This is a genomic window from Leuconostoc pseudomesenteroides KCTC 3652 (assembly GCF_014634745.1).
In the GTDB taxonomy this organism is placed as follows: domain Bacteria; phylum Bacillota; class Bacilli; order Lactobacillales; family Lactobacillaceae; genus Leuconostoc; species Leuconostoc pseudomesenteroides.
The window spans coordinates 1-101,432 of sequence record NZ_BMBP01000007.1; the positions used below are offsets into that span (position 1 = coordinate 1).

The following is a 101,432-nucleotide window of genomic DNA, read 5'->3' on the forward strand; positions in this document are numbered from 1 at the left end:
AAGGAGCACGGTTGGAAACCGTGTAAGCGTGGCGACACGTTTCGAGGGTTCGAATCCCTTCCTCTCCATCATGGACGCTTAGCTCAGCTGGGAGAGCACCTGCCTTACAAGCAGGGGGTCACAGGTTCGATCCCTGTAGCGTCCATTGGTCGCATGGTCTAGCTGGTTAGGACGCCTGCCTGTCACGCAGGAGATCGCGGGTTCGAGCCCCGCTGTGACCGCTACAAGTTTTAAAAAGACATGTACAATTTTCAGTGTAAAGTAAGGCGCAATTCCTTACCATGTTATTTCGGCCTTGAGTCGATATATATTTTATTTAGTATTAGGGATATAGTTAAACGGTAGAATAGCGGTCTCCAAAACCGTTGATGGGGGTTCGATTCCCTCTATCCCTGCCATGGCGGTAGTGGTGAAGTGGTTAACACACTGGTTTGTGGATCCAGCATGCGAGGGTTCGATCCCCTTCTACCGCCCTAAGCTTTAGGGCTTTATCATATGCCGCTGTGGCGGAATTGGCAGACGCGCTGGACTCAAAATCCAGTGGTGGCAACACCGTGTGGGTTCGACTCCCACCGGCGGCATTATTAAACAACCTTTCAGGTTGTTTTTTTTTATATTTCATGTATAATTAGTACCTGTAGTACTGTGAATAAATATGATTTTTGCGAAATATTGTCCGCAAGTTCTTTATATTGAAGCAAACGTTATCTGCGGAAACAGGGGCGATTGCTTTTTTTGTGCTCATAGGTTACTTTTTCAAGCCACATAGCTTGATTTGTAATCAAACAGTAATGTAAACACGGTAAATAATTAATGAGGTGATAAGTGTGGCAGGACATTTAGTTAAGTACGGTAAGCACCGTACTCGTCGGTCTTATGCAAGTATCAAAGAGGTCTTAGATGTACCAAATTTGATTGAAATTCAAACGGCATCATATCAATGGTTCTTAGATGATGGTATCAAAGAAATGTTTGGAGACATCATGCCAATCGATGATTTCCAAGGAACATTATCATTGGAATATGTTGATTATCAGTTGATGGAACCCAAATATAACATTGATGAAGCACGTGAACATGATGCTAACTACTCAGCACCATTACACGTAACTTTGCGTTTGACTAACCATGAAACTGGTGAAATCAAGTCTCAAGATGTTTTCTTTGGTGATTTTCCATTGATGACGGAGCAAGGAACGTTCATTATCAACGGTGCTGAACGTGTTATTGTTTCTCAATTAGTGCGTTCACCAGGTATCTATTACAATCAAGAAACAGATAAAAATGGTCGTCCTCATTATGGCACAACCGTCATTCCTAACCGTGGTGCATGGTTAGAATATGAAACTGATGCAAAAGGTATTGCAAACGTTCGTATTGATCGTACACGTAAATTGCTCATGACTGAGTTGGTTCGCGCGTTGGGATTTGGCTCTGATTCTGATATTATTGATATTTTTTCAGATCAGTATGATGCTTTGAATATGACTTTGGAAAAAGACGTTCACAAAGACATGTCTGATTCTCGTGTCGAAGAATCTTTGAAAGATATCTATGAACGCTTGCGTCCTGGTGAACCCAAAACGGCAGATTCATCACGTGCGTTGTTGGTTGCACGTTTCTTTGATCCAAAACGTTATGATTTAGCATCTGTTGGTCGTTACAAAATCAACAAAAAGTTGTCTTTGAAGACACGCTTGTTAAATCAGACATTAGCAGAGACTTTGGCTGATCCTGATTCAGGTGAAATTATTGCCGAAAAAGGAACCTTAGTTGACAAGTCAGTGATGGCTAAATTATCACCATTTTTGGATCGTGATGATTTCAAGACAACAACTTATACACCTTCTGGTGATGCTGTTCTTGAAGAACCTGTAACATTACAAAAGATTAAAATTGAAGCACCTGAAAATCCTGATAAGACGCTGCTGTTGATCGGAAACGGTCATATTGATGAACATGATCGTACAGTTCGTCCAGCCGACATTTTGGCTGGCATGAACTACTTCTTGAACTTACAAGAAGGTGTTGGATCAGTCGATGATATTGATCATCTTGGAAATCGTCGTATTCGATCAGTTGGAGAATTACTACAAAACCAATTCCGTATTGGATTAACGCGTATGGAACGTGTTGTACGCGAACGTATGTCAATTCAAGACGCCAATACAGTTACGCCGCAACAATTGATTAATATTCGTCCTGTTGTTGCTGCTGTTAAGGAATTTTTTGGTTCTTCACAGTTGTCACAGTTTATGGATCAAACCAACCCACTGGGTGAAATGAACCATAAGCGTCGTTTGTCAGCTCTTGGACCAGGTGGTTTGACACGTGATCGTGCCGGTGTTGAAGTCCGAGATGTTCATTACACGCACTATGGCCGAATTGACCCAATTGAAACACCTGAAGGTCCTAACATTGGTTTGATTAACTCACTGGCTACTTATGGCCGTATTAACAAGTATGGTTTTGTTGAAACACCATACCGTCGTGTTGATTGGACAACTCACAAAGTTACCGACAAAATTGACTATTTGACGGCTGATGAAGAAGATAATTACATTGTTGCACAAGCCAACTCACCATTGAATGAAGATGGTAGCTTTGTACACAATACGGTTATGGCGCGTTTTGGTGAAGAAAACATTGAAACACCAATTGATCGCATTGATTACATGGACGTTTCGCCTAAACAAGTTGTTTCCGTTGGAACAGCTGCAATTCCTTTCTTGGAAAACGATGATTCCAACCGTGCTTTGATGGGTGCCAACATGCAACGTCAAGCTGTACCATTGCTTGATCCACATGCGCCACTTGTTGGTACAGGTATTGAATACAAGGCCGCGCACGATTCAGGTGTTGCTATGATTTCTCGTGCAGCTGGTGAAGTTGAATATGTTGATGGACGTCAAATTCGTGTGCGTCGTGAAGATGGACAACTTGACACCTATGAATTGATGAAGTTCCGTCGTTCAAATGGTGGTAAAAACTATAACCAAAAGCCAATTGTTCATGCTGGTGAGCACGTTGAAGCTGATGAAGTTTTGGCTGATGGTCCATCAATGGAACAAGGAGAGTTAGCTTTGGGTCAAAACCCACTGATTGCTTTCATGACTTGGCAAGGTTACAACTTCGAAGATGCTATCGTTTTGAATGAACGTTTGGTTCGCGAAGATGTTTATACATCAATTCATATTGAAGAATATGACTCAGAAGCGCGTGACACAAAACTTGGACCGGAAGAAATGACACGCGAAATTCCTAATACTGGTGAAGACCAGTTGAAGGATTTGGATGCTGATGGTATTATTCGTGTCGGTGCTGAAGTTCATGATGGTGATATTTTGGTTGGTAAAGTGACACCAAAGGGTGTCACAGAATTATCTGCCGAAGAACGCTTGCTTCATGCTATCTTTGGAGAAAAAGCACGTGAAGTGCGTGATACATCATTACGTGTCCCTCACGGTGGCGGTGGTGTTGTTCAAAACGTACGTATTTATACACCAGAAAATGGTGATGAGTTAGCACCAGGTGTTAATATGATGGTACGTGTCTACATTGCTCAGAAGCGTAAGATTCAAGTTGGTGATAAAATGGCTGGCCGTCATGGAAACAAAGGAACTGTTTCTGTGGTTGTCCCTGAAGAAGATATGCCATACATGCCAGATGGCACACCAATTGACATTTTGCTCTCACCAATGGGCGTGCCTTCACGTATGAACATTGGGCAAGTTTTGGAACTTCACTTAGGATTTGCTGCAAAACAACTTGGTATTCACGTTGCCTCACCTGTCTTTGACGGTGCTAGTGATGATGAAATTGAAGCCGCATTACGCGAAGCCGGCTTGCCACAAGATGGTAAATCAGTTGTTTATGATGGCCGTACGGGTGAAGCATTCGACAAACGTGTTGGCGTTGGTGTCATGCACTATATGAAGTTAGCCCACATGGTCGACGATAAGATACACGCGCGTTCTATTGGACCATACTCGCTTGTTACGCAACAGCCTTTGGGTGGTAAAGCGCAATTTGGTGGACAGCGTTTCGGTGAAATGGAAGTTTGGGCATTGGAAGCTTATGGTGCTGCTTATACCTTGCAAGAAATCTTGACATACAAGTCAGATGATGTTGCTGGACGTGTTAAAGTTTATGAGTCAATCATCAAGGGTGAACCAATTCCACGCCCTGGTGTGCCAGAATCATTCCGTGTCTTGGTAAAAGAATTGCAAGCACTTGGTCTAGACATGCAGGTCTTGGATGGATCGGGCGATGAAGTAGAATTGCGTCAAATGGATGAAGATGATTCGATTTTACCAGTTGATGCACTTGAAAAATTGGCTCGTACAAATCCAGATTTGTTAAATAAAGAAGACGAAGAAGTTGCAGCAGCCTTTTCTAAGGTTGAAGCACAAGATACAGCTGCATCAGACGGCAATAATTAAGAAAGGTAACAGCAAATAGATGGCAATCGATGTTAACAAGTTTGAAAGTATGCAAATCGGTTTGGCATCACCAGATAAGATTCGTTCATGGTCTTATGGTGAAGTAAAAAAGCCAGAAACGATTAATTATCGAACATTAAAGCCTGAAAAAGACGGTTTGTTCGATGAACGCATTTTCGGACCTACAAAAGATTATGAATGTGCCTGTGGTAAATACAAGCGAATCCGATATAAAGGTATCGTCTGCGACCGTTGTGGTGTTGAAGTAACATCATCAAAAGTACGTCGCGAGCGTATGGGTCACATCGAATTGGCTGCACCTGTTACACATATTTGGTATTTCAAAGGTATTCCTTCACGAATGGGTCTTGTTTTGGATATGTCACCTCGTTCACTTGAAGAAATTATCTACTTTGCGTCATACGTTGTCATTGAACCTGGTGATGCACCAGTTGAGAAGAAGCAAATGGTGACGGAACGCGAATACCGCCAATTGAAAAAAGAATATGGTGCTGGCTTTAAGGCTGGTATGGGTGCGGAAGCAATTAAAGAATTGTTGGCTAATGTTGATTTAGCTGGCGAAGCTGATGAGTTGAAGCGCGAATTGCAAGAAGCTACTGGTCAAAAACGTGTACGCGCTGTACGTCGTTTGGACATTGTTGAAGCGTTCTTACAATCTGACAATAAGCCTGAATGGATGGTAATGGACGTTGTGCCTGTTATCCCACCAGACTTGCGTCCAATGGTCCAATTGGAAGGTGGTCGTTTTGCGACTTCTGATTTGAATGATTTGTATCGCCGTGTGATTAACCGCAACAATCGTTTGAAGCGTTTGTTGGACTTAAATGCCCCAGGTATTATTGTTCAAAACGAAAAGCGTATGTTACAAGAAGCTGTTGACGCCTTGATTGATAATGGTCGTCGTGGTCGTCCAGTGGCTGGTCCTGGTAACCGTCCATTGAAATCACTTTCACACATGCTAAAAGGTAAGCAAGGTCGTTTCCGTCAAAACTTGCTTGGTAAGCGTGTCGATTATTCTGGTCGTTCAGTTATTGATGTTGGACCTTTCTTGAAGATGAACCAAATGGGATTGCCTGTACCAATGGCAATCGAATTGTTCCGTCCATTTATCATGAAAGAATTAACAACACGTAAGTTGGCTGGTAACGTCAAATCTGCTAAGCGTAAGATTGATAAAGCTGACGGCGATGTCATGGATGTTTTGGAAGATGTTATTAAAGAACACCCTGTTTTGTTAAACCGTGCACCTACGTTGCACCGTTTAGGCATTCAAGCGTTTGAGCCAGTGTTAGTTTCAGGTAAAGCAATGCGTTTGCATCCGCTGGTTACTGAAGCCTATAACGCAGACTTTGATGGTGATCAGATGGCGATTCACGTGCCATTATCTGATGAAGCACAAGCTGAAGCACGTTTACTAATGCTTGCCGCTGGGCACATTTTGGCACCAAAAGATGGAAAGCCAATCGTTGCGCCATCACAGGACATGGTTATTGGTAACTATTACCTAACTACTGAGGAAGCTGGTCGCGAAGGCGAAGGGATGATTTTCTCAAGTGTTGATGAAGCACGCATTGCTTTTGCAAGTAAAGTTGTTCATTATCATACACGTGTTGGAATCCAAACGTCTTCATTCCCAGCTGAAAAGCCATTTACAGACGAACAACGTTCTAAAGTAATGGTTACATCAGTTGGAAAGCTAATTTTTAATGAAATTTTACCAACTGATTTTCCGTTTATCAACGAACCATCTGAGGATAACTTTAAGGGCGTCGATGATCGTTTCTTCATTGAGTCAGGTGAAGATATTCATGATTATCTAGCAGAAACGCCAATCATTGGTGCTTTCAAAAAAGGATTCTTATCAGATATTATTGCTGAAGTTTACAAGCGCTACAAAGTGACGGAAACGTCACTGTTACTGGATCGCATGAAAGACTTAGGCTATGAAAAGTCAACTGAATCTGGTTTGACAGTTGCTATGACTGATGTGACAGATTTGAAAGAAAAGCCTGCTATTCTTGAAGATGCGCATAACCAAGTTGCTACTGTAACCAAGCAATTCCGTCGAGGACTGATTACGGATGATGAGCGCTACCAACGAGTTACTGAAATTTGGACAAAAGCCAAGGATATCATTCAAGATAAGCTGATTGAATCATTTGAACCAACTAATCCAATTTTCATGATGCAAGACTCAGGTGCTCGTGGTAACATTTCAAACTTCGTTCAATTGGCTGGTATGCGTGGTCTGATGGCCGGACCTGGTGGTAAAATTATTGAATTGCCAGTTACAGCTAACTTCCGTGAAGGTTTGACAGTGATGGAAATGTTTATTTCTACTCACGGGGCCCGAAAGGGAATGTCAGATACAGCCTTGAAGACGGCTAACTCAGGATACTTGACGCGTCGACTAGTTGATGTTGCGCAAGATGTTATTGTTCGTGAATTCGACAATGATTCTGATCGTGGTGTTGCCGTTAAAGCAATCATGGATGGCACATCAGTTGTTGAACCACTTTACGATCGTATTTTGGGACGTTATGCAATGAAGTCAGTGTTTGATCCAGAAACTGGTGAAAAGATTGTTTCTCGTAATGAAATGATTGATGAAGATGTTGCCAAAGCGATTGTCAATGCTGGCATTGAAGAAGTAACGATTCGTTCTGTCTTTACGTCAACAACAGAGCACGGTGTTTCAGTACTCGACTATGGTCGTAACTTAGCATCTGGTGAAGAAGTTGAAGTGGGTGAAGCTGTTGGAACTGTTGCTGCACAATCAATTGGTGAACCAGGTACGCAATTGACAATGCGTAACTTCCATACAGGTGGTGTTGCCGGTGGTAATGATATTACGCAAGGTTTGCCTCGTGTCCAAGAAATTGTTGAAGCACGTATTCCTAAGGGACGTGCAGAAATTTCTGAAGTGACTGGTGTTGTGACTGCAATTGAAGAAAACCCAGCAGAACGTACGAAAGCTGTCACTATTGAAGGTGAAACGGATACGCGTACGTATACTTTGCCGCTCACTGCACGCATGCGTTTTGCAGAAGGTGACGAGATCCAACGTGGTGATGCTATTAATGAAGGACCAATTGATCCTAAGGAATTATTAGCTGTTACAGATACGTTAACAACAGAATCATACATGTTAACAGAAATTCAAAAAGTTTACCGTTTACAAGGTATTGAAGTTTCGGATAAGCATATTGAAGTTATGATTCGTCAAATGTTGCGTAAAGTGCGTGTGATGGATCCGGGCGAAACAGACTTATTGCCAGGAACATTGATGGATATTGCTGATTTCAAGCGCGCTAATGAACCAGCATTGTTTGAAGGTCTTGTGCCGGCAACTGCTCGTCCAGTTTTGCTTGGTATTACTAAGGCTGCGTTAGAAACAAATTCATTCTTGTCAGCTGCGTCATTCCAAGAAACAACACGTGTCTTGACTGATGCTGCTATTCGTGGTAAAAATGATCCACTAGTTGGTTTGAAAGAAAACGTTATTATTGGAAAGATCATTCCTGCCGGAACGGGTATGGCGGAATATCGTAAGATTAAGAGTAAGGTTGTTGGTGATGTTATCGCACAACCTGAACTTGAGACAGAAGATACACCCGACATTCCAAAATTAGATGATGTCGCTAAGGCATTTGAAGATTAATAGTGATGACTACAAAGCCGCTCATTTTTCGAATGAGCGGTTTTTTTGATTTAAAGAAAATAAAATCAACAGGCGAATGTGCACGTTATGCCAAAAATGATGTCGATTATGCCAAAAGGGTATGTGTTTTCAGTTGTTTAAGATAAACTAATTATTGTTCTGCAGAACGATGTTTGAAAAGTTATACGCAATCTATCATAATTGCGTATAATTGAATTATGCATAATTTAAATTACGAACAAATGAACGGATTGGCATTGGCTTATATTGGAGATGCAATTTATGAATTAGAAGTGCGACAACATTTGTTAGCAATGGGTTTGACAAAGGTAAATGATCTTCAAAAAAGAAGTAAACATTACGTGTCGGCTAAAGCCCACGCAGCAATTTTTCAACGCATGTCAGACGATCAAATTCTTTTCGAAGATGAACTAATCTACTTTAAGCGTGGTCGAAACGCCAAATCACACACGAAAGCAAAAAATACTGATGTCGTTACCTATAGAATTTCGACAGGCATTGAAGCATTGTTTGGTTATTTATATTTGTCTAACCGTCAAAAACGATTGCAAACGTTAATGGCATGGATCTTTGACGAAATTGAAACTGGGAGAATAAAGAAATGAAACGTGATGAAGCAGGTGAATTCATTTATGGTCATCATGCCAGTGTTGAAGCACTAAAAAGCAAACAAGAAATCAACAAAGTTTTGGTACAAACTGGCCTGCAAGATAAAATGCGCAATGAAGTTTTGCAGTTTGCAAAAAAAAGGGGATTAGTTGTTCAGCAAGCCCCTAAATCGAAATTAGATGAATTAACTGATGGCGGGAACCATCAAGGTGTTGTGCTGAGTGTTGCCGCTTTTGAGTATGCCTCAATTGATGATTTATTTGATCGAGCCAGTCAACAAGATGAAGAGCCATTTTTTTTGATTTTAGATGGTATTGAGGATCCACATAATTTAGGATCAATTTTAAGAACGGCCGACGCTGCTGGCGTCCACGGTATTATCATTCCTAAACGTCGCGCGGTTCAACTGACCGCGACAGTGGCCAAAACATCCACGGGTGCTATCGAACACGTGCCAGTCGCTCGTGTGACTAATTTGGCAGCAGTTGTCGAGTCACTCAAAAAGCGTGGCGTCTGGATATTTGGTACCGACATGTCTGGTGAAGATTATCGTCGCTTGGATGCCAAGGGAGCCACGGCTTTAATCATTGGCAACGAGGGGAAGGGCATTTCGCCACTTTTGAAGAAAAAGGTGGATGGTATGTTAACAATTCCAATGATTGGGCATGTTCAGAGTTTAAATGCCAGTGTTGCAGCTAGTTTATTGATATATCAAGGATATAATTCACGTCATCCGTTATAATACGCATACCAAATAAACAGAATAGCACGATGATATCTATCTTATATTCTGTTAATGTATGCGACAAACGGGAGCATAATATTGACGAAAGATAGGCTGTTAGCCACAGTAATTGCGGCAAAAAAAGGACATGATTGTGCATACAGTGTGCTAATAAAACATTTAAAACCTGCTATTTTTAACGTTCATAAGCGAAAAATAAGTGGGCATATTAAAAAGGATGATTGGTATTCCGAGGGACTTGAAATACTAATGAAGTGTGTGAAACGGTATGAAGTAGCATGCCCACGTGCAAAATTTTCGACTTACTTTATTACTGCGCTATCAAATCGAGCTATTGATTTGTTGCGACATCATAACACTGAAAAAGCACAGTTTTGTCAAAAGATGATTTGGGTCGATGATGATGAAAAACCCATAGATATTGCTACAGACACGTATAATCCAGAAGTTATTGTTGGTTTACGAGAGTCTATTAACCAATTAAGTTTAGCAAAATCGACTTCATTCAAGCATGCAGTCCTACAAATGATAGGTGCTTTGAAATACGATATTGCTGAGAGTGATAAACGGCGGTTTGAACAAATGCAATATCGTCTCAAAAAAATGATAGAAGCTGGTGTGAAATAATGAAAAAAGCCTTGTAACGTGATTATTATTCACGCTACAAGGCTTTTTGAGTGTAGGAGTTTTAAGGTGTTGGACGGCCAGTATTATCTGTTTTTGTCAACAAATACTCTTGAATTAGTGAAACAACTTCACTATTTTCCGGTAAGCTTGAATGTTGGGCATCACTGCCAGAAACAGTGATTTGGGTATAGGCTTTAACATGTTTTTGAAAGATGTATTTTCCAGCGATGACACTTTGTACAGGCACAATACCGTCGTCTGTATAATCTTCTGTGCCGGCAATTGAGTAAACCGACAATCCTTTGGGCAAGTTTTTACTCTTGTTGATATAATCAGTTAACATCACTGTCCGACGAGCCAACGTCACTTCAGAAAAATTATAAGGCGTGCCTAACGTCATGAGCGTTGTCATGTTAAAATTGTCAGAGCTATAATAGTTTTCCAAAAATCCAGTCCAAATCAAACCGCCGTTGGAATGCCCGATTGCTTGAAAATTTCTAAAATGATAACGTTCTTGCAAATCGGTCATGGCTGTGTTTAGCCAACGATATTGTTTTTTGATATTATCATATCCATCTCGATTGTTTTGAAAACCAATGACGATAAATGGTTGTTCATCATTAGCTCTAATATGCCCTGAGTATACTAATTTGCCATCAGTATTGACTTGGACCTTTAAAATGCTGTGCGTTGATTTAGGATTATTTAATTTACTTAGTAAATTATCAAACCGATTAATTGTGGCGCTAGATCCGGGAATAAAAATAATCGGTGCCATTCGAGAGTTTTGAATTTTTGCTTGATTATTATTAGTATGTGTTACCCAATCGTGACCAAAAAAACCAATGATAGCCATGAGTAACAAACTTAATATGATAATTACTTTATTTCTCATAGCTGACCTCGGATGTTTCTATGACAATAAATGGTCTGTAAATAACAACGGATAGTGCAAAAATGATAACGACAATTAGCAATGACCAACTGTCATTACTCCCCAAGAAAGAAACGAGTGTGCTTGGTGTCGTGTTGGGTGTTGAAAGTGTTGCTGGCTTAATGAGATGGGTCACAATAGCGGTATAACCGATTAATGTGCCAAGTAGGCTTGTCAAAATCATGGGGACAAGCATTAACGGTCGTAAAAATATTGGTAAGCCAAAGTATAACAGCTGATTACTATTGAATAAGCTAGGTAGGAGTGACAGCATACCTAAATGCTGTTGCTTTTTTCTAATGGAGAATAGGAGAATAAAGCTGATTGCTAATGTGCTGCCAACACCACCAAATAAAGAAAAAGCTGTGTAGACACTATAAAGGTTAGTTGGATAAGGCAGTGTAGCATTTGTGTTTGTCAAAATTGTATCTAAATTTTTAATGACAGCATTAATAGTGCTGGGATTATTAATTAATTCACGCGGCAAACCAATTCCTAGCCACCACAGTAGTGGCGCCACTACGCTAATAATCACCAGACCAATGAAGGTTGTAAAAAAATTGTTAGATAACAAGGTATTCAATGCAGATCGAACCACGCTGCGTTGAATAGCAAAATGTAAAGCAACATCAATTAGTAAAATCAGGGCAGCCCAAATCAAAAATCTGACAGCAAACGGTTGCGGATTATCACCGCTGACAAATTTTTGATAAAAATAGAAACTTTCACAACTAATGAAAGACAGCAGAATGACTAACAAATACTGTGAAGTATCATAAGTTGGTGTTTGGCCTTTACCTAAAAATAAAAAATAAGTGCCTAAAAAATTAGTGAGGGTGGGTAAGGTCGTTTGCGTTACTTTCCGAACCGACAAATAGCGTTTGGTAAAAGTTGCTGATAGAATCATCAGAACAAATACTTCTAACAAGGAGAGCATTTCTTGTAATTGGAAAATAGCAGGTATTCTTAATCGCCAATCAAATAGTGTTACGAACAACGCATTTGGTGACAAGATGAGCTGCGAGATAAGTCGTGCGTAGACACAAACTGCCAGAAGAGGGAGTGTCTGTTTCATGGCGAAGAGCGTGGTACTAATCATCCTATTTTTAAGGACGAAGTTATCTAGTTTCGTAGTGATATCGATTGTTTTTTTTATCATGTTGCTCCAGTATTGAAACACAATATTAACATTTTGAAATATATGTGTTATAATTAGTTCTATTATGTCGTTGTAACTGTATTTTTTTGTTACTTCGATTATACATTAATCCATTCAGATGGGGGTATTTTGAATGATAAAACAGTTCTTTCAGCGTCCAATAGTTAATTTCATTGGTCGTACACTCTTTTATTTCATCATCATTTTGGTATTATTATACCTTTATGGTTATTCAGGTGTTGGTGAGGGGCACTTTATCTATAACGAGTTTTAAATGGGGGAATTAACATGATTAGTAACGTGATTAATCAAATTGATGCAATTGCGCAAAACACCGGTGACTTGATTGCATACGATGAATTAGGACGTACACACACATATGCGCAGCTAAAGTCAGGATCAGACAGTCTGGCGGCTCATATTGATAGCCTTAATTTACCAACTGGAGCGCCAATTATGGTTTATGGCGGGCAACAGTTTGAGATGATTGCTAGCTTTTTAGGTAGTACCAAGTCAGGACACGCTTATATTCCAGTTGACAAGAGTTCTGCTGATGAGCGTCTAACCGACATATTAGAGATTGGCAAGCCAGCGCTTGTGATTGCTGTTGATGAGTTGCCGATTGAGATTACTTCAGTGCCGGTGATTGATCCAAAAGCACTTACCAGTATTTTTGACAATGAAACGTCTTATCAAATAACACATCCAGTTGAGGGTGACGATAATTTCTATATCATATTCACATCTGGTACAACAGGTAAACCGAAGGGCGTTCAGATCTCACATCGTAACCTAATTAGTTTTGCAGATTGGATGTTGAGCGATGACTTCAATTGGCCAGAAAAAAGCCAAGTTTTGTCACAGCCACCTTACTCATTTGACCTATCTGTTATGGATTGGGCACCAGCACTATTGTCTAGCAGCACACTAAAAGCGCTGCCAAAAGAAACGGCAGATGATTTCAAAACATTATTTGGAACATTGCCTAAATTGGACCTCAATATTTGGGTTTCGACACCATAGTTTGCTGATGTCGCTTTGCTGGATCCTAATTTTACTCAAGAAAATTTGCCACAGTTGACGCATTTTCTTTTCTGTGGTGAAGTGCTGACGAGTACAACTGCTCAAAAGTTACTATCACGATTTCCAAATGCAACAGTATATAACACCTATGGTCCAACAGAAGCGACGGTAGCGGTTTCTGGTTTGCCAATTACCGAAGCGGTTATTGCAACTAACGACAAGATGCCAATCGGCTACGTCAAATCAGATACAACAATCAAAATTCAGGATCCCGATGGGCAAGACGTGCCAGCCGGAGAAACTGGCGAAATTGTAATTTGTGGACCTTCTGTTTCAAAGGGATACCTTAATAATCCTGAAAAAACGGCACAAGCTTTTAAACAAATTGATGGACATCAGGCTTATAAAACTGGTGATTTGGCAACCATGGATTCTTCTGGATTGTTGCATTATCGTGGTAGAAGTGATTTTCAAATAAAGTTGCATGGTTTCAGAATTGAACTAGAAGAGGTTGCACAACAGTTGCAACAGAGTCACTTTGTGGCACAAGCAGCAGCAGTACCACGCTATGATGACGAAGGAAAAGTGAAACAATTGCTAGCCGTCATTGTTGCTAGCGACAACTCATTTGAAAAGCCTATGCAATTAACCAATGCCATTAAAGACGAATTGAAAGACATTATGATGCCTTATATGGTACCTGGTCGTTTTATCTATCGAGAAGCGATGCCGCTCACACCCAACGGCAAAATTGATTTAAAAGGATTGATTGCTGAGGTGAATGGGGATGCTTAATTTACAACCTTATGCTGATCCAAAATATTTTATTATTTTGTTACTGGCATTATTGCCCTTGGCTATCGGCTTGTACTTTGGCAAGCGTTTTGCCTGGTATGAAGTAATAGTCTCAGTTGTCTTTATCTTTTTGATGTTTGATGGGCATAAGTATCATGAAGGATTCGCCTTAATTGGTTATATGATCTGGCAATGGTTACTAGTCTGGGCTTATACGATATATCGTAAAAAAGCTAACAATAGCTGGGTATTTTATGGCGCAACAGTCTTGGCGATTGTGCCACTGGCACTCGTAAAAATTGCTCCTGCTGCACATTGGACACATGTTACGACGCTGCTTGGTTTTATGGGAATTTCATATTTAACTTTCCGATCAGTTGCCATGATTATGGAAACGCGAGATGGGACTATTAAAGCGTTTAACCCTTGGCTGTTCCTGCGCTTCATGCTTTTCTTACCAACAATATCATCCGGACCGATTGATCGATATCGTCGTTTTGTGAAAGATATTGAAAGTGTACCGGCGCGAGAAAAATACTTAGACATGCTTGGAAAAGCTGTTCACTTTTTCTTTCTTGGATTTTTGTACAAATTTGTTTTATCTTACATTTTTGGCACCTTGCTTCTGCCAAGAGTTGAACATATGGCAATGCTATCGGCGCATGCTAATGGTGGATGGTCTTGGTGGCTAATTGGTGTCATGTATGCGTATGGATTTGATTTGTTCTTTGACTTTGCTGGATACTCATTGTTTGCAGTTGCAACTGGTTATGTCATGGGTATAGAAGTGCCAATGAACTTTAATTTGCCATTCTTGTCCAAAAACTTGAAAGAATTTTGGAATCGTTGGCACATGACACTATCATTTTGGTTCCGTGATTTTGTTTTCATGAGGTTGGTCTTCATGATGATGAAAAACAAATGGTTCAAGAGTCGAATTACGACTTCTAACGTGGCTTATATAGCCAATATGTTGTTAATGGGCTTCTGGCACGGATTAACTTGGTATTATATCGCCTATGGTTTATTCCATGGTGTTGGCCTAGTGGTCAACGATGCATGGTTGCGATATAAGAAAAAGCATCATGTACCGCATAATAAGTTTACAGAAGCGTTCGCCATTGTCTTGACGTTCCACGTCGTGATGATTAGTTTCTTACTCTTTAGTGGTTTTTTGGATACCTTATGGTTCCATCATCATCATTAATCGTTAGTAGTACAATATAACTTACAGGAGAAATAACATGGATGTAAAAACAGAAGTAGTAGAAATTTTAAACACTATTATTGGTGAAGACATTTCAGATCAAATGGACGACGATTTTTTTGAAAGTGGATTGCTCGATTCAATGGCAACTGTTGAATTGCTACTTGATTTAGAAACCAAGTTCGACATTCAAGCACCAGTTTCAGAATTTGATCGCAATGATTGGAACACGCCTAATAAGGTGATTGCTAAAGTTGAATCTTTGATGGGTTAATACGATGAATAAAAAGCGGGGGCTGTGGTGGATTTTTGGTCCGGTAATTTTGGCATTTGTCATGGTTACTGTACTGTTATTAGTACCATTTTCATTAAGTCAAATCTCAAATAAAGATATTCAAGAGGCGTCGGTTTCATTCTCAAAAAATGTGTTTAAAGGTGAAACAGTTAAAATGCAAGCATTTAATGATCCGGATACGCACTATGTGCCATTCTTTGGATCAAGTGAATTATTGCGATTAGATACGATGCATCCTAGCATGTTAGCAGAGAAGTATGATCGTAATTATCGACCATTTTTACTTGGACAGGCAGGAACTGAGTCATTGGCGCATTATTTGGGGATGCAGGAAATGACGCCAGCATTGCATAAAAAGCAGGCAGTTTTTGTTATTTCGCAACAATGGTTCACTAAGCGGGATACAAAATGGGCATTTCCAGAATTTTACTCACCTTTGCAAACCGTGAACTGGTTGCGTAATATTACTAAAATCACACCAACTGATCGGTTCATTGCGCGCCGATTGTTACAGCAAAAGCAAGTGTGCGATAGTGATTTTTATGCTAACCTAATCACTAAAATTAAGAATAATCAACCACTATCTGAAACTGATCAGAATATGTTGATTATTCGTAATCGTATGTTGGTTCGTGAAGATCAATTGTTCTCAAATATAACGCTAACGAATAACTGGAACAAAAAAGTTAAGCCGGCGTTAAAAAGATTACCAAATGCTGATAATCAAAGTCTTTTGATTAAACAGGCGGATAAGTTTGCTAAAAAGCAAACAAGCAATAATCCGTTTGGCATTAAAAATAGTTTCTTTAAACAACGTGTTAAGCCGCGATTGAAGCGCTTAGCACAATCACAGACAAACTTTGATTACCGCCAGTCGGAAGAATATGGTGATTTTCAAGCAGTTTTACAAGAATTTGCTAAGGAACATACAGATGTGTTGTTTATTATTCAACCTGTGAACCAAAAATGGTCAAAATATACAGGGTTGAATACTGAGATGTACTATCAAAGTGTTAACAAAGTTAAAAAGCAATTGAAGTCGCAAGGATTCAATAATATTGCTGACTTTTCACACGATGGTGGGAAAAAGTATTTCATGCAGGATACTATTCATATGGGCTGGCGTGGTTGGCTGGCAACCGATCAGGCTCTCAAACCTTTTTTTGCGAAAGGGTATCAAGCACCTAAATACAAAATTAACAATAATTATTTATCAGAAAAATGGCAAAATTTAATGCCAACGACTAATAATTTAGCTAATTTTAAATAAAACAGGAATGTAGAAGGTTAAGTGAGACAAATTAGTATTGTCATTGCTTAACCTTTTGCTACAATAGAGACATGATAATAGGAATTGGGAACGATACGGAATCAATTAGTCGCGTGAGACAAATTGTTGACCGACAATCAAACTTCATGCTGTCAATATTGACACCGGCAGAGCAAGAAGCGGCTAAACAGCGAAATGGTAAACATTTTGCTGAATTTGTTGCGGGCAGATTTTCCGCTAAAGAAGCGTTCTCAAAAGCTACTGGTTATGGCATTGGTGAAAAAGTTCATTGGCAGGATATTGAAATTCTAAATGAAACTAATGGACGACCAGTTATGACTGTTAAAAATTTTCCGTACCATACTTATGTTGCCATCACCCATAGTGGCGATCAAGTTAACACAATTGTTATTATTGAGCGTTTGACAATTTGGGAAAAAATAAGTGTAAGGTTATTGCCAAAAAGGGGTGTTCTCTCATGACAAATGATGAGATTTTAAATTTGAGACCAACATGGCTTGAGATTGATTTGAAGGCCATACAAGAAAATGCAAAAAAAGTTATGAGTTATGCCGGGGCAAAACGTTTAATTGCAGTGGTAAAGGCTAATGCATACGGGCATGGCATGGCGGCTGTTGCTCAAGCATTATTAGAGATTGGTGTGACGGACTTTGCTGTTGCAACAGTGGGTGAAGGTGTTGCATTACGCGAAAAACTGTCACAGGAAAATGTGACCATCACATTATTGGGTGTTCAAGATGTTAAGCAGACACCTATCATGGTTAAATATAGGCTGGCTCCTGCTGTGGGGACGACTGCTTGGTTAGAAGAGGCAATGAGCCAAATTACAAGTGGGCAACAGTTAAATGTTCAATTAGCGGTTGACACTGGTATGGGAAGAATGGGCGCACATTCTGAAGCAGCGGTTAAATCGCTCTATGATGTGATTAAATCTTCTGAACAGCTTGTTTTGTCAGGGGTATTCACGCATTTTGCAACCGCAGATGACAATAACGAGACCTATTATAAAAAACAAGTGGATAGCTTTTATCAATGGGTACAGGCGGCTAATATTCCCGCGGATTACTGGCATTTAGCTAATTCAGGTTCAGCAATTTGGCATCACAATGAAATTGATACTAATACTATTCGCGTCGGATCAGTTTTATATGGCTATAATCCAGGAACACCTGATTTGCCAATGCCTTTTGAGTTATCATCTGTTCTCTCACTAAAGTCTAAAATTGGTTCTGTACACCGCCTAGAAACAGGTGAATCTGTCAGTTATGGTGCAACATATACTGCAGAAATGCCACAATGGGTGGCCACACTACCAATCGGTTATGCCGATGGTTATTTACGCCGCATGTCGGGGATGAAAGTATTAGTTGATGGGCATATCGAGCATGTGATTGGACGTGTCACTATGGACCAAATTGTGATAACATTAAATAAAATGTATCCTGTTGGCACGGTAGTTACATTGATTGGTCAAGATGGTGAGCAGAAAATTACGTTAGAAGATGTTGCAAACTATGCAAAGTCTATCCCACATGAAATTTTAACAACGTTAGGGCCAAGGTTGCCCCGACACTACTAAAACAAAGCGCCAACTGGCGTGTACATATTAAAGCGAGAATATTATGACAATAGAACAACAAACAGTAATGCGTGGCGATGTTTTTTACGCCGATCTCAAACAGGGGCTTGGTTCTGAGCAAGCTGGTGTCCGACCTGTGTTAATCATTCAAAATGATGTTGGTAATGCTAATTCACCAACAACAATTATAGCGGCGATTACCTCACAGATTACGAAGCCAAAGTTACCAACGCATGTTTTACTTCCTGCACATTTAGGTGGGATGAAAAAAGATTCTGTCATTTTAGCGGAACAAGTTAGAACAATTGATAAACGCCGACTACGAGATAAAATTGCTCATATTCAGGCTAACTCTAAGGAAATGCAACAAGTTGCGCATGCTCTACGCATTAGCGTTGGGTTAAAATAAAAAACCGATTGATTTTATCGGTTTTTTGGTTGGTTTAAATTTGATATAGATGTATTGAATAAAATATCAGCACGATGTATGAGTTGGGGTACTGGTAAAAGAACGTCTGCTGTTAGCCAATCAACCATCAGCTTAATTAGCATTTGACTTAGAATGTTTGCAACAAATTTTTGTTCAGTTGTATGGCAGTTCTTAAATGGTAACCAATCACGGCGTAGGCGGGCGAGAAAGTCATCGAATAACTCGAAATCTAGGCCACCAGCATTTTGATAGGCAGCGGTGATAGCTTCACGGTAACGAATTAAAACGTTAAGGACAATTTTTGTTTGTTTATGATTGGTAACATCAAGTGTATGACCAATAGGATCGCAAGTTTGCTGTGTTAATTCATACAAAATTTCAGATAAAATTTTGTCCTCTAAACGGACGAGGAGAACTTGAGTGGGTGTATCAAAATATTTGTAAAAAGTTTTGCGATTGATGTTGGCACGTCGGGCAATTTCGGCAACTGTGATTTTTGATAATGGAACCTCGTGAAGTATGTCAATGACAGTCTCAAGAATTTTGTCTTGAGTTGCTTCACGACTTGCATTTTTCGACATTGTATTCTATCTCCTGATACACCAATAATCATATTATATGAGTTATTTTTTCATTTAAAATGGTCATATTATCGAAATGTGTCCAGTGGTTGAAACGATAACTATATTATTTTTGGTGCATATTTACTGAAATAGGCGTTTTGAATGCAAGAGAAAATATTGAAAATCATGGTAAAATGACGTGTAGTGTTATTTAACTTCCTTTTAACTTTGAATTCGTATAATAACGGTATAAAATAGGTACAATGGAGATATGAAAATGTCTAAAGCAATCAAAATATTATTAATCGAAGATGATGTCAATTTAGCGGATAACGTGGTTGGATTTTTGCAGGATTTTGCTGATGTTCAGGCAGTTACGGATGGTTTGGATGGTGAATTTGAGGCGCAAGAAGTGCCTTACGATCTGATTATTTCTGATTTAATGTTGCCTGGCGAGAATGGACTTGAGGTCATTAAGAATTTAAGGCATCACAATGTTGAGACACCAGTGCTCATTTTAACGGCGAAAAGCTCACTAGACGATAAAATTGAAGGCTTTAACGTTGGTGCTGATGACTATTTGACTAAGCCATTTCACAGAGAAGAATTGTTAGTGAGAGTGAAGGCTTTGTTACGTCGATCAGGTGTTTATTCTGAGGATAATACGATTACAGTTGGTGATGTGTTAATTAACTTGGAAAATAGAGGTGTCCAAGTTCATGGGCAACAAGTTAAATTAGTTGGTAAAGAATTTGATATATTAACTTATTTAGCTCAAAATAAAAATATCATTGTGACGCGCGATCAAATATTTGATCGCGTTTGGGGCATTGATTCTGATACCACAATCAATGTTGTTAATATTTATTTGAATAATTTACGTCGTAAACTAGAGGCGGTTGGTCAAAATGACTTAATCAAAACACTACGAAATATTGGATTTATTTTAGAGGTAAGCGATGCCTAGTATTATTAACAAAAAGCAGCAAGTCCGTGGATTTATTTGGCTCCTCGCCAGCTTTTTTGTTATCTTTTCGATTTTGGCCAGTGTGATTTTTCTATCGTACACACGGACAGTTTTTCAAAGCGCTGATAATGCAATTAACGAAGCCATTCGATTGTACGATAATCAAGGCCTATTATCGACCTCAGACAATAACGTAAAAAAATCTCAACCAATTGTAAGTTCGAGTACACGCGCAGATACTTGGTCATTTGATAAAAATGGCAAGTTGATTGTCGACACCTCTGTTACTGATCCAAGACAAAAAGCAATGCAGAAAGCGCTGCAAGCCACGGTTAAGTTTAAAAAGTCTACGTTAACGGACAAAGCGGAAACCTATAAAATAGCTGGAAACTATTATCGCGTTATTGGCGTTAAATTCAAAAAGAATGCGGCTAAAAGTTATGATACCATTGCTGCAAATGGCTTAATCATGGTAAATGTGACGGATACGATGATTAATTTAGCCCACTTCAAAAAAGTTCTTTTTTGGTCCTTTGGATTGTTTGGTTTACTAGCAGTGTTGGTTTCTTATATTATTTCACGTTTCAATATGCGACCTATATTGAAATCTTGGCAGCAACAACAAGATTTTGTCAATAATGCGGCACATGAGTTGCGGACACCAATGGCGGTCATACAAGGTAAGCTGGAAAATATGCTGATGAAGCCTGAGTCAACTGTGCGTGACCAATCGAATGCCATTATTTTGTCACTTTCAGAAGTTCGCCGATTAACTTCTTTAACTAACAATATGTTAACTTTGGCAAAATCTGGATCAAATATGACTAAAATCGAGAAAAAAGCGACGAATGTGTCGGAATTTTTGGGTGAAATCATTGCACCATACGAAGAAATGGCACAGTTTGATGGTAAGAAGGTGACGTTAAACGTTGATGTGGATCAAGAAGTTTTTATTGATCAAAAACGAATTCATCAATTGTTGGTACTGTTGCTTGATAATGCATTAAAATATTCAGATGAGGGCGCATTGGTCTCGGTTAAGGCCGGAATTGAAAAGAAAAAGTTCATTTTAAGTGTTGCGGATACTGGTCGCGGCATTAGTGATGAAGCTAAGAAACATGTTTTTGACCGCTTTTATCGCGAAGACAAGACTGGAAATCGTGAAACAGGTGGGACTGGATTAGGCTTATCAATTGCTGAATGGGTTGTACAGGCGCATGGTGGTAAAATAACGGTTTTGGATAATACCCCACAAGGTACTATTTTTAGGATTGCCCTACCACTTTAATATAGAATTTATGTTGATTAAATATGATAAACATATCAAATATGTTCACTGACATTTTTTTGAGCGACAGGGAACCAAAATGGAGGAAAAAACATGAAAAAATATTCTCTTTTTGTCGTTGCAATCGTTTCAGCTTTAGTCGCCAGTTTGACAGTATATACAGGCATGCAATCAAACTCATGGTTTCAACAAACAACTAAACAGTCAAAAACTTCGAACTCGGCTGGAACTGCAACGGTAGCGACTACCGCCTACACAAGTAGTGACACGGCAACGACGGCTTACAATAAGGTGAAGAATGCCGTTGTTACGGTACAAAATTTGCAAAAAGCAGCCACGCTGAGCGACGGGTGGTCGTCTTTCTTTAATCAAGAAGAACAAAGTAGTAGTTCAGAGCTAGAGACAGCTTCAGAAGGATCTGGTGTTGTTTATAAAATTGCTGATGGATATGCTTATATTATCACAAACAATCACGTTGTCGCTGATTCAGATAAGTTGCAGCTAATTACGGCTAGCGGGAAAAAAGTTGAGGCAACTATTGTCGGCACTGATACAACAAAAGACTTAGCATTGTTAAAGGCCACAGCGACTGACATCAAAGTATCCGCATCATTTGGTAATTCTAAATCACTACTAGCAGGACAACAAGTATTAGCGATTGGGTCACCTTTAGGATCGGATTATGCTACTTCATTAACTAGTGGTATCGTCTCAGCACCGCGTCGAGAACTCACAGCAGAGGAGACCGGCTCATCTGCTACGACGGCAATTCAAACCGATACAGCTATTAACCCTGGTAACTCTGGGGGCCCGTTGATTAATCTTAAAGGACAGGTTATAGGGATTACCTCCTCAAAAATTGTTTCATCGACTGATGGCACAAGTGTTGAAGGCATGGGATTTGCTATCCCTGCTGATATTGTTCAATCCTTTATTGCTAAAACAGAAAAGTAAAAACCACTGTCTCGTTTTGAATTAAACCTGCTAACTTGATGATTGTCAAGTTAGCAGGTTTAATTTAGTTTAGACAGCGGTTTTTATATTGTACTTTGATACCAATCCAGTACTTGCTGCGGTGTTAAGCGTTCACCATGACCAACACGAGAAATTTCTTTTCCATTTTCAAATAAAACAAAAGATGGAATGCCTCGCATGTTGTGACTCGTAGCAAAGTCGATGTTGTCATCACGATCTGCATCAATCCAATCGGCAGTGGTTGTAACGGTATCTTTAATATTTTGAACAAAGGGTTTAATTGCTTTACAATCACCACACCAGTCGGCCGATAAGAATAAGACGTGGCGACCAGATTGGGCGATAGTGCGATCGAGTTCTTCGTTTGTGTGATGTAATTGTTCGTACATGTTTTCATCCTTTCTAATACTTGTCAGCATTATAGCATATTTTTCAGGGCATAATAAGGTGAATGATTATAACTTTATTGACATCTAATCTCATATCTGTATAATAAAAATGTGATATCACTTGATATCAAAACGTTTTTAAATTAACTACGATGATGTTTGTCATCGTCCAACCCGTGTTTGGAGGTAGCGCAATGATTGCGATGAATAATAATTTTGATGTTGAGTGTGCACAATTTATGCAAGCATAACTTTCAAAATTGTGCACTAGATTGCATGTAGGTTGTTCGAAAGTTTGACCTACTTATTTAGAGTACAAGGATAAAAAAATTGAATAAAATAAAACAATATCATGTCTCTTGCTTGGTGGAGGTGCGTCATGACAACGATTGAGGTACGTCACTTAAGAAGAACATTTACCGAAGTAAGCGAATTTGTGGCAGTTGATGATGTCTCTTTTAAGATTGAATCTGGCCAAATAGTAGCGTTATTAGGACCAAATGGTGCTGGGAAAACGACGACTGTCAAAATGATTTCTGGTTATCTGGCACCAACGAGTGGTGATGTATTAGTCGACGGTGTGAATATACTAACGCATCAAAAATTAATGGCTACAAATATTGCTACGGTTTTTGGGGGTGAATTAGGTTTTTATGCACGAGCCACAGCCTATGATAATTTGAACTTTTTTGCAACATTGTTTGGTATTTCCCGTCGAGAGCGACGTAACCGAATATCTCAGGCACTACAAGATGTTGACCTCGCCAATGTTAGTGACAAACAATTAGGGCAATTTTCTCGTGGTATGCGACAGAGAATGCATATCGCTCGTGCTTTATTGAAAGCAACAAATGTTATTTTGCTTGACGAACCCACCAGCGGATTGGATGTGGAAATTTCCCATGAAATACGACGATTAATACGCAAATTAGCAGATCAAGGAAAGACAATTTTGCTGACGAGTCATACAATGACTGAGGTTGAAGATTTAGCAGATCGGGTCTTGTTAATCGGTGGAGGTAAAATTCTTCATGATGGAACGGTGGCAAGCGTTGTAGCTTTATCAGGTGTCACCAAAGTTGACCGTCCAGCAACGCTTGAAGAGTCCTATTTGGCGCTTGCGCCAGAATTGAGGCGTCAACATGATTGACTTTATGACGTTGACTTGGTTTCATTTGAAGTTGTTTGCTCAAAACAGCTATTTTCGTACGATTGTTTTTGTGACCACGATTGGTTATGTATTGATGCAATATGTCGCTGCAAACGCTGTTCATGATTTGGGGAACCAAACGATTTGGTTGCGAGCAGGCATTATCGGTACTTGGGCGGCTGGTACTTCTGCAGCAGGTGTCATACCATATCAACGTGCACAAGGTACATTGGCTTATATTCTTGACACCACTAAAGGAGAAGCGATTAGCTTAGCGACTCTGATAATACCGGCAGCCTGTTTTGGTTTGTTAGCTTTTCCTGTGGCTTGGCTGACGAGTTTGGTCTTAGGAGTTAGTACTACAGGCATTACTTGGATTTTGGTGTTAGGGGTTATAACGCTGTGGTTAAGTGTCATATTACTAGATTTTGTTGTAGCCGGTTTATTTGTATTAACGCCAAATGCCATGCTGTACGAAAGTCTTTTATTAATACCGATTTTGATTGGTGCTGGCATCTACACTGTTCCGCAACGCTATCAAATGGTAGTCGAAGTATTAGGGTTGTTTCTGCCTATGGCAACACCTGTAAAAATGATTTTACAGCCTAACTTAGTCACGGGTATCGATGTGTTGCAAATGTTAATACTCAGTGTAGTATGGTTAATAATGGCACATTTTTTGTTGAAAATTTCTTTACGGCGACTACGTGTTACTGGCGATATGGCGGTGATCTAATGTTAAAAATAGACTTGCTTTCATTGCCTTATTTCAGAAATTGGCGAACGTTTGTTGTTAGTTTTGTGATTACACCCGTTTTAGAAATTTTAATGATTGGATTATTGCGTGCCCAATTTAGTTCAATTGCAGCGATTAAATCAGTGGTTGCCATTAGTTTAATGACCGCTGTTGGCACACTACTAGGCAGTTTATCAGCGCTTTTTGTTAACGATCAAGTCCGCGGAGTTGCCTTGGAGATGGCTGTTGAATCACCATACTCAATAAAATACTGGACCAGTAAATTTACCGCAGCCTTGATTGTTGCGTTAGGGCAGGTAATCATTACCTTATTTTTAGTGACAATTGTAACGCGAGATACTTCGTGGATAAGTCGAGCTGCTCTAGTGTTACCATTACTCTTGATTTATGGTGAAATCATTGCTTTTGTGGCGATTATTATATCGTGGCAACATGACGACCCTTATTTGACTGCAAACATTTTAGGGACAGTTATCATATTATTGAGTGGTGTTATTGTACCGGTATCACTTTATCCCAAATGGTTGGCTTTTCTCACGCAATGCTTACCTTTTTCTCAGACGATGCAATGGTTTTTAACTGGATCAGGGAGTCTATTCCTTGATAGTATTGTTGCGGGAATCTGGCTGTTGCTAGGAATCAGCATGTATCACTATCAAATTAAACGTGTTAAACGGCATGCCATGATTCAGTGATATCTTTTTTTATGTGGTTATTGTGAGATTTCATTTGTTAATTATGAAAATGCTATTGACATTATGTGGATATAAAGTTATAGTTAAAAGCAACATAAACGTTGAAGAGATAAGTACCATAAAATGCCTTAAAAAGAGAGTCTGTCGTTGGTGAAAGCAGATAAGGTTGCTTCTGGGAAAATGGTCTTGGAGTTTTCACGGATACGAGCAGGCGTACACTCATATGTGCAACGCAGTAAGTTGAAATCGGGTGTCACCCGTTACCAGACAACGTATTACCAAAGACTTTCACAGATGTTCTCGACGAAAGATTAGCGGCGTACGTTTGGAGGTGTGGGTGCGAGAACCTACATGAACACCGGGTGGTAACACGTTTTTCACGTCCCGCAATCTATTATTAATAGATTGCGGTTTTTTTGTGTTATTTTGCTAAATTGTCAAATTAAGGAGGTAAGTTATGAGTGTTATTTTAGAAAATGGCTTGTTAAAACAGCAGCAAACAATTATTGGTTCATACAAATTACTACAACCAACAATAACCATTTTATTAGTTAATCTGATGCCTAATCGTTTACAAACAGAAAAACAATTTGTCCGGCTGTTGAATTTTCTGCCAGTCAACGTGCGGGTTACTTTTGCAATACCAGCCACTCATAATTTAAGACATAATGCAGTCGAAGTGACTAATCATTATTTGACATTAGGGGGCGTTTGGCACCAACAATATGATGGGTTGATCGTAACTGGCGCGCCTGTTGACCAAATTAAGTTTGAGCAAGTCGATTATTGGCAAGAATTTCAACATTTATTGGAATGGCGAAAAACGCATGTTACGGAAAGCTTATTTGCCTGTTGGGCAACTTATGCGGCAGGTTATACTGAAAGAAATTTTCCAGTCAAAGCGATTAAAAACAAAGTGTCGGGCGTCTATCGCCCTGGGCATGTCGCGCAAAGCGAGCTAACTTGGGACTTAGATGTGTTGAAAATGCCACAATCTCGATACTTTACTATACCGTCATTGGGTATACCACGACGGCTAAGAGTGGCTGATGATGACGAATTGGGTGCTTTTATTCTCCGAGATGAAAGCGTGAACTCGACGTATATCAGCGGTCATCTGGAGTATGACACAACAACTCTGGCTGATGAATATTATCGGGACTCAGCCGGTGACAATCAGACACTTGAACCGGAAAATTATTTTGTTAATGGGCGTCCACGCAACAGTTGGCAAGACACAGCAAACCAATTTTTTAAAAATTGGGGGCAACTAATTGTGGCAAAGACAAACAAAATAACAGCAATTAACCTAATATCAGCATTGAATTGAGAAACTTATGACAAATATAGATACTTTATTAGCACAAGGTGGTAATGGCACCGATGACATGAAAACTGGCGCCGTTGTAAGTCCACTGTATTTTTCAACGGCTTATCGGCATCCAGGTTTAGGAGAATCAACAGGATTTGACTACGCCCGAATGAATACACCAACCAGAAGCATTTTGGAAGAACAATTGGCCGAGTTAGAGCATGGTCGGCAAGCATTTGCTACAAGTTCCGGCATGGCGGCAATTGACCTAGTGTTTGATGCTTTAATTCAATCAGGTAATCATTTTATTACATCTGATGATTTATATGGTGGCACATATCGCTATTTTGATGGATTGGTCGAACATAATGGTGTGACCTATGACGTCTGGACAGATGGGGATGATATTTTGAAACTCATTAAACCAGAGACCAAGTTAATCTGGATTGAGACACCTTCCAATCCAACTATGAAAGTTATTGACATTCATTGGTTATGTGAAACGGTTAAAGCGGTGCGTCCGGATATACTAGTCGCGGTAGACAACACATTTTTAACACCCATTTTCCAAAATCCGATACCACTCGGCGCTGATATTGTCGTTCATTCTGCTACAAAGTATTTAGGTGGGCACAATGATATTTTAGCTGGTGTTGTCGTTGCTGGGCGAGATGATTTAGCCCAAAAAATTGAAGATACATTGGTCACACGTGGGCAGGTGCTAGATTCATTTAGTGCTTGGTTGTTGTTAAGAAGCCTGAAAACCTTACATTTGAGAATGGCAAGGCATAATGAAAATGGTCATTTTCTAGCTGAAAAATTAGCAAGTGTTTCAGGAGTAGATCACGTTTTGTATGCAGGATTAGGTGGTATGGTGAGTTTTTATTTGTCAGAAGATTATGATGTTGATCGTTTTTTAAAAGGGCTTAATATTTGTTCATTTGCTGAGAGTCTAGGTGGACCTGAGACGTTGATTACAATACCGTCTGTTCAAACACATCATGATATGACAGCCGAGCAACGAGAAAAACTCGGAATTACGGATCATCTTGTGCGTGTCAGTGCAGGTCTTGAGGAAAAACATGATATTCTAGATGATTTGGTAAATGCAATACAGGGGGCAAGGCAATGAGCGAGTGGACAGATATTATTCAGGCAGCAACTGTGCACGATCCTATATCTGGTGCGATTAACACGCCTATTCAATTAAGTTCGACATTTGATCAACCATCATTTGATCAGTTTGGTGAATATGACTACGCACGATCCGGCAATCCGACACGCGAGGCAGGCGAACAAGCAATTGCAACACTAGAGCATGGAAAATATGGTTATTTGTTTAGTACTGGCATGGCGGCAATCAGCAGTGTGTTGTTTACCTTATCGGCTGGGGATCATTTAGTTGTAAGTCAGCATGTATACGGTGGGACATTTCGCGTGTTAGAAGAAATTTTACCGCGTTGGGGGATTACACATGACTTTGTCGATTTTGCTGATGAATCGGCTATTGAAGCAGCTATTAAACCAGAAACCAAAGCGCTGTATATTGAAACACCATCCAATCCCATTTTGCATATTACGGATATTAAAGCAGTGGTAGCCATTGCTAAAGCACACGGGTTACTCACAATTGCTGATAATACATTTATGTCACCATTTCTGCAAAAGCCATTAGATTTAGGTGTAGATATCGTTGTCCACTCAGCAACCAAATTTTTGGCGGGGCATTCAGATATTTTGGCAGGTGCAGTAGTGGTCAATGACCAGCAATTAGCTGATAAAATTTATTTTATTCAAAATGCCGTCGGTGCAACACTTGGTGTTTTGGATACATGGTTATTATTACGAGGTATTAAGACATTGGGAGTTCGAATGTCTCACGCTGCTCATTCTGCACAAGAAATTGCGGAACATTTAGCACAACATCCTAAAATCGTCAACGTACTATATCCCGGCCTGGCAACACATCCAGGGCACGATGTTCACTTAGCACAAGCAAAAAATGGTGGCGCTGTACTGAGTTTTGATGTTGGTAGTGAAGCCAATGCCAGACGACTCGTTTCCGCACTTAAAATACCCGCATTTTCAGTTAGCTTGGGTGCAGTGGAAAGTATCATCAGCTATCCACCTAAAATGAGCCACGCTGAACTCAATCAAACAGAATTGGACAAGACTGGTATTAGCCCTGGATTATTGAGATTTTCAGTGGGATTAGAAGATGTGGCTGATTTAATTAGTGACTTAGACGCTGGATTGGCAACAATTTGAATATTAGAAGGAGAGAAAACATGACAACTGCAGGAAAATTAAACTATCATTTTGACCAAGTAGGTTCGTATTTGCGTCCCAAAAACTTGAAAGAGGCACGTGAACAGTACGCTGATGGTGAAATCACAGCTGATGCATTGCGCGAGGTACAACAGACAGAAATTAAAAAGTTAGTAACTAAGCAAGTAGAAGCTGGTCTATTGGCAGTGACTGACGGTGAATTTAATCGTTCATGGTGGCATTTGGATTTCTTGGGTCAATTGGGTGGTTTTGAATTTTATGATCAAGCAGATTCTTACAAATTTCATGGTGAAAAAACACGGTCTACTAACGTACGTATCAATGGTAAGGTCCATGCTAATTTGGATCATCCATTCTTTAAAGATTTTCAATATTTGAAATCAATCGTGCCAGACGGTGTGGAACCTAAACAGACGATTCCATCACCTAGTTTAATCATCAATCGTGATCACCGTTCTGATTTGTGGTCAAAGTATTATGATACATGGGAAGCCTTTTTAGATGATTTGGCACAAGCTTATCATGACACGTTACAACATTTTTATGATTTGGGCGCCCGTTATATTCAACTCGATGATACAACTTGGGCATATTTGATTTCACAACTCAATGCGAGTGCAGAAAATCCAGAACAACACGCACAATTTGTTAAGACTGCTGAAGATGATGTCTATGTCATTAATAAAGCACTAGCAGGGCTACCTGATGATCTTAAATTATCGACGCACATTTGTCGTGGTAACTTTAAGTCAACTTATTTATTTGAGGGTGGCTATGAACCGGTGGCTAAATATTTGGGCCAACTAAACTATGACGCTTTTTTCTTGGAATATGATAATGATCGTTCCGGTGATTTTGAACCTTTGACGACCATTTATAACGGACGAGACAATGTGGAAATTGTGCTAGGTTTGTTGACGTCTAAATCTGCGGATTTAGAAAATGTTGACGATGTGGTGGCACGGATTAACGAAGCTGCCAGATTTGTACCTAAAAAGCAATTAGCATTGTCAACACAATGTGGTTTTTCGTCCACTGAAGAAGGAAATATTTTGACAATTCCTGATCAGTGGCGCAAACTTGACTTGATTAAGCGGATTGCGGATGCAGAATTAGCTTAATTAGACTAAATAAGGAGATGGTATGGGCAAAAAAACTTGGTTTGTGATATTGGCCGTTTTGGTCATTATTGTGGGTGGTGTGACATATGCAAAGGCCTCAAAAAGGGCATCAACTAACACCATTACAATTGGTTCAGTCACCAGTGACGCCGATATTTGGCGACATTTAGCGAAAAGTGATGCTGCCAAACGCTTAAAATTAAACATCAAAGTCAAAGAGTTTACAGATGGCTTGACGCTTAACAAAGCAACCGCGGAGGGGCAAGTAGATGTTAACGCTTTTCAGTCATATAGCTACTTTCAAGCATTTAATCAAGACAGTAAAGATGGAAAGTTAGTTGCAATTGGAACAACTTATTTGGAACCGCTGGGTATTTATTCTGGTAAATATAAGTCGGTAAAAGATATTCCGGATGGGGCAACGATTGCGATTGCCAAGGACCAAGCAGATGAAGCGCGTGGGTTAAAATTATTAGCCGATGCTGGTTTGATTAAAATTGCGTCTAATTTTGGCGCTTTAGATGGTTTGGAAAAAGTAACATCTAACCCGCACCATTTCAAATTTAAAGAAATTGATGATACAACCGGTGGGCGGCTACTAAATGACAATGGCGTCGATGCTGTATTGATATCTAATTCGGTTTCACAAGCTGCTGGATTAAATGTTTTAAAGGATGCCATTTACTATGAACACATCAATAATCACACCCGCGCAAATGTCAATATTTTAGCAACAGCAGCTAAAAATAAAGGCAATAAGACGTATCAAAAGTTGTTAACGCTATACCGTGATAAAGCGTCACAAAAATACATCACCGACAAATATCATGGTACAAAAACTGAAGTGGTTAAGCCACTATCGTATTTTAAAGGAGTGAAATAATGTCAGAAACAGTTGTTGAAAGTTTTACCTTAGATCATACAAAAGTTAAAGCGCCTTATGTGCGTGTGATTGAAACACAAGCCGGTCCCAATGGTGGCAGTATTACCAACTATGATTTGCGCCTCACGCAACCTAACGAAACAGCCATTGAAACTGGTGGGTTACATACTTTAGAGCATCTTTTTGCGGGTCTAGTACGTGATGAAATTGATGGTATTATTGATATTTCGCCATTTGGTTGCCGCACTGGTTTCCATGTTATTTCGTGGGTAAACTATGATTCTGAAACATTGGCTAAGGTTTTCAAAAAGGTTTTGGAAAAAATTGTCAGTGATGAAGTGACTGAAGTACCAGCCGCTGAAATTGAAAGCTGTGGGAACTTTAAAGACCACAGTCTTCATTCTGCCAAAGAATGGGCTAAAATTATTTTGGCGCAAGGCATTTCAAGTGATGCCTTTGAACGCAAAATTGTTTAGATTTAAATGAAAATAAGTTGACAAAATAATTAAAATAAGATATATTATTTCTAACGTAGAAAAGATAAGTAGTATTCTATCAGATAAAGAGAGTTCGCGTTTGGTGAGAGCGGATTGTGAGAAAATACGAATATGGTCTTGGAGTGATTAATAGTGTGAGTGATCATTAGATATGAACACAAGCATTGTTCGGGTGCGCCCGTTATAGCCGCGCCAATTCTTAATTGTTTTTCAGCAATTGATGATTGATGTTGAGGTGTGCTCGCGTGAGCAGCACATAAACACCGGGTGGTAACACGACAAGTCGTCCCGCAGTCTATTAATTTAGACTGCGGTTTTTTGATGGTTGCATTTAGAAAAGGCAGCGCGGTGTGTCATTAGAAAGGAAGTCGCAATGACTAGATACCAAAAAATACAGTATTTACACGCAGATAAAGTTGCGACAGCAGTGTTTTTACGAGGCAGTGGTGCTCAAATGAGTGGGTAAATGCTTACTAATTTGATGTCAAAAAATATTGCATGATAACAACAGGAGAATAATAATGACAACACAAACATTACAAAAAATTGGATTCCAACATGTCGGTTCATTTCTAAGACCAGAAGCATTGAAGGAGGCACGGCAATCGTTTGCTGCAGGTAATATCACAGCTGAGGAACTCGAAGGTGTCGAAAATGCAGCAATCACAGAACTTGTGAACAAAGAAGTTGAGGCAGGTTTAGATGTCGTCACAGATGGTGAGTTTCGTCGTTCTTATTGGCATTTGGACAATTTCTGGGGATTTGATGGTGTAGAACGCTTTAATTACGGCGAAGGCTATTTCTTTGCACATGAAGAAACGCGTGATGATTCAGCGCGTTTGACGGGAAAATTAGGTTTTAATGCGGATACGCATCCATTTATCCAACACTTTAAATTCGTCAAAGCTTTGGCAGATGAAGCTGGTGTGGCAGCTAAAATCACGATTCCATCACCCTCGCAATTCTATGGTGAGCTGAGCCGTGGCGTTAATGTGGAACGCATTGCCGAACATTATGATAGTAATGAAGAATTGTTTGAAGATATTAAACGCGTCTACCATGAAGAAATACTAGCTTTGTACAATGCTGGTGCACGAACTGTTCAGCTTGACGACTGTACTTGGGGGTTGCTAGTTGATCCAAAGTTTAAGGATGTCTATGCCGCAACTGGATTTGATATTAATGATTTGAAAAGATTATACCTTGATTTGAATAATGGTGCGATTGCTGATTTGCCTGACGATTTAACCATTAATACACACGTTTGTCGCGGTAATTATCATTCTGATTGGGCAACAAGTGGTGGCTATGATGATGTAGCAGATGAGTTATTTGGTCAAGAAAATGTAACCAATTACTTCCTCGAATATGATTCTGAACGCGCGGGTGGCTTTGCACCGTTGGCAAAAGTATCTGGCGACAAGCAGGTTGTGCTGGGATTAATCACCACAAAATCTGGTGAACTGGAAGATAAGGGAACTATCATCGCAAGAATCCACGAAGCGACTAAATATTTGCCATTGGATCGGCTTTGGTTATCAACCCAGTGTGGCTTTGCGTCAACCGAAGAAGGGAACATTTTGACTGATGCACAACAATGGGCTAAATTACAGTTGGTAAAAGAAATTTTAGATGAACTTTGGGGATAAGCGAATTATTGTTTTAAAATTAAATTTATCTTTTTTAAATTAGACTATTGACATTTTAAAACAATGGTGTCATAATAATTTTATTAACTTAAAGGAAAAATGTTACATGCAACGTCTCAGTGTAAACAACTTCACACAAAGCATTCAAATCAACATTGTCGTCATTATTATTTGACTTCAAGGTTGGTTCACTTTGTGATGCTAGCCTTTGATAAAAAGGCTGGCGTGAAGTTGTCGACTTGAGTCGTATAACTTAAAGGAGCGCTAGTATATCTAGCGCTCCTTTTTTCTTAGAGTTTTTTCATAAGATGCGCAGCTTATGAGCAAAAAATGGAGCAAGGGCAACAAGCCCAAAGGGGAATTATTATGGACGCAACAGTATCAAAAACGCAATCATCACATGCGACTGACAAAACTGAAAAATTACGTGATCGCAAAGCAAATCCGCGAACTGTTCGAGAAGTTGTTTATGACGTCTCACAAGGCATTTCACACGCCATCCTTGCCGTCTTGGGTATGGGATTATTAATGGCATCGCTTGGTAACGCATTTCATTTCACACCATTAGTACAGGCTGGATTGATGGGTCAAAAAATGTTGGCACCTGCTTTGGGTGTTGGTATCGCAATTGCGATGCGTTCAAATTTGCTCACAACTGGTGCTGCCTTAATTGCGGCCACTGTTGGATCTAACGCTGTTTACTTTACTTCGGCAGTTGCACCAGCTACCCATACTGCTACGGGATGGGCTGCAGATCAGGCCGCTGGTTCACTAGTGATGACGTCTGGACAACCTATTTCTGCGGTGTTAGCTGCTTTGATGGCAGTGCTTGTCGGTAATTGGTTAACAGGCAAAACGCCTTTGGACATGATGCTAGTACCATTTGGTGCTGTGTTGGCTGGTACATTCTTTGGCTTAGCTACTGCATCTGTGACAACGCCATTCTTGAATTGGGTATCAGAATCACTTGCCTCAACCATGAAAATCAATCCATTCTTGGGTGCGTTTGTTGTCTCAGTTGTTTGGTTCTTGTTTTTGATGACACCTGCTTCTTCTGCAGCGCTGGCAATTGCGGTTATGCTTGATCCACTATCTGGTGGTGCTGCATTAATTGGTACCACTGCAGGGTTTGTCGTTTATACAGCAATGGGTTGGAAGCAAAATGATTTGGGTGCCAATTTTGCACAAACGATTGTCACGCCAAAAGTGCAATTTCCAAACTTGCTTAAGAGTCCGTTATTGATGTTTGGTCCAGCTTTGATTGCCGGAGTTTCTGCGATGGTAGCTGTTGGTATCTTCGGATTGAAAGTTCCATTTGCCATTGCTGGATTAGGATTGAATGGCTTTATCGCACCGATTGCTTTAGCCTCAAGTGACCCTCGCGGATTGCTGTTAGTGGCAGTCTTTGGTATTGTTGTACCAGTTGTTGCTTCATTAACCTTTTATTATTTCTTGCGCAAAACAGGACACACTAAAGAAAACGATTTGCATCTTGAAGTTGTTTAACAATGTGTGTTGTTTGTTACAAAGTCGTCATATTGACGGCTTTTTTAATACATAAAAGTAGCGTAGAATATGTTGAGTAATAAATAAATGTATTGAGAGATTATGATATGTTTCAAAATATCAAACGCATCTTGATTGGAAAGCCATTAAAAACGTTGGACGAGGGTGGGCAGTCTTTGTCAAAGACAAAAGCCTTGGCGTTGCTTTCATCAGATGCTTTATCATCAGTTGCTTATGGAACAGAGTCAATTACAACAGCCTTATTGGCTGCAGGTGCGGTTGCACTGTGGCTGCAGGTACCAATCGCATTGCTTGTTTTGGTGCTGTTAGCGGCTATTGTAATGAGTTATCGACAAATTATTCACGCTTACCCATCGGGTGGTGGTGCATATGCTGTGGCAAGTGAAAATTGGGGATCTAAGGCTGGTTTAGTGGCTGGTGGCTCACTGTTAGTTGACTATATGCTAACGGTTGCCGTTTCAGCGTCGGCAGCGGCAGACGCAATTACGGCAGCTGTGCCTGCGATTCTACCATTTACGGTACCACTGTCGATTATTGTGGTTTTGCTTTTAACTGGTATGAACTTGCGTGGCCTTCGGGAGAGCGCCAATTTCTTAATGATTCCAGTCTATTTTTTTATAACGGTTTTGGCGATTATGATTGCTTGGGGTGTTTTTCAAGCAGTGACTGGACAGTTGCCTTATCATGCTGCGGCTAAAATTGGGACTAGCTTTAGTGGCTTATCATTTGTCTTGTTCATGCGTGCCTTTTCAAGTGGGTCATCTTCTTTAACTGGAGTTGAAGCAATTTCCAATGCGGTACCTAATTTTAAGGTACCTAAAGAGAAGCACGCGGCATCAACATTAGCTTTGATGGCATTAATTTTGGCAGCATTCTTTGGTGGTATTACTTTTCTAAGTTATTGGTATGGCATCCACCCTAATGCCCATTCAACGGTATTATCACAGATTGCAATGACAACATTTGGGGGACAAAATATTGGCTTCTATATTGTGCAATTAGCGACAGCGATGATTTTAGCTGTTGCGGCGAATACTGGATTTTCGGCTTTTCCGATGTTGGCATTGAACCTAGCGCGTGATAAATATTTGCCACATCTTTACATGGATAAAGGTGATCGTTTAGGATATTCAAATGGTATTTTGTCATTATCTTTTGGGGCAATCATCTTATTGCTTATTTTTCATGGTTCTACGGATGCCTTGATTCCACTGTATGCTGTTGGTGTCTTTGTACCATTTACATTGTCACAATCAGGCATGATAATTCACTGGTGGCATAAAAAACCAAAAAATTGGGTTTTGAAAGCAGTTATTAATTTTGTTGGCGCCTTTATTTCAGCTGTTTTGGTGATAACGTTGTTTGCCACCAGAATTGAACATGTCTGGCCATACTTGTTGATTATGCCTGTGGTGATGTTTACTTTTCTAAAAATCAAACATCATTATTTGAGCATTGGTAAACAGTTGAGGCTCCAGTATGCCAAAAATGATAACGCCGTTCGTCATCATTACGATGGCGCAACGGTAATTGTATTGGTGTCAAATATTACTAAGGTGACGACTGAAGCGATTGATTATGCACAATCAATTGGCGATTATGTTGTTGCTATGCATGTTAGTTTTGATGTTAATCCAAAAAAAGAGCTGGAAACTTCAACACAATTTAAGTTGGACTTTCCAGATGTGAGATATGTCGATATTCATTCGTCGTATCGTTCCATTGTCAAACCAGCATTGAGCTTCGTTGACGCAGTGGCAAAACAAGCCAAAAAGCGCAATCATTCAGTCACTGTTTTGGTGCCACAATTCGTGCCTAAAAAGCCTTGGCAAAACGTTTTGCATAACCAAAACTCTTTACGCTTACGAACGGCATTTGCTTCGCGAGAAGATATTTCTGTTTCAACATATTATTATCATTTAACTGAGTAATGTGGTCTGCATCGGTGTCTCGACCGGTGCATCACGTACATAAATGTGCTATTTAGGCACAATTTTTACCATTATAGGAGGCTATAACCATGTCAATGGAAACAAAATGGACGCTATTTTTTATTTGGGTGGTCATTGCAATGACAATCTCAACCGTTGGTTTAGTTATGATTATACGGTGGTACCATCGTGAAGTTAAAAAGGTCAAAGCACAAAAACATGAAGAAACAGACCAAAAAAAATCATAATTTCTACAAAAATAGGTGTTCATGTATGAATATACGTGCATAAAATGCTATCATGACGTATAATCTTAGATATAAGATAATAATTAAGGATAATTGCGATGAAAATTTTGATGATTGAAGACAATAAATCTGTATCCGAGATGATGAGCATGTTTTTCAAAAAGGAAGGTTGGCAAGCAACATACAGCTATGATGGTAATCAAGCAGTTGTACTATTCGCTGAAGATCCTTTCGCATTTGATTTAATTACATTGGATCTCAATTTACCGGGATTAGGTGGCATGCAGGTAGCGGCAAAAATACGTGAGATGAATGATAACGTGCCACTAATCATGTTAACTGCAAGAGACAGTGAATCAGATCAGGTATTAGGTCTTGAAATGGGAGCTGATGATTACGTCACCAAGCCCTTTAGTCCGATTACATTAATTGCTCGTATTAAAGCGATTGCCCGCCGTGCAGAAAAGGCGGCCATCAATTCCCAACCGACCCACGAAAAATTTGACGTGACAACGGAACATTTCCAACTTAATTCGAATACTCGTGAGGCATTCTTGGATGGCAAACCAGTTAAAGCATTGACACCAAAGGAATTCGAATTACTCAAGACGCTAGCGCTTAAACCTCGACAAGTGTTTTCTCGAGAACAATTGTTGCAGATGGTGTGGGATTATGAATATTTTGGGGATGAACGTACCGTTGATGCTCATGTGAAAAAGTTACGTCAAAAAATTGAAAAAGCTGGACCTCAAGTTATTCAGACAGTTTGGGGAGTCGGTTATAAGTTCGATGATTCAGGAGTTGAACCAGAATGAAAATTATGCACCAACAGATGCTCGCTTTTCTCGCCATCCTTATGACGATGATTGTCATTGTTGGTTTTTTATTTGCGCAATTTATGTTTCACTCTGTTTACGAACAGACATACAGTAATCTCAATAATTACGCGACGACTTTTTTTTCATTGGTGGTTGATACTGAAGATGACAGTGGCAACAAATTAAATGTAGATCCTAGTGCATTTAAAACTGCTAAAAAAGTCATGTCAGATCAAGGTGTTGAAGTGTCGATTTATGATAACAAGACCCACAAGCGCGTTTATGGTAATACTGGCCCTAAAAAGATTAGTGAAACACTTTGGCAAGAAACTTTTTCTGGTGACTCACGAGTTAAACGAACACGAACAGGTGAACAACTATCAGTGTATCGTGGTTGGATGTATGGTGGTGAAAAACTAGGTGTGGTTCGTGTTTCACGCCAAATTGTAGGACGCAGTGCGCAATCAACAATGTTGTTAGAAGAAATGGTTGCTGCCATGGTGATAGGTGGTACGTTAGCAATGTCATTAGCAGCTGTTATTTCGTGGCGTTGGTCACACGTGATTACAGATATGCAACAAGCCACAGAGCAAATGGCCGAAGGTAATTATGAACTCAAGCTAAAGCGAACTGGTAAAGACGAACTCGGTCATTTAGCCGGTGATATCAATAATTTATCATTAGCATTACGCGCCCAAAGTGATGAAATTATTGAGCAAGAGGAACGACGAAAGCAATTTATGGCTAATGCCTCGCATGAAATGCGTACACCACTGACGACTATGTCAGGTCTGCTAGAAGGATTGGCTTATGATGTTTTTCCGGAAGAAGAAAAGTCGCGTGCTTATGCATTGATGCAAAAAGAGACACAACGGCTCATTCGTTTGGTAGAAGAAAATCTTGACTATGAAAAGTTAAGGGCGAATAAAATTGTCTTACGAAAACAAAAAATTGATGCTTACAAAATGATTAGTGATTTAAGCAACCAGTTAGCTAGTAAAGCAGCCCATGAAGAGACGACTATTGAGATTTCAGGTGATCAACAAGCTACGGTTTTTGGCGATCAGGATAGACTGACGCAGGTGCTTTTTAATTTGATCAATAATGCTATCCAATTCACGCAGAGGGGACAAATTAAGGTGTCAGTGGCCCGCCAAGGTAATGCCACAATCTTTAAGGTGGCAGATACTGGCATTGGCATGACAGCTGAACAAGTTGACAATGTTTTTGAGCGTTACTATAAGGCTGATCCGTCCCGTATGTCAACTAAGGGTGAATCAGGCATTGGTATGGCGATTGTCAAACAGATTGTCACATTGCATGATGGTGATATCACGATTGATTCCACACCAAAAGTTGGTACGACAATCACTGTTACTATACCAGATCAGCAGACTGTCAATTAATTTTCGTCAAGGGCATGTTTACAAGATTTTGACGGAAATATAACATCAATCCCTTATACTGAAACTATCAGATATGAGGAGATTGAGCCATGCAATTAACAGGCAACGATGCCAACATTAAGGCATTTGACACGACAGATACTGATTTTCAAACGACGGCCAGCGAGAAAAAAATACTCACAATTTTATTAGGTGTGGGTGTGCTGAGTCTCTTGGTGGCGACATTTTTTGATAAGAACGTCACTAATGCAGTTATGGACCAAAATTCAATTTTTGGTAATGTTTTTCAAAACTATGCCGACCAAGGCGCTGGCATTGTATTGTTTGCTGCATTTGAAATTATTGCGTGGACTATCTGGCGACGGGTACAAGATGATGTTTTGCGCTATGTGATGACGATTGGTGCGCTAGCGTTTGCGTTTAATCAAATGTTGGCTATTTTGCAAGATATGTTGAGCTATACTTATTCAATGTTGAATAATTTATCTAAGGGTATTCCAATGGGCGTGGCAAACAATACTTCTGCGGTGAAAAATTATCCCGAAGTTTTGCGCTGGGGACTGGCTGTCGTTTTAACCGTTGTGCTGTCATTCTTCTTTTATAATTGGTTACAAAGTAAAAGCGATGCAGACATTCGTTACTTGGTCACAGCGGCGTTAGTTGGTATTGCAGTGGTCTTTATCGCGCAAACGACGATTGGTGAAATGAAGTCATTATGGGGACGCTTTCGACCTTATGAAATGACGACAGTTGCCGGCAATACGATGAGTGAATTTACCCCGTGGTATCATTTAAATGGTATTAATGGTCATAACTCATTTCCCTCAGGTCATACCATGTCTGGGTGGTTATTCCTCTTCTTGGTTTTCTTTGTTCCTCGTGGCAACATTAGTGCTCAGAAGAAAATGACGATTTTTGGGATTGCTATGGGAATATTGACCGCAATGAGTCGTGTGCGCATTGGTGCTCACTGGTTGAGTGATGTTACGGTTTCAAGTATTATTGTTGGCTTGATTATTTTCATGGCAAGCCGCTTATTAGCTGCACACTTTGTTGAACCAACAAAATAAATATTTTAAAGCATACAAAAAGCGGTAATCAATGATTGCCGCTTTTTGTATGCTTTAAAATGTTTCGGTTGGAATAGCGTTGAGTTTTGATTGCCAGTCAATGGTTGGATATTTACGCGTTAACGCAGTGGTTAAGACGCGCTTTGCTAAATTGCCATTGCGGGTAAAAATAGGGCCGTGGAAGTAGGAACCGTAAACGTTACGGTAAATTACACCTTCTGTTTGATCCATACCATTATTACCATTTCCAGAAACGATAGTACCTAAGGCACGTTCACTTTCACCTAGAAATGTGCGGCCCTGGTGGTTTTCAAACCCATGATATTCTTCACCAGTTTCGTTATTTTTAATCACAATGTTGCCAGTCAAACGTTCATTGTTGCGCACAGTTAATTTAGGATCGTGCATATTGGTTGTGTAGTGATCCATGACACCAATACCGTCAACTTTTGTACCGTCAGCCATCATCATATAGTGACCTAGTAATTGGAAACCACCACAAACGGCCAATAACGGTCCGTCATTTTCAATATATTGTTTCACTTGAATTGCCTTGTCTTGTAAATCATGGGCAACGATTGTTTCTTCGTAATCTTGCCCACCACCGAAAAGAACAAAATCATATTTGTCAGCGTCAAAATCATCGCCTAATGATACTAATTGATAGTCAACATCTACATCAATTTGTTTGGCGTAGTAGGTTAACGCGATAATGTTGCCATAATCGCCATAAGTGTTCATTAAGTCGCCATAAAGATGGGCTACGGCAATCGTATAATCAGCCATTAGAATCCTCCTTTAATATAACCAGCGCTACGCAATTGTTCGCGTAATTGTAACATTGCAGTATAAGTGGCTGCAATGTAAACCTTTTGTGTGGGTAGCGACTTGATAGCATCAACAACTTTTGTCAAATCCTCGTAGACACTTTGGTCAGCAAATCCAGCCATTTTGAGACGAACCTGCATGTCACGGTAACGCTCACCACCAGTGGCGATGGCTTTTAAATGTGACTCATGTAATTTTTCAAACTCTGCATCCCAAATCCAACTTGTGTCAATGCCATCGGCATAGTTTGCGTTAAGTAGTGCCAATAATGAAAAATCATCGTTTTCAGTCAGCATCATATCAATCACTGAGTTAGTGCCAACTGGATTTTTGATTAGGACAATGGTGACGTCCTTGCCGTCAACATTAATGGCTTCTTGGCGACCAAAAATTTGTGCATTGGATTCAAAAGCTGCTTTGATGTCTCTGGCTGGCACTTCAAATTCTCGACCAACGGCAAATGCAGCCAGCGCATTATAGATATTGTACAAACCACCAATTTCAATTCGTAAAGGGGTATTGTCAATACTAAATTCAGAATATTTTGGCGTCAATTTGGTGACGTCGGTGACTTGATAGCGTAAGTTAGGTCGTGCAAATTGATCGGTTACGCTGAAATATTTGCCTAAATTAGCATAAGTGATGAAATCGTAATGTAGTACTGAATCATCGGTTGGTGACAGAATGCCATCAGTGTTAGTGGGTGCTTTACTTGGTTGGTAATCCTCAGGAGACACGTGGTTAAATCCGAAGTAAAGACGCTCATTTGGAAAATCACCACGCGTGAAAATGGGTGAATCACCGTTGGACAAGACCACTGCTTGTGGGGCGTTTCGGATACCTGCGACAATTTTGTCGTAGGTCGTATAAATTTCACCATAGCGGTCCATTTGATCGCGGAAAATGTTGGTCAATACAAACATTCTTGGTTTGATGGCGCTAGAGACTTTTTCGACATTGGCTTCATCAACTTCTAGCACCGCGATTGGTTTCTTGCCATTGTTTGATGTCACACGACTTGTTACCAGTGTGCCCGTGATGCCTTGAATCATGTTAGAACCAGATGGATTAGTAATCACTTGGTGACCACCAGCCTCTAGGACACGGGTGATCAGTGCTGTGGTCAAGGTTTTTCCGTTGGTGCCAGTTACAATCACCAAATCAAAGTCTTGTTGAATACTTTTTAAAATATCTGGGTCGATTGCCACGGCGAGCTTGCCGGGCAAACTTGTACCCCCGCGATGCAAAACATCATGTAACAGCCAATATGCTGATTTAGCTGTTGCTTTGGCTAATGAATTTTTAAGTGTCATAATATCCCCACTTTCATAAATATCATTTTAACATATCCCAAGCGGTGATGACGTGGTTTGTGAAAGGGGTAAGTGCCGTTGGACACAACTTCTTCACAAACTGTTTGATCTTTCTTCACACCCCCCCGAATTTTTAGCATATTCACACTGTAAAATGGCATTAAGGTCTGAAACTAAGGAGAAGCGCTGTGAAGGTGAGACAATTATTTTTGATAACAGTACTGATTATGAACAGTTTACTACCATTGATGTCTGTACAGGCAGACGCTATTGAAAAGCCACAGGCTAGTGCGAGTAGTAGTGCTGAAAAAACGATTGCGGATGTTAAAACGGTCACACAAGAACCTCAAACGAGTTCATCAGTAACTATTGCGTCGGAAAATAAGACAGAATTAAAAGCGCCAGAAAATCAGGCAATCACTTCTGAAACCACACCGCTGCAAAAAGCGGCAGGTATCGTAGAAGTAACTGACTCTGAAAGCTTTGTAGCGGCTTGGAACGATCCTGATACACAAAAGATTATTGTGACAGACAATTTCGATTACACACAAAGCGCAGTGACTCAGCCACGTCAAACTGATATTGAGATTACGAGCGATTCAACTTATCCGACTAACAAGACCATTACATTTGTTAATAACACAGTTTATGGCTTACAAGTTGATGGCACAGGTAGTGTTAGTCCTAATATTAGTATTCACGATATTAATTTTAAATCGACTAGTGGTGATAATAGTTTGCCAACTATCCAAAGATTATCCGATGTTCAGAACAGTATTCTGTACCGTAACACCTCAGAAAGTAACAGTAATACGGCTGGCACATTAACTTTGTCTAATGTGACCTGTGAGTTAGACAATAACAGCGCCCAACTTTCTGGAAATGCCATGTCAGCTTTTGTGGTGCCTGGCATGCAGATTACGCTGCAAAACCATTTAGCAATGTCCACCCGTGGCACGCAACTCGTTGGTTTGAGTATTCATGCTGAAGATACTGTTCGCTATAAAGGGGTTCACGATAATTTAGATTTATATTCAGGTAATACTCATAGTTTTTCTTTCCTGGCAGCGACTTGGAGCACTTATGCGAACTTAGCATACATTGGCACGCCCAGCAATGAGTATTTCTATAATACTAATGCTTCTTCTGGTGATATTGATATTGACTCAGGGGCAAAAGTTTATTTATCGCGATTAAATGATAGTTGTGGTGACGCCAATCTGTTGGCGGCTCAAACAGGTGTAATTGCCGGTGAGTACACTTCAGTCACAATTAAAGGACAGCTTGTAATGTCTGCTAAAGATGCTGCTTTTGTCTTTAAGTCGAGTCGTGGCCCAAATGCACCAGAAAAAATTGTTGAAATTAATGTCAACTCTGGTGGCGTCCTTGCAATTCAAGGGACAAAAACTTCGGCACCATCAACTGGGCAGAGGTCAGCATTGGGCGTTATTCAAGCGTTTGGGGATAAACAATTAGGGCGAATCAACATTAGAAAAAATGCAACTTTTTATCTGAAAACAGCTAATGGTTATGGGCAAACTTTTGTTTCTTATGCCCAAACGCGTAATTGTCGTGGGATTGAATTAAATATTGATTCCCCGAGATATGTTTTGATAGCAGATGCAGGGACGAGTTCTAGCACAGGTACTTGGGCCGGATATTGCCGTAGTGGTTCTAGTGGCGCGTTTAATGCCAATTTCAAAGCCGATATTACTGATTCTAATGTGAGTTTTTATCAGAATATTTCCAGTTTCAACAGTGGCAGTTATTTGACGAATAACCCACCTGCTGATTCTAGTAATTGGGGTAACATCGATATCAAGCAAATCTCACAGCGTAACGACGGTACAACGAAAAATGGTTACTACCAATTAACTGGGGCAACAGAAGCTGTTGAACAAGATTTAATGGTCAGAGGACAACAACATGTCCTTGAAATTACATCACATAAAATGAACTTTTTGGACTATGCATCAATAACTGACGCTGATACTGCAGCAAAACGAGCGGGAATACCTAACGCATCCGATCAGGCTAACGCTGTTAGTGATGCTGATCACTTCATTCGTGGTCAAATGTCAGCGACATCAAAATTAGTCCCTGTATTTACCACGCCAGATAGTGAGTGCAGTGGAATGGCTAATTTCGCAACTGAAAATGAAAACGATGGCATTACAGTAACATGGCAGTCACCCGGTTCACCTGGGGTAGTTGATGATACGGTGACAACTGATAGTAATGGTATCTTTGTATTTGAAAGTAAGAAAAGCATGGATGATTCTGTTCCTGAGGGGGTAGCAACAAGTCACGTTAAGTACCAAATAGGTAATAATGCTATCAGTGTGAGCGCTGGTGGTCAGACTTATGAAACTAATGTGCGCAAAACGCCAACTTATGCCCCTCCGGTATATGATTTGGCTTCAATGGTTATTGTCGGCATGCCAAATATTACGTTTAAAACAGCGATTGCTGCTGACGAGATAATACTTAATGCCGAAGACAGTGCTGAACAGTATGTACCATTGGTCACACTGACTAAAGCAGCTAACTCGGAAAATGGTGAAGGAAAAAATTGGACGTTTGATATGGCGGCGTACAATAATGACTATCCTGACAAACCAATTACGGCTAATATGGGAATTGAATTTTGGGTTAAAGCACAGCGTGATGGCGAATCCATTGAATCAACACGTATTACTCATGTTTATCATGATTATACGGCTGAGGCAGTAACATATCGCAATATTGCCCCAGATGCCGCAATGCCATTTATCAGTGACACAATTGAAATGATGCGTTTTAATCCGTTAAAACGTGGTAAAAACGGTATGTTTAACGTGGAACACCTTGATTTAAGTCGAAATTATGGTTATTTAACCGTAGATGATGGCTCGGTACATCACAACAAGCCATGGCAAATGACTGCTCGCTTAGAGTCAACGGGTGCTTTTGCAGATACAGGGTTACAACTACAATATGTTGATGAACAAGAAAATACTTCAACTTTGTCAAGTGCTGGGGACAGTTTGATAGTTGCAACCGCTCCTCAAGGAAATAATGGAGCATCCAGCGTGCGTTTAGACACATTGTGGAATCAAACAGCAAACGGGCACGGATGGTATTTGACGCTGAATAGTTGGCGCACTGATTATTCGCCGGCTAAGTTCAATTACGATGATGACGATGGACCGGTGCTATTATGGCAACTTGGTGACGTACCGGACATTGAATAAGGTGATGAGTAGAATATTCTGAATTTAGTCGATAATTCCTCGCAAAATGATCACAATTTTAAAGTATCCTAAAACACACGGCGTCATGACCAAAGTGTATGGGTCAAAATTGAAGTAAGCGGGGGGTGTATGAAATAAAATAATTATAAATGTGCATAGCATTGCGCTTTTAACGGCTAAATGACTAGTGAAAGAAAACAAGTAGTGTGATAGGAGAAAACATGATTAAGGCTAAAATTTTAATGACGTGTTTAGTGGCTATAATTTTGGCCCCGATAACTGTTTCTGCTGATAACTATGGTTCGATTTCAAACGGTTTTACATTTGACGTTGAAGACAACAACACGTTGCACACAACAAATACCAATCCAGATTGGGGCGATATGGGCGCTGCAATCAACGATTCTGAAATAAACTTAGTTGGTGGAGAAGGTTTTGGTATCTCTCATTTGCCAGTTTACAATTTTGGTGAAATTAGTGCTAATGATCTGCGAAACGAAAACATTGCTACTGATGTGGGTGGATCGTACCACATCAAGCCAATGGTCAATGCCAATCAAATTGCTACAAGCACAGGATACCAAACCAAGTATCTACGTCCATTTGTGCAATTGGTTGATCAACGTGCAGGAAAAGTGGCTGACTCACAACTAAATGTTTCAATTAGAATGTCACAACCGTTTACAGGTAGCTATACAGGTGATGATAGCGAGACATCTTTTGATATTCAACCGGGTATTTTACTGAAAGCAGATGCAGGATTTGACTACACAATTTCGGGTAATATGGTGGTTGCTGGAGATACTGGTCATGCAACACAATTCAAGTCAAGTTGGCATGGTGATTTGGGCGCCGGTCCTGCAACAACACTAAATGATAGTGTTACAACCATGGCTAGTGGTATGTCGGCAGCTAGTTTTGGCACGATTACTTATGAGTATGGCTCACTGAAAGGACAAATTAATAATCCAGATAGTGATAACTGGGCAACGGCAGGCAATATTGTTGGTAGTTCATTGTTTTCACAAGGGGATCGTGTTAATAACGGTTTTTACCTAGAAATTCCAAAGAACATCACGCTCAAAGCAAAATCATATCAGGCTGAATATACGTGGACGATGGGAGACACACCAACAGGTACTTGAAGCGGTAGTGACCTATAAATCACGAATGCGAGAAAAGAGATGAATCCATTTAAGTTTTTAATGGCGGCACCAGATGCCACCCAAAAAGTACCACAAGAAAAAATTGCAGCCACCTATAAGTGGCGCCAAGCAGGCGTACTATTTTCAGCTGTGGTGGGTTATATAGGTTACTATATTATTCGCTTGATTTTTACCACTGAGCAAAATGATATTATGAAAGCTTATCATTTTACGACCGCAGATATTGGTTTAGTATTAGCCTGTTTCGGTGTAGGATATGGGATTTCCAAGTTGTTTATGGGTGCGTTGAGTGACAAATCTAATCCACGTTATTATTTAGCAGCAGGATTAATGGGCTCAGCAATTTTGAATTTATTCCTCGGTTCAACTCGAAATATTTATGTCATGATGTTTCTGATGATTTTGATTTCTGTGACACAGGGGATGGGGGCACCTGCTGCTCAAAAACTCATTCAATTATGGTGGGGTAAAAAATGGCGTGGGACTGTTTATGCTGTTTGGTCTTCCGCCCATAATGCGGGCGCCTTTGCTTGTGTGGCAATTGTTGAGTTTTCGATTTTGATGTTTTCACACTCAATAGCTGCTATCTTTTACACAGCATCAGCCGTTTCTGCTATTATTGCGATTTTGATTGCGATTTTAGGCGCCGATCGGCCAGCAACCGTCGGATTGCCGTCGATTGCTGAATATACAGGTGAAGTGACTGTCCTACAAGATGGTGAGACAGTTGAAGGCGACACCACGCAACATTCAATTTGGTTTGTTTTCCGACACTATATTTTAAATAATAAAATTGTTTGGGCAATTACGTTGACGTCAATGTCACTTTACTTAGTGCGGTATGGTGTCATGTCTTGGATACCAAGCTACTTACATCAATTTAAAGGTTTTGATGCTTCATGGGCAAAATGGTTGGTTGGTATTTTTGAATTAGCGGCTGTACCAGGTGTGATTATTTTAGGTGCAGTCTCAGATTTTTTGAAAGGCAAACGTGCATTAGTATGTATCGTCTCAGTTTTGGCGCTGATTGGTTGCTTGACGGTCTATTTCACCGCAACTAATCATACGGTCATTGTCGTTGCGTTGATCTTGATGAGTACTTTAATTTATGCTCCGCTGACTTTGGTGGGTTTAATGGTTAACGAAGCAGTTCCAAAGTTTGCTGTTGGGTCATCAACAGGATTTATGGGATTTTTCCAATATTTAGTTGGTGAAGTGGCGGCGACGGCACTAATTGGTATTTTAGTGGCTCATTTTGGATGGACGGCTAGTAATACAGTGCTTTACTCGGCGGCAGGTTTGGCATTTGTATTATTAATTCTAATCATGATTTGGCAAAAGCAAGCGTTAAACAAAGCAAAGCGCGATAAGTAATATGCAAAGGATTCTGAATAATGACTATTCAGAATCCTTTTTGCTTGAGATAATTTTAAACAATTATTATCAGGGTAATAGTGAGTAAATTCACGATTACATTAACTTGACCTTTTGTTGACATTAACCAAATATTGGTTTAGTAACATTGATAATAGAGGTAAATCAAACGAACAGAAAATTTATCTCTTAAAAATAATTACTACGCTGCAACGTCCATGAGAAGGGAATCACAAATGATTAACAGCAAGCGCAAAAATATTTTACTTACTTCTGTCCTTTGTTTTAATGTATTGGCAACAGCGATCACACCAACTGCGGTTATGGCTGATACAGTGACAAATAATGACTTAAAAGCAACGAAGTCGGTGGTGTCAACCGGTAATGCTGACCATGCTTTATTGTCGATTGTTTCGGGCAATGATGTCAACCGTCCGATTAATCTACGGACACTGTTTCCTGATGACAGATTGCGATCGGCAGTCGTTGAAGCAGTTAAAAAATTAGGCTACAAAATTACAGTGAGCGCTAATAATGTTACATGGGATCAGTTACTATCTATTCATGAACTCGAAATTCACAATACCGATTTGAAAAACTTGGACGGTATTGAATGGTTAGTTAACTTGGAAAGTTTGGATGTATCAGACTCAGGTTTGTCAGGCACACTAGTACTCAAAAATTTGTCAACATTAAAAGAAATTGATATTAGTCGGACAAAGGTAATGAAACTTGATACTACTAGTGAGTTAAATGTGCATGCTGATGGTTTACAATTGGATGATCAAGTTAGCTTGAATCACCAAAAGTTAACTTATGAAGCTAAAGCTTTTTTGGAAAATGGTTTGAGTTTTAGTGAACTAACAGTGGCTCAAAATAGTCAACAGGACTGGTCACTCGAAAATGGCGAATTTGTCAGTCAGAATCAGAATGTGGATCAGAGTAAAGGCATTGACATTTTAGCTCATCAGGAAAATGGTGTTGTATTGCCCATTCATGTTTGCTTCACAAACGCTGTGGCACCAAGCCAATTGACTGAACCAGCACCTGTGCCAAAAACAGATCCGGAAATGACGATCAGTCATTTTAAAATTGGTGGACAGACTGAACAAAATGATTCAAAAAATCTCACACTATTTGATGATACAAAAGACGTATCGTTCGATTTGAAATTATCCGATGGTGTTAAACATGATTACGTCTTCTTGAACAAAATAGTGACACAAAATGTTGTGCCTAAACTCGTGCTAGGCGGTACGCTTTTTGGTGCTAATCAAGAAGTCACAATTGATGACAATGACAATAGTTTGTTGCACGTGAAGCTGACGGGTTTTGATGCACAGATTGGTGATGATTTTTCAATTGCTGTTGCAGAAAATAACAGTCGCTTCAATCAGAATTTTGTAATTGCCGGAAAAACGCAACAAATTAAATTGCAGCTTGACGCCAATGGTGTCAAGTCCGACTTCAAAGATGGTGAGGCACCTGAAGAAAGGCCGCATTACACAGCTAATCTCACTGTTAAATCTGGTCTTTTAGTAAATGATTTGAATGCCGGAGACATTAGCTTTGGTGGCGTTTTCAGCGATGCAAAAATTGAAAAGCTGACAACCGATATCACTCATAATCAAATTGTTGTACAGTTTAGCCATCCAGCTGTACGCTATATGGATCAAAGTCGAAATGGTCAAATTACGATTAAAAACGGTTTAGGTTATGCTGATAAACAAAATCGTAATGTTACGCGTCCAATTACCGTTAATGTTACAGACCCGTACCGACCAAAACTGCAATATGACAACTCAAATGCTAATACACCAAATATTAATGGCACTTTTATTGCCCAAACGGTCACAAATTCGGTCATCAAAGCCGTCTGTGATACTTTAAAAGAGTATGGTAAAGGTGCATGGTTGAAGGCTAATCCGTTGTTGACGGGTATGTCAAGCATACTATTTTCAATATTTGGGGATGACAAGAATCCCGTCATGGACAAACTCAATGAGATGGATAAAAAGCTTGATGACATTAAAGCAGGGATTGATCATCTCAGTACAGCGGTCATGGACGAAAATAAGAAATCAGAATTAAAAAATAGTATTGATAAAGTAGAAGATAAAGTACGAAATTTGTTAGAACCAGGTATTTCGGCGCGTATCAATAATGCTGGGCATGCCATTGATAGATTGAAAAAATATGAGGGTGACGTGACAAATAAAAATGATTCTCAGACGATTGATGATTATTTTCAGCAACTCTATTCAACAGGACGCAATGGCAAGAACACGCATTATGAAGATTTACGATCATTGCAAGATTTCATGTATGATGCCACCGGTATGAAAGCATTGACAACAACAAATTCGATTATGAATAAATTTGCAGAATATCAGTCTTATGAAAAGGATTTTAGCACGCAAGCTACCAACGACAGAAAGCAATTTGATACAGCGTTGAGTAATGCTTATGAACCGGCCTACCTCACAATCATGGCAGCTATTCAGTATGATAGGAATAAAATTGAACAAGAAGATGCGGCTGCTGATAAGTGGGCGGACCAATTAGCTGACGAAGCCAAAAAAGACCCTACTCAAAAAGCTAAGCTAGAAGCTACTGTGGCAAATATCAAAAACCAGATTAAAAAAGATACAGAGGATAACATTAAACAAGATAATAAATACTTAGATATGAGTGAGCAGCCCAATGCTGATAGCATGGTAAAACGAGATGATACATTTGTTAAAAATATTGAAACAGATGTGAATAATATCAAAAAAATTGACGATGATTTGAAAAATGGTAAAATTTACAGTTATCGTTTGAAAAAAGATTTAAACAAAACACTGGGGAACGATAGTGATTTACATTTTTATAAATTGAGTGGTAAACGAATTCCTGATGGTGACTGCAAAATTACTTGGCAGGGTAAAAGTCGGACAATCAATGATATTTGTAATGGTTCGATGCCCTCCTTGGGTGATTTTAATAAGCGTGTTAGCACTGAAGATATCAAAACACTAGTTAGTAATCAAAATGCACGTGCCAACTGCGATCCAGTTGGGGCGAATTTGGTCAAAGATTTGAAGTCAGCAGGTTTCGTGGTACCTAGTCAGGTGCAGTATTATGATAATATCTGGAATGGGACACTTGACGATTCCGACTATGAGCCATGGGGCCCTTTGTTTGATACAGGCCATTTGAAAGCAAAAGTTGGTGTCATTAAAGAAGATTCACCAAAAGAGGTGTTGCACCAAGTGATTGATTACAACATTGGTGCATTTAATAATATTACATCATGCCATTTTGAGGAATGGCAAATGAATTTTTTGCAATATGCTAATTAACTACAGTCATTTCATTAAATCATGGGAAACTTAATTGTTTATCATGATTTTTTTGTTACTTACTGATTTGGTGTAATTTGGTATAATTGAAATAGTTTGATTTGAGAAGAGGTAGTGATTTGGCACAATTATTTTTTGAATACGGCGCAATGAGCTCGGGCAAGTCAATTGAAATTTTAAAAGTGGCGCACAATTATGAATCGCAGGGACGCAAGGTGCTGTTAATGACACCAAGTGTCGATACGCGTGATGGTGTTGGCAAAATTGCTAGTCGTATTGGTATGTCGCGCGACGCCATGGCCGTACACGAAACAGAAAATTTGTACGAAGTGATTAAAGCGGCCAAAGATGATAAGTTAGCCGCAGTATTGGTAGATGAAGCACAATTTTTGCAGCCAGAACAAGTCGACCAATTGGCTTATGCGGTGGACACGCTACACATACCGGTCATGGCCTTTGGACTGAAACAAGACGCGTTCAATCAGTTGTTTGCTGGTTCCAAGCGCTTGATCGAAATGGCTGACAAATTAGAAGAAATGAAAACGATTTGTTCTTTCTGTGGCAAAAAAGCAACGACACAACTGCGAATTGTTGATGGCAAACCGCAACGTGAAGGGGCGCAAGTGTTTATCGGTGGTGATGAAGCGTATATTCCAACTTGCCGTTTTCACTGGTATCACCCCGATCAAGACAAAATTGACCAACTACTATCGCATTAATTTGATGAGAACTAATTGTTCTCGTACATAATAACGGAGGAAAATATGAATCCAATCTTTCAACAATTACAAACCGTCGTTGATCGTTACGACGAATTAAATGAACAACTCGCTGATCCCGAAGTGATGAATGATGGTCAGCACTACATGGCACTCTCAAAAGAAGCGGGTAGTATCCGTGAAACAGTAGAGGTCTATCATCGTTATCAGCAAGTTATCCAAGATATTCAAGATGCGCAGGATTTGTTAGATGATCCTGAAATGGCGCCATTAGCCAAAGAAGATTTGAATAGTCTCAAGCCTGAACAAGAAGAACTAGAAGATAAACTCAAGGTTTTGATGCTACCTCAAGATCCCAATGATGACAAAAATATTATCATGGAAATTCGTGGTGCTGCTGGTGGTGACGAATCATCTTTGTTTGCAGCCGATTTGTTAGATATGTATCGTCGCTATGCTGAACGGCAAAATTGGTCATTGAGTATTATTGATGAGTCCACAACAGAAGTTGGTGGTTACAAGGAAGTTGCGGTGATGATTACTGGTGACAGTGTCTACTCGAAGTTAAAGTTTGAAAGCGGTGCGCATCGTGTGCAACGTGTCCCTGCAACAGAAACACAAGGACGCGTCCATACCTCAACAGCAACGGTTGGTGTGATGCCAGAATTTGAAGATATTGATTTTGAGCTTAATGAAGCCGATTTGGAAGAAGAGTTCTTCCGTTCAGGTGGTGCCGGTGGTCAAAACGTCAATAAAGTTTCAACAGCAGTGCGCTTAATCCATAAACCTACGGGTATTATGGTTAAAATGCAAGAAGAACGCACACAAATTAAAAACCGTGATAAAGCGCGAAAGCTATTAGCGAGTCGTGTCTATGATTTTTACGCGCAACAAAATGAAGCAGAATATGCCGAAAAACGTAAATCTGCAGTGGGAACGGGAGATCGCTCTGAACGGATTCGGACTTATAATTATCCGCAAAATCGTGTTACCGATCACCGCATTGGTCTCACGTTGAACAAGCTTGACCGAATCATGAATGGTGATTTAGGTGAAGTTATTGACGCCCTTGTCATTGCTGATCAGACAGCAAAACTGGCGGAATTAAACAAATGACAGATAAGCATTTTGATACGCCGCCACAATTTGGTTCATCCAAGCCACAAGTCAACAATCAATCGGGCAAGCTAAATGCACCAAAATGGTTTGAATGGGATGACATTAAAAAGCCAACTGACTTAAGTCATGTCAAAATTTCATTAATTGAGGCCAAAAAGTGGGCGTTAATTGAATTGCGTCAAGCTGGTATGTCTGAGCAAGATGCGAAAGACAATCTGGACTTTTTGCTAAGTGGTGCGCTTAATATTAACTATGGCATGTTGCGCGCTAACATGAGTCGACAAATGCCAGCAGCACTAGCAACCATTTGGCCCAAGTGGGTCTCTGAGTTGGTAAAGAATCGGCCGCCACAATACATTTTAGGTCATGCCCCTTTCTTTGGTCGTGAGTTTTTAGTAGATGAACGGGTGTTGATTCCAAGACCGGAAACCGAGGAGTTAGTAGATTGGATTCTAAAAGACGCTGGATCAGGCGTTCAACCGGTCTCTGTGTTAGACATTGGTACTGGTAGTGGTGCTATTATTGAAACATTAATGTTGGAAAATCAGCGTGTGCGTGGCTTTGCAACAGACATTTCTGATGATGCACTAACTGTTGCACAAGCTAATGCCCAACGCTTTGAATTGTCATTCTTACACTTTGCCAAAAGTGATGTGTACAATCAATTAGATGGTCTGGTATTTGACATTATTGTTAGTAATCCGCCTTATATTGCGACTCAAGATAAGCACGAGATGGATGCGAGTGTGTTGACATTTGAACCGCATAACGCGTTATTTGCGGAACATGATGGTTTGGATATATATGAACGAATCGCTGCTGGTTTAGATGAACATTTAACAGCACACGGGCGTGCGTACTTCGAAATCGGTTATCAACAAGGACCGGCGGTAGTTGATATGATGCAAGCGGCGTTACCCAACGCCAAAATAACATTGCGGCAAGACTTTGCGGGACTTGATCGCATGATTCGAGTGGAGAAATGAAAACAACAATTTTTAAAACAGATGAACAATCGTTAGCTGAAGCAAGTGCATTATTACAACAAGGTGAGGTTGTCGCATTTCCAACAGAGACGGTCTATGGTTTGGGTGCTGATGCCACAAATGAAGCAGCAGTGCAAAAGGTATTTACTGCAAAGGGACGTCCAAGTGATAACCCGTTGATTATGACTGTTGCTGATGAATCGCAATTAGATGAGTTTGTGGTGATTTCTGAAGCTGCTAAGACTTTGATGGCGGCATTTTGGCCGGGTTCTCTGACCATTATTTTACCTATCAAGCCAGGACGTGTTGAGATGATCGTCACTGGTGGTTTGCAAACAGTGGCCTTTCGACTACCAGATAATGAAGCCGCGCGTCAATTAATCCGCGTGGCTGGTGTACCAATTGTCGGACCAAGCGCTAATATTTCTGGCAAGCCATCACCTACAACGGCGCAACACGTATGGCATGATATGCAGGGCAAAATTGCAGGAATTGTGGATGATGGTCCGACAACTGTGGGTGTTGAATCGACAGTAATTGATATGTCAGCAACGACACCCACAATTCTTCGTCCCGGTGCGGTGACACAACAACAGTTAGAAGCGGTATTAGGTGTCAGGGTTGTTGACGCAACCAGTACGAAATCAGTTGCTAGTGATGTCACACCAAAAGCACCAGGTATGAAATATCGTCACTATGCGCCAGACAAAAATGTGGTGATGTTTGACCGATTAGATGCACTGACATTAAAAGAAGTGTTGCAAAAAAATGATGTTGTGATGGCACAAGATGCAACGATTGCAGCAATGGCAATTCCCCAAGATAAAACATGGTCACTTGGCGAGTCATTAGAAACAGCCACAGAACAACTATTTGCTGGTTTACGTTATTATGACGATGAAGCCACAGTTGCTACCATCTATGTTGAAAAAATGCCACCAATTGGCATTGGTAAGGCATTTAACAATCGGCTGGGTAAAGCGGCAGGAAATCAAGAGTTTAACATCTAAACTAAACAGAGCGCCTAAGGACGCTCTGTTTTAATTTGCGCTAATATTTCCGACGCGGTTTTTGAAGGGTGATTGACGAAGTTGGTCAATTGACCATGAGTATTATAAAAAGGATGTTTAATATTATTCATTTGTGTTTGGTGGACTAGTAGTAGCGAACGAATGTTGGGATAGTTTATCGTTTGTAACGCACGATAAAATTCGTATGCTTCTGACTGCGTATTTTGATAATCTATGTAAAGATTGGTATAAAGTAATGTGGCCTTTAGGGTGATCTGAACTTCGGCATTACTATCATTTTGGAACAATTCTTGGCTGTGTTTCATGACCTGTTCTAAAAGCGTTTTTGAAAAATGTCTGAGTAAAATATTTTGGACCGTGTTGAAATAATGAGTGGCATGTTGCGTGATGATTTTGCTATCAAGTGCGTGAAATTTGAGGTATTGACGATCAACTGCCCAAAATAGTTTGGCAAATTCATTCTCATTTTCAATTGTCATGAAATAATTATCGGCGAGCTGTAATTCAAATAATGTCCAGCCATCCACGTCGGTTTCTCTCATAAAAGTGATGAGTTCAGTTAACGGTTCTAAAGAATACAAATTTTGATTGTTACCAGTGCCATAAAAAAGTAGATAGGCGCGCATCGCGACAAAACGAATATTGCGTGATCGATCATGTCGATATTTTTCAGACAATGGTAACAGGGCGGAGATGTTTCTTTCATTGTATAAATCATTCACGAGTTGCGTCAATTCATTTTCGTCATCAAAATCGTAATGATTAGCGATGAAAAGAAATTCTGATATATCAACGTTGAGATTCTTTAAGAGGGCGATGAATTGATCGACACGTATGTGGTGACGGTTATGTTCAAACTCACTATAAAACGATCTTGACATCACACCAGCATAAATTTCAGGTTGTGTAATACCTTTAGCAAGACGAATTTGTCTAATTGTTTGACCAAAGTTAATTGTCATCACACTATTTCTCTCTAAATTAAAATATGTCGCCAATTGGCGACGTTTGTTTTATTGTAACACGATAATAAAAAGATGATAATCGTTTTATAAATTTTATAGTGAGGGCATGATCATGTGGCAAATTATTAAAAAATTCAAGCGATTAAACATATTACTTTTACTAGGTCTTTTGATTCAACCTTTAGCGCAAACACTCGCCTCAGTGACGATTTCACAATCGATTAACGCATTGGCAGGCCACCACGTAGCAACTTATCTGTTTTATGTGATTTTAAACCTTATTGCATGGGTTGTTTTGCTTTATTGTGGCTATTATTTTGTGCCAAAATTTGAGGAGAAAGTGGTCCAAATTCAAAGCAATTATATTCGAAATCAGGTGATGAATCGACTATCACAAACTGATTTTCATCAGTTTCATCAAAAATCATCAGATGTATACGTCTCATATTTTACAAATGATATTAATCGGATTCAACAAGAGGGTATGTCAGCACTTTATAGCACTATTAATGCAACGGCACTCGCTATTTTTTCGGGTTTGGCTTTGATTTATTTTGACTGGCGCTTGTTAGTTTATGCCATAGTGTTTGGGGCGTTTTTAACGTGGTTGCCAAGGCTTTTTGCTAAAAGAATGCAAACCGTAACACAGAAACAAAGCGCTGCAAATGAGACTTATACCGGCAGACTCGCGGACATTTTAGCGGGATTTGATACCTTTAAACAGTTCAATCGCAGTTCGTTAATGGTAGATAAAATGCAATCGACTCAAGATAAAGTGATGACACAAAACATTGCTTATACGAAACAGCGTGGCGCTATGCAAGCCAATATTTCAATGGTTAATGTTTTAACGCAAGTTGGCATGAGTCTGTTGAGCGCAATTTTATTTTTTAATCATGACATAAAAATTGGGGCACTATTTTCGGTTGGTACTTTATCGGGACTGTTATTTAGTTCTGCCGCAACAGCTGCTGCGAGCTACGCTCAAATTGCCGGAACGCAAGCAATTTTTCAAAAATATCAGACGATTATCGTAGCACCAAATCAAGGGCATAGTATCAAAACAATTAAAAAAATTACGTTGCAAGATGTCGTTGTGCGATTTAAAAATGATGACACAATTCATTTTCCACCGTTAACATTCTTAGCTAATCAAAAATATATGATTGTCGGACCAAGTGGCAGTGGTAAATCAACACTACTCAGAGTAATTGCTGGTCAATTAGTGCCGGAACATGGTCACGTTTTGTATAATGACCGACCTGAAGAACTCATTGACAACCAATCCTTACGTCAAGGCATTGTTTTTGTCACACAAACGCCTTATTTATTTTCTGGTACATTGAAAGAAAACATCACTCTGGATCGCAACATTCCTGAAGCACAGTTAAGGCAAGCAATTAAACAGTCTGGTCTATCAGAATTTGTATCTGAAAAAGGATTAGACTGTCAAATTAAAAGTGGTGCAGAAAATTTATCAGGTGGTCAAAAACAACGGATTGCGTTAGCACGGGGATTGGCACTGAATTGTCAGGTCATTTTACTGGATGAGGTAAGCTCAGCTATTGATCAACAGGCTGCTGTCGCCATTGAGCGTGATATTTTATCAATGTCAAATAAAACAGTGCTGATGATCACACATCAGCAACATGCTGCTGTTTTACCACTAATTGATAAGGTGGTTTCGATTTCCTAATAAAGCGCTGAGATGACAGATATATTTTCAATTTACAGAAAATAAATTGTGAACAAAATGTAAACGTTTACATTTAAAACGTTGTTAGATAGGCGTTTTCAGCGTTATGGCTTGATACAACGGCGATTTGTGCTTTTTTTTACTTGATATTTTGTAAGCGCTTTGATAAACTATATTCAGAAGCTGATTAACAGCTAAAAAGGAGAAATTAATCATGGCACAATCAAAAGATTTTCATATCGTAGCAGAAACTGGTATTCACGCACGTCCAGCAACTTTGTTGGTTCAAGCAGCTTCAAAGTTTGCTTCTGATGTTACTTTGTCATATCAAGGTAAGGATGTTAACTTGAAGTCAATCATGGGTGTGATGTCATTGGGTGTTGGCCAAGGTGCTGATGTTACAATCAAAACTGAAGGTGATGATGAAGAAGCTGCTATGGCAGCTATCGTAGAAGCAATGGGCACAGAAGGACTCGCAGAATAACAATGACTAAGAACTTCAAAGGAATCGCGGCAAGTAATGGTGTGGCAATCGCCAAAGCCTACTTGTTAGTTGATCCTGATTTGTCTTTTGACAAAAAAACAATTAATGATGTGACGGCTGAACAAGCACGTGTCGACGATGCTTTGAAGGCTTCTAGTGAAGATGTAACTTTAATTAAATCAAAAGCTGAAAAAAACCTTGGTGCGTCTGAAGCACAAGTTTTTGAAGCGCATTTGATGGTGTTAGCTGACCCTGAAATGTCTGGCGCAATTAAGCAAAAGATTGCTGACGATAAGGTTAACGCTGAAACTGCTGTCAAAGAAGTAACAGATATGTATATTAGCATGTTTGAAGCGATGACAGACAATGAGTACATGCAAGAACGTGCAGCAGATATTCGCGATGTGACGAAGCGAATTATGTCGCATTTGTTGCATGTTTCGCTACCTAATCCTGCGCTGATTGATGAAGAAGTGGTGCTAGTCTCAAAGGATTTGACACCATCTGACACAGCACAGTTAGATCGCCAATTTGTTAAGGGTATTTTAACTGATTTAGGTGGTCGTACAGCGCATGCTTCAATCATGGCGCGTACATTGGAAATTCCTGCTGTTGTTGGTTCTGATGTAGCCACAAAGGAAATTGCTGCAGGTGATTTGGTCATTGTTGATGGTTTGACTGGGGATGTGATTGCCGATCCAGACGACGATACATTAGCAGCGTATCAAAAAAAGGCTGATGACTATCTCGCACAACGCGCTGAGTGGGCAAAGCTTAAAGATGAACAATCTGTCTCCGCGGACGGTAAAGAGTTTGTCGTTGGTGCCAATATTGGTTCACCAAAGGATATGGCTGCAGTCTTGGATAATGGTTCTGAAGGAATTGGGCTTTATCGTACAGAATTCCTTTATATGGAATCAGACCATTTGCCAACTGAAGATGAACAGTTTGAAGCCTATAAAGCTGTTGTTGAAAAGATGGGTGACAAGCCGGTTACTGTTAGAACAATGGATATTGGCGGTGACAAGCATTTGAGCTATTGGCAATTGCCAGAAGAAGAAAATCCTTTCTTAGGCTACCGTGCCATCCGAATTTCATTGGATCAAACTGAAATATTTAGAACACAATTACGTGCGTTACTAAGAGCGTCAGCCTTTGGTAATCTGTGGATTATGTTCCCAATGATTGCGACACTTGGTGAATTCCGTGCCGCCAAGAAAATCTACGTTGAAGAACGAACTAAGCTTGAAGAATCCGGTGTTAAAGTTGGTGACATTAAGCTTGGCATCATGATTGAAATTCCGGCAGCTGCCATGTTAGCGGATAAATTTGCTAAAGAAGTTGACTTTTTCTCAATTGGTACCAATGATTTGATTGGTTATACAATGGCTGCTGATCGTGGTAATGATCGGGTTGCCTATCTTTACCAACCTTACAATCCATCAATTTTGCGTTTGATTAATAATGTCATTGCTGCGGCACACAACGAAGGCAAGTTTGTTGCGATGTGTGGCGAGATGGCTGGCGATCCAATCGCTGTTCCTGTTTTGATGGGTATGGGCTTAGATGAATTTTCAATGAGCGCCCCATCAGTTTTGCAAACACGTTCATTGATGAAAAAATTAGATACAACAAAAATGGCTGAATTGGCTAAGCAAGCATTAGATGCTGAAACCAACGACGAAGTGATTGCACTCGTTAAAGAAGTCACACAATAATGTATTGAACGGCTGCCTTATGGCAGCTTTTTTGTGATAAAATTAAACCTATGAAGATTTTAGCATTTGATACAAGTAACCAACCACTGACAGTGAGTTTGGCAGAAGACGAACAAATTAAACAGATTTTTACGACCAATATAGCGCGAAATCACTCGATTCAGTTGTTGCCGGCTATTAAGTCTGCTTTGGCAAGTCAAAAATGGCAGCTACAAGAGATTGATCGGATTGTTGTGGCACAGGGACCGGGCTCATTTACTGGATTACGAATTGGTGTTACCGTGGCGAAAGTTTTAGCGGATACATTAAATACCGAATTAGTTGGTGTTTCCAGTCTTGCTATTTTGGCATCACAAATTTCTTTTAATGGTCTTGTTGTGCCATTATTTGATGCACGTAATCAAAATGTTTTTGCTGGTGTTTATCAAGAAGAAAAGTCAATTTTTCCAGAGTCTCATCAACCTATTAGTAACCTATTTGCTTTTTTGCAGACGCAACCAGGTAATATTTTATTCATGGGTGATACGACACCGTTCCTTGACCAAATTCACGACCAATTTGGTGATCGTGCGTCAGTATTGACGCCTGAAGATAGTTTACCTGAGGGAGAAAGCATCATCAAATTAGGTATTGCCGCAACGCCAACGTCTCATATTGCCAATTTCAATCCTAATTATTTACGGAAAACGCAAGCCGAATTGAATTGGCTTGCAGCCCATCCCGGTGAGGACAAGCCAGAAAATTATGTTTTTGAAGTTTAAACGACAACAGCATTTACCGTTTAATTTACCAAAATTTGAGGCACAACAGGTCGAAATTGGTGGGGTATCTTTTGCTTTGCGTCGTGCAACACTAAAAGATATCGATACTTTAATCAAGATAGAAGAAGCGGTTTATGAGGGCGTTGCACCGTGGTTATTGCGTGATTTCATGAGTGAATTATCGCGACCACATGTCCGTTTATATTTAGTCGTTGAACGTCGCGGACAAGTAATCGCTTTTGCCGGCGCAGCGTATCGCTCAGACATTGGTGATATGCATATTACTAATATTGCTGTGGTTCCAATTTGGCAGAAACACGGTATTGGTACGATGTTACTTGAATCAATTCACGAATTTGCACACAACATGCACATGTCGACAATGACATTAGAAGCGCGTCGATCTAACACCAATGCGCAGACATTATATCGTAAATTGGGTTATGAGCAAACAGAAATTAAGAAGGGCTATTATCTTGGTGACCACGAAGATGCGGTCTCAATGACATTAAATTTTGATAATCAGACGGGCAACAATTGAAGATCTTGATGACATTTGGCAATTAGCAAATGAGTCTTTTGCGCCGTCTCCTTGGCCAAAAGAAGTATTTGAGCATGAACTTGGTAGTCCACGTTCTATTTATTTTGTGACGACAGGTGGCTTTCTTGGCGCGACGCAAATCTTAGATGAGGTTGAAGTTGGTAGTTTAGGTGTTTCGCCTAAATTTCAACATCAAGGCATTGGACAAGCCTTACTGATGGCGGTCTTTGCTTTGCCTAAAACGAAGCGCGTACTTTTAGAAGTAGCTAGCACTAATACAGCAGCACAGGCACTGTATCACAAAGTTGGTTTTCAACCTTATTATCGACGAGAAAAATATTACAAAAATGGTGATGATGCCATTATGATGGAGCGAAAAATTGACTAAAATAATTGCATTTGAATCGAGTGCTGATGAAACCAGTGTAGCAGTAGTTGAAGACGGGCATATTGTGTTGAGTAATAGTGTTGCGACGCAAATCAATTCCCACCAACGCTTTGGCGGTATTGTACCTGAAGTAGCGAGTCGTCATCATATTGAGTGGATCACCAGAGTGCTTGATGATGCCTTGGCGCAAGCTCAGGTTAAACCATCTGATTTAGATGCGGTTGCAGTGACTTATGGCCCCGGTCTTGTTGGGTCGCTGCTGGTTGGATTGATGGGGGCCAAAACGTTTGCCTTGGCGCACGACTTGCCAATCATACCCGTTAATCATCTAGCAGGACACATTTCTGCTGCCAATTTTAATCAACCAATCGTATATCCAGCTATGGCCCTGATGGTTTCTGGTGGTCATACTGAATTAGTTTTAATGACATCTGAGAATAAGTTTGAAGTATTAGGTGAAACGAGAGATGATGCCGCTGGTGAAAGCTTTGACAAAGTCGGAAGGCTATTAAAACTACCTTATCCAGCCGGTAAAACCATTGATGAAATGGCACACCGAGGTAAAGCAACCATTAAATTTCCAACGGCTATGGCCCACGAAGATAACTATGATTTTAGTTTTTCAGGATTAAAGAGTGCCGTTATTAATTACGTGCATCATGCCGAACAAAAACAAGAAACGATTAATCAAGATGACTTAGCCACCAGCTTTCAAAATGCTGTTGTGGATGCGTTGATCGGTCGCACGGAGCGCGCATTACGTCATTATCCAGTTAAAAGCTTTGTTTTGGCTGGTGGTGTTGCCGCTAATTCACAATTGCGCGAGTCACTAACGACACTTTTAAATGACTTCAATGATACAATATTTATTCCAGTCCCACTGACATATACCGGCGATAATGCTGCGATGATTGGTGCTGCTGGTTACTGGAATTATAAACAAAATATCTTTGCGGATTTGGATCTTAACACGGATCCAGGATTAGATTTTGAATTGTTACAATCGTGACATCATTGTGAATATTTCACTATCTTTTCGCAAAAGCCTTAAATATATGGTACAATTACTATGCAAAAGTTCACAAGTGAAATTACTGGAGATATATTATGACGCAACAACCAAAAATACCACGCGCAACCGCTAAGCGGTTACCAATTTATTTTCGTTATCTAACTTTCTTACATGATGCTGGTACAGATCGTATTTCATCATCAGAATTAAGTGATGCCATTAAGTTCGATGCTGCGACAATTCGTCGTGATTTTTCTTATTTTGGTGCACTAGGTAAAAGAGGTTATGGATATGAAGTTAAAGCGTTACTAGACTTTTTTGCCAATGTTTTGGACCAAGATAGTTTGATTAACGTTGCTTTGATTGGTGCTGGAAATTTGGGACAAGCCTTACTTAACTTTAACTTCCATCAATCGTCAAATATGCGCATTTCTGCTGCCTTTGATGCTGATGAAAAGCGAACAGGCACTATTTTAGCCGGTGTTCCAATTTATAAAATGAGTGAATTGAAGGAACAGATTAGTGCACAGCGCATTAACATTGCGATTTTAACCGTGCCACAAGGTGTTGCTCAAGATATTACAGATCAATTAGTGAGTGCCGGCGTTAAAGGTATTTTGAATTTTACGCCTTTACGTGTCACAGTACCTGCCAACGTTCGTGTTCAAAACGTTGACTTAACCAACGAATTGCAAACGTTGGTTTACTTCATTGAAAATTACGGTTCAATTACGACAGGATTATAAGTTAAATGACAATTTTAAATTTAGATGATCAAGCAAAAGTCTCAGCATATCAAAAGTTTGTGCGTGAAAATCCAAGAGGACAAGTCACACAAGATCCACTATGGGGTGAATTGAAAGCAAACTGGAACCACGTGTATGTTTATCATGAAACAGATGGTCAAATTGATGCAGTTATGTCAGTGCTAACAGTTGAGGCCGTCCCTGGTAAAGTTTTAGCTTATGCTGGACGTGGACCGGTTGCCGATATCGAAGATGTTGATTTAATTAAGGAGTTGATTAAGGAAGCTTTAGCAGCCTTACCAGATAATGTCTTCTTGTTGAGAATGGACCCTGAGGTACAGTATTCTGATGAGTTGAATCAAAAATATCTTGATGCAGGTTTCCAAACGCGTAATACGCAGGTTACACACATGCATGGCAATATTCAACCACGCAAGAATGTCGTCTTATACTACGATGGTCGTGGTGAAGGTGCTACGCCAATTACCAATGAAGATGAATTGATGTTACATTTCAAACCTAAACTTCGTAATGATATCAGACGTGCATTTCGCGATGGTGTGACAATTACATTTGGTGATAGTGAAGATGACGTTCGGGCGTTATTTGATACCTACGTGGCAATGGCAAAAAACCATGGTATTACCCACAGACCATTAGACTACTTCCTTCGTATGCAAAAATTGTGGGCAGGGACAGGATTATTCCGTGTCTACTTGGCTCATTTTGAAGGACAAGTGATTGCTGGTGGTTTAGGCTTTGCTTATGGTGATGAAATTTGGTACATGTATGCCGGTTCTTATCGCGAATTTGGCAAACATAACGCACCCGCTGCCATTCAATATGAGATGCTTAAATGGGGATTGTCGCTGGGCAAAGTCGAATATGATTTTGGTGGCATTGGTGAATTTGATGTTTCTGATGGGCTTTATAAGTTCAAACATGAATTTGCTTATCACGATCCTAATGCTGAATATATCGGTGAACTTGATTGGGTCGTTGACGAAGAAGGTTATAAAGATTACCTCAAACAATTTGATTGATTAAAAAAACGCCTACTGGCGTTTTTTTAGTGCAGTAATTAAGGACCTAATATTCAACAATCGTGTGTCAATTCTTGACAATACCAAACAGGGTTATACCGAATTCGAGCTAACTACAAATGTAATCATTACAAAAGGAGATGAATCATCAGCGTAACTATTTTAAGTGAATAAGATGATACAATGGCTTGAGCAAAGAAATATGCTGATTTTAAAGGCATGAGTGTTACAGGTTTAATAGCTTACTTGATCGAAGAAGCACGCCAAGATGATGAAAAGAAATAGATTAAATTATTCCTTTTTCGTTTGTTTTAGGATTTACACGAACGTAATTGTCCGCAGATAACTGCAATAATTCAGTATTACGTTATTTAAATCGAGATGCGCTTGTGCTTGGTTGTGCGAATGGATTATGCTTCAAAATAAGCTGATAAAGGCTATAAATGACGTAGAGAAAAAGCCGGCGGTCGATTACTTCGAATCGGCTCATTTCTATCAATACTATAATGATACACTACCATATTTGCACAAATCATCATTTTTTGATAACCTGCTATAAAAAGAGGATGATTAATTCATGTATTTTGATTTTGACGAACTGGTGTCGAATTATGGCACCAAAACAGCTGTTATTGTGGAAGGGGAAAAATTTAATTATGACGAATTGGCTCAATATGCTCGTGAATTGCTAAAACAATATTCTTTTAAAAAAAAATACATTGTCTTAATTGCTGATGAAAGCCTGTTATTTATTGCTCAATTTATTGCTACCCACTACGCTAAACGTGTGCCTGTTGTAATTAGTAAACATGATGTAGATAGAATCGATAAAATACTGCTTAGAGTGGCAAATCAATGGCAATTTATAACAGATCATGATAACAATGATAATGACCAACAATATAATGATAATAACTATTTATTTTGTGGGGCAACATCTGGTACTACTGGAACACCAAAAATTTATCAACGGAATTGGCAATCTTGGCAACGAGGTTTTGAAATTTGTAATGAAATATATAAACTAGATGAGTATTGTTTTCTGACAACCACAAGTCCAATGTCAACATCACTTGGAATGCACACACTACTGTTGAGTTTATACTTGGGAAAAGCCTTCCAAATTTTTAATAAGTCATCAAAGCAAACAAGTGGCATAAAAACGTTGCTTTTCACTGTGCCTACCTATTTGTCGTCTGGAATTAAATATGAGCTTAACTATTATAATATTTTGGGTGTTGTGTCTTGTGGTGGCGAAATATCGAATCAATTGGTAGCAAAATGGCGGGCACAACATCCACAAATTAAATTATATGAATTGTATGGCTCTTCAGAAACGAGCCTAGTTGCTTGGCAGTTGCTTAATCGTGGTAAGAAAGATGGCTGTGTAGGACAATTGTTTCCTGATGTAAATGTTAGTTTTACCAACAACGAAGAATTAATAGTGCAAAGTCCTTATTTATTTAGTGGATATATTGGTGATGATTTTCGGAATTCGGTCATTACAGACGATGTTGGGACTTTACAAAACAATCTGTTATTCATTCACGCGCGAAAAAGTGATGTTATTAATCACGGTGGTAATAAAGTTTATCCTAGTGAAATTGAAAAGTATTTACAAAAATATTTAAATGAAGTAGTTGTTTTTGGCGCGCCTAATGTGATTTACGGTGAAAATATTATTGTGATGACGACAACTCATTTAATAGACACAGAAAAATTAGATAAAATTTTAGCTAATGTTTTACCAGCATATAAATTACCTTCAAAATATATTAGTGTTGATAAAATTCCAAAAACTGACAATAATAAGATTTCTAGACAACAAATACTATATTTATATGAACAAGGAAAAATTCAATGAGAAAAATAGTACCAAAAGCGGTTATTGTTAGCGCTAAAAGATTGCCAATAGGAAAAATTAACGGCATTTATGTCAACAAAACACCAGAAGAGCTATTTTCACAATTGATCCAACAGTAAATAGCAACCGTCCCTCATTGGTCAAAGAAAGAGATTGATCAAGTCATTTTAGGTAACGTTACTAATTTAGGCGGTAATTTGGCCCGAAGGTGCGCTTTAGCAGCACAATTACCAGTTGCCACACCGGCCTATACTATTGATTGTCAATGTGCATCTGGATTGATGGCTGTGATATCTGGCGTTCAAAGTATTGTTAGTGGGGATGCAAGATTTGTTTTGGCAGGTGGAGTTGAAAGTACATCAACTGCCAACCCTATTATAGATAGTCAGACAAATAAGCGAATGCAGCGCTTTCCTATGGTGCCCAAAGGGCAATTAGATTTAGACATGGGTATTATTGCAGAAAATATGGGTGAAAAATACCATATTTCAAGAAACATGCAAGATGAATACGCCTACAAAAGTCACATGAAAGCTAAAAAAGCATTTGAACGAAAAGAAATAATTCAAGAAATTATACCTTTTGATCTTGATCAACACATAGTTGATCAAGACCAATGTCCACGTTTTAATACTTCCGTGGAACAATTGGCTCAACTTAAATCGGCTTTTCGAGAACATGGGACAGTGACAGCGGGTAATAGCTGTCCAATCAATGATGGAGCAGCTGCAACATTTTTAAGCGACTGTCATCAAGTAAAAGATGCGCAAGGGTATTATTTAGATCATGCTACAGTAGGTGTTGCCCCCAATGAGTTTATAATTGCTCCCATAATGGCGACAAAAAAGCTATTATCACAGCTTCATCTAACCATATCTGATATTGATGTAGTTGAGCTGAACGAAGCATTTGCAGTGCAAGCCATACTATGTTGTGATCAACTCGGCATTTCAGAGAAGCAACTGAATCCTTTGGGTGGTGCACTAGCGTATGGTCATCCTTATGGGGCAACAGGTGCCATTTTGGTATCACGTTTATTAAATAGTTTAAACCGTTTGCATCGGCCGGCTCTAGGGATTATTACATTGTGCGTTGCGGGCGGCATGGGTGTCAGTGTTTTGATTGGTAATAAATTTTGGCAAAAATGACTGTGGATTATTATAAAACCACAGCATTCACTTCGATTAAGTTGCTCTTATAATTAGATGCTTATTAACATTAAAAGTTGACGATTATTCTCCATGGTGATAATCGTCAACTTTTTTTGATTGATTCAAAAATTAGTATTAGGAGGTTGTAGGAATTGTCCGAGACATACATATGCCAGAAAAATTCTTTGGTAGTTAAAAGCTATTTCTGTTGTACGGTCCTTGTTCTGGAAAATTTTTGGCAGGTCGTTTTTGGCAGTAATGTCAAGAGATGGTATAATAATAAAGTTTTAAGCAAACAGCATATATACTGTATAATACTGCGGCTTTATCACGTTTTTAATTTAATATACTGACTAAATTGTATATATATTTCATACATAGTTGGGGAAAAGTTGGGAGCTAGAAGAGGCTTATGATTTTTTCCATTGCGTCTGTTTGCCCTTCTTTAGTACCGTTATTATAATACAATGACATATCAATTTTTGAATGGCCCAGAATGTTTGCGATGTCTTTAGGATTCAATCCGGGTATACCGAAAGCTATGGTTGAAAATGCATGTCTCATTTTGTGTGGCCAAACATGTATATTCGTTTCGTGACTTATGATTTTGAATATTGTTGATAGCTCAGAGTATCGTACTTGTTTTGCTAAATGATTGACAAATATCAGATCATTTTTTGACATAATCAAGTTGTTCGATGCATATACCAACTTCGACTGTTGAATGCATCGCTGTAGGTGTTCTTCAATAATCGGCGGCATTGGGACCCAACGATTTGATGAGGAGGTTTTTGGTGTGGAAACTTGTCCATGTATATTGATAGTTTCAAAAATGCCTAACATGTTTTGTTTGACATACTTAACTCTTATCCCCATAATCTCTTCGTGACGTAGTCCAATAAGTGTTAACAAAGCCATTGTTCTTTGTTGGAGTGTTAATCTTTCTGAATCTTTAATGAAATTGAAGACAGTGTTAAATTCTGAACGTGTAATCGAAGTGTCCCTGGAGGGCGAGCCAGATACTTTTATTTTTTGTATAGGACTTTTGCTTATTACATCATTTAGAACTGCATCAGTAAATACTCCTGCAACAAGACCGTTAAGTAAGCGCATGTAATTTTTTGAATATCTTTTTGTTTTTGCGTACTTAGTAATCCATGATTGATAGTCTAGACGTGTTACGTCCTTTAATTTAAACTCTCCCCACGTAGGAAATACGTTTTTTTCAAACATATAAGTACTTTGTTTATATGTTGTATAACGCCAAGAACCATTGTCAATTTTTTCCTGGCAGTATTGGTTGAAATATGCGTATACGGTGATGTTTTTATTATTAAAATTTGTTGAAACTTGATTTAAGAGATCTTGTTTAGCCGCCCTAGCTTCGTCAAAAGATCTAAAACCGTTTTTTTCAATGAATTTCTTTTGGTTGCGTGCGGTAATTGAAAATTTTATTCGCCATTTTTTGCCTTGTGTAGTTATATAGCTTTGTATTTGTGGGTCTCGTCGTTCTTTCTTATATGTGTACCTCATTTTTTGTTATCCTTCCTGTATTTTAAACGATAGCAAGGTGTTTAACTAGGAAGTAGGGCAGTTTATAGTCATGACCATGTGGACTAATATCGAGATAAATTAAAGATAATATTAGAATATTTTTAAGCTTTTGTTTTTAAAGAACGACCACTCCAAAAATTGATGTTTCATGGTTGGCATTAATGGGCATATCATCATATTTTTTATTGAGTGAAACAAACCGTGCGCCACTATCATCACTAACAAACTTTTTGACATAAGCTTGCTGATCATAGTTTGCAATAACAATTTGTCCTGAGCGAATATCGGTTCTTTTTTTGACAAAAATTATCTGCTTGTCTTCAAATAAGGGTAACATCGAATCACCATTGACGATAACTGCATAATCATGATCAGGTACGATACCGTCATATGAGATGGTTTCTCGATATTCGTCACTCAAATATTCTCCTGTGCCAGCAGAGACGGCACCGTATAGTTCAATATCTTGTTTCGGACGCTTAAAAAGTCGTGGTTGACTATTTTGTAGTTGGTATTGGTGCTCGCTATAAGCTAATACCTTTTTTTGGCGGGTAATAGAGAGGTTGGCTAAAATGGCATTTACCTTATCACTAATATTTAACGAACTTTCGGATTCGATAAGGGTTGATTTTGGCACACCAAAATAGTTTGACATCATTTCAATTTTATCAATTCGCGGATAAGTATTGCCTTTTATCCAGTCAGTCAGTGTTGTGTAACTAATTGCTAAATCGTCGGACATTTTGTTGCGTGTCACACCCTTTGATTTCATTAGTCGAGAAATATTTTGCGACATAATTTTTTTATTGCCTAATGAGCTCATAACGTTGACCTTTCAAGTGATTTTATATTAATATTATACGGCCAAACCGTAAATAAATCAAACCAAACTAGTCTCGTTCATTATTTTCTATTGACATTACGATTTAACCGTAATAAAATAAAGTTGTTCAGAAAGGAGGAGACATGAAGGTAACGTTGAAAGCTCTTCGAGCTAACTTTAATCTAAACCAACGTGAAATGGCTCGAATTGCTGGTATTTCTAAACGAACTTGGCAAAATTATGAACAGGGGAGAACTGTTCCCAGTACAGCTGTACTTAGGAATATTGAGAAATATTTTAATGTTAGTTATGATGAGCTTATTTTTTGTTCTGGAAAACGGTTTAATCGTAATAAAGACCCGGTCATACAGTATATAGAAAGTTAGGAAGTAGTAATCCATTGAGATAGCAAGGTATTTTATGGCTGAAGTTGAATTAAATGATGTAATAGATAATATGGAAAAATTGTTTTCTCAACAAATAACAGAACTTGACAAGCTTCATCGTCAAAATGATGTGATTGTATGGAAATCTGATAGCCAAGCTGCCGCAGAAACTGGTCTTGGTAGAACGTATTTTTCTCGTATTAGATATCGGTTACCGCACATTGAGATAGAAGATGCAGCCACCGGTGTTAAATCAACTGTCTATCCTAAGGCAGCGGTAAAAAAATGGTTAGAAGATCACATTGAGTATTATCATTAAATTTTGTAACTAGTAGAATCACAAGTTTAATTGTGAAATAAAAAAGGACACATAAGTGTCCCCAAATAATTGAATATCAAGTTACAAAGATAACCATCATTCGTTTAAAAGTTTGCACCTTTAGCATAACGGTTTTTGATGGAAAAAACAATAATTTGTTAAAAATTAAGGTTAAACATGGCAAGTTATTGTTGAAATTGTAGCGATAGTTACGGAGGGTCGATTGATTTCGGGTCGCAGCGTTACTTTGATTTGAGTTCTGACGTTGCACTATTAAAACACCGTAATCGTCTGGTTGATGTCAGGGGATCCAAGGACAATGAGATAAATAGAATATCAATGGTGTCCGAGAATAAGGTTTTATTCGATTTTAGGTTTATTTAGTGTGCCATGAAGCAGTGTGAATGTGGAGCGTGCAATTTGTAGCTCAAGATCAAAGTATAGTTACATTTTTGATTTTAATTTTTATAAGATAATAAGTTTTTTGATGATGGAGTTTAGTGAAAGAAAGGACGATAATGATGGATGATGACAAACAAAAATTTGTTCTCGTCGTACGTAGTGATTATCAACGTCTCATGACATCAAGGGAACATGCAGAATTGTTAGCTGATTTAAAGCCATTGGCTGGTAAGTATGCGTTTCATGTGTTGGTTGAGACTAAAATTTAATGTATTGTTGCTAAGAACATTTTGATTGTTTAATCTAAAGTGTTCTTTTTATTTTGATTAAGAAAGCGAGTTTTAATTTTTATGAGTAAGATGTTGAAGTTGTTACCTGATAAGGGTAACTTGAAGTTTTTGTATTTAGGAACACCTGATAATGGACGACCACAGTTTTTGATTGAAGGTTCTGACGCTGATGCCTTGACTGTTACACCAGTTGGTAAGTTGCCAGAGGGTTTGAAACCAAAAGATGCTGTGAAGTTTGAGAATATGACACTAGATTTGGTGCCAATTAGTGGTTCACGTACTAAGGTTTCTGGTTTGACTGCTGTTATTAAAAAAGAGAATGAAGCAGTAGCTACTACCTGGGCGAATGAGTCAGCCCGTACTATGGTTGTGGTTAAGGGTGAGTATTTCCCTGTTGTTGATACAGATTTCTTTACGGGTCCATTCATGTATGGTGCCACTCGTGATGTCTTTGAGGCTTTGAATTATCAGGAACAACAAGATCGTGGTTCCCGTGTTGGTGATTTGATTGCTAAAGATGTTCGTGTGAGTGATGAAAATGGTAAGGCATTAACAGTTCGTGTTCCTGTGGGCGTATTCCCAGAGGGTGCCCTTAAGCCATTTGATAAGGTTGAATTTGAAAATTTGGTTGTGTCATTATTTGACGGTTCAACCAATGATGATCCAGATCAAGATGTTTTGTTCTTCTCTGCTAGTGGTATTTCAAAGGCAACTACTGATAATAAGGCACAAACAACTGCTAAGCCTTCTGAAGCAAAAACTAAGTAATGGCAGGAAAGGGGTTAATCAATGAGTAAATTATTTCCCCGTGGTTTCCGTGTTCGTTATTGGCATAGGCATTTAAGACGTGATGTTTTTATTGCAATTGGTCTTGTGCCAGTGGTCGTATTTTTGATCACGATTGTTTTTCGGTTACTTGCTATCATGCCACCTAGTAAAGGCTTAATTAGTTTTATAAAAACATTGGTCACACAAGTTGATTGGTTGGCTTTCGTTAATAGTTTGTTACCAGGTCTTTATTTAACTTTGATTGCTATGGTTGTCTTAGTGCTTGGTGCAAGTTATTGGTATTGGAAGACTTATCAATTTCAAGGCTTTTGGGCGACTGTTTTTCGTTTAGAACGCTTATCTAATTGGCTAATTGCTAATCAATATTATTTGGCCAAGGAAGTTGATGACAAAGAGCACCATTTGAGTTTCAATTTGGGTGGTGAGAAAGGTGGTTGGCATTGGTAAAACAAAAAATTAAGTTGCCAAAAGTAAGTTTAAAAAATAATGGTAAGGTTGGTTTTTCAATCTATTTACCAATGGACGGACAAAAGTATCAAGATCGTTTTCGTGATCGACGTATTTCACAACCTATGTCGGCTATGTTGTTTGCTGATGGTGTGGGGACGAACGATATTTTTGGGTTTAAGTCATTTGACTTTATTTCTAATCCGTTGGGATTACGCTTAGGCTTATCTGACATGACCATAACAGATCATACGATTGAAATTATGAAAGGGGTGGTTTGGGATTATGAAAAATATCCCCAGGCACTTATTTCTGGTGATACGGGTTCTGGTAAATCATTCTTTTTGTTTAGTTTGTTGAATGGTCTGATTAAAAGTGGTGCGATTGTTGATGTTGCGGATCCAAAAGAGACTGATTTATCAGTGCTTGGTAAAACAGCTTCACTCAAATATCGTGTCACTTATGGTCGTGATCGTATTCTAAAATCATTTTATCGTTTTTATCTTGAAATGATTAAGCGTGGTCGTGAATATCATGATCTATTGAATGATAATTTAGAAGAAAATGTTGGCAACTATCGTAAGTATGGTTTGAAACCACATTTTTTTGTTTTTGATGAATTTGGTGCGTTTGTTTCTGGTCTGAAATATAACGAAAGTGAAGCGATACAGCAAATTTTGGGACAAATCACTATGTTAGGTCGTCAATTAGGTTACTTTGTAGCGATTGCTATGCAGAAACCAACGGCTGATACGATTGGTAGTGCGTCTCGTGATCAATTCCAGTTCCGTGTGGCACTTGGTAAGATGAAATCTAGTGGACTGTCTATGATGTTCCCTGATGATGTTGACGAAGTGCAGTTTAAGGAACTCTCAAAAAATTTAAAGGGTTGGGGTTATTTAGCTATGACACCAGGGCAAGCTAGATCATTTTTTGCGCCTGTTATTCCTAAAGACTTTGTGCCGTTTAAGTATTTTGATGAATTAGGTCAGCAATATCCAGCTAGTCCAGTTGATCCAATGGGTGAGATTAAGGACTTTTTGGATAGTAAAAGTGCTAAATATATTGAGTTAAATGTATAGAAAAAACACCTCACAGGTGTTTGGTTAGACAATTCTATGTTCATTTTCTTTGTATATTGTAGAGGGAATGTCTTAGTTTTCCGCAGTTGCAATGCCGATTATGACAGATAACCCAACCATTGTGGCGCGACATAATATTGCCACAACGGTAACAACGTAAAAGCTTTTTGTTGTATGACATATAGATTACCACCTTTCTTAACTTTAATTAGCGTTTTGTGGACGCATGTTTTTGAAAGTTTGAAAGGGTTAATCTATGTCTAACAGGTCTATTTTATCATGAATAGATTTTTTTAATGAATAATCCTATTAGTCATTTGGCAGGTCTAATTTGATTTAGTGATTGTAGGCAGTCGGGGTGCATGAGGCGTTAAGCAAAGCACTTACAGCACGTTGACCCTTTTCAGCCATGGAACAGCTCTGCTGTGGAAAAGGAAGCGCCCAGCTCTGCTGGTGCGCGAGTGGTGGCGTTTGAAAAGGGGATTACGTGCCGTTGTGTCTTTGTAGCCGATTGTGCGCTGAATAACGTACAATCATTTGATCAAATTCGCCAACCCCCCAAATTACTAATAGGGGGGGTAAATTTACAGAAAAGCCAACAGGCAAAAAGCCCTCATTCTTACGGGGCGTTGATTTACAGCGGTTTAATATTCGTGTAAAAACGTCTGTAATAATGATAAAACGATATGAAAAATTTGCTTAATTATTAGATTTAATCTAATAAAAGTAGAAAAGAGGTTATTTAAACGATAATTGTTATATCAATATCTTGGTATTTTACCAAATGAATTATATGGCACAACGCATAATACAGGTTATGCGTTTTTATTTGGTCATTTTCTAGACGATCATGTCATTGATACACGGGTATATCAAGTTGCAGGTGATAAATTACCCCCAGCGCTTGCATTGGGGACTATTGTGGATCCAGAACAGGTCTATCAGAAAGGAGAGGGTGATTGGTACATGACGTTTGCTACAAAGTCTGTTGATGAAAAAATGGATCGTATGCAGATTTGGGACGTTATTTACAAACAAGTAAAACATGTCAGAGAAATATTTTAAGTTAGATTATGAAACAACCACGGGTGTTGATTTAGTAGCGTTTCGACAAGAATTAGAATTAACCCAGGCGCAAATGGCATTATTTTTGAACGTGTCGCGCCCCACTTATATCAACAAAATTGAACGTAGTGATGAGGTGATTGCCAGGCTATTAAATGCAGATCAACGTCATACGCTAAGAGTGTTGTTGAATGCAGACGGCATGAGCTTATGGCTGGATTATTTAAGTATTTCGTTTAAAATGCGTACTGCGGAATGGTTAGTCAAGACGCTTTTACAGTCGGGATATGATTTATTTATTCAACGTGACGGTGGACGTTTTGGCTATTCAATTACCTACGCTTTTGCAGGTCAAGCATTTATCACCGTGTATGGCAAAAAAGACGCGCCAGAAAGTTTGATCACGGTATCAGGGCAAGGCATACGTATTTTGGAAAACATGCTCATGCAACAAGATAGAAATATCTTTGATTTTCTAAGCCTTGCTTTGGATAACGGTGGTCATGTGACACGAATTGATTATGCTTTTAACGATATGGAACGAATTTTTAATATTTTTGATCTCTACAAGATTGTTGAAGCTAAGCGCTACACGCAAAAATTTAGAAGTGAGCCAACCTTTATCGGTAATGGTCAATCAGGTGGTGCAACCATGTATTTTGGTTCGCGCAGTGGTCAAGTTTTCTTTCGTTTTTATGAAAAAGACAAGGAACAGGCGACCAAAAGACATATTCCACATGAAGAAATTGGCATAAAAAATCGTTATGAAATTGAATTAAAGCAGGATCGTGCACAAACACTAGCCCAGCACCTTGTCGAAAAACGTAAAGTCGGACCCGAATTATTTGCCTACTTTCAAGAATACGTTAGATTCTATGATGTGCCCGTTGATAAAATGGCGCAGAAAGAGATTGATAAGTTACAGCAATGGGCGCCATGGCGTGCCTTTTTGCAACAGGCTAGTGTCGTTGAGTATGTTGCGCAACCAGTCGATTTATCTATGGCGCGTTCGCTTGATTGGTTTATTACACAAGTTGCACCAACGTTAAAAGCCTTGATCCTATATTTTGGTCAAGAAACGATAGATGAAATTATTGACGACGCAGAATTAAGTCCGCGTCAAAAGAAATTATTGTCAGTTGCCGAAAAGGTCAACTTACCTTTTTAAAAGTTAAAAATTGGAGGACACACAGATGTCAGAACAAGGAACACAATTCAAAAAAGCACTTAGCGCTACTGCAACAGAAGTCGCTAATTTTAAGGCATTATCAAAAATTGAAGACGGTAATTTATATGCTGCTGTGAACAAGGCTAAAGAAATCATGGAAAATGATCCAAAGTGGAGTGATTTAATTGGTGATGACCTTGCTAGCCTACGTCGTAACTTGTCTGTGTTGAACAAGCAATATAAGTCATTGCCAAAGGTGGCGGACAACGTCATCAATTTAGCCGAAGACATTACGCAAAAAGTAGATCGTTTCGGAGGTATGTAATTTTGTGCTAGATAAATTAAAAGCGTTAAAAAAAGGTTATGTGAAATCCCATGATAAACCAGATCAATCATTACCTTATGCCAAAGTCCAAAAACGGGGCAAGTGGATTAGGCGTTTTGTTAAAATTGCCCTGGTGTTAGTTGGTTTGAGTGGTGCAATTGCTTTTATTAAAGCTAGTAATGTGAGCCAAACTAATCATCAGTTGATTGCTAAGATGAAAACGTATGATGACAAGCTAGAAAAGGCTAGTATGGGACAAAGTGTTTATTCACCTAGTCTTAATCGTTATGCACAAGTTTTTTTTCAAACCTATTTCACGCAGTCAGATAATGATGATGATAAGCAAAAACGTTTGAAAGCCTTAAAAAAGTATTTTGCCACTAATATCAGTAGCACAATTTATGATAATCAGGACGCACAAAAAGAGACGTATGTGGGATCCAGATTATTAAATACGTTTACCAAAAATGACGTGAAGATTGCACAGTATCAAGTTGGCTATACAGTTGGCAACGATAAAAATACAATGATTCGCGTTTTTAATTTGCCTTTTGCTCAAAAAGCAGGGCAGTACACTGTTTTGGCGTTACCTTATGCCACAACCGAACAAGATATTGTCGGACATGTTGGCAAGATTGATCAAGATGATACCAATAATGCCACTTTGGCAAGCAGTGATAAAGTTCAAGCCTTTGTCAAAGCCTTTAGTGAGAAGTATGTGAGTTCAAAAGCTAGTGATATGTCCTTAATCATGAAAGAGCCAGAGGGACTAGAGGGACAATACGCCGTTAAGAGTATTGATCAAGTCAACGTTTCAGGTTCTAAGAATAGCATGAACATTAAGTATCTTTTGACATTAACAGACACCGAGACAAAGCTTGAACATTCAGAACAGATTACCTTGACCGTTTCTCCAAAGGGATCAATTTATTATGTGGTTAAGATGATCCATACACAAGGCGGTCTACTAAATTAAGAGGAGGTTATGATGAAAGCAATCGTAACAAATTTTATGTTTCAAATTCCCACGGGATCTATCAGCTTTACGGGTCTTCAATCAGAAGTAGCTGGTTGGGTATCAGCGTTTATTGCAATGGGTATTATGTATTTAGTTGTCAGACACTTTATAAAAGGGTCAATTGGACAAATGATAGTCAGCCTTGCTGTTGGTGGTTTGGTCTACTTCGTTGTTAAAAGTCCAGATACTGTCCTTAATTCTATTGGCGGTATCTTTAAAAATATATTTGGTTAATATGGCAGAAGTTTATAACTATCAAAAGGCGTTGAAGCAAGATATTGTCATTCGCAAAATTTCAGATGAATATAGCTTACCTGTTGGGATTAGTTTGAAACCAGCCATTATATTTTTTTCTTCAGTCGTTGTTATTTATCTTATTTTTCACGTACCATTGCAAGCCTTTTATCATGCTAACTCTGACTTAGGTAAATTAGTTTATGTGGGCGCATATATTGCGATGCCTGTTGGGATTGTCTCTTTATCAAACAGAGTTAAGCCTGACGGCTTAGGATTAGTGCAGTATGCTATTTCAATTGTGACATTTGGTGTTAAAAAAATTCTAAGTCGGACAGTTTATTATCATGATCGTGTCTTGCCAACTGGTTATTTTGAAGCTAGTCACATGGCAGATACACCAATTATTGTTGAAAAATCTAAAAGTCATGATTGACGTTAAAAATCAGAAAGGATAAGCGCAAAAATGGGCGCTTTTTATTTATAAAAAATTATGGAAAATTCAAAGACGTACAAGTTATACAAATCAGGTAAGTTGTGGGTAATCGGAGCTGTTGCGGTAGCTGGTGTTGCTGTGAGTGCTAATACCACACAAGTAAATGCTGACACAGTTGCAAACACTGACGCACAAGCCGTGCAAACAACTGATACAGCACAAGATGATAAGCAAGTGCAATTGACTGCTTCATCAACTGATCAGAGTAAAACTGATGATACGGCTAAGGCTGATACAGTTTCATCAACTGCTGAAAAAAGCACGGTGCCGACAACGGCTGGTTCAAGTGTGACACAAGACCAAGCAAAAGATAGTGTCGATAAGGCACAAGATACTGTTAAGAATGACGCAGATACAGCTTCAAAAGCTGGCGTTGATGTGACCACTGGTAAGACAACTGATGTCACAATCAATGATGACAACGCTTCATCAAAAACAAATGAAGTGCTATCTGATTTGAATAAGCAAGACCAAGCGGTCAAAGATGCCACGGCAAAACAACAAGCAAACGCTCAGGCTTATCAAACGGCAACTACAGAACAAACAGATGCCACGGCAAAGGGGCAAGCCGATTTAGATAAGTCTACATCTGATTTAGATAAGCAGGTTGATGCCACACAAAAGGCTGGTATTGAAGTTAGTGTTGAAGTTTCAAAGACTGCTCCAGAATACAAGTCATTGAAAGGCCTAGCGGGTCAAGATATGTTAGATGCAATGGCTTATAACATTGATTTGTACAATAAAGCGATTGCGGATGGTGTCGCAACACAAAATCAAGATGCCCAAACTTTGGCTAATTTGACCGCTGAATATCAAAAGCAAGTCGCAGATTATCAATCCAAAAAGGCAGCCGTTGATAAGGCAAACGCTGATAAAAAAGCAGCCTATGATAAGGCAGTGGCAGAGTTTGAAAAAGCGGTTAATACCGAAATTAGTATGAGTGCTAAGACACAAACTGATGCATCAAGTGGTCAATACAAAACCTTTATGACTTCTACTGTTAATCAAAAGACAGGGGAATTCACGCTTGAACATGATATGAATGACGGTGTGCATGTGATTGGTCATGGTGTGCTAAAGGGTAAGGTCAATTGGAAAGTTGTTGCCAATGGGGACGGTTCAGAAACAATCACCGTTTCATCAATTGAGTTGTACTCATACACCTATACAAACTATTATCAAAACTCGGCTGTTAACCAAAACATTAACTTCCATGTTTATGATTTGAACGGTAAGGAACTGTTCTCTGTTTATCATAACGGAAATACAACCTTTACCAAGAACATCAATACCACGACTGCGATTAACAAGACGTTTACATTAGCACCTAATGCGACAAGTTCGGCTATTCAATTCTTAACAGTTGATGATAACTGGATTTGGAATACACATGGTCAAGTTGAATGGCAAATTAAAAACACTAATGTGACGCCAAAGTCACCTGATTATGAACAAGAGCCAACGGCGCCAGTTGCCCCAAAGGCAAGCGTTCATAAGATTACCGTAGCTGATATGCCAACGGCTGATAAGCCACAGGTACAAAAAGTTGAGGTGCATTATTACAACATCACAAAGACACCTAAGGTTGAAAAGACAGTATCGCCTGCAACACCAGCCACACCAAAGGCAGTTGAGACGGCAAGTATTTTGCCACATACCAATGCTAAAGAGCAAGGTAGCGGTGCAGTATTAGGTATTATGGCAAGTATTGCTAGTCTGGGTTTGCTTGGTGCAATTAGCAAGAAGTTTAAGAAACAAAACTAATTAGATTAACTGCTGGTCGTGACGTTATCACAGAATATAACCAAATGGGGTGTGAAGCCCAATCATATTAAATTGTTAGGAGACAATATTCATGTTGCAGAAACAACTTTTAATCGCAGGTTCAGTGCTTGGTGCTTTAGCATTAGGTTATCAAGCAGTCAACGCTGATACTGTACCAACAACTGATACTAGTACAGCACAATCAGTACAAGCCACTGCTACTGTATTGCCACAAGTAAAAGCAGTCGCCTTAACGGCCAGTGTTGATCCAGTGGCAAGTGCGACATCATCAAGTGATAATTTTTGCGATAATGATGATAGTAATTTGCCAGGTGGCGACACAGGTTCAAGCTCATCATCAGATAATGGTAGCTCAAATTCATCAAGTGACAATAGTGGCACTGATACACCAACGCCAACACCAGGTGATGATAATGACAACGGTTCAACACTGCCAGATGATAATAGTGGATCGAGTTCATCAAGTGATAATGGGGGTTCATCATCAGACAATGGTGGATCGAATTCATCAAGTGATCAAGGTGGCTCATCATCAAATAATGGTGGGACAGATAATTCAAACGCTGGTGGATCGAGTTCATCAAGCGATAACAACACAGTACCTTTGACACCGACAACACCTGATAAGAATGATAATGGTGAAACTAATCATGTGAAACCAGTTGATGTCACACCCGATAGCTCTGGTAACGTTGTGTCAGTCCCAACACAAGTCGCTAGTGTTCCTAGTGTCGCCCGTGCTGTGGAAGCCTATAATCAAGCGCTAACAGCTAATGATAAAGACGCTAGCAATGATAAGGTAGTTGAAGCAAAGCAAAAGCTAGATGACGCTGTTGCTAAAGCTTTACCAGAAACACATGCTACACAAGCAAAATCGTCAATTGGTATTTTAAGTGCTGTTTCAGGCGTTTTGGCAATGACAGGCGCATTGATATTCAAACGTTTTAAAAATTGATGAGTTCGCACCTAAAGGGGGTGTTTTTTTAATGATTAAGTTTAGTGAAATTAAAATATTTGTTGGTGCTGTGAATGTGCCGTCTCTTGGTCAGTGGTTTACATTGCCAGTGGCACCTAGTCGGGTAACACAAGTTTTAACTGAAAAAGGCGCGATTGGATCAGATACTGGTAACGAAGAAATCATGATTAGTGATTATGAAGCACCATTTAAAATAGATCCTTATGAGTCGATTGTTAAGCTCAATAACATTGTTGTGAGTGCCAAAAGAGCTGTTGAAAATGGTGTTGATGAAAAAACTCTAGCTGATTTATATGATCAAGGGTTAGTTTTACTTGACAACACAATTGATAATCAAGTTGAGAATTTAATGATTATTAAGGCAGAAGATGAAGATGACTTAGCCAACGAAGTGATCGCAAGGCGTGGTGGTGTTGGTCAACTATCCAATGATGAGATTGAGACCTACTTTGACTTTAAGAAGTACGGACATGATCTTATTTTGGGTGGTGATTTCGCGAAGCTACCTCATGGCGATTATGTAGAGTTGTAGTGTTAGTTGCTGAATTTAAAGCGATTTATAATGCTTATCTCTATGACCTTAATGTCACTGATATTAAGTGGACGTATCTCAAAACTACCCTTGAATTGCGCTATTTTGATGCGAACGGTTTAATTCAAATCAGGTGGCGCATTAAGAATGGTTTTGTGTTGGAAGATACAAGAAGAGTAATTGTTTACTAAAAAAGACCACTGATGATGAGGTCAGTGGTCAAAATTGGGTAAGAAAAGTTAGCATTATATTTTGTAAAACGAAAAGAGAGCTGCTTACCCAACAGAAACGATTATACACCTAAATAGAGAAAATAATCACATGAGTTAATGTCATTAAAAAAACTACTGTTGATGCGACAACAGTAGTTAAGTTAGTTAAGTCATTGGATGATGAAAACGTCATATATTCATAAAAGGAAGATTTCATATATTTTTGAGCGTTGCTGACAAACTTAACTAACTGATTTATATTATAACGCTATTGTCAATTGAAGATACTACAAAGCTTTGACTTTGTAGGTACATAACAAATAAAAAATAAGGAGACATCAATGAAACTAGCAGTACCATTTAAAGCCGTGAAAGATAATATTTTATCAACCCAGGACAATGAAGCCTGGGCATATTTCAATATTGAAGCACTAAGTATTTCAGATAATGATGAGGCCGGTATTTCTAAACGACAAACACAATTGAGTCTGTTATTTGATCGGCTCGCTGATTTTGAAGATTTTGAATTACGTCTTTATAATCGTGATTTGGATTTAGTCAATCGTTATAAAGAATTGCAACCGTCTTTAGCAACCGATATGGGTGAGACACCTGTTCAAATGATTGTAGATGAAATTAGTGCCATTACGGCTACTGGTGTGTCACAGACAATTGAGCGTTTTGTTTTGGGTATCAAATTACATAATCAAAATTCTGGTAAAGTGATTAAACAAGCCACTAATGCTATGAATAACTTTGTAGATGAGTTGGCTGGTTGGTTTAATTATGAAAAGCCATTTGATGAAAAACTGTTTGATTATTTTAGACCGAGTGAAAAACAGGCTTATGAAAAAGTTAGCTATTTGGATCATACCAGGCGTTTGACCACTGATGAATTAGTTCATTTAATGCGTAATAACTTTATCCAGGGACAGCTACATGATTTTAGAAAAGTCGGACAAGAACGTGATATTGTCAAATTAAGTGATACTGTGATTGATGACGGGGCAGTGAGTGGCTACGTTAAATTGGTTAATGATGATAATGTGCGCTATGTTGCCAAATTAGTGTTATCGACAACGCCAGAAAACATCACAGGGTTTCATTTATTCCGCTTGGTACAAAATATGAGTTATCCAATCGACATCAATTTGAAAGCTCATTATTATAAGTCAGAGGGTATTTATGGCTTATCGGTTCGTGCTGGTCAATCGTTAAAGACTGCTAGTAATAATGTGAAAGAGCGTTATCAAGCGGAGGGATTTTCTTCTAGTAAAGATGACAATACGGTTGAAATAGCCGAAGTGCTAAACGATCACATTTCAGAAAAGAAAAACTTTTTTTCAACCTTAGTCACATTTACGGTATCAGCGGAAGATATTGAAACGCTACATGATCGTGTTGATAATTTAATCGAGTTTTTTAAGAGTATGGACGTGATTATTGTGAAACCAATTGGTGAACAAAAACGTCTTTTCTATTACGATTTAATGGGTTCTGATGTGTCCCAAAACCGTTATTGGGTGCAATTATTGACCAGTGAGGGTATCGGTGAGTTGTTGTTTGCGGTCAATCAGCAAGTTGGTAGTAACATTGGCTTTTATATTGGACGTGGTGCGCCAAAAACAGTTGCCAATAGTACTCAGGACGCATTAGACAGTTCAAAGCGCTTGGTCTTTTTTAATCCGTTGATTACCAACGAAATTTTAGACGGATCGACTAGCACAACAAGCCCTAATATTATGATTACGGGTAAGACAGGTAGAGGAAAGTCTTACCTCACTAAAATTATTTTGAAAATTATTCAACTTTCAAATGCCAAAGCAATCTACTTTGATCCTAAGCAGGAAATGCGTAAATGGTATTCAGCAGTATTAAATGATCAGACCTTTAAAGCAGATTATCCAGATGAATATACATTATTGAATAATGTGCGTTTTGTGACGCTTGATGTCTCTGATAAAACAAATTATGGTGTTTTGGATCCCTTTATTGTGATTGATGTGCGTCATACAATGGGACAAACACAGTCGGGTGAAGAAAGCTTAAAGGCTACGGTACAAGAAATTTTTAAGCAAATTTACCGTGATTATGGTTCCTTAATTGCGGAAACAGAATTAGATCTTGCCATTAATAAAATTATTCAAAAGCGACAAGCTGGTGAAACCGTTGGTATGTTAGATGTCATTGAAGAATTAGCCCAAAATGAAGATGACGACGTGAAACATTTAGCTAAGTTTTTATCAGGTAAGGTTACTCGTAGCTCATTATCTCTAGTCTTTTCACATGGTGAAAGTGAGGGCTTGAAGTTAAACAATCGGATTACCATTCTTGAAACAGCAGGATTAACTTTGCCACGACACGACAAAGCCAAACAGGATTACACCGAATTTGAGGTAGCAAGTATGATTATGATGACGGTGTTAGGGGTTTTTAGTCGGACGTTTGCGACACGGGATTATGATGAAAAAACGGTTGAAATATTTGATGAAGCTTGGACGTTTACAACGTCTGATATTGGTAGTCGTATTTTTAATGAAATGGCACGTATTGGACGTTCTGCCAATAACTTGTTAATTCCAGTGACACAATCAGTTCATGATGTTAAAAGTGATAATTTTGGTGTTTTATTTGCCTTTGATGAGGATAAGGAACAGCCAGATATTTTACAACATGTTGGTTTGGCAGTTAATGATGACAACATCAAAGAATTAGGCAATATGGTCATGGGACAGTGTTTCATGAAAGATATTTATGGACGGGTTGAAAAAATAACGGTTGATGAGCCATTGGTTGCTATGCAACGTGCCTATCAGACAGTTAAAGCTGGTGACATGGCACAAGCCGAAAAAGCTTATCGCTAATATGTTAAAATAGAACAGTCGATAGTTAAGTTTGATGTGAACCCGATAACTTGGACAGAATAAAAATCTGTTCAGAAAGTTATCGGGTATTCTTATGTCTAAATATTCAAATGCATTTAAACTAACGGTCGTCAAAGAATGGCTGTCTGGTCAAACTGGTTTACGTGCGTTAATCAAAAAATATGATATTAAGAGTCACCAAGCAATCTCTGAGTGGCGAGATGAGTTTCTGATAACTGGATCAATTGGGTCTAAAAATCACAGAGTCTATTCACCAGAATTCAAAATGACCGTATTGAATTATCGTGTAACACACTCACAGACAGAGACTGCGCGCTATTTCGCTGTTTTTCCAAGCACGACGATTGCTAATTGGTTGAGAGCTTACCGTATTTTCGGTTACAATGGGTTAAAACCTAAACCGAAAGGCAGACCACCGACTATGGGACGCAAGCGCATTCATCCACTCACACCCGAACAACAAGAACTCGCTGACTTAAAGCAAGAGAATTATCAACTCAAGATGAAAGTGGCGATATTAGAAAAATTAAAAGCCTTACTGGATCAACGAACCGAGAAAAACAAACGGCAGTAACGTCACTAAGGCGGACTAAATTATTCAAATTAGATGATTTATTGACGCTAATCGACTTGAAACGCAGTACCTATTACTATCTGGAAGCGCATCCAGTCAACACGTCATCAGATCACAAAATAGCTGACGTCATCCGTCAGATTAAGTCACCCCAATTCCAAAATGAATATGGTTATCGTCGCGTGACAACGTTGTTGCACGACCAAGGTTATTTGGTTAACCACAAGCGCGTGCTCCGCATTATGCGTCAAAACGCACTCCTCAGCACCACGTATAACACGCGTAAGCGTCGCTATAATTCATATCGCGCTACGGTTGGGCGGATTGCCGAACGTGTCATTAAACGCGACTTTCAAGCTGACACACCTTACCAAAAGATTGTCACAGACGTCACTGAAATTCAGTTGGACGATCATAATAAAGCTTATTTGACAGCGTTCGTCGATTTATATGCAGGCGAAGTCCTGTCGTATCATTTAGCCAAAACACCAACCATGGCGCTTGTCATACGGCCATTAAAATCATTGTCAAAATATCGTGGGGCTATTATTCATAGTGATCAGGGATTCCATTATCAGACACCGCTGTTTATTAAAACGTTAAAGGATTTTGGCATGACGCAAAGCATGAGCCGAAAATCAACACCAGTCGACAATGCACCGATTGAGAGCTTCTTCCATATTTTGAAAGCCAATATCGTGCATCATAAACAGTACGAATCATTTCATGATTTCAAAGTGGTCGTTGATGACTTTATCAATTATTACAACAATCACCGTATCAAACAAAAACTCAATGGTCTGTCGCCGGTTCAATATCGACAACTCACCACTGAGTCCGCTAGTTAATTAATTCTATTTTGTCCAACTATTGGGGTCCACTTCAAGTTAGTGGTGGCTATTCTTTCAACAGAAAAGAGGTGGTGCTTATGGTGTAAAACCTATAAACACGAACTCTAGGAAAGGAAAAGCCTGGTGTCTGTTTTAGACGCTTTACAGCTCATGTTGATGTTTGGCACTTTTATAGTTGCCTTACTAGCATTGGTTGTTGAGTTGATAAAAAATCAACAAAAAAATAACCACTCGACTTCGCGGGTCGTGGTTATTAACTAACTAGTTGAATAGTCACTGCTTAGCAGGCTATTGATGTTAAAGGGAGTAGTTCGAGCTACTTCCTTTTTCTATACGCAATTATAACATGATGAATGAAATTGTAAAAGTATAAGCTGCGATAGAGATTGATTATACTTAATAATACATGTATAATTAAGTTATACATATGGAGGTAGTATGATGACAATTGTTAAAGCACGTAAACAAGGTAATTCAGTAGCAGTAACGTTACCGTCAGAATTAGGTATCGCAGTTGGTCAAGAATTTTTAGCCATTAAAAAGAACAATTCATTAATTTTTACACCAAAACTCAGTAATCCATTTGATAAGTTGAAAGAAAATGAATTGATTGACGAACAAGAGGTACTGGTTGAGGATATTATTGATGACTAAATTTAAGCAAGGAGATTTTGTTATCATTAATTTCGATCCATCTGTTGGTCAAGAAATTCGAAAACGTCGACCTGGCTTAGTGGTTAGTTCGGATAAATACAATATGGTTTCTAATTTGATCATTGTAGCGCCTATTACCAGTTCGCTTAAAAACATTCCCACAAGATTTAATGTTGTTGGGTATGAAAAGGTATACGGACAGGTGAATACGTTGCAACCAATCCCAATGGATTCTGTAAAACGTGAGGCAAAATTAATTGGTCACATGAACGATTATGATTTATACCAAGTGTTGCAACTGATTGGGGCCAATTTTGATTTAACACTCTAAAAAAAATAACCACTCAACTTTGCACGGTTGTGGTTATTAAACACTAATATGTGAATAGTCACTGCTTAGCAGACTATTTATGTTAAAGGGAGTAGTTCAGGCTAGTTCCTTTTTCTATACCCAAACTATAACATGATGATTGAAAAGAGGAAAGGAAAACACATGCAAATCAAATTTTGTCGGAAGCTGATTATTTTGGCTTCTTTTTTGTTTGTTTTAGGCGTTGCACAAACGCAAGTGTCCGCAGATGATAGCAGTAGTTCAAGTAGAACGTTAGTTAATCAAGATACGCTTAATGCAATTGATGACGCTTCAAAAAAAGCGGATAAAGCGGTAGATGATGTCACCAGTGACGCAGAAAAGAAGTCAGGCGATACGAGTACCACTGATACCTCATTTAAAGCCAGTGACGCACAAAATATCAATAAGTTGAATGACTCACTATTCTCATGGCAACCGTATTCAGAAAAAATTGGTGTGACGGACTTAGCCAATAACACGGGTATGGGCTTAGCTAAGTTTTTTTGGTATTTGAATACTTTAATTTATCAAATTAATGATGAGCTATTGAGCGCTTTATCAAATGACGGCAATTTATCAAAAGCCTTTACACAAGCCCAAAATGCTGTTTCAGGTAAAGTGAAATCTATATTTGATGAGGGTAAAGTATTGTTTGGTGGCTTAGCTATTATTGTCTTAGCGATTATGGGGTTCATGCACTTTGCTAATGGGCGCACGTCATCAGCGGTTCTCATGGTGGTTAATTTTGTTGGTATTTTATTAGTCGCCACGCTTTGGTATGGGAACGGCAATGAGTTATTTAATCAAATCAATGAAGCTAGTGATGCGGGTCAGGTGCAAGTCTTAAAGGTCATTGGTAATAGTAATGATAGTGTTAAGCCAGGGGACACGTTAAGAGTCGGATATTTTGAACGCTCCATTGAACGTCCTTATTTCTTGATGAATTATGGTAAGGCAACTGAGAGTGATGTGGTTAAGCAAGGTTATCCACCTTATGAATTTATATCAACTAATCAAAAAAGAAGTGGCGACACTTTGCAATCAAATATTACAAAGCGATCTGCGGGTGTGCCAACGCTAAAGAAAGATAATTCATTTAATAAGGCTGGCATGAGTGTTGTGGCAATTGTGGTATCAATCGTTAATGCTATTCCTTATGACGCAGTGGCTTTGTTTAATATCTTTGTTATGGTCATTGAGTTGGCTTTATTTCTCTTGTCTCCGTTTGTTTTGGTTATGGCGTTATTCCCACAATTTGCCCGTAACGGTTATAAAATTGTTGGCGCAACAATTATGTGGGGTATTGCTAAAATTGGGGCTGGTTTCTTAATTGTTTTGGTCGGGTCTTTACAAACGTTCACTGATAGCTTTATCCCAGCGACTAATTTCGGTTCATACGCAGTTAATGCATTCCTATTCTTTTTCTTAGTCTTTATTGTCTATAAGTATCGTGGTAAGTTATTTGAATTTGTTGGGGTTAGTTACTCAAGAATTGAGGGACAAATGCCACAAGCCATGCGCTTATCTAATCTACGTGAAAAGGGGCAGAGTATTAAACAGTCTAGCGTTGGTCAAAAAATTAGTCAAATGGGACCAATGCAGAGAATGTCACAACGTCGTAGTGTGCGTGATGAGATGAAAACCAAACAGGCAGAAGATAAACGCCAACAAAATATGGCTCGTGTTCGTGAGCAGTTGTTAGGCAAAGAACAAGCAAAAACACAAAAATTGTCAGATAAGAATAAAAAACCGTTGACAGTTGATGAATTTAAAAAGCCAATGGATTCTAAAAAATCTGATGAGCCAAAACGGGCAGAGATTGAAAAAAACGGTGTTCATTTACCAAAATCAAAATTTGAAGCTAAACAGCCTAATAGTCGGGTCAATAATCCAAAAAGTAAGGATAATGGTTCAGACAGTCAAGAGGAAATGGCTAAAAAGCGTGAAGCAATTAAGCGTCAATTATATGGTGACCAAATGACACAATCACAGCCTAAAACACTTCATAAAGTGCCTAGTAAGCCTAATAGCTTTGAGCAATCAAAGACACCAACACGTCAAAAAACTATTCAAGATAACGTTAAAACAGTTGATCGTGACAAAATCGCGCGTGAATTATTAGCCGAACGTGATAAACAAAAGGTTCAAAAACAACAGTTACGTGACAAAAAAGTCAGTCAGTTAAAAAATAAATTTGGAAAGGATAACTCGTGAAAAAAATGAGTTTAATAATCGCTACAATCGTTGTGGCAGTAGTAACTACGGCGTTTTTATGGTATCATAATAAGTATCATGATACACCAAATAATCAATTAAAAACGGCGTTTCATCAAACTCTGGGTAAGCATAAAACCGTGATCGTTTTTCATAAAAAGGGGTGTTCAACCTGTGAGAAGTTGACGGGTGATGTCAATAAATTAAAAAAAATGCGTGATCAAAATAATCAGGCAACCATTGTCGTTGATTACATGAATTTAGTGACACGACAATATTTTGAACAGTATCATGTTCAAGTGGCACCAACTGTCTTAGTAGTCCAAAAAGGGGCAGTTATCAAACGTATTGTGAAGCCAACACATGAACAAATGGCACAAATTGCGAGAGAATAAATCAATTGATTGGAGAGTTATGAATAAAAAAACAGCGTTGATATTGGGATCTATTGGGGGCGTGTTAGTCATTTTGATTATCATTATTGCCTTTGTAATGACGGGACAGCACAAGACAGGTTCACAATCAGTTAGTTCTAAATTAAAAAAAATCAATCAAGCTAAAGTGATGAAACGGGTTGATAGTGAAATGTTTGATACGACACAAGCATTAAAATATTTCGAAAATCCTGATAATTATGGAGATAATGCTTACGTTGATGGAACTAAGCTAGGTGATACAGCTTCGAGTTATGCTATAAATTCTAGCTTAGGGCATGAAAATTCGGACGCAAACCCAGCAATTTATCTTAAAGCTAATGAAATAGAAAACTTAACAACAAAGTGGGAAAAGGACGGCAATTCATTTGTCGCTAAAGGCTATTTTGTTGTGAAAGATACGGGTAAAAAATATCCATTTGCCTTTGAGTTCAACGCTGATTATAAGATCCTACAAGAGTGGTAAGGAAGGAATATTAAAATTTAAAAATGACAAACACGAGAATAAAAGTGTTAAGTGCTATTGGGTTATTCCTGATTGGCGCTTTTTTTTATACACAATTTCAAAAATCACAAATCAAACAAGCGACTGTCACCGTTTCTAAATTGTCAGCGACACAAACGTTGATTAACAATAGTGGCACGATCACAAAAGTGATTGCTAATGATAATCAATTGCCAGACAATAGCCAACCCAAAGCCACTGTTAATGCTTTGTTTAATGCAGGTTATGTATCAGATAAACAAGTCTTATCAAAGGTGGCAAATGATAAGGTCAGAAAGTTTGTTAAACAATTTCTAGGGCAATTAGAGAGTGATCCAGTACAAGCAAAAAAATGGCATGTATCGGATAATCAATTGCAATTTAGCCAACAAAAAGACGGCATATTATTTTTTGGTGCCTTAACGGCAACTAATGGCAATCGTACAATTAATTATCAATTATCGGGACAATTGAATGTACAGAGTAATGAAGTCACCTCATTGACTTTAGGCAATCTCACAAAGACATGTGGTCATAAGTAAAGTGAGCATTAAAATCACGGTTGGATTACGGGAGGTAAAATACCTTAAAGAAGTGCTATTTTAATAAGCTTATGCATCGACAAAATTTGATGATAAGTTGAATTTAAGTTTTGTTAAGTTGCAGTTAATAGCCTATACCACTTTCTCCTTTTGATAAATTTGGTGATTGCGGAGTAGGACATCAATCACCCTAACTAATTTTCGTGCGGTAAGTGAGACAGCTCGTTTGTGTGGAGAATGTTTGGCTTCATTAGCTTTTTGATGGTAATAACGCGCAAAGACAGGATCATAACGTCTTACAGAATTGGCAGCTTCAATTAAGTAATATCGTAAGTAAGTGTCTCCAGAATGTATCATAGGCGTATTGTCACCATTAAATGATCCAGATTGATATTTTTTCCAAGCGAGTCCAGCATACTTTGCTAGTTGAGATTGATTTTCAAATCGTTTAATTTGACCAATTTCAGCCAATATACCAGCTGAATACACTGGGCCAATGCCAGGAATAGATTGCAGGATTTGTGCCTCATCAAATGTCTTCAAAAGATCATCAATTGATTTTTCTAGTAATTTGATTTGTTTTTGAAATAAACGAATTTCGTTAACATAGACTGATAGAACAACGTCAATTGAAGTTTGAATCGCTTTATCCAAACGATAGGAGCCACGAATAGCTTTTTGGATAGTCTTGGCTAGTGCGCTAGGATTAGCAAATCGGCCCTTACCTTTAGAGTTGAGATAGTCTGCGAGTTCTTCAATTGGCATAACTGAGATATCGTCGGTCGTGAAATCTTCAGTTAGTAAGTCCAGCATGGTAGCGCCAAATACAGAAGTATTGAGATCGTCATTCACAACTAACTTGTTGAGTTTATAATACAAACTTTCAAGAAAATGCTGTTTAGAACGTGACAAGCTCTTAACAAGTTCAAAACGAGAACGCGTTAATCGTTGTAATGCAACATATTTTTCTTGGCGCACCAGACTAGTTGAATAGCGTTCCAGACGTAAAAAGTCAGCGATATAGTAGGCATCAATTGAATCATTTTTTTGAATTTCAAAAATGTCTTTATACTTCTTAGTATCGCGAGGATTAATGATGACGGCCTGAGTATTAAACTGGGCTAAGTCATCATCGTTTTCAAAGAAATAAGCTGGGTGGAAGCTGTAAATCGAAGTAGCTTCCATCCCAATCACAATCTTCTCAAATTGTTGAGACAGATTAAGCTTAAGAATTAATTTTTTCACTTCGGTCGCACCGTTAAGGTCATTTTCAAAAGTACCTTGGAACAACGGTTTAGCAGAAATATCTGAAGTTAACATAGACACTTCAAGATTTTTAGAGCTAACATCAATACCGACAAATAATTTCATCATTTCATTGGCCTCCTTTCCATTAGATTGTCTGGTCTTAGATTGGACACCGCGTGATAATCCCTAATTACAATCACATATCGCTTCCTCGCGTATAAGTATTCACAGGTTAGGCTGTCCAAGCTACAACTGATACTACTCAATATCAGTGGCCAGCATAATCGATACAGCATGTGGTTTTCGATTACAGTGATTGTCAGGGCGGCAGTCTTTTAAAGTAGTTAAACTACAGGGGGATCAAACCTATACCAGTTGACCAAAGCCAATGACAATTAGAGATTATCATACGGTGTTCAATTAGTGAAGAGAAAACAGTCATAAAAATAAAAAATAATGTAAGTCTTTAAACTTACTATACGAGGGGGATCAATAATGACACGTAAAAAAGAAATTGGTTATTATGCCCTGTTAGTGGTTTTGGTTCTTGGTAGTTTGCGATTTGGTCAATTGATGTGGCAACAACAACAAACCTTATTACATTTTCAAAAACAAGCTAAGCAGTTAGAACATAAACAAGCCATTGCTAAAACTAGCCAGCCAAAAGTGAAGCAGGTGGTTGCTAAAAGTACCATTACGAAAGCTAGTGAGATTAGTCAACAGTTCTTCAATCTTGCTTATAATTGGTCATCTGGATCTGATTATAAAAAACGTATCACGAAAATTAAGCAAGCTAAATTGGTCACCAGTCAAGTTTTAGCCAATGACTATTTATTCCCAGAGGTTGGTGGCACGGCTGATTACATTGATAATAATGGCTTGAAATCTAGTGTGGTGCAAGTGGCATATTATCCAAAGACAACTAATGATGATCAAACTAGTGGCGTCGTTGGTGTTGCTGTGAATGCGAAACATGATAGTGATGTTGGTAATGGTGAAACACGTTACTACTATTTCAATATTGACTATCAAGCCAGTGATAATCAAATCACTAGTCTTGATTATATTGGTCGATTAGCTGTTAATCAAAGCACAGACTATAACACATTTAATCCTTATGAGTAATCATTAAGGATTTTTTGTGGTTTGAAATTTAGAAAGGAAATCATGTGAAAAACAAAGTGAAGCAAGCAGTCGTGATGAAAATTGCCTTGTACTGTGCGCCACTGCTTGTCATTTTAATACCAGTGCTTTTAATCATTGCGCTAATAATGAACAATCCTAGTGTTGTCTGTCAGACTGATACAACCACCACGACGACAAGTTCAGATAGTGGTTCCAGTAATGGATCCTTAACTGATAAAAATTCAGATATTGGTAAAAGAGTTAGCTATATTATTGATCGTTTTAAAAAAGCTGGTTATTCAGGGGACAATATTTCAGCAATCATTGCGATTGGTTGGCGTGAAAGTAACTTAAACCCTAAAGCGGTTAATCCTGCTGGTTCTGTTAAAGGTATCTGGCAGTGGGGTGCTGGTGGTATCAACGGTAATCGCTATCAAAATACGGCAGATACAGTTGAAGCCCAGGTCGATTTAGCGTTTAAAGAATTGGCAAGTAGCCATACTGTTGCTAGATTAGGATTAGCAAATGCTAAAGATATTGATAGTTCAGCATTAGCCTGGGACACAGGTTTTGAGGGTGTTGGGGCAAGTGATCCACAGCGTAAAGTGTCCGAAGTTAAGGCTTGGGCGGAGTCAATTAAAAAAACGTATGATCTTAATTTTGAAGGATCATTAAGCAGTGGCAATAATGCTGTTAGTGATAGTAATACATCAGCAAGCAATAGCGCAGACAGTGATAGCAATAATCAAAGTGCTTATTGTAATACTGATGATAGTGGTTCGGCTGACGGCACAGGCAAGATTAAAGAGAGTGGGCTATCATTTTGGGATAAAAACAGCATTCCAGATGACATTAAACCCTACGTGCATAATATTACGTCCAAAAAACTAGACTGGAGTTTAACGACACCAGACGCTTACAATCAGTGTGCTGGTTTTTCACAAGTCTATATGAATGCGATTTGGTCACCAAATTTTACCTTTAGAGGAAATGGTAATGTGACGGCAGAAGCAGTGGCAAAAGTGACTGGTGTTAAGGTTACAACGACACCAAAAGCTGGGGCAGTATTCTCTTCTGATCGCCCTAATCATACAGGCGTGGTGTTACATGTTTTGGCAAATGGTGACTTAATTATTGCTAATCAAAATGCCGTTAAATCAGGACAAAATGCAGGCACTAGTAAGGATTATGAAATTACGTTAGTGCCTAAGAAATCGTATGCTAAGGACAGTCAAGCCGTGGGTTATGGTGACATGACTTTTGCTTATCCTGGTGACAATTCAAAGTATAAATTACATTGGTAAAGAAAGGAAATAGAGTATGACAGCAGTACAAGTGGGATCAGATATTAGTATTTTGCCAGATAGTGCCTATCATTTGGTGAAAGAAATATTTATAACCGTTAAAAATGATTATCTACATTTATATACGGCTTATCAGAGTTCAAACAAGTTAAGTAGCAAGGCTATGCAGTCGGTTTATATTGAATTGGCACATTTTTATCAGCGTTATGATGATAGAATGACACCTTATTTAGCGCAAGATTTATATGAGCACATTAAGCAGGTAGAACGTTTAGTAGAGTTATTAACAACGTGTGACCAGGCATTAGAAAATTTAGATCAAACAATTAGTTTAATCGAACATCAATATGAAGATGAAGCAGTCATCAATGACGCTACGAAAACTATTCGTAAACAGTATCAGGCATTGTTAGAAAAAGTTGGCTTAGACGGTAGTGTGATTGATCATGTTAATCAAGCAATAGATCATATTCATGGTCAATATCGTAAATTACAGGTTCAAAATAAAGCTTTATTTTTTGCACAACTAGAAAATATCCATGATCAGACAATCAAGTATATTCGACACTATATTGAGATTGAGTTTATTCAAAAACGGATTGATTATGGATTTGATCAGTTTAATACATTTTTGCGATTAGTCGTTGATAATGCAGTATATCGCAAACAATCAGGTGATTAGTATTGTCATAAGTATTTTAGTATATGTATACTAGAAGTAATCAAAGAGAGAGATTGAGAAAATATGAAAAATATTCGTGGTAAAAGACAACCTATGTTATTTGTTGCCACTGATTATGTATGTGAACGTTGGTATTGGTCATGCGGTAGTCGTTTCAGGTTATAATAACGGACAAGTCAATACGTATGATCCTTATAATTGGAAATTCTACGGGTCTGTAAGTTCGTTTGACTCTGTTTGGAATAATCCTAGTGTTGATTATAATATGGATTGGGACGCAGGTAGACCAGTATTTGCTATAAGGTAACAAATAATAACAATATATAACAAATTGCACCTAAACGTGATATAATTAAGGTGAATAAAGTAAGAGAGGTGTTGGTTATGAAAGCTATTCAAGTATCTGCACGAGTTGATCAAAGTATCAAAGAGTCTGCTCAAAAAGTATTCGAACGTCAAGGATTAGATATGGCTACGGCTATTAAAATGTTTATTACTAAGACAGCTTATGAACAGCAAATCCCTTTGTCAGTTCAAGAAACTAATAAACAGGCATATCCTGATGACTGGTTTAGTGATCAACGTGTTGCTAATCGTAATGAGATTACCCGTTTGGCATTCGCAAAATCACCAATTGAGGATTTAGATTTATCTAAGCAAGAAGACCGTGAGGAATTTATGCAATGAGTAGTGATATTCGTGAGCATAGTATCATGATTGCTGATTTAGCTTATGATGAGGGGCGTGAAGCGGGATCTAAAGTACGTCCAGCGTTTGTTGTGAAATATGATAATCAAAAGATTGCTTATTATAAAATCACGAGTCAATTTAATAACAAGTCTGATTATTTTCAAAATAAGTATTTTGAAATTAAAGATTGGGTTTATGCAGGATTAAAAAAGCCGTCATGGATTGATACATTTAAGATATGCAGAGTAGATGAGCAATATGTTGTGATCAAGTTTGCTGGGTATTTGTCAGCAAATGATGAAGCCAGGTTCGTGGAATTTTTATCTAATTTAAATTAATAATTAGGGTTAGTAATTACAATAATGTGGTTGCTAACTTTTTTTATTTGCTTTAGGGAACAAATGTTCGTATAATGTGAATTACCAATATTAATTAGGAGAATTTGTTTATGGAAAAGAAATAGATCCAGAGTTTAGCGCCCTGGTCACTAATTATTTTCAGCATGATTATAGGGAACGTGGTATAAAAAAGTGGCGTGGTTTTTTTCTAAGTGATCACACTTCTGCACTTAATCGTGAAGCAATGAAACATCAGGAAAACGAAAAGCAGTTACCACAAATGAGCTTAGATGAAATTAAACGTGTTGCCTTACATGCTGGTGCCAATTATCATTTTGTGTCTGTACAGCTTAATGAAATGAACTATAATCATGAGATCAAAAAAAGCATATTCGGTATGGTTGATAGTGTCAACGACCGCTTTATGCTTGTTGATGATAAGAAGATTATGTTTGACACTGTTCGTTCAATCAATTTGCTTAGATAGTTATTTTCCTAATAAACCAAAACATGCAGTGATTACTGCGACAACTACTGCAGTTAATACCTTTTCATTTGAGAGAAAATCGCCTACTTTACCAATAAAGTCAATACTTTTTAGATACTGAATTAATAAGTCTGATACTTTTGTAAAACAGAAGGATCCGCACATTAACAATATTATATTGAAAATATTTATTGGTAGAATGTATGGTATATAAAGCCATTCATTATCGCTTATTACTGATAGTAAATTTATCAATATTATACCAACATACATAAATGAACCCCAACGAAGCCATAATGTTATTGAATTATCATTAGGGATCGGTTTAGCAAATACTAACAGGATACGCAAATAGGATAGAACTAAATAAATCATTATCGGAGTCAAGGTTCCATTAGTGCTTGAGATAATATTCTGTTGAATAAAGTATATATATGGTAGATTGCAATAATTAACCGAACAATACAAATGGATGAAAACCCTGGCATGGTGATTTCCAGGTGAGTGCTTTCATTGGTCAAATGATTAATTCAATCTCATTATTTGTTGCGGACTGATTTATCCAAATGAATGTACAAGCAAATATGAATAGCTTGTACGAGTATTCTGATAAATCAATTGGTTAACACTACTTGATTTTATTTAATTGCCTAACACCTGATTCCCTTTATCGAATTGTGCCCAAGTTATTGATATACAAGCAATTTTTTAACTAACATCTTCATTTCATATCATTATAGGGTAATATCATGGTGTACTCTGCGTACTGCGCGTAACAGTACGCAAAGTACACCATTAAATATTTAGTAAAGGAATTATGATCTTATACTGAAAAAATGGGCTATTTTTATGTCAGTTGAAAAATCACTATTTAAAATATAGTTTGAATGGTGATTTTTTATATGGTTATTGATAAAAATGAATCTTATGATTTAAGTTTATGTATTAGAAATGCTGGCTTATAAACTGAAAATTACGATTACGTAAAAAAGCGCTCCAACCTAATTGGCATAGGTTGGGCGCTTTATGCTTCTTAAATACATATTATATTATTTTTTTAAGTAATTTACTAGAGTGAGATTTCCTAAACTGATTAGGTGTAACACCAGCCACTTTTTTAAAAGTCTTTACAAAATATGTAGCCGTTGAGAAAGATAAAAGTTCGGAAATTTCTAGAATTGAAAAATTTGATGAAAGCAAAAGTTCTTTGGCATATTCAATTTTGACATGCCTAACAAATTGAATTATTGTCACACCGTATGCCGTTTTAAAAGCAGGATTTAATGTTTTTTTTGAAGCATTCAGATCAGTTGCAATGTCATCTAAGGTAATATTTTCTTGGATGTGTTGCTTAATGTAGTTTTTAACTCGTTGGGGCAGTGGTAAAAAACTATTAACGCGGTGTTGCTTAAATATATTGAAATAGTGCCATGCAATTTTTGTAATAGCTTGAGAGAGGTTCGAAAATTTTAATGTTAATTCTATTTCTTGGACTAAGTCATATTGTAATTTGAAAGCTAATTTAGCTGGATAGCCCCATTGTATGATTGCCCGATTGAAAATTGAAACGTAGCTAATAAGTGTATTTTTTTCTCCTCTAATAACATTGTTAGTCATTAAATGTTCGCCGACTATGTTGAAGCTGGACAAGGTTGATAATGCATTAATTAATTGCAGTTTGTTAGAGAATACAATTGCTTTTATAATTTCGGTTTCTGTGTCATAAAATAATCCTGAATCAATCTGCAAGAGATGAGTTGGTTTGAAGTGTTTTAAACTACTAATATTAATGATATAAACTTCTGCCTCGGGAGCTTCTACAGAATTATAAGTCGAGAATATAATTTGCGCGAGCGTTTTCAAATGTTGTATTGATGATGAAATCGGTATTTGGTTACTATTAGTTATGCTTACTTGGTGTAAAAATGACAAACAAATTAACTGGGTGGAATTGATTTTGCATGCAAGAACATGGCCTAAATCATAATAGAGTGATGTATATGAATGAGATAGAAGTAAGTCCAATTTGCTTAATAAAAGAGTTTGAATATATCTATCAACATTATGGTTATTTTTGTATAAAATTTTTGAATTGTGCTTGGATCCATCCAAAAAAAACATGTCAGCGTTTGATAATTTTGCTAAATTTTCGATATTTTTCGTTACCACACTTGGTGTACTCATTCGATTTCCCACATTATTAAATTTATATTGACTAAGGATATAGAGAAAATATTTTTAGACAAAACATTAATATCTAAATAAATGTAAAGTCAAAATACTATGTGCGCTTTGGTTTTATACGTTAGTAAAAATTCTGAAGCTTATATTATCAAATATTTCACTAAAAAACCGCTTATATTTCAAAAAAAGATCCTAAAGTGATATTAAAAGACTCTTTGTATCATGAAAATAGAAAGTGTATGAAAGATAATATGAGAGAGAACTAGGGGTGCTCACCATAGACCCAAAATTCAATAATAATGAGGAATGTGTAGATGAAAAAGAAAAAAATTCGCCTGCGAGTTGATGAGGATAGTCGTGTAACGCGCTTCAAAATGTATAAAGATGGTAAAAATTGGGTGACAGCAGGTATATCCAAATTTTTGTACCAAATGATTTCAATGTCAGATACGGATAATCTTGATGTTACCAAGAAAAACAAAATTGGGCACGGTAACCTGGTTAAAGTAGTAACTGGGATTAGCGCCCTAGTCGGAACCGGTTCGGTGGTGACGACACAGGTAAACGCTGATACGAATGCTGCAAATGAACAAGTGGCTGAAAACAATACACTTGCCAATCAAGATAAGATAACAGTAGACGTAACAGCGTCAACGTCAGAGTCAGTATCAAGTTCTGAATCAGCATCAACGTCAGAGTCAGTATCAAGTTCTGAATCAGCATCAACGTCAGAGTCAGTATCAAGTTCTGAATCAGCATCAACGTCAGAGTCAGTATCAAGTTCTGAATCAGCAAGTCAGTATCAAGTTCTGAATCAACATCAACGTCAGAATCAGTATCAAGTTCTGAGTCAGCGTTAACAACTGAGTCAAGTTCGGAGATAGCATCAACAACTGAGTCAGGTTCGGAGATAGCATCAACAACTGAGTCAAATTCAGAGACAGCGTCGACATCAGAGTATACAATTGATGATTATGAAAATGATGTTGTGAACTACCTCACTGATAATAATTTGTTATCCGATGTTCAAGTTTCGTCAGCCAATTTTAAAACTGCATTAGTTCAGTCTTATGCGGCTCTATCATCAGCGCCAGCTAGTCCTGCAGGAACACCTTCAAATAGTCCGTTGTGGTTTTTGGTTTATTGGTCATCAGGATTCACTCAACAGCCTCAAGACACAACTGTAGCAGTGAATCAAACATACAAGTTGAGCGGTTCCGCAACCAATAATATTTTTGATGCCGTAACCGGCGGATGGTTCACTAATTATCAGTGGTATATGTACAACGAGAGCACAGGAACCTGGCAGGCAGTTAGTGGTGCTACCAGTCAAACATTTTCTGGTACGCAGTCAACGGCAGGGACTTACTACTATCAGTTACGAGCAAAAATTCAGGGACTTATCATAACACGAGCTACTTTGTGGTCAAATGTTGTCACTGTACATGTTGAAGAAAAGCCTGTCGTAGCAACAGATATGAATGTTACGGTGGACAACGATTATTTGTGGGCAGGTACTGGTGCAACAACACAAGCCCACGCTAATACAAATCCAAGTAATGCAACTGGTACTGTTAGTTGGAGTACAAGTGACTCATCCAAAGCTACGGTGGATGAATTTGGTCACGTCACAGCTGGTTCAAGCACTGGTAAGGTTGACATCATCGCGACATTGACTAATCCGGATGGAACAGTTATTGTCTCTTCAAAAACTATAACTATTGGTAAAGGATTGGAAGACCAAACAGTTACAGAACGGAGTCAAGCAGAATTTACGGTACAAGGGGTCACAGTTCCTGATGGTGCGACTGCTAACTATGTATGGCATAAAGTTTCAGCTACTGATGGTAGTGATACAGTAGTGGCTACTGGTACATCATCATCCTACACAACACCGGCAACAACGATGCAGAACAACGGAGACAAGTATTATGTTGTAGTGACTGTGTCGTATAATGGTAACACACAGAGTTTGACTTCCAATCAGGCAACATTAACAGTTTTGTATGATTCAACGTCAGAATCAGTATCAAGTTCTGAATCAGCGTCAACGTCAGAATCAGTATCAAGTTCTGAATCAGCGTCAACGTCAGAGTCAGTATCAAGTTCTGAATCAGCGTCAACATCTGAATCAGTAAGCACATCTGAATCAGCGTCAACGTCAGAGTCAGTATCAAGTTCTGAATCAACATCAACGTCAGAATCAGTATCAAGTTCTGAATCAACATCAACGTCAGAATCAGTATCAAGTTCTGAATCAACATCAACGTCAGAGTCAGTATCAGGTTCTGAATCAGCGTCAACGTCAGAATCAGTAAGCACATCTGAATCAGCGTCAACGTCAGAGTCAGTATCAAGTTCTGAATCAACATCAACGTCAGAATCAGTATCAAGTTCTGAATCAACATCAACGTCAGAATCAGTAAGCACATCTGAATCAGCGTCAAGTTCAGAATCAGTATCAAGTTCTGAATCAACATCAACGTCAGAATCAGTATCAAGTTCTGAATCAGCGTCAACATCAGAATCAGTAAGCACATCTGAATCAGCGTCAACGTCAGAATCAGTATCAAGTTCTGAATCAACATCAACGTCAGAATCAGTATCAAGTTCTGAATCAGCGTC

At 38.7% G+C, this 101,432-nt stretch carries 95 protein-coding genes, 5 tRNA genes, 2 pseudogenes and 1 other annotated feature; of the genes and pseudogenes, 91 read left to right on the plus strand and 11 right to left on the minus strand.

All coding sequences use genetic code 11. The annotated features are described in order from the left end of the window. Positions 1 to 72 precede the first annotated feature (72 nt). The 10 genes from IEU65_RS07255 (at position 73) to IEU65_RS07300 (ending at position 10,126) form a co-directional block, all read left to right on the plus strand. A tRNA-Val gene (locus tag IEU65_RS07255) sits at positions 73 to 145 on the plus strand. Between the two features lie 2 nt (positions 146 to 147). Further along, a tRNA-Asp gene (locus IEU65_RS07260) sits at positions 148 to 221 on the plus strand. Positions 222 to 324: 103 nt separating this feature from the next. Further along, a tRNA-Trp gene (locus IEU65_RS07265) sits at positions 325 to 398 on the plus strand. Positions 399 to 400: 2 nt separating this feature from the next. Next, a tRNA-His gene (locus tag IEU65_RS07270) sits at positions 401 to 473 on the plus strand. 24 nt (positions 474 to 497) lie between these two features. Further along, positions 498 to 581: transfer RNA gene (locus IEU65_RS07275), tRNA-Leu, on the plus strand. A 246-nt stretch (positions 582 to 827) separates the two neighbouring features. Continuing rightward, on the plus strand, positions 828 to 4,442 hold the full coding sequence (rpoB, locus tag IEU65_RS07280; RefSeq protein WP_148424296.1) for a DNA-directed RNA polymerase subunit beta: 3,615 nt from the start codon (positions 828 to 830) through the stop codon (positions 4,440 to 4,442). Between the two features lie 19 nt (positions 4,443 to 4,461). Further along, entirely contained in the window at positions 4,462 to 8,124 is a 3,663-nt protein-coding gene (rpoC, locus tag IEU65_RS07285) for a DNA-directed RNA polymerase subunit beta' (protein ID WP_010278197.1), read from the plus strand. Between the two features lie 218 nt (positions 8,125 to 8,342). Further along, positions 8,343 to 8,750: a Mini-ribonuclease 3 gene (locus IEU65_RS07290; protein ID WP_010278195.1), complete on the plus strand. Its 408-nt coding sequence runs from the start codon at positions 8,343 to 8,345 to the stop codon at positions 8,748 to 8,750. Then, entirely contained in the window at positions 8,747 to 9,496 is a 750-nt protein-coding gene (rlmB, locus tag IEU65_RS07295) for a 23S rRNA (guanosine(2251)-2'-O)-methyltransferase RlmB (protein WP_168441529.1), read from the plus strand. The genes IEU65_RS07290 and rlmB overlap by 4 nt, the downstream gene beginning before the upstream one ends. A gap of 81 nt (positions 9,497 to 9,577) precedes the next feature. Continuing rightward, positions 9,578 to 10,126 carry a sigma-70 family RNA polymerase sigma factor gene (locus tag IEU65_RS07300; protein ID WP_010278193.1) on the plus strand — a complete coding sequence of 183 codons (549 nt, stop codon included), beginning with the start codon at positions 9,578 to 9,580 and terminating at the stop codon, positions 10,124 to 10,126. Positions 10,127 to 10,187: 61 nt separating this feature from the next. Here IEU65_RS07300 and IEU65_RS07305 read toward each other — a convergent pair whose 3' ends face one another. Further along, positions 10,188 to 11,021, minus strand: a complete 834-nt coding sequence (locus tag IEU65_RS07305) for an alpha/beta hydrolase (RefSeq protein WP_010278191.1) — start codon at positions 11,019 to 11,021, stop codon at positions 10,188 to 10,190. Beyond that, positions 11,011 to 12,219 (minus strand): PTS transporter subunit EIIC, encoded by a 1,209-nt coding sequence (locus IEU65_RS07310; protein ID WP_147651175.1) that lies wholly within the window; start codon positions 12,217 to 12,219, stop codon positions 11,011 to 11,013. Before IEU65_RS07310 ends, IEU65_RS07305 begins: the two co-directional genes overlap by 11 nt. Before the next feature lie 133 nt (positions 12,220 to 12,352). Here IEU65_RS07310 and IEU65_RS07315 point away from each other — a divergent pair, with 133 nt between their 5' ends. The 8 genes and pseudogenes from IEU65_RS07315 to IEU65_RS07350 all read left to right on the plus strand — a co-directional run bounded on the left by IEU65_RS07315 (position 12,353) and on the right by IEU65_RS07350 (position 18,818). Next, positions 12,353 to 12,493 carry a teichoic acid D-Ala incorporation-associated protein DltX gene (locus tag IEU65_RS07315; RefSeq protein ID WP_031940993.1) on the plus strand — a complete coding sequence of 47 codons (141 nt, stop codon included), beginning with the start codon at positions 12,353 to 12,355 and terminating at the stop codon, positions 12,491 to 12,493. A 14-nt stretch (positions 12,494 to 12,507) separates the two neighbouring features. Beyond that, positions 12,508 to 14,037: pseudogene (gene dltA, locus IEU65_RS07320) on the plus strand (D-alanine--poly(phosphoribitol) ligase subunit DltA). Beyond that, positions 14,030 to 15,244 (plus strand): D-alanyl-lipoteichoic acid biosynthesis protein DltB, encoded by a 1,215-nt coding sequence (gene dltB / locus IEU65_RS07325; RefSeq protein ID WP_010278183.1) that lies wholly within the window; start codon positions 14,030 to 14,032, stop codon positions 15,242 to 15,244. Before dltA ends, dltB begins: the two are co-directional and overlap by 8 nt. A gap of 37 nt (positions 15,245 to 15,281) precedes the next feature. After that, positions 15,282 to 15,518, plus strand: a complete 237-nt coding sequence (gene dltC, locus IEU65_RS07330) for a D-alanine--poly(phosphoribitol) ligase subunit DltC (RefSeq protein WP_010278181.1) — start codon at positions 15,282 to 15,284, stop codon at positions 15,516 to 15,518. A 4-nt stretch (positions 15,519 to 15,522) separates the two neighbouring features. Further along, the gene (gene dltD, locus IEU65_RS07335; protein ID WP_010278179.1) at positions 15,523 to 16,809 is read left to right on the plus strand and encodes a D-alanyl-lipoteichoic acid biosynthesis protein DltD; all 1,287 of its coding nucleotides are present in this window, start codon (positions 15,523 to 15,525) and stop codon (positions 16,807 to 16,809) included. A 71-nt stretch (positions 16,810 to 16,880) separates the two neighbouring features. Next, the gene (acpS, locus tag IEU65_RS07340) at positions 16,881 to 17,291 is read left to right on the plus strand and encodes a holo-ACP synthase (RefSeq protein WP_031940992.1); all 411 of its coding nucleotides are present in this window, start codon (positions 16,881 to 16,883) and stop codon (positions 17,289 to 17,291) included. Next, positions 17,288 to 18,409 (plus strand): alanine racemase, encoded by a 1,122-nt coding sequence (gene alr, locus IEU65_RS07345; RefSeq protein ID WP_010278175.1) that lies wholly within the window; start codon positions 17,288 to 17,290, stop codon positions 18,407 to 18,409. Before acpS ends, alr begins: the two co-directional genes overlap by 4 nt. Before the next feature lie 43 nt (positions 18,410 to 18,452). Then, positions 18,453 to 18,818, plus strand: a complete 366-nt coding sequence (locus IEU65_RS07350) for a type II toxin-antitoxin system PemK/MazF family toxin (protein ID WP_010278174.1) — start codon at positions 18,453 to 18,455, stop codon at positions 18,816 to 18,818. A gap of 14 nt (positions 18,819 to 18,832) precedes the next feature. Here the strand turns inward: IEU65_RS07350 and IEU65_RS07355 are convergent, their stop codons facing one another. Then, a complete protein-coding gene (locus IEU65_RS07355) occupies positions 18,833 to 19,420 on the minus strand; it encodes a TetR/AcrR family transcriptional regulator (RefSeq protein ID WP_010278171.1) in 588 nt (195 codons plus the stop codon). A gap of 259 nt (positions 19,421 to 19,679) precedes the next feature. Between IEU65_RS07355 and IEU65_RS07360 the strand changes: the two genes are divergently transcribed. From IEU65_RS07360 to IEU65_RS07370, 3 genes are all read left to right on the plus strand, one after another. Then, positions 19,680 to 20,369 (plus strand): response regulator transcription factor, encoded by a 690-nt coding sequence (locus IEU65_RS07360; protein ID WP_010278168.1) that lies wholly within the window; start codon positions 19,680 to 19,682, stop codon positions 20,367 to 20,369. Beyond that, on the plus strand, positions 20,362 to 21,657 hold the full coding sequence (locus IEU65_RS07365; RefSeq protein ID WP_010278165.1) for a sensor histidine kinase: 1,296 nt from the start codon (positions 20,362 to 20,364) through the stop codon (positions 21,655 to 21,657). The genes IEU65_RS07360 and IEU65_RS07365 overlap by 8 nt, the downstream gene beginning before the upstream one ends. A 93-nt stretch (positions 21,658 to 21,750) precedes the next feature. Next, complete coding sequence (locus IEU65_RS07370; RefSeq protein WP_010278162.1) at positions 21,751 to 22,611, plus strand: S1C family serine protease; 861 nt, start codon at positions 21,751 to 21,753, stop codon at positions 22,609 to 22,611. Between the two features lie 83 nt (positions 22,612 to 22,694). Here the strand turns inward: IEU65_RS07370 and IEU65_RS07375 are convergent, their stop codons facing one another. Next, entirely contained in the window at positions 22,695 to 23,021 is a 327-nt protein-coding gene (locus tag IEU65_RS07375) for a thioredoxin family protein (RefSeq protein ID WP_010278159.1), read from the minus strand. A 379-nt stretch (positions 23,022 to 23,400) separates the two neighbouring features. On the opposite strand from IEU65_RS07375, the gene IEU65_RS07380 reads away from it, so the two are divergent. The 16 genes from IEU65_RS07380 (at position 23,401) to IEU65_RS07455 (ending at position 40,374) form a co-directional block, all read left to right on the plus strand. Next, positions 23,401 to 24,171 carry an ABC transporter ATP-binding protein gene (locus IEU65_RS07380; protein WP_010278155.1) on the plus strand — a complete coding sequence of 257 codons (771 nt, stop codon included), beginning with the start codon at positions 23,401 to 23,403 and terminating at the stop codon, positions 24,169 to 24,171. Then, complete coding sequence (locus tag IEU65_RS07385) at positions 24,164 to 24,907, plus strand: hypothetical protein (RefSeq protein WP_010278148.1); 744 nt, start codon at positions 24,164 to 24,166, stop codon at positions 24,905 to 24,907. The genes IEU65_RS07380 and IEU65_RS07385 overlap by 8 nt, the downstream gene beginning before the upstream one ends. Next, positions 24,907 to 25,623, plus strand: coding sequence for an ABC transporter permease (locus IEU65_RS07390; RefSeq protein ID WP_010278146.1), 717 nt, complete (start codon positions 24,907 to 24,909; stop codon positions 25,621 to 25,623). Before IEU65_RS07385 ends, IEU65_RS07390 begins: the two co-directional genes overlap by 1 nt. 457 nt (positions 25,624 to 26,080) lie before the next feature. After that, on the plus strand, positions 26,081 to 26,953 hold the full coding sequence (locus IEU65_RS07395) for a homoserine O-acetyltransferase/O-succinyltransferase family protein (protein WP_010278144.1): 873 nt from the start codon (positions 26,081 to 26,083) through the stop codon (positions 26,951 to 26,953). 7 nt (positions 26,954 to 26,960) lie between these two features. Beyond that, positions 26,961 to 28,067, plus strand: coding sequence for a trans-sulfuration enzyme family protein (locus tag IEU65_RS07400; RefSeq protein ID WP_010278142.1), 1,107 nt, complete (start codon positions 26,961 to 26,963; stop codon positions 28,065 to 28,067). Beyond that, complete coding sequence (locus IEU65_RS07405) at positions 28,064 to 29,203, plus strand: trans-sulfuration enzyme family protein (RefSeq protein ID WP_010278137.1); 1,140 nt, start codon at positions 28,064 to 28,066, stop codon at positions 29,201 to 29,203. The genes IEU65_RS07400 and IEU65_RS07405 overlap by 4 nt, the downstream gene beginning before the upstream one ends. 20 nt (positions 29,204 to 29,223) lie before the next feature. Then, on the plus strand, positions 29,224 to 30,345 hold the full coding sequence (locus IEU65_RS07410) for a vitamin B12 independent methionine synthase (RefSeq protein WP_010278136.1): 1,122 nt from the start codon (positions 29,224 to 29,226) through the stop codon (positions 30,343 to 30,345). A gap of 22 nt (positions 30,346 to 30,367) precedes the next feature. Further along, entirely contained in the window at positions 30,368 to 31,228 is an 861-nt protein-coding gene (locus tag IEU65_RS07415; protein ID WP_010278134.1) for a MetQ/NlpA family ABC transporter substrate-binding protein, read from the plus strand. Beyond that, on the plus strand, positions 31,228 to 31,704 hold the full coding sequence (locus IEU65_RS07420) for an S-ribosylhomocysteine lyase (protein ID WP_010278132.1): 477 nt from the start codon (positions 31,228 to 31,230) through the stop codon (positions 31,702 to 31,704). Before IEU65_RS07415 ends, IEU65_RS07420 begins: the two co-directional genes overlap by 1 nt. Before the next feature lie 47 nt (positions 31,705 to 31,751). Further along, positions 31,752 to 32,019 (plus strand) — a binding site (T-box leader). 227 nt (positions 32,020 to 32,246) lie between these two features. Further along, positions 32,247 to 33,374, plus strand: coding sequence for a 5-methyltetrahydropteroyltriglutamate--homocysteine S-methyltransferase (locus IEU65_RS07425; RefSeq protein WP_010278128.1), 1,128 nt, complete (start codon positions 32,247 to 32,249; stop codon positions 33,372 to 33,374). A 366-nt stretch (positions 33,375 to 33,740) separates the two neighbouring features. Beyond that, entirely contained in the window at positions 33,741 to 34,880 is a 1,140-nt protein-coding gene (locus IEU65_RS07430) for a PTS sugar transporter subunit IIC (protein ID WP_010278125.1), read from the plus strand. 107 nt (positions 34,881 to 34,987) lie between these two features. Further along, positions 34,988 to 36,832, plus strand: a complete 1,845-nt coding sequence (kimA, locus tag IEU65_RS07435) for a potassium transporter KimA (RefSeq protein ID WP_010278122.1) — start codon at positions 34,988 to 34,990, stop codon at positions 36,830 to 36,832. Between the two features lie 95 nt (positions 36,833 to 36,927). Continuing rightward, positions 36,928 to 37,080 (plus strand): hypothetical protein, encoded by a 153-nt coding sequence (locus IEU65_RS07440; protein ID WP_188352242.1) that lies wholly within the window; start codon positions 36,928 to 36,930, stop codon positions 37,078 to 37,080. Positions 37,081 to 37,178: 98 nt separating this feature from the next. Next, a complete protein-coding gene (locus IEU65_RS07445) occupies positions 37,179 to 37,895 on the plus strand; it encodes a response regulator transcription factor (protein WP_010278116.1) in 717 nt (238 codons plus the stop codon). Next, positions 37,892 to 39,304 carry a sensor histidine kinase gene (locus IEU65_RS07450; protein ID WP_010278113.1) on the plus strand — a complete coding sequence of 471 codons (1,413 nt, stop codon included), beginning with the start codon at positions 37,892 to 37,894 and terminating at the stop codon, positions 39,302 to 39,304. Before IEU65_RS07445 ends, IEU65_RS07450 begins: the two co-directional genes overlap by 4 nt. A gap of 89 nt (positions 39,305 to 39,393) precedes the next feature. Further along, entirely contained in the window at positions 39,394 to 40,374 is a 981-nt protein-coding gene (locus tag IEU65_RS07455; RefSeq protein WP_010278111.1) for a phosphatase PAP2 family protein, read from the plus strand. A 54-nt stretch (positions 40,375 to 40,428) separates the two neighbouring features. On the opposite strand, the gene IEU65_RS07460 is transcribed toward IEU65_RS07455, so the two are convergent. After that, positions 40,429 to 41,160, minus strand: coding sequence for a type 1 glutamine amidotransferase (locus IEU65_RS07460; protein ID WP_010278109.1), 732 nt, complete (start codon positions 41,158 to 41,160; stop codon positions 40,429 to 40,431). Next, positions 41,160 to 42,515: a Mur ligase family protein gene (locus IEU65_RS07465; protein ID WP_010278107.1), complete on the minus strand. Its 1,356-nt coding sequence runs from the start codon at positions 42,513 to 42,515 to the stop codon at positions 41,160 to 41,162. Before IEU65_RS07465 ends, IEU65_RS07460 begins: the two co-directional genes overlap by 1 nt. A gap of 188 nt (positions 42,516 to 42,703) precedes the next feature. On the opposite strand from IEU65_RS07465, the gene IEU65_RS07470 reads away from it, so the two are divergent. From IEU65_RS07470 to IEU65_RS07505, 8 genes are all read left to right on the plus strand, one after another. Continuing rightward, positions 42,704 to 45,748, plus strand: coding sequence for a pectate lyase-like adhesive domain-containing protein (locus tag IEU65_RS07470; protein ID WP_010278105.1), 3,045 nt, complete (start codon positions 42,704 to 42,706; stop codon positions 45,746 to 45,748). Between the two features lie 221 nt (positions 45,749 to 45,969). Further along, entirely contained in the window at positions 45,970 to 46,893 is a 924-nt protein-coding gene (locus tag IEU65_RS07475; protein WP_010278103.1) for a hypothetical protein, read from the plus strand. Between the two features lie 39 nt (positions 46,894 to 46,932). Continuing rightward, positions 46,933 to 48,288: an MFS transporter gene (locus IEU65_RS07480; RefSeq protein ID WP_010278102.1), complete on the plus strand. Its 1,356-nt coding sequence runs from the start codon at positions 46,933 to 46,935 to the stop codon at positions 48,286 to 48,288. 236 nt (positions 48,289 to 48,524) lie between these two features. After that, entirely contained in the window at positions 48,525 to 51,632 is a 3,108-nt protein-coding gene (locus tag IEU65_RS07485) for a coiled-coil domain-containing protein (protein WP_010278101.1), read from the plus strand. A gap of 119 nt (positions 51,633 to 51,751) precedes the next feature. Further along, the gene (locus IEU65_RS07490) at positions 51,752 to 52,351 is read left to right on the plus strand and encodes a thymidine kinase (RefSeq protein WP_010278100.1); all 600 of its coding nucleotides are present in this window, start codon (positions 51,752 to 51,754) and stop codon (positions 52,349 to 52,351) included. A 45-nt stretch (positions 52,352 to 52,396) separates the two neighbouring features. After that, positions 52,397 to 53,467, plus strand: a complete 1,071-nt coding sequence (prfA, locus tag IEU65_RS07495) for a peptide chain release factor 1 (RefSeq protein WP_010278098.1) — start codon at positions 52,397 to 52,399, stop codon at positions 53,465 to 53,467. Continuing rightward, positions 53,464 to 54,456, plus strand: coding sequence for a peptide chain release factor N(5)-glutamine methyltransferase (gene prmC / locus IEU65_RS07500; protein WP_010278096.1), 993 nt, complete (start codon positions 53,464 to 53,466; stop codon positions 54,454 to 54,456). Before prfA ends, prmC begins: the two co-directional genes overlap by 4 nt. Next, complete coding sequence (locus IEU65_RS07505; protein ID WP_010278094.1) at positions 54,453 to 55,466, plus strand: L-threonylcarbamoyladenylate synthase; 1,014 nt, start codon at positions 54,453 to 54,455, stop codon at positions 55,464 to 55,466. Before prmC ends, IEU65_RS07505 begins: the two co-directional genes overlap by 4 nt. Positions 55,467 to 55,480: 14 nt before the next feature. Here the strand turns inward: IEU65_RS07505 and IEU65_RS07510 are convergent, their stop codons facing one another. Beyond that, positions 55,481 to 56,449 (minus strand): helix-turn-helix domain-containing protein, encoded by a 969-nt coding sequence (locus IEU65_RS07510; RefSeq protein WP_010278093.1) that lies wholly within the window; start codon positions 56,447 to 56,449, stop codon positions 55,481 to 55,483. 115 nt (positions 56,450 to 56,564) lie between these two features. On the opposite strand from IEU65_RS07510, the gene IEU65_RS07515 reads away from it, so the two are divergent. From IEU65_RS07515 to IEU65_RS07565, 12 genes are all read left to right on the plus strand, one after another. Next, on the plus strand, positions 56,565 to 58,148 hold the full coding sequence (locus IEU65_RS07515) for an ATP-binding cassette domain-containing protein (protein ID WP_010278091.1): 1,584 nt from the start codon (positions 56,565 to 56,567) through the stop codon (positions 58,146 to 58,148). A 214-nt stretch (positions 58,149 to 58,362) separates the two neighbouring features. Next, entirely contained in the window at positions 58,363 to 58,632 is a 270-nt protein-coding gene (locus IEU65_RS07520; RefSeq protein ID WP_004914567.1) for a phosphocarrier protein HPr, read from the plus strand. A gap of 2 nt (positions 58,633 to 58,634) precedes the next feature. After that, the gene (gene ptsP / locus IEU65_RS07525; protein ID WP_010278089.1) at positions 58,635 to 60,350 is read left to right on the plus strand and encodes a phosphoenolpyruvate--protein phosphotransferase; all 1,716 of its coding nucleotides are present in this window, start codon (positions 58,635 to 58,637) and stop codon (positions 60,348 to 60,350) included. Between the two features lie 50 nt (positions 60,351 to 60,400). After that, positions 60,401 to 61,111 (plus strand): tRNA (adenosine(37)-N6)-threonylcarbamoyltransferase complex dimerization subunit type 1 TsaB, encoded by a 711-nt coding sequence (tsaB, locus tag IEU65_RS07530; protein WP_010278088.1) that lies wholly within the window; start codon positions 60,401 to 60,403, stop codon positions 61,109 to 61,111. Then, positions 61,095 to 61,652, plus strand: coding sequence for a ribosomal protein S18-alanine N-acetyltransferase (gene rimI / locus IEU65_RS07535; RefSeq protein WP_010278087.1), 558 nt, complete (start codon positions 61,095 to 61,097; stop codon positions 61,650 to 61,652). Before tsaB ends, rimI (IEU65_RS07535) begins: the two co-directional genes overlap by 17 nt. After that, the gene (rimI, locus tag IEU65_RS07540; protein ID WP_010278085.1) at positions 61,627 to 62,040 is read left to right on the plus strand and encodes a ribosomal protein S18-alanine N-acetyltransferase; all 414 of its coding nucleotides are present in this window, start codon (positions 61,627 to 61,629) and stop codon (positions 62,038 to 62,040) included. The genes rimI (IEU65_RS07535) and rimI (IEU65_RS07540) overlap by 26 nt, the downstream gene beginning before the upstream one ends. Next, a complete protein-coding gene (tsaD, locus tag IEU65_RS07545; RefSeq protein ID WP_010278083.1) occupies positions 62,033 to 63,049 on the plus strand; it encodes a tRNA (adenosine(37)-N6)-threonylcarbamoyltransferase complex transferase subunit TsaD in 1,017 nt (338 codons plus the stop codon). The genes rimI (IEU65_RS07540) and tsaD overlap by 8 nt, the downstream gene beginning before the upstream one ends. Positions 63,050 to 63,147: 98 nt before the next feature. Further along, a complete protein-coding gene (locus IEU65_RS07550) occupies positions 63,148 to 63,798 on the plus strand; it encodes a redox-sensing transcriptional repressor Rex (RefSeq protein ID WP_004914549.1) in 651 nt (216 codons plus the stop codon). A 5-nt stretch (positions 63,799 to 63,803) separates the two neighbouring features. Next, positions 63,804 to 64,841: a lipid II:glycine glycyltransferase FemX gene (locus IEU65_RS07555; RefSeq protein WP_010278082.1), complete on the plus strand. Its 1,038-nt coding sequence runs from the start codon at positions 63,804 to 63,806 to the stop codon at positions 64,839 to 64,841. A 577-nt stretch (positions 64,842 to 65,418) separates the two neighbouring features. Further along, positions 65,419 to 66,705 (plus strand): AMP-binding protein, encoded by a 1,287-nt coding sequence (locus tag IEU65_RS07560; protein WP_147651189.1) that lies wholly within the window; start codon positions 65,419 to 65,421, stop codon positions 66,703 to 66,705. Continuing rightward, positions 66,702 to 66,824, plus strand: coding sequence for a hypothetical protein (locus IEU65_RS10470; RefSeq protein WP_010278076.1), 123 nt, complete (start codon positions 66,702 to 66,704; stop codon positions 66,822 to 66,824). The genes IEU65_RS07560 and IEU65_RS10470 overlap by 4 nt, the downstream gene beginning before the upstream one ends. 33 nt (positions 66,825 to 66,857) lie before the next feature. Further along, entirely contained in the window at positions 66,858 to 67,853 is a 996-nt protein-coding gene (locus IEU65_RS07565; protein ID WP_277950319.1) for a thiolase family protein, read from the plus strand. A 402-nt stretch (positions 67,854 to 68,255) separates the two neighbouring features. On the opposite strand, the gene IEU65_RS07570 is transcribed toward IEU65_RS07565, so the two are convergent. Both IEU65_RS07570 and IEU65_RS07575 read right to left on the minus strand, forming a co-directional pair. Further along, positions 68,256 to 69,389 (minus strand): tyrosine-type recombinase/integrase, encoded by a 1,134-nt coding sequence (locus IEU65_RS07570; RefSeq protein ID WP_010278071.1) that lies wholly within the window; start codon positions 69,387 to 69,389, stop codon positions 68,256 to 68,258. A gap of 136 nt (positions 69,390 to 69,525) precedes the next feature. Then, complete coding sequence (locus IEU65_RS07575) at positions 69,526 to 70,233, minus strand: S24 family peptidase (RefSeq protein WP_010278070.1); 708 nt, start codon at positions 70,231 to 70,233, stop codon at positions 69,526 to 69,528. Positions 70,234 to 70,376: 143 nt separating this feature from the next. On the opposite strand from IEU65_RS07575, the gene IEU65_RS07580 reads away from it, so the two are divergent. The 25 genes from IEU65_RS07580 to IEU65_RS07700 all read left to right on the plus strand — a co-directional run bounded on the left by IEU65_RS07580 (position 70,377) and on the right by IEU65_RS07700 (position 90,749). Continuing rightward, positions 70,377 to 70,619 (plus strand): helix-turn-helix domain-containing protein, encoded by a 243-nt coding sequence (locus tag IEU65_RS07580; protein ID WP_010278068.1) that lies wholly within the window; start codon positions 70,377 to 70,379, stop codon positions 70,617 to 70,619. Positions 70,620 to 70,653: 34 nt separating this feature from the next. Beyond that, the gene (locus IEU65_RS07585; RefSeq protein ID WP_010278066.1) at positions 70,654 to 70,938 is read left to right on the plus strand and encodes a hypothetical protein; all 285 of its coding nucleotides are present in this window, start codon (positions 70,654 to 70,656) and stop codon (positions 70,936 to 70,938) included. Between the two features lie 521 nt (positions 70,939 to 71,459). Then, positions 71,460 to 71,609 carry a hypothetical protein gene (locus IEU65_RS07590; RefSeq protein ID WP_010278065.1) on the plus strand — a complete coding sequence of 50 codons (150 nt, stop codon included), beginning with the start codon at positions 71,460 to 71,462 and terminating at the stop codon, positions 71,607 to 71,609. Between the two features lie 81 nt (positions 71,610 to 71,690). Then, a complete protein-coding gene (locus IEU65_RS07595) occupies positions 71,691 to 72,398 on the plus strand; it encodes a hypothetical protein (protein WP_031940991.1) in 708 nt (235 codons plus the stop codon). A 21-nt stretch (positions 72,399 to 72,419) separates the two neighbouring features. After that, entirely contained in the window at positions 72,420 to 72,866 is a 447-nt protein-coding gene (locus tag IEU65_RS07600; RefSeq protein WP_010278060.1) for a hypothetical protein, read from the plus strand. Beyond that, complete coding sequence (locus IEU65_RS07605) at positions 72,860 to 73,948, plus strand: P-loop NTPase family protein (RefSeq protein ID WP_168441530.1); 1,089 nt, start codon at positions 72,860 to 72,862, stop codon at positions 73,946 to 73,948. The genes IEU65_RS07600 and IEU65_RS07605 overlap by 7 nt, the downstream gene beginning before the upstream one ends. 753 nt (positions 73,949 to 74,701) lie before the next feature. Next, positions 74,702 to 75,013 carry a hypothetical protein gene (locus IEU65_RS07610; protein WP_010278051.1) on the plus strand — a complete coding sequence of 104 codons (312 nt, stop codon included), beginning with the start codon at positions 74,702 to 74,704 and terminating at the stop codon, positions 75,011 to 75,013. Then, positions 74,994 to 76,181, plus strand: coding sequence for a replication initiation factor domain-containing protein (locus tag IEU65_RS07615; protein WP_010278049.1), 1,188 nt, complete (start codon positions 74,994 to 74,996; stop codon positions 76,179 to 76,181). The genes IEU65_RS07610 and IEU65_RS07615 overlap by 20 nt, the downstream gene beginning before the upstream one ends. 25 nt (positions 76,182 to 76,206) lie before the next feature. Then, the gene (locus IEU65_RS07620; protein WP_010278047.1) at positions 76,207 to 76,506 is read left to right on the plus strand and encodes a hypothetical protein; all 300 of its coding nucleotides are present in this window, start codon (positions 76,207 to 76,209) and stop codon (positions 76,504 to 76,506) included. A gap of 4 nt (positions 76,507 to 76,510) precedes the next feature. Then, entirely contained in the window at positions 76,511 to 77,482 is a 972-nt protein-coding gene (locus tag IEU65_RS07625; protein ID WP_010278045.1) for a conjugal transfer protein, read from the plus strand. Between the two features lie 12 nt (positions 77,483 to 77,494). Then, entirely contained in the window at positions 77,495 to 77,758 is a 264-nt protein-coding gene (locus tag IEU65_RS07630; protein ID WP_031940989.1) for a TcpD family membrane protein, read from the plus strand. A 1-nt stretch (position 77,759) separates the two neighbouring features. Beyond that, positions 77,760 to 78,194: a TcpE family conjugal transfer membrane protein gene (locus IEU65_RS07635; protein ID WP_188352239.1), complete on the plus strand. Its 435-nt coding sequence runs from the start codon at positions 77,760 to 77,762 to the stop codon at positions 78,192 to 78,194. A 57-nt stretch (positions 78,195 to 78,251) separates the two neighbouring features. Beyond that, a complete protein-coding gene (locus tag IEU65_RS07640) occupies positions 78,252 to 80,018 on the plus strand; it encodes a KxYKxGKxW signal peptide domain-containing protein (RefSeq protein ID WP_010278039.1) in 1,767 nt (588 codons plus the stop codon). A 94-nt stretch (positions 80,019 to 80,112) separates the two neighbouring features. Beyond that, positions 80,113 to 80,994, plus strand: a complete 882-nt coding sequence (gene uasX, locus IEU65_RS07645; protein WP_031940988.1) for a serine-rich aggregation substance UasX — start codon at positions 80,113 to 80,115, stop codon at positions 80,992 to 80,994. Between the two features lie 31 nt (positions 80,995 to 81,025). Next, positions 81,026 to 81,547: an antirestriction protein ArdA gene (locus tag IEU65_RS07650; RefSeq protein ID WP_010278034.1), complete on the plus strand. Its 522-nt coding sequence runs from the start codon at positions 81,026 to 81,028 to the stop codon at positions 81,545 to 81,547. Between the two features lie 553 nt (positions 81,548 to 82,100). Continuing rightward, positions 82,101 to 84,623 (plus strand): ATP-binding protein, encoded by a 2,523-nt coding sequence (locus IEU65_RS07655; RefSeq protein WP_010278031.1) that lies wholly within the window; start codon positions 82,101 to 82,103, stop codon positions 84,621 to 84,623. 94 nt (positions 84,624 to 84,717) lie between these two features. Then, a complete protein-coding gene (locus IEU65_RS07660; protein WP_010278029.1) occupies positions 84,718 to 85,218 on the plus strand; it encodes a helix-turn-helix domain-containing protein in 501 nt (166 codons plus the stop codon). Beyond that, positions 85,170 to 86,066 carry an IS3 family transposase gene (locus IEU65_RS07665; RefSeq protein ID WP_242455655.1) on the plus strand — a complete coding sequence of 299 codons (897 nt, stop codon included), beginning with the start codon at positions 85,170 to 85,172 and terminating at the stop codon, positions 86,064 to 86,066. Before IEU65_RS07660 ends, IEU65_RS07665 begins: the two co-directional genes overlap by 49 nt. A gap of 126 nt (positions 86,067 to 86,192) precedes the next feature. Then, positions 86,193 to 86,330, plus strand: coding sequence for a putative holin-like toxin (locus IEU65_RS10545; RefSeq protein ID WP_010278024.1), 138 nt, complete (start codon positions 86,193 to 86,195; stop codon positions 86,328 to 86,330). Positions 86,331 to 86,510: 180 nt separating this feature from the next. Then, positions 86,511 to 86,723, plus strand: coding sequence for a type II toxin-antitoxin system PemI/MazE family antitoxin (gene mazE / locus IEU65_RS07675; RefSeq protein WP_010278021.1), 213 nt, complete (start codon positions 86,511 to 86,513; stop codon positions 86,721 to 86,723). After that, complete coding sequence (locus IEU65_RS07680) at positions 86,716 to 87,054, plus strand: type II toxin-antitoxin system PemK/MazF family toxin (protein ID WP_010278018.1); 339 nt, start codon at positions 86,716 to 86,718, stop codon at positions 87,052 to 87,054. The genes mazE and IEU65_RS07680 overlap by 8 nt, the downstream gene beginning before the upstream one ends. Before the next feature lie 162 nt (positions 87,055 to 87,216). Beyond that, entirely contained in the window at positions 87,217 to 89,289 is a 2,073-nt protein-coding gene (locus IEU65_RS07685) for a CD3337/EF1877 family mobilome membrane protein (protein ID WP_010278014.1), read from the plus strand. After that, positions 89,286 to 89,684: a thioredoxin family protein gene (locus tag IEU65_RS07690; protein WP_168441532.1), complete on the plus strand. Its 399-nt coding sequence runs from the start codon at positions 89,286 to 89,288 to the stop codon at positions 89,682 to 89,684. The genes IEU65_RS07685 and IEU65_RS07690 overlap by 4 nt, the downstream gene beginning before the upstream one ends. Positions 89,685 to 89,703: 19 nt before the next feature. After that, on the plus strand, positions 89,704 to 90,189 hold the full coding sequence (locus IEU65_RS07695; protein ID WP_010278007.1) for a hypothetical protein: 486 nt from the start codon (positions 89,704 to 89,706) through the stop codon (positions 90,187 to 90,189). 23 nt (positions 90,190 to 90,212) lie between these two features. Beyond that, positions 90,213 to 90,749, plus strand: a complete 537-nt coding sequence (locus IEU65_RS07700) for a hypothetical protein (RefSeq protein ID WP_010278005.1) — start codon at positions 90,213 to 90,215, stop codon at positions 90,747 to 90,749. Between the two features lie 132 nt (positions 90,750 to 90,881). Here IEU65_RS07700 and IEU65_RS07705 read toward each other — a convergent pair whose 3' ends face one another. Next, the gene (locus tag IEU65_RS07705) at positions 90,882 to 92,120 is read right to left on the minus strand and encodes an IS110 family RNA-guided transposase (protein ID WP_188352241.1); all 1,239 of its coding nucleotides are present in this window, start codon (positions 92,118 to 92,120) and stop codon (positions 90,882 to 90,884) included. A 372-nt stretch (positions 92,121 to 92,492) separates the two neighbouring features. Between IEU65_RS07705 and IEU65_RS07710 the strand changes: the two genes are divergently transcribed. From IEU65_RS07710 to IEU65_RS07740, 7 genes are all read left to right on the plus strand, one after another. Beyond that, a complete protein-coding gene (locus tag IEU65_RS07710) occupies positions 92,493 to 93,122 on the plus strand; it encodes a hypothetical protein (protein ID WP_010278000.1) in 630 nt (209 codons plus the stop codon). A 44-nt stretch (positions 93,123 to 93,166) separates the two neighbouring features. Next, the gene (locus IEU65_RS07715) at positions 93,167 to 94,426 is read left to right on the plus strand and encodes a phage tail tip lysozyme (RefSeq protein ID WP_010277995.1); all 1,260 of its coding nucleotides are present in this window, start codon (positions 93,167 to 93,169) and stop codon (positions 94,424 to 94,426) included. A gap of 16 nt (positions 94,427 to 94,442) precedes the next feature. Then, on the plus strand, positions 94,443 to 95,108 hold the full coding sequence (locus IEU65_RS07720) for a hypothetical protein (protein ID WP_010277991.1): 666 nt from the start codon (positions 94,443 to 94,445) through the stop codon (positions 95,106 to 95,108). Positions 95,109 to 95,184: 76 nt separating this feature from the next. Then, complete coding sequence (locus IEU65_RS07725; RefSeq protein ID WP_031940987.1) at positions 95,185 to 95,415, plus strand: cysteine peptidase family C39 domain-containing protein; 231 nt, start codon at positions 95,185 to 95,187, stop codon at positions 95,413 to 95,415. A gap of 77 nt (positions 95,416 to 95,492) precedes the next feature. Then, positions 95,493 to 95,795, plus strand: coding sequence for a type II toxin-antitoxin system RelB/DinJ family antitoxin (locus IEU65_RS07730; protein ID WP_010277985.1), 303 nt, complete (start codon positions 95,493 to 95,495; stop codon positions 95,793 to 95,795). Next, complete coding sequence (locus tag IEU65_RS07735; RefSeq protein ID WP_010277982.1) at positions 95,792 to 96,136, plus strand: putative type II toxin-antitoxin system PemK/MazF family toxin; 345 nt, start codon at positions 95,792 to 95,794, stop codon at positions 96,134 to 96,136. The genes IEU65_RS07730 and IEU65_RS07735 overlap by 4 nt, the downstream gene beginning before the upstream one ends. A 244-nt stretch (positions 96,137 to 96,380) precedes the next feature. Then, positions 96,381 to 96,623, plus strand: a complete 243-nt coding sequence (locus IEU65_RS07740; RefSeq protein ID WP_010277978.1) for a hypothetical protein — start codon at positions 96,381 to 96,383, stop codon at positions 96,621 to 96,623. Positions 96,624 to 97,667: 1,044 nt separating this feature from the next. On the opposite strand, the gene IEU65_RS07745 is transcribed toward IEU65_RS07740, so the two are convergent. Beyond that, positions 97,668 to 98,807 carry a helix-turn-helix domain-containing protein gene (locus IEU65_RS07745; protein WP_010277958.1) on the minus strand — a complete coding sequence of 380 codons (1,140 nt, stop codon included), beginning with the start codon at positions 98,805 to 98,807 and terminating at the stop codon, positions 97,668 to 97,670. 314 nt (positions 98,808 to 99,121) lie between these two features. Here IEU65_RS07745 and IEU65_RS07750 point away from each other — a divergent pair, with 314 nt between their 5' ends. Further along, positions 99,122 to 99,667 carry a KxYKxGKxW signal peptide domain-containing protein gene (locus IEU65_RS07750; protein ID WP_188352240.1) on the plus strand — a complete coding sequence of 182 codons (546 nt, stop codon included), beginning with the start codon at positions 99,122 to 99,124 and terminating at the stop codon, positions 99,665 to 99,667. 128 nt (positions 99,668 to 99,795) lie between these two features. After that, positions 99,796 to 101,432: pseudogene (locus IEU65_RS07755) on the plus strand (hypothetical protein); the annotation flags it as partial.

Excerpts from the sequence above, each read along its gene's own strand:
- rpoC (WP_010278197.1), top strand. The coding sequence starts at position 4,462 with ATGGCAATCGATGTTAACAAGTTTGAAAGTATGCAAATCGGTTTGGCA.
- IEU65_RS07290 (WP_010278195.1), top strand. The coding sequence starts at position 8,343 with ATGCATAATTTAAATTACGAACAAATGAACGGATTGGCATTGGCTTAT.
- rlmB (WP_168441529.1), top strand. The coding sequence starts at position 8,747 with ATGAAACGTGATGAAGCAGGTGAATTCATTTATGGTCATCATGCCAGT.
- IEU65_RS07305 (WP_010278191.1), bottom strand. The coding sequence starts at position 11,021 with ATGAGAAATAAAGTAATTATCATATTAAGTTTGTTACTCATGGCTATC.
- IEU65_RS07310 (WP_147651175.1), bottom strand. The coding sequence starts at position 12,219 with ATGATAAAAAAAACAATCGATATCACTACGAAACTAGATAACTTCGTC.
- IEU65_RS07315 (WP_031940993.1), top strand. The coding sequence starts at position 12,353 with ATGATAAAACAGTTCTTTCAGCGTCCAATAGTTAATTTCATTGGTCGT.
- dltB (WP_010278183.1), top strand. The coding sequence starts at position 14,030 with ATGCTTAATTTACAACCTTATGCTGATCCAAAATATTTTATTATTTTG.
- dltC (WP_010278181.1), top strand. The coding sequence starts at position 15,282 with ATGGATGTAAAAACAGAAGTAGTAGAAATTTTAAACACTATTATTGGT.
- dltD (WP_010278179.1), top strand. The coding sequence starts at position 15,523 with ATGAATAAAAAGCGGGGGCTGTGGTGGATTTTTGGTCCGGTAATTTTG.
- acpS (WP_031940992.1), top strand. The coding sequence starts at position 16,881 with ATGATAATAGGAATTGGGAACGATACGGAATCAATTAGTCGCGTGAGA.
- alr (WP_010278175.1), top strand. The coding sequence starts at position 17,288 with ATGACAAATGATGAGATTTTAAATTTGAGACCAACATGGCTTGAGATT.
- IEU65_RS07350 (WP_010278174.1), top strand. The coding sequence starts at position 18,453 with ATGACAATAGAACAACAAACAGTAATGCGTGGCGATGTTTTTTACGCC.
- IEU65_RS07355 (WP_010278171.1), bottom strand. The coding sequence starts at position 19,420 with ATGTCGAAAAATGCAAGTCGTGAAGCAACTCAAGACAAAATTCTTGAG.
- IEU65_RS07360 (WP_010278168.1), top strand. The coding sequence starts at position 19,680 with ATGTCTAAAGCAATCAAAATATTATTAATCGAAGATGATGTCAATTTA.
- IEU65_RS07365 (WP_010278165.1), top strand. The coding sequence starts at position 20,362 with ATGCCTAGTATTATTAACAAAAAGCAGCAAGTCCGTGGATTTATTTGG.
- IEU65_RS07370 (WP_010278162.1), top strand. The coding sequence starts at position 21,751 with ATGAAAAAATATTCTCTTTTTGTCGTTGCAATCGTTTCAGCTTTAGTC.
- IEU65_RS07375 (WP_010278159.1), bottom strand. The coding sequence starts at position 23,021 with ATGTACGAACAATTACATCACACAAACGAAGAACTCGATCGCACTATC.
- IEU65_RS07380 (WP_010278155.1), top strand. The coding sequence starts at position 23,401 with ATGACAACGATTGAGGTACGTCACTTAAGAAGAACATTTACCGAAGTA.
- IEU65_RS07385 (WP_010278148.1), top strand. The coding sequence starts at position 24,164 with ATGATTGACTTTATGACGTTGACTTGGTTTCATTTGAAGTTGTTTGCT.
- IEU65_RS07390 (WP_010278146.1), top strand. The coding sequence starts at position 24,907 with ATGTTAAAAATAGACTTGCTTTCATTGCCTTATTTCAGAAATTGGCGA.
- IEU65_RS07395 (WP_010278144.1), top strand. The coding sequence starts at position 26,081 with ATGAGTGTTATTTTAGAAAATGGCTTGTTAAAACAGCAGCAAACAATT.
- IEU65_RS07400 (WP_010278142.1), top strand. The coding sequence starts at position 26,961 with ATGACAAATATAGATACTTTATTAGCACAAGGTGGTAATGGCACCGAT.
- IEU65_RS07405 (WP_010278137.1), top strand. The coding sequence starts at position 28,064 with ATGAGCGAGTGGACAGATATTATTCAGGCAGCAACTGTGCACGATCCT.
- IEU65_RS07410 (WP_010278136.1), top strand. The coding sequence starts at position 29,224 with ATGACAACTGCAGGAAAATTAAACTATCATTTTGACCAAGTAGGTTCG.
- IEU65_RS07415 (WP_010278134.1), top strand. The coding sequence starts at position 30,368 with ATGGGCAAAAAAACTTGGTTTGTGATATTGGCCGTTTTGGTCATTATT.
- IEU65_RS07420 (WP_010278132.1), top strand. The coding sequence starts at position 31,228 with ATGTCAGAAACAGTTGTTGAAAGTTTTACCTTAGATCATACAAAAGTT.
- IEU65_RS07425 (WP_010278128.1), top strand. The coding sequence starts at position 32,247 with ATGACAACACAAACATTACAAAAAATTGGATTCCAACATGTCGGTTCA.
- IEU65_RS07430 (WP_010278125.1), top strand. The coding sequence starts at position 33,741 with ATGGACGCAACAGTATCAAAAACGCAATCATCACATGCGACTGACAAA.
- kimA (WP_010278122.1), top strand. The coding sequence starts at position 34,988 with ATGTTTCAAAATATCAAACGCATCTTGATTGGAAAGCCATTAAAAACG.
- IEU65_RS07440 (WP_188352242.1), top strand. The coding sequence starts at position 36,928 with ATGGAAACAAAATGGACGCTATTTTTTATTTGGGTGGTCATTGCAATG.
- IEU65_RS07445 (WP_010278116.1), top strand. The coding sequence starts at position 37,179 with ATGAAAATTTTGATGATTGAAGACAATAAATCTGTATCCGAGATGATG.
- IEU65_RS07450 (WP_010278113.1), top strand. The coding sequence starts at position 37,892 with ATGAAAATTATGCACCAACAGATGCTCGCTTTTCTCGCCATCCTTATG.
- IEU65_RS07455 (WP_010278111.1), top strand. The coding sequence starts at position 39,394 with ATGCAATTAACAGGCAACGATGCCAACATTAAGGCATTTGACACGACA.
- IEU65_RS07460 (WP_010278109.1), bottom strand. The coding sequence starts at position 41,160 with ATGGCTGATTATACGATTGCCGTAGCCCATCTTTATGGCGACTTAATG.
- IEU65_RS07465 (WP_010278107.1), bottom strand. The coding sequence starts at position 42,515 with ATGACACTTAAAAATTCATTAGCCAAAGCAACAGCTAAATCAGCATAT.
- IEU65_RS07475 (WP_010278103.1), top strand. The coding sequence starts at position 45,970 with ATGATTAAGGCTAAAATTTTAATGACGTGTTTAGTGGCTATAATTTTG.
- IEU65_RS07480 (WP_010278102.1), top strand. The coding sequence starts at position 46,933 with ATGAATCCATTTAAGTTTTTAATGGCGGCACCAGATGCCACCCAAAAA.
- IEU65_RS07485 (WP_010278101.1), top strand. The coding sequence starts at position 48,525 with ATGATTAACAGCAAGCGCAAAAATATTTTACTTACTTCTGTCCTTTGT.
- prfA (WP_010278098.1), top strand. The coding sequence starts at position 52,397 with ATGAATCCAATCTTTCAACAATTACAAACCGTCGTTGATCGTTACGAC.
- prmC (WP_010278096.1), top strand. The coding sequence starts at position 53,464 with ATGACAGATAAGCATTTTGATACGCCGCCACAATTTGGTTCATCCAAG.
- IEU65_RS07505 (WP_010278094.1), top strand. The coding sequence starts at position 54,453 with ATGAAAACAACAATTTTTAAAACAGATGAACAATCGTTAGCTGAAGCA.
- IEU65_RS07510 (WP_010278093.1), bottom strand. The coding sequence starts at position 56,449 with ATGACAATTAACTTTGGTCAAACAATTAGACAAATTCGTCTTGCTAAA.
- IEU65_RS07515 (WP_010278091.1), top strand. The coding sequence starts at position 56,565 with ATGTGGCAAATTATTAAAAAATTCAAGCGATTAAACATATTACTTTTA.
- IEU65_RS07520 (WP_004914567.1), top strand. The coding sequence starts at position 58,363 with ATGGCACAATCAAAAGATTTTCATATCGTAGCAGAAACTGGTATTCAC.
- ptsP (WP_010278089.1), top strand. The coding sequence starts at position 58,635 with ATGACTAAGAACTTCAAAGGAATCGCGGCAAGTAATGGTGTGGCAATC.
- tsaB (WP_010278088.1), top strand. The coding sequence starts at position 60,401 with ATGAAGATTTTAGCATTTGATACAAGTAACCAACCACTGACAGTGAGT.
- rimI (WP_010278087.1), top strand. The coding sequence starts at position 61,095 with ATGTTTTTGAAGTTTAAACGACAACAGCATTTACCGTTTAATTTACCA.
- IEU65_RS07550 (WP_004914549.1), top strand. The coding sequence starts at position 63,148 with ATGACGCAACAACCAAAAATACCACGCGCAACCGCTAAGCGGTTACCA.
- IEU65_RS07555 (WP_010278082.1), top strand. The coding sequence starts at position 63,804 with ATGACAATTTTAAATTTAGATGATCAAGCAAAAGTCTCAGCATATCAA.
- IEU65_RS07560 (WP_147651189.1), top strand. The coding sequence starts at position 65,419 with ATGTATTTTGATTTTGACGAACTGGTGTCGAATTATGGCACCAAAACA.
- IEU65_RS10470 (WP_010278076.1), top strand. The coding sequence starts at position 66,702 with ATGAGAAAAATAGTACCAAAAGCGGTTATTGTTAGCGCTAAAAGATTG.
- IEU65_RS07570 (WP_010278071.1), bottom strand. The coding sequence starts at position 69,389 with ATGAGGTACACATATAAGAAAGAACGACGAGACCCACAAATACAAAGC.
- IEU65_RS07575 (WP_010278070.1), bottom strand. The coding sequence starts at position 70,233 with ATGAGCTCATTAGGCAATAAAAAAATTATGTCGCAAAATATTTCTCGA.
- IEU65_RS07580 (WP_010278068.1), top strand. The coding sequence starts at position 70,377 with ATGAAGGTAACGTTGAAAGCTCTTCGAGCTAACTTTAATCTAAACCAA.
- IEU65_RS07585 (WP_010278066.1), top strand. The coding sequence starts at position 70,654 with ATGGCTGAAGTTGAATTAAATGATGTAATAGATAATATGGAAAAATTG.
- IEU65_RS07590 (WP_010278065.1), top strand. The coding sequence starts at position 71,460 with ATGGATGATGACAAACAAAAATTTGTTCTCGTCGTACGTAGTGATTAT.
- IEU65_RS07595 (WP_031940991.1), top strand. The coding sequence starts at position 71,691 with ATGAGTAAGATGTTGAAGTTGTTACCTGATAAGGGTAACTTGAAGTTT.
- IEU65_RS07600 (WP_010278060.1), top strand. The coding sequence starts at position 72,420 with ATGAGTAAATTATTTCCCCGTGGTTTCCGTGTTCGTTATTGGCATAGG.
- IEU65_RS07615 (WP_010278049.1), top strand. The coding sequence starts at position 74,994 with ATGTCAGAGAAATATTTTAAGTTAGATTATGAAACAACCACGGGTGTT.
- IEU65_RS07620 (WP_010278047.1), top strand. The coding sequence starts at position 76,207 with ATGTCAGAACAAGGAACACAATTCAAAAAAGCACTTAGCGCTACTGCA.
- IEU65_RS07630 (WP_031940989.1), top strand. The coding sequence starts at position 77,495 with ATGAAAGCAATCGTAACAAATTTTATGTTTCAAATTCCCACGGGATCT.
- IEU65_RS07635 (WP_188352239.1), top strand. The coding sequence starts at position 77,760 with ATGGCAGAAGTTTATAACTATCAAAAGGCGTTGAAGCAAGATATTGTC.
- IEU65_RS07640 (WP_010278039.1), top strand. The coding sequence starts at position 78,252 with ATGGAAAATTCAAAGACGTACAAGTTATACAAATCAGGTAAGTTGTGG.
- IEU65_RS07650 (WP_010278034.1), top strand. The coding sequence starts at position 81,026 with ATGATTAAGTTTAGTGAAATTAAAATATTTGTTGGTGCTGTGAATGTG.
- IEU65_RS07655 (WP_010278031.1), top strand. The coding sequence starts at position 82,101 with ATGAAACTAGCAGTACCATTTAAAGCCGTGAAAGATAATATTTTATCA.
- IEU65_RS07660 (WP_010278029.1), top strand. The coding sequence starts at position 84,718 with ATGTCTAAATATTCAAATGCATTTAAACTAACGGTCGTCAAAGAATGG.
- mazE (WP_010278021.1), top strand. The coding sequence starts at position 86,511 with ATGACAATTGTTAAAGCACGTAAACAAGGTAATTCAGTAGCAGTAACG.
- IEU65_RS07680 (WP_010278018.1), top strand. The coding sequence starts at position 86,716 with ATGACTAAATTTAAGCAAGGAGATTTTGTTATCATTAATTTCGATCCA.
- IEU65_RS07685 (WP_010278014.1), top strand. The coding sequence starts at position 87,217 with ATGCAAATCAAATTTTGTCGGAAGCTGATTATTTTGGCTTCTTTTTTG.
- IEU65_RS07695 (WP_010278007.1), top strand. The coding sequence starts at position 89,704 with ATGAATAAAAAAACAGCGTTGATATTGGGATCTATTGGGGGCGTGTTA.
- IEU65_RS07700 (WP_010278005.1), top strand. The coding sequence starts at position 90,213 with ATGACAAACACGAGAATAAAAGTGTTAAGTGCTATTGGGTTATTCCTG.
- IEU65_RS07705 (WP_188352241.1), bottom strand. The coding sequence starts at position 92,120 with ATGAAATTATTTGTCGGTATTGATGTTAGCTCTAAAAATCTTGAAGTG.
- IEU65_RS07710 (WP_010278000.1), top strand. The coding sequence starts at position 92,493 with ATGACACGTAAAAAAGAAATTGGTTATTATGCCCTGTTAGTGGTTTTG.
- IEU65_RS07720 (WP_010277991.1), top strand. The coding sequence starts at position 94,443 with ATGACAGCAGTACAAGTGGGATCAGATATTAGTATTTTGCCAGATAGT.
- IEU65_RS07730 (WP_010277985.1), top strand. The coding sequence starts at position 95,493 with ATGAAAGCTATTCAAGTATCTGCACGAGTTGATCAAAGTATCAAAGAG.
- IEU65_RS07735 (WP_010277982.1), top strand. The coding sequence starts at position 95,792 with ATGAGTAGTGATATTCGTGAGCATAGTATCATGATTGCTGATTTAGCT.
- IEU65_RS07740 (WP_010277978.1), top strand. The coding sequence starts at position 96,381 with ATGAAACATCAGGAAAACGAAAAGCAGTTACCACAAATGAGCTTAGAT.
- IEU65_RS07745 (WP_010277958.1), bottom strand. The coding sequence starts at position 98,807 with ATGAGTACACCAAGTGTGGTAACGAAAAATATCGAAAATTTAGCAAAA.
- IEU65_RS07750 (WP_188352240.1), top strand. The coding sequence starts at position 99,122 with ATGAAAAAGAAAAAAATTCGCCTGCGAGTTGATGAGGATAGTCGTGTA.